Below are 115,343 nucleotides of genomic sequence, written 5' to 3'. Positions count from 1 at the left end.
CCATAGGCAAAGCACTCGACCATAGCAGATGGAAGATCGGCGGCGTCGTTGACCAAGGACGAGCCCAGGGCCGAGCCGCCCCGGGACGGCTTGACCACCAGGGGCAGTCCGATGCGGCCGACGAGTGCGTCGAGCAGGGCGGCCGCGCCCAGCTCACGAAACGTGGACTGGGAGAGCACCACACCGGGCGGCGTGTTGAGCCCGGCCTTTTCGAGCAGACCCTTGGAGATCGGCTTGTCGAAGGTCTGCCGGCAGCTGCCCGCAGGTGATCCCACGTACGGCAGGTCCAGCAGGGTAAGGATCTGCTGGATCGCACCGTCCTCACCTTGGACGCCGTGTAGGAGCGGGAAGACGGCCGCGGGTGGGTCGTTCCGTAGCGTAACGATCAGGTCGGCGTCGGCATCCCGCTGGGACACGTCGACGCCGACCTCGCGAAGCGATTCGGCGACACGACGTCCGGACCTCAGCGAGACGTCACGCTCATGCGAGAGTCCCCCTGCGAGTACCAGAACATGACCGAGATCACTCATCCGGACGCCTTCCTTACCTGGAACATTCACGACATGACCGCCCTGTGTGCCCCTGACAGCCCGGCCCGGGGATCAGGCCTGGTCGGGAGCAGGCGCATCGAGCCCGGGACGTTGCGACGCCCCGGCGGCACCGAACGCTGCGCGGAGCTCCATCTCCTGCTCGATCACCTGTGCCAGCCGTCGCACACCCTCACGGATCCTGTCTGGAGTGGGGTAACAGAACGACAGTCGCATCGAACGGCTTCCGAAACCGTCCGCATAGAAGGCGGTGCCGGGTACGTATGCCACCCGGTTGGTGACCGCGCGCGGCAGCATGGCCTTCGTGTCCAGGCCGGCCGGCAAGGTGAGCCACACGTAGAATCCGCCGCGCGGACGTGTCCAGTGAGCACCTGCGGGCATCAGATCATCGAGCGCACCGAGCATGGCATCGCACCGCTCTCGGTAGAGCTCGCGGAACGCCTTGACCTGGCCTCTCCAGTCGTGGCCGGACAAGTACTCCGAGACCGCGAGCTGAGAGAAGGCAGGGGGGCACAGGACGCTGCTCTCCGCGGCGAGCACCAGCTTCTCCCGAACAGCGTGCGGAGCGAGCGTCCAGCCGACCCGGAAACCAGGTGCGAAGGTCTTCGAGAACGAACCGAGGTAGATGACACCCTCCGGGTCGTCGGCCCGCATGGCCCTGGGTACATCGCCGTCGAAGCCGAGCAGCCCGTACGGATCGTCCTCCACGATCAGCACACCCGCATCCTGGCAGATGCCCAGAATCTCCTGTCGCCGCTGTGCGGTCAACGTGACACCGGCCGGATTGTGGTAGTTCGGGATGGTGTAGAGGAACTTGATCGTCCGTCCGCTCGCCTGCACGGTGGCGATGGCCTGGCGTACCCGCTCCGGGACGAGCCCGTCGTCGTCCATCTCTACGTGTACAACGTCGGCCTGGTATGAGCGGAACGTACTCAGAGCGCCGACATACGAAGGAGCCTCGGCCAGGATCACGTCGCCCGGGTCGATGAAGATGCGGGTGATGAGGTCCAGCGCCTGCTGAGATCCGACCGTCACGGTCACGTCGTCCGGGTGGCCGTGGACACCGACCGGCCGCATCACGTCGCAGATCTGTTCGCGCAGCTGAGGATCGCCTTGCCCGGAGCCGTACTGCAGCGCCGTCGTGCCCCGCTTCTCGATCAGTTCGCTCAACAGCGAACCCACCACATCCAGCGGCAAACCGGAGATGTTCGGCATGCCGCCGGCGAGCGAGACCACCTCGGGGCGGGAGGCGACGGCGAAGAGTGAGCGGACCTCCGAAGCCGTCATCCCATGCGTACGCGTGGCATATCGGTCGACATACGAGTCAAGCTTTGAACCGGTAGAGGAGACTGCTGCAGCAGTATTCCTCCGTTGAGCGTCGGGATACTGCCCCATGTCACACCTCCACCTTCTTGGATCATCGGCGTACCCGGACCGTCCGGATACAGGTCAGCCAACCTCTAACGATGCCCTATAACGCTCGGTTTCGCACCCCGCCACCCCCGAATACCCGCATCCTGAGACGCCACTGCATGTCCGTTCCCTGCGGCTTGCCGGCGCGTTTCACGTGACCAGGCCGCCTCAGTAGTCCGGCGGCCCTAGCCGGGCACGGGCTTGGTCTCCGTCACCGACACCGGTTTGCCGAGGAAGACCGATCACCCTCTGCCCAACCGCGACGAACGCCTGTTCAACATCATGTCGTTCACCAGCTGTATCGAATCCGACCGCCAGAACCTCAACCGTGCCGTGTGAGAACCAGCCGCCGGGCCCTGGCCCGTGTGACCTGCCGTGTGCATCCAGACCGCTCAGAGTGCCATCAGGCGAGTCGTGCCACGAGCCGTGCTGCCTTCTGCCGCCGTCAGCGGCTCAAATCCCCACGACGCGACTCACGGCACCCGAGACCGGTTGATCCCCGCACGACCGTTCACACGACCCGATGGCTTGGCCCAGCCGAGACCGAACCGGGGTCGCAGACGGGCTGGGGAACTCTTCGACCGATCTTCGGTCGGCGGCAGGTTGACGTCACCAGTCACGGAAGCCGCCCGCCGACCGCGTGAGAGGGAGAAGAGTTGCCCAGCCCACCCAACGTCACCAGCCGCGTCTGTCGGCACAGCGCACAGTGGGGCTCGTATGACGGCACGTGTGGAGGACCCCGCAACCCGAACGAGGCAGCGCAGGGAGCCGGCGCACTACGCCTGGGCGAGATCCCGAAGATGAAGCACACCCGTCGGAGCATCCTCGCCCGACGGCAGGTAGACCCGTTGTACCGCCACGACGATGGCCTCGGCGATGACGTCACGGAACTCCGGATCCGACAGTCTGGCGGCGTCCCGCTCGTTCGTGATGTATCCGAGTTCCACCCGCACGGCCGCCATCGTGGTGTGACGGAGCAGGTCCCACGTTTTCGCATGGGTGCGGCAGTCCACCAGGTCGGTACGGGCCACGATCTCGCGCTGGATCAGACCGGCGAACTGCTCTCCGATGGCACTCGTCGTACCCGGGCGATCACCGCCGTAGTAGAACGTCGCCACACCGGACGCTTCTGGATTCGGGTGTGCGTCGACGTGCAGGGAGACCATGAGGTTGGCCCCCGTCTCGTTGGCGAACTTCGCGCGGCCGCGTTCGTCTAGCTCGACGTCGGAACCGGGGCCGCGGGTCAGATAGGCCTCCACACCGGTGGCTGCCAGCCGACCTTCGATCCGGGCCGCCAGGTCCTCGACGACCGTGGCCTCCTCCAGGCCGTACCCGGTGTTTCCGACGTCGTGTCCACCGTGGCCGGGGTCGATCACTACGACCTTCCCCGGCAGCCGTTTGCCCTGCCGACGCAGCAGCTCCGACGCGCGCAGGCTGTCCGGCCGGCCCCCGGTGACCAGCGGGGCGAGCCGGCCCAGCGCCTTGAACGTGCTCGGGCCGCAGGTTCCGTCCGGGTTCAAGCCGACGTTGCGCTGGAGCTCGCGTACCGCATCGCCGGTGCGCGAGCCGAACACACCGTCCACCTGTCCGACGTCGAAACCGAGCTCACACAGACGGCGCTGTAGTGCCATCACGTCGTCACCCACCTGTGGGTTGGCGACGACATATGACAGCAGTCGATCACCCAGCCGCCATCGTGCCTCGTCAAGCACTCGGTACGTCGTCGCGTCGACGACTCCAGTGACGGTCAGGCCGCGCTCTTGCTGGAACTGACGGATGGCCCGGTCCACGTCTTCGTCGAAGACGTCTGGACCGGGCGCCGTGTCGTCAAGTAGCCGAAGCAACGTCAGCTTGGTACGGATCTCGGAGATCGCTGGCCCGGTGTCGCCCAACCGGTAGCGGACTGCTGTCATTGCCTCACCCTGTCAGTCCGAGTCGACGGACCTCTAGCCTACGTAGTCGGCGAGCTCGTTCAGCAGAAGCTGCTTCGGCTTGGCGCCGATGATCTGCTTCACGACCTCTCCACCAGAGTAGACGTGCAGGGCCGGGATCGAGGTCACCCGGTTCGACGCGGCAGTGGCCGGGTTCTCGTCGATGTTGAGCTTGACGATCTCGAGCTTGTCCTGGGAGTTGGCGATCTCCTCGAGAACCGGAGCGATCATCTGGCAGGGGCGGCACCACTCTGCCCAGAAGTCGACCAGCACCGGCTTCTCGCTCTTCAGGACCTTCTCTTCGAAGTCAGCATCGGTGACATGCTGGATGGTGCCCATGGATAACTCCTCAATGTGGTTGGTGCAGTATGCCCGTGTGGAAGGCGGACATCCGTGGGAGAGTTCAGCTCACGGTTTCGGTGGTCTGCGGAGCCGTGGTCGCCTTCAGCTCGCTGAGGTAGCGCTCCGCGTCGAGCGCGGCCTGGCAACCGGTGCCGGCAGCGGTGATCGCCTGCCGGTAGATGTGATCGACCAAGTCGCCTGCTGCGAAGACGCCGGTCACGTTCGTGCGCGTGGTGGGTGCCTCGACCTTGACGTACCCGGCGTCGTCCAGGTCGATCTGGCCCTTGACCAGCTCCGAGCGGGGATCGTGACCGATCGCCACGAACAGGCCGGAGACGTCCAGCTTCCGTTCCTCGCCGGTGTTCGTGTCCCGCAGCCGCAACCCGGTGACATTCTCCTCGCCGAGGACGTCGGCCACCTCGGTGTTCCAGACGAACTCGATCTTCTCGTCGGCGAACGCGCGCTCCTGCATCACCTTCGACGCGCGGAGCTGGTCACGGCGGTGGATCAGGTAGACCTTGCTGGCGAACCTGGTCAGGAAGGTGGCCTCCTCGACCGCCGAGTCACCGCCGCCGACGACGGCGATCTCCTGGTCGCGGAAGAAGAACCCGTCGCAGGTGGCACACCATGACACTCCGTGGCCGGAGAGCCGCTTCTCGTTCTCCAAGCCCAGCTCACGGTAGCCGGAGCCCATGGCGAGGATCACGGCATGCGCGCGATACTCGTTGCCTTCGCTGTCCTTGACGACCTTGACCGGACCGGAGAGGTCCACGTGGACGGCGTCTCGGGTGACGATCTCCGAACCGAACCGCTCGGCCTGGGCCCGCATCTCCTCCATCAGTTCGGGGCCCATGATGCCGTTCCGGAAACCCGGGTAGTTCTCGACTTCGGTGGTGTTCATCAACGCACCACCCCAGCTGACCTCACCCTCGATCAGGACAGGTTCGAGACGAGCGCGAGCCGCGTACACGGCGGCGGTGTAACCAGCCGGACCGGAACCGATGATGACGACGTTTCGAGTGTCGGTCACGTTTCGTGCCCTTTCGAGGATGCTCGTGATGACTCCACCAGGCCCAACGGATCCTGGGCTCTCGGAATTCCCACCCTACTAGTTCAGCCGCGGCCTCCTCCGCCACCAGGGCGCGGAACCGCGTCACTCCTGCGGCAGGGGAACCGCGACGTCCGGCGTCTCACCGCCGACACTGGATTCACAGTCGCCGACGACCCAGCCGGTCAGCTGATCGCTCTCCAGCACGACGAGGACATCGCCGTCGAATTCCGTGCTGCCGACGAGGTCGGAGCCCTGGGCATCGGCGAGGCCCTGCCCACATCCGGGCTGTACCTGTTCACGGGAGTTCCAGACATCCAGGATCGTCCGCTCGAGCAGGTTCTCACCGAGCGGCCCCGGCTCGGCCACCCCGGGTCCGTCCCCGGGCGCGTTCTCCTCGTTCTCCGTATCCTCGCCGCCGGCTTCATCGTCGGTGTCGGCACCGCGGTCGTCGGTATCGAACTCCCGATCGGCGGCACCGCTGCTGGTGGCCATCTCGGGCGGCGAATCGTCGTTGATCAGTGTGTACCCGAAGAACCCGATGAACGCGGTGGCGGCGGCAGCGGCCACCGCGATCGGCAGCCTGCGCCGGAACCACCCGACCGGGCCGGCGGCGCCACTGGCGCCACTCGCGCCCGCATCGGCCGCCCGTGCCTCCTGTTCTGCCCGCTCGCGAGCGGCAGTGGCCACAATGGCTTCCTCATTCAGCGCGGCCGCGATACGTGCGGTGACGTGAGCGGGCATCGGGACCCGATCCGGCGTGGTGCGCAACAGCCGCGTCACTTCGGTCAGCTGGTCCAGCACCGACTGGCACGACGGGCAGCCGCGGACGTGTTCGGACACCGTGGACGTGCCGTCCTCGAGAACGCCTTCGGCCAGTTCAGCCAGGACGTACTCAGGAGGATGCCGGTCGGCAGCGCTCACCGACGCTCACCTCCTTGCTCGTTGGCGGTCTCAGGTGAGACGTGGCTGCCGCGAGGTTGGTTCCCTGCGCCGCTGCGAGATTCTTCAGCTGACAACAACGGCACCAGCCGGGCCCTCGCCCGGGCGCAGCGGCTCTTGATCGTTCCGGCCGGAAGCCCGAGCATCTCGGCCACCTCAGCCACGCGGTAGCCCTCCATGTCCACGAGCACCAGCGGAACCCGTTGCTCGTCCGGAAGCGACGCCAGCGCCGTCTCGACGTCCAATCGGACCGCCGTGCGCTCGGCCGGGTCCGGACCCGGGTCCAGTGCTGCGGTCACGGCGGGTGACTCGGTGCCGTCGAACGGGGTGGGGTCTGCCGGCCGCGCCGCGGTGTGCCGGACCCGGTCCAGGCAGGCGTTGACGACGATGCGGTGCAGCCAGGTGGTCACAGCGGATTCGGAGCGGAAGGAGGATGCTCGGCGAAAGGCGTTCACGAGGGCGTCCTGCAGTGCGTCCGCAGCCTCGTCCGGGTTCCCCAGGGTCCGCAGCGCGACCGCCCAGAGCCGGTCCTGATGCCGGCGGACCAGTTCACCGAAGGCGTCGTGCTCGCCGCGTGTGTGGCGCTTCAGGAGTTCGTCGTCGGACTCCTGGTACGCGGCGGGGTCGCCGGTCACTTAAGAACCTCCCTCTGTGCCCAAGACGGTCACCTCGGTCACACCACTTCGGTAGTTGCCCTCGTACGGTGGCAGCCGGGTGAACCACACCAACAGATAGCGGCTCGTGACGGCCTCATCAAGTGTATGGGTCAGCTCGTCGCCGACATCCTCGGCACGGTGTATCAGCTCCCAGTCGTCGATATTGTCCGGCGGCGCCGACGCGCCCTCCTCGGCGACGCGGAATTCGACGTCAGCGCCGGCGTTCAGCACCATGAGCTGAATCTCGGTGATGCCCTGCTCGTCGCCGATGTCGACGTACAACCCGACGCCCTCCTTCTGATCCTCCAACGGGGAGTAATAGGTCAGTGTCGGCCAGGCCGTGCCGGTATCACCGTCGATGGCGTCGCCGACGGCAGTAGGACTCTCCGGTGTGCTCCCGAACGGGTCGAAGTAGTCGGCGGCGGCCAGCTCCAACGGAGTCGGTTCGATCTCCTCGTCCGGCTCCGGACTGCCGGTGGACGGGTCGGTGGTGGCGTCCTCGGTGGGGAGGACGCGGTCGGACGGACTGTCGTCGTCGGAGTCGAACGCGCTCAGCATGAGCTGCAGGCCGAGCAGCGTGGCTCCGACGAGCAGCAGCGCCGCACCGATGACACCGAGGAAGCGATTGAGCCGGCTCGTCCGGCGCCGGTCCCGCCTCGATGTGCCCGGCGGGACGCCCGCCCCGGACATCGTCGCCAGATAGGAGCCGTTCACCTCGTCGGCGCGGGCGCCGTTGGGCGCCGCCGACGGCGCGGGATGCTGTGCGGGTACGACGAACTCGTCGGTCCGCGGGCCGGCACCGAGTTCGGCGGCGATCTGGAGCGGTGAACTCAGCGGCACGGTGTGGTGCCGGCGAGCGTTGCCCACGGCGCGGTCCGTGATGACGTCCAATGCGGTGGGGATACCCGGGCGGATCTGCCGCGCCGACGGCAGCTTGCCGTCCATCCGCGGTGCGGGATGCAGACCGCTGTCCGGCACGTTCGTCGGCCAGTGCGCGGTCAGGCAGGCGTATAGCACGCCGCCGACGCCGGCCGCGTCCAGCGCCACCGGGTCGGTGACGGGGCTGCCTGCGCCATCCAGATACACCTCGGCGGGGCCGTGCAGGACCGCCTCGGTCTCCAGGCCGGCGATCTTGATCGAACCTTCGGCGGTCAGGAACACCAGGCTCGGCACCAGGTGCCGGTGGAACAGCCGTTGGGCGTGCGCGGTGGCCAACGCGTCGGCCACCTCTCGGCCGATCGCCGAAGCGTGTTGCGTGTGGAACGGGCCGTCGCCCAGCAGCGTGGAGAGGTCCCGGCCGGGTGTCCACTCGCGCACCATGTACGAAACGCCGTCGGAACCGATGTCGAGAACCCGCAGGAACCGCGGATCCTCGATGGTGGAAGCCCTACGGGCCGCGACGACGAACTGCTCGGCACGGGGATCACCGTCGTCGAGGGTCTGAATGAAGACCGGACGTTGCAGGACGTCATCGAATCCATGCCACGAGCGAACGCCGGCGGAATCGTCCAGCAGGCGCTCCACGCGATACCTGCCGGCCAGCAGCTGAGCCCGGCCGGACGTCTGGGCGGCGTTCCCGGTGACCGGCCTGAGCGGGAGCTCCGGCTGCGTGTCGACGCTGAGGTGGTCCGCCCGCTGTGCGCGCTTGATGCCGGCGTTGGGATCGACGGGACGGCGCATGTGCCCCGTCATGGTGCTGGTGACGCTGGGCACCCCGTGCATCGTGGCACCGTGCATGGTCTCGTCGAGGAAGAACTCGACGGTCACGTCCGGGTCGAAGGCCGGCTGACGGAAGATGCTCAACGTGCCGGTCTCGACGATCGGCGACGGATGCTCGGCTGTCTCTTCCAGCGCTTGCTCGTCGACCGGCTCGGGTGCGGTGTCGGCCTCCATCCGTGCCGTACCTCCGCGGAGGCGGGCCAGCACCATCGCGACCGCACGCCGTACCTCCGCGATGCGCATCGCGTAGGCCAGCGCCACGATGACGAGCGATCCGATCGTGCCGGCGACGATGAGGTCGCCCAGATGCGTCAGCATCGACGGCAGCGGATCCAGCAGTCCGAGCTGGGACCAGCCCTGCCAGACCAGCCACGCGACGGTGCTGCCGATGGCCGTGGGGATCAGTATCCGCACGACGTGCTGGACCAGCGGCGCCAGCGCGATGCGACCGATGCGCTGTTGCAGCCGGATGACGCTGACCGTGGCGCCGGCGACGTAGGCGGCGCTGTATCCGGCGGCCAAGGTCATCGTCACGACGTCGGGGCTGGGAGAGACGAAGGTGATGCCCAGCGCCCAGACCACCATGATCGCAGCGATCCACACCTGGGTGAAGAACGGCGTCTTGGTGTCTTGCAGGGCGTAGAAGCCGCGCAGGGAGAGGTAATGCACCGTGAAGGCGAGCAACCCCGGCATCAGCGCGATGAGGGTGCGCGCGAGCATGTCCGTCTGCCCGCGGGCGGAACCGTAGTCGAAGATCATCGCGGTCAGCGGGTAGGCCAGCACCGCCGTCAAGGCGCCGAGCGGGATGATGATCGCCAGGCAGGCGCGGATCGCCGATACCAGCCTGTCCCGGACCTGGTCGAGATAACCGTCGGCCGCGAGGTCGGATAGACGCGGAAGCAGCGCCGTGGCCAAGGAGACGGTGATCACCGAATGCGGCACCATCATGATCAGCATCGCGTTCGCGTATACGGTGTAACCCGCTCCGTCGTCGCCGGCCGCGCTGGCGCTGGTGGCGACGTTGACGAAGAACACGTACGCGACCTGGTTGACGATGACGAACCCGAAGGTCCACATGCCGAGCTTCACCGGCTCGGCCAGCCCCTGTCCCTTCCAGTCGGTACGGAACCGCAGCGAGAAGCCGGTCTGACGCAGCACCGGCAGCAGGACGAGCGCCTGTGCCGCCACGCCGGCCGTGGAACCGAGGCCCAGCAGGAGCGTCTCCGATGAACTGAACGTCTCCGGCGACTTGGTGCCGAAGACGACGAGGTAGACACCGAATACGGCGATCGCCACGACGTTGTTCAGGATCGGCGACCACATCATCGGCCCGAACCGGCCCTTGGCGTTGAGGATCTGGCCGATCAGGACATACAGCCCGTAGAAGAAGATCTGTGGCAGGCAGAACCGGGCGAACGTGACCATATTGTCGAAGAACGGTCGCATGTCCGGCTCGAGGTACCTGGAGTCGACGATCGCCCGCAGGATCAGCGGGGCCGCCAGCACCGCGATCGCCGTCGCTGCGGCGAGCACCGTGACCGCGAGGCTGAACAGTCGTTGGGAGTATGCCTCACCCCCGTCGGCGTCGTTCTTGATCGCGCGCACCAGGACGGGGACCAGCACCGAGTTGAGGATGCCGCCGCCGACCAGGATGTACAGCATGTTCGGGATGACGTTGGGCACGTTGAACACGTCCGCCGTCAGCGTCAGCCCGAGTGCGGCGGCGATGATGGCCGCCCGGCCGAATCCGGTCACCCTCGAGACGACGGTGCCGGCCGCCATGATCGCGCTCGACCCGAGCAGGCTCGCCTTCCTCGGGTTGGGCGGCTCTGCGTCGGCGGCCGGCGTGCCGGGTGCCCGGCTCATGGGGTGACCTCCCCAGGTCTGGGCGGCATCCGCCGGCGCCGCCCGTCGCGCAGTACGCCGGATCCGACGACGCGCTGCGTCGAACCGACGACCGGTTGCCCGTCGGTGCTCGCCGTGAGCCGGCCCGCGTCCACCGTGTCGCCGGCCGCGTCTGCCGTGTCGCCGGCCGCATCCGGCCTGTCGTCCGGCGGATCGGCCGCATCCGAGTCCTCTGAGCGCCGTCGCCGGAGCATCGTCCGTAGCACCGACCCGCCGAAGAGAAGCACGGCACCGCCGATGATGAACCACCCGACCGTTCCGTAGTCGGTCGCGTTCACCACGGTCCTGGAGGCGATCCCGAGTGGGGAACCGTCCTTGGTGACGAGCTGAACCGTGATCGGCACCCTCCCGTTGGTGACGGCCTCCGCCTGGACTTGGATGGTCTGCCGGGAGCCCGCTTCGACCCGCTGTTCCTCGACCTCACCGACCCGGAGCCGGTCCGGGTTCGCGGCATGGATATCGAGCTTGACCGTCACGGGCTGGTCGAGGTCGTTGCTGACGGTGAGCGGGAAGACTCCGGTGCGGCTGGAGAGGGTGACCGACTCCGGTACGGTCACGTGCACCTCGTCGAACGGATCGGTGAGTTCCTCGATGATCTCGCCGGCATAGTCCGCGCCGGCGGCCGGATCGTCCCGCCATCCCTCCGACGCCGAACGGACGGTCGCTCGTCCAAGCGACTCGCTCAACCCTGGCGCCGGGTCGGCCAGCAGTTCGACGTAGTCCTCTGCGGCGGTCTCCAACTCCCCGGTGGCGGAGGCATTCTCGCCGGGCAGCGCATTCGTGCTGTCGTCCGGCACAGGGGCGACGGTTGCCGGGGCGGCGGGCCGGTCGAGATCGTCCACGGTGGTGGGCGTCACCCACGGCAGCGACGTCCAGGTGTCGATCACGGCCGAGGCGACCGCCGGTTCGGGTGTCCAGCGTGCCGGGGGAGCGACGATCAGCGGCTGCGGTGACTGATCCAGGGCCTGCGCCTCGAGCGCCACCATGGCGGTCTCGGCGGCCCAGCGCTGCTGCAGCTCCAGCGCTCCGGCCTGTGCGTTCGGAGCGGTGTAGGCATCGGCCAGCACGGCGTCCAGCCCTGGATCGGTGACGACCGCGTCCAGGGCGGCGTCGGCGGCCTGGATCTCAGCGAGGGGGTGCTCCGGATGGGGAGATACCGCGTTGCCGGAGAGGATGACGGTCCGCACGCCGGCGTCGGCGAGCGTGGCCAGTGTCCGGTCGTCCGCCACACCGCCGCCCGGCCACGCGACCCCGGTCCGGACGTCACGCATCGTACGAGCGGCTTCGGTGGTCAACTCCGCCGCCGCGCTGGTGATGCGAGACGCCAGTGGCGGATCGGCGGCGACCAGTGAGCCGGTGTCCGGCCTGGCGTATGGCAGCAGCAGAGCTGTGTTGTCCCCTCTGGCGTCGTTGAACGCGGAGCGCCAAGAGCCGGCAAGTTCGGATGCTTCATCTGTTGAGGTGTCGGCGGATTCGCTCTCCACCTCGGCGCCCGCGGACATCGCCTCGACCGTGTCCAGCACGTCCGGGTCGACCAGCCAGCTCACCGGGCTGTCTCCGGCCGCATCGACCACCGAATGCAGGGCGCCACCAGGGCGTAGCCGGCCCGCGAGAGCGTCGTTGACCAGGGTGCCGTCGGGGGTGAGCGAGGGTGTCGCCTCTACCGGCCAGATCAGCGAGACCTGCACCGGATCCGGCGTCTCACCGTCGGGCATCCACGGGATGACGGTCCGCACCGTGTCGAGATCGGTGCGCTCCCCGGTGGTGAGGGTGCCACGCACGTCGACACCGATGACGTAGACCCCGGCGAGACCGAAGCCGAGCTGCTCGGTGTCGTCGAAGGTAAGCCGGAACTCTTGCCGCTCGCCTGGATCCAGACGTTCGGCGACCACCTGGTAAGGATCGCTGCGGCGGTAGCCCCAGCGTAGCGACGTGTCGCTGGCGACCTGGCGGATCTCCTCCCTGGTCTCCAGCTGCACGTTGCTCCACCGCGGAAGCACCTGGACGTTCGTCAGTGGCTCGTCGCCGGTGTTCTCCACCACGCCGGCCAGGGTCAGCTCGTCGTCCGGTCCGAGCACGGAAGGCGTGACGGTATGCAGGTAACTGGTGACTCCCGCGCCCGCATCCTGATCTTGGGGTCCATCGGCAGCCGTGGCGGGCACCGGCAAGATCATCGTCACCACTGCGAGCACGGCGGTGGTCACTAATATCCGGCCGAGCATAGACCCAGGGTATCGGGGTTCTGCTTTGATCGCGGCACGTCGTACGCTCGAGCCTCGTGACCGACTCGTTTGATCCCGACAAGACTCTGTCCGCTGCACAACGGCACGCGGTCCGCCAGCTCCTGCGTATCGCGCCCGTAGTGGACGAACTCGGCGAGAGATTCACCGCGGCCGGACAGGAGCTTGCCCTGGTCGGAGGCTCCGTCCGGGACGCACTGCTGGATCGGCTCGGTCAAGATCTGGACTTCACCACATCGGCGCGACCGGAACAGACCAAGCGCCTGCTGTCCGGTTGGGCCGAGAGCGTGTGGGATGTCGGCGAGGCGTATGGCACGATCGGCGCCAGCAAGGCCGGCTTCCAGATCGAGGTCACCACGTACCGATCTGACGTGTATGACAGGGCCAGCCGGAAGCCGCAGGTGGCATACGGGGAGACCATCTCCGACGATCTCGTCCGGCGGGACTTCACGATCAACGCCATGGCGCTGCGACTGCCCAGCCGCGAGTTCGTGGACCCGCATGGTGGGCTGCCCGATCTGGGCCGGAAGGTGATCCGTACGCCGGGCACGCCGGAGACGTCCTTCTCGGATGACCCGCTGCGGATGATGCGGGCGGCCCGGTTCGCCGCACAGCTGGGCTTCCAGGTGGCGCCCGAGGTGATCGACGCGATGCGTCGGATGGCCGACCGACTGGACATCATCTCGGCCGAGCGGATCCGGGACGAACTCACCAAACTGCTGCTGTCCGACGACCCGCGTGCGGGGCTGACCCTCCTGGTCGACACCGGCCTCGCCGACCGGATGCTGCCGGAGCTGCCGGCGCTGCGGCTCGAGATCGACGAGCACCATCGGCACAAGGACGTGTACGAGCACTCGTTGACCGTCCTGGAGCAGGCGATCGAGTTGGAGGACCGGCTTCCCGACGGTGGCCCCGATCTGACCATCCGGCTCGCCGCCTTGCTGCACGACATCGGTAAGCCGAAGACGCGCAAGTTCGAGCCCGGCGGCGGCGTGAGCTTCCACCACCATGACGTGGTCGGCGCGAAGATGGCCCGCAAGCGGTTGACCAAGCTACGCTTCCCGTCTGCGACCGTCGACGCGGTGTCCAAGCTGACCGAACTCCACCTGCGTTTCCACGGCTACGGCACCGGGCAGTGGACCGACTCGGCGGTCCGCCGTTACATCCGTGACGCGGGCGACCTGCTCGATCATCTGCACGTGCTGACCCGTTCCGATTGCACGACGCGCAACCCCCGCAAGGCGAAGGCGCTGCAGCGCTCCTACGACAGCCTGGAGGAACGCATCGAGCAGCTCGCGGAACAGGAGGAGCTGCAGAAGATCCGGCCCGACCTCGACGGTAATCAGATCATGGCGATCCTCGGTCTGACCCCGGGCCCGGTGGTGGGGCGCGCTTACAAGCACATGCTGGACATCCGCATGGACCGAGGGCCGCTCTCCGAGGAGGAGGCCACGGCCGAGTTGCTCAAGTGGTGGGCCGAGCAGCCGGAGGCGGCCGGCTGAACTCCTGGACACGCCGCCGCCTGCTACCGCCTTGAGCCGGCCCGAGCCACACCGGAACTCCCGAGTCTCGGCGGGGTCCCAAGCATGAAGACGAGATTGGTGGCTTCTGACGCCACAAACTCGCTTTTCATCGACTGCCGTGCCGGGATCTGAGCCACCACCGGGTCCTTGGGGTGCTCGGCGGGGCGTGCGAGCCGGAGTGCGGAGCAGCACCAAGCCTCCTTGGGGTCGTGCGCCGACGACACCAAGCTTCCATGCAACCCCTCCGGCGACACCATGGCTCCTTGGAGCACTCTTCCAGCGACTCCGAGGAAGCATAGTGCTGTGCACGGTGGGCCAAGAACGGGGCAGCAGACCCGGTGCGAGGAGGGCCAAGAACTCCGACAGTCGCGTACGGTACTCACGCGGCGGCAGGCCCGATGCGACGTCGTGTGCCACGAGTTCTGATAGTCGCGCACGGAAGACGCGTCGGGAGTGGGGATCGAGATTCTCCGGCAGCGGCGCTTTGGACGACGGCGCGACGCGGCGTAACACCGACGGGTGCCGCCGCCGTCGGACCAGCCGCAGAGGAGAACTCGACCCCACCCACCAAGCCAGGCGCCGAGTCGGCCTTGCTCGACGTCCACATCAGGCGCTCGGCAGCGCCGCTCGACGGCCACACATCCTGATCGGCAGCGGCGCCGCTCGACGCCGCGTATCTGGCGACGACGCTCAGGTGTGCTGCTGTTGCACCATGCTCATAGCGTGCTCGACGAGTGTCACCAGCACCGTCTTGACCGACTCACGGTCGCGCGCGTCGGTCACCAGGAACGGTACCTCGGGGCCGAGCTGCAGCGCTTCCCGGACCTCTTCGGCTGTGTGCTGCTGCACGCCGTCGAAGGCGTTGAGGGCGATCAAGAACGGAATCCCGCGCTGCTCGACGTAGTCCACGGCGCCGAAGCAGTCGGCCAGTCGCCGGGTGTCCACCAGGACCACGGCACCGATGGCACCACGGGTGATGTCGTCCCACATGAACCAGAAGCGGTTCTGTCCCGGCGTGCCGAACAGGTACAGCACCAGGTCTTCGGCGAGGGTGATCCGGCCGAAGTCCATGGCCACCGTGGTGGTGCGCTTCTCCGGCAGCATCGACAGGTCGTCGACGTTGGTCGACGCGTCCGTCATGAGGGCCTCGGTCCGCAACGGCTCGATCTCGCTGACCGAACCGACGAACGTCGTCTTGCCGACGCCGAATCCGCCCGCGACGACGATCTTGACTGACAGGGCGTCCTGAGACGCCTGTGTCCCCCTGGACATCTCAGAGTCGACGGAGGCCATCCCTCACCCTTTCCAGCACACTCAGATCGCGAGCCGGTTCCACCGACCCATGGAATGCCGCGTGCGGATCCGCGACGCGGGTGAGGCCCTCTGCCTCAAGATCGGCGACAAGCACCCTAGCAACGCCCAGCGGCGTGGAGACGAGGGAGGCAATCTCGGCGACGGATCGCGGCGCGTGGCACAGCCGCAGAATACGGTCACGCTCCGGTTCCGGGTCGATGCCATGGTTACGCCCGGCGTCGGTGGTGGAGACCAATGCCTCGATGGCGATGTCCTGGACAGGACGGGTTCGGCCGCGGGTCGCAAGATAGGGGCGTATGCGGCCAGAGTCAGGTATCGGCATGGTCTTCCCCGTGTTCTCGTGCACTCACGTCGGCCGGCTCCCCGAGCTATCCCTCACCCCGCGTCACCCCACGCGAGCGGCAGGGTTGAGTGCCGCACCGACCCGTTCCACCAGCAACGCCATCTCGTAACCCACCTGACCGAGATCGCAGCCGGCCGCGGCGAGCACCGCGAGATGCGCACCGGATCCGACCGCCATGACCAGCAAGAAGCCGTCGGCCATCTCCACCAACGTCTGCTGGACTTCCCCGGCGTTGAGGATCATCGAGGCACCCACGGTCAAGCTCGCGAGGCCGGACACGACGGCGGCGAGTTGCTCTCCGCGCTCCTGGGGGAGTCCCGAGGAGCCGGCGAGATGCAGACCATCGGCGGACACCACCACACCGTGCGCGACGCCGGTCGTGCGTTGGACGAAACGATCGAGGAGCCAATTGAGCTCATCGTTCGTAGAGTTCGTCACTGCTTGCTCCTCTCGGGGTCACTGGGACGCTTGGGAACCCAGCCACCGGTCTCCTGACGACCGCGACCAACACCGCGCTGCAGACTTGCAAGAGTGGATGATACGGAGTCCGCGCTCTTGCGCTGAGGCGAGGGTCGCTGGCTCGCCTCAGCCGCGGCCGGATCATCGATCGAACCTGGTATCAGCGATGCTCCACGACGGCGCACCGGGAGTCCGGACGCGCTCATGCTGGCTGCCGGCGCCTGGGTGGCGGGATCGGGCACGGGCGGCGCACCGAAGTCTGGCTGCGGCTGCTGCTGGCCACCACCGACCGGCATCGCCCCAGGAGTATCCGGCTGTGGAACGCTCGCCGGCGGTGGCGCCGCGCTCGGAGAGGGGGGTGCTGCGTTCGGCGGCGTCGGCGTGCCGGCGGCCCATCCGGACCCGGACCCGGGGACGGCCGGACGGCCCGTGCTGGGGCGAGCGCGCCGGCCAGGGGGCTCCGTAGAGCGCTGGTTCCAGCGCGCGTTCGCAGCTTCTTCGGCGGACCGCAGCACCTCCGCGGCCCGTCGCCACCCGGCGTCGGCCGGGCTGGACCAGTCCGCTCCCTGGTCGCTGAACCATGCCGAGCGGACCGATTCGAAAATGGGCGAGTCACTGGTGTCGGTCGGGCTCGTCGGGCCGAACGTGTTCTCCCCGGTGAAGTCGGGCAGGTCGTGGCTGCTGCTGCCGTAACCGGGCAACGGCTCGGTGACGCGTTCGGTCGAGGATGCCGAAGAAGACGACGAAGCCGGGGACGTCGACGAGGACGACAACGGTTCGAACGAGGGCCAGCTCCCCGAGCCGTACCCGCCGGCAGATTCCGCCGGCGGCTGGCCGGCTCCCTGACTGCTCGCGCTCGGTGTCGTCGGCGCCGGCGCAGGCGGCTGTTGCTGCGGCTGCTCGAACTGTCGGGAGGCACTGCTCGGCGGCAGCCACGGATTGGGTGTGTGCAGCAGGTCCTCGGCGGGATCCTTGACCGGTTCGCTCTCGTTGTCCAGCGGGGAGTGGATGAGGTTCGCCGGGATATCGACCTGTGCGACGGTCCCACCGCCGGAGCCGGCCTCGAGGCGCACGCCGATACCGTGCTTGGCCGCGAGCCGGGCGACGACGTACAGACCGAGCGTCCGTGACGTGGCCACGTCGATGTCGCTGACGTTGGAGAGCCGCGCGTTGAGCTCTTGGAGCTGGTCTTCTGGAATGCCTAGGCCAGCGTCCGTCACCGAGATCCGCAGGCCGCCACCGAGCAACGGCTGGCTGGTCACGCGTACGGGGGTGGAGGGCGCAGAGAACTCGGTCGCGTTGTCGATCAACTCGGCGAGCATGTGCGCGATGTCGTCGACAGCGGTCGACGAGACCAGGTCCGTCGGCATGACGCCGAACTTCACCCGCGGGTACTGCTCCACCTCGCCGACGGCGGTACGGACGACGTCCAGGACCGGTGCGGACGCGGTCTGCGTCCGCATCTCCTCGACGCCGGCCAGGACCAGCAGGCTCTCGGCGTGCCGGCGAACGCGAGTCGCCATGTGGTCGATACGGAACAGCGTGCTGAGCTGATCCGGGTCACGTTCCCGCTGCTCCAGGCTCTCCAACTCGCCGAGTTGCCGGTCGACCAGGGACTGGGTCCGGCGGGACAGGTTGACCACGATGGTGTCCAGGTTCTGTCGCAACAACGCCTGGTCTCCGGCCACCCGGACGGCCATCGCGTGCACTTCGTTGAACGCCCGTGCGACCTCACCGATCTCGTCCTTGCCCTCGGCCTTGATGACCTCGCCGGATTCCGTCGACTTGAGGGCGGCCGCCGGGCCGTCCTGGCGGATGCGCTCGACCGCTTCGGGCAGATCCTTGCTCGACGTCTGCTGCGCGGCGGCGCGAAGCCGGCGCAGCGGTCCGACGATGGAGCGGGCGACGACGACGGCGAGGAAGACCGTGAGCGCCAGCACGATGAGCACCGCGATGGCGCTGAACACGGCGGTGGCGCGCGCATTGCTGCTGGTCGCCGACGCACTGTCGACGACGGCGGAGGCGGCCTCACCCTCGACGCCGCGCATGATCTCCAGGCGTTCGGTGGCGCTGGAGAACCATTGTTCGTGGCTGGCGTCGACGGTCTCGCCTTCGCGGATCTGCGTGATGGTCTCGGCGGTGAGTTCATCTCCGCCGCCCAGCTCGCTGGAGGTGGCGCCGGCGGCGCTCTCGTCGTTGAAGCCGGCGAGGAAACGCCCGACCAGCAGGTCCTGCTCGCCTCGGTAGGACGCGACGCTCGCGGTCAGCGAGGACGTGGGCTCCTCGTCCGGGGTGAGGTTGTAGGTCACCAGGCCGCGTTCCATCGACGCGGACTCGACTGCCTGGCTGATGTTGTCCAGCCGGTTGATCAGCCGCGCGGTATCGCCGTCGTTGACCACCGAACTGGAGGCGGTCACGATGCCTCGCACCGCCTCGGCAAGGTCGTGGTAGCTCGCGGCGCCACCGGCGTCGAACTCCGGGTCACCGCTGTCCCGCTGCTCCCGGTAGGTGGCGAGGTTGTCGCTTTCGGCCTCCAGCGCCGCAACGGCCGACTCGGTGGCCGGGTCGGCGTCGCGGACCACATTGAGGCGGCCCTCGAGATCGGACAGCGCGGCGTCGGTGGCGTTACGGGCTTCGCCGACGGCGGACTGCCCGGTGGCGTCCGCCTCGTAGAGGGCGGTGATGTCCCGCTCGTCCTGGATCCTGTGCAGCACTTCGGTGGCCGCGACGCCGACCTCGGCGAGCTCTTCCACCTCGCCGGCCGCCGACGCGTCGTCCAAGGCATTCTTGAAGAAGAGGGCGCCGAGGACCAGAGTGCCCACCAGCGGCACCAAGACGAGTGCGGCGACCCGGGAGCGGACGCTTCGATCGTGTAGCAGCGAGTGCCACATCGAGGTGCGCGAACCCTCCTCCGACGCGGCCTCGTCGGCTGGAGCGGCACTCGCGCTGGCGTTGTGTGCCGCGCGTGCTCGATTCGAGGTGCTGCTCGCACCGCGGTTTGCTCGCGCGGTCCGCGTCATCGAAACGTTCCTCCTTGGTCTGGCGTCCCGGGGCCGGCATGCGTACTCACGCAGGTCCACCTGTCCGGGTTGCGCTGCTGGGTCGCTAACGTTCCGCCGGGCGGCCTCGTTCCTGGGCCGGCCTTGTTCACGTCAGCTCCTTCCGCGCGGGTGCCCTCTCACCGCCGACCGTTCTTTGGCGACAGGACGCGGGACAGTAGACGACGCTGGCTGGCCCGCCCCTGTTCTGTCAATAGAAGGCCGATATGCCGGACAATCGAATGGTAGTCGAGTGGGCCGAATGTTCGATGGTGGAGATGGCCCAAATGCCCAACTTTGTGACGTAGGACATTGGCGACGGTCTCTGCCACAGCCCGCCTCGGACGCTCGGTCACCCCCAAGAAACGATCATGTCCACCAGGTTCTCTGTGCTGCTCACCCGGCGAAACCAGGGGTAGCACGCGGAAGAACCTAGTGGACATGATCATCCCGGTCCAGCCGGAGACGGCACCGGTGTGCGGCGGATCCGGCTGCGGAAGGCCGGGCCGGCACCGCCGTCGACGATGCCACCCGGCCCCGACCGGTACCGCTTTAGCGCTCTACTTCACCAGCGATGAACTTCTCGACCAGGTCGTGGGCGACGCTGTCGTAGTACTGCTCCGGCGGCGACTTCATGAAGTACGACGACGCCGAGAGGATCGGACCACCCACGCCGCGGTCCTTGGCGATCTTGGCCGCGCGGATGGCGTCGATGACGATGCCCGCCGAGTTCGGGGAGTCCCACACCTCGAGCTTGTACTCCAGGCTGACCGGCGCGTCCCCGAAGTTGCGGCCCTCCAGCCGGATGAACGCCCACTTGCGGTCGTCGAGCCACGCCACGTAATCGGACGGGCCGATGTGTACGTTGCGCTCTTCGAGACCGTTGGCCAGCTGGGAGGTGACGGACTGCGTCTTGGAGATCTTCTTGGACTCCAGCCGGTCCCGTTCCAGCATGTTCTTGAAGTCCATGTTGCCGCCGACGTTCAGCTGATACGTGCGGTCGACGGTCACGCCCCGGTCTTCGAAGAGCTTCGCCAGCACGCGGTGCGTGATCGTCGCGCCGATCTGCGACTTGATGTCGTCGCCGATGATCGGCACACCGGCCGCGGAGAACCTGTCCGCCCACTCCTGGGTGCCGGCGATGAAGACCGGGAGGCAGTTGACGAAGGCGACGCCGGCGTCGATGGCGCACTGGGCGTAGTACTTGGCCGCCTCCTCGGAGCCGACGGGCAGGTAGCAGACCAGGACGTCCGCCTGGGTGGCCCGTAGGGTCTCCACCACGTCCACCGGATCCTGGTCGGACTCGGTGATGGTCTCGCGGTAGTACTTGCCGAGCCCGTCGAGCGTCGGGCCGCGCTGTACGTTGACGCCGGTCGGCGGAACGTCACACAGCTTGATGGTGTTGTTCTCGCTCGCCACCAGTGCGTCAGCGAGATCCTGGCCGACCTTCTTCGCGTCCACGTCGAACGCGGCGACGAACTCGATGTCGCTGATGTGGTAGTCGCCGAACTGGACGTGCATCAAGCCGGGGATCTTGGTCGCGGCGTCGGCATCGCGGTAGTAATGGATCCCTTGGACAAGCGAGGTGGCGCAGTTGCCCACGCCGACGATAGCTACACGAAGCGAGCCCATGAGCTCCTCTTCCTTTCTCATTCGCTGGGATCCGCCGGCGTCGAGCCGGAAGAGCCCAGGCGGGGTCGACTGCCCCGCGGGTGATCATCTTGTGGCCCGTTGGTGCGCTGTTCGGCGCTGATGAGCCCGTCCAGCCACCTGACTTCACGTTCGACCGACTCCAGACCGTGCCGTTGCAGCTCGAGCGTGTACGCGTCGAGCCGCTCCCGGGTACGAGACAGCGCCGAGCGGAACTGCTCGAGCCGCTCCTGTAGCCGGGAGCGACGGCCGAGAAGGATACGCATGCGTGTCTCGGCGTCCGCCCGGCTGAAGAAGGCGAAGTGCACGCCGAACTGTTCGTCGTCCCAGGACGACGGCCCCGCTTCATTGAGGAGCTCGGCAAAGCGTTCTTTGCCGTCCGGCGTGAGTTTGTAGACGATCCGTCCTCGACGACTGGCGCGTGACATCGTTGCCTCGTCAACGGCCTCGTCCTCGGTCAGATGACCGCGGCGCACCATCTCCTTGAGCGTGGGATAGAGCGTGCCGTAGGAGAACGCGCGACCCCAGCCCAGCAGGGAGTTCACCCGTTTACGCAGCTCGTATCCGTGCATCGGGGCGTCATGAAGCAAGCCGAGAACGGCCAGCTCCAACGCTTCGGCACGTTTTCCCACGAGAACGCTCCCTGCCAACAGTGACAACTTGATGTATCGAACGGATACATCGCTACTATATCTCGAGCCGTCACTCGCCGGGCATCATCGGCCGTGCTGTTCGACAAGATCCACAAAATGGCAGGGAGCGACGTAGGCTCTGCCTTGGTCCGGACGCCGCAACGGCGCGGCGACGGTCCCGCTCCGACCCCCCGATGCGAGGCACCGAAGAGACAGTGGCACCCGAAGGACACAGACCCCAAGGCGGCCGTGCCGAGGCACGGCGACGCTATGCGGCCAGCGGCAACGGACAGCGCGGTAAGGGCGCTCGTGCCAAGGGCGGCGGCCGGAGCAAGTCGCGCTGGCGTAAGTTCCTGGGCATCAAGGCGCTCGCCCTCTACTTCCTCGGCTTCATGTTCCTGGGCGTGCTCGGCATCGGGATCGTCTACGCGATGACCGACATTCCGAGGCCGAACGACTTCGCGCGTTCCGAGGCGACCATCGTCTACTGGAGTGACGGGGAGACCGAGCTCGGGCGGTTCAGCGAGTACAACCGGGAGAGCGTGGACCTGTCGCAGATCCCGCAGCACGTGCGGGACGCGGTGATCGCCGCGGAGGACCGCAGCTTCTACAGCAACAGCGGTTTCGACCCGGCGGGCATTGCCCGCGCCGGCCTGAACTTCGTGCGCGAAGGCGGCTCGATCTCGGGTGGCGGCTCGACGATCACCCAGCAGTACGTGAAGAACTACTACCTGACCCAGGACCAGACCTGGAGCCGGAAGCTCAACGAGCTGTTCGTCTCGATCAAGATCGACCAGCAACGCGAGAAGGACGACATTCTCGCCTCGTACCTCAACACGATCTGGTTCGGCCGCGACCTCTACGGGGTGCAGACGGCCTCGAAGTCCTACTTCGGCAAGCCGGTCAGTGAGCTGAGCGTGGCCGAGGGCGCCGCTCTCGCCTCCATCCTCCGTTCACCGCACCGCTACGACCCCACGATCGAGGGCAACGAGGAGCGCTTCGCGCAGCGTTTCCAGTACGTATTGGACGGCATGACGGCGATCGGCGCGCTGGACGCACAGACCGCGGCCGAGACCGAATTGCCGGAGGTGCTTCCCGAGCAGCGGACCAACAGGTACTCCGGTCCGAACGGTTACCTGATGCAGCAGGTGGAGGAGGAGCTGCTCGCGGCCGGCCTGGACGAGGCGGAGATCCGGAACGGCGGGTTGCGGATTGTCACCACGTTCGACAAGGAGGCCCAGGAGGCGGCGGTCAAGGCCGTTGAAGAGGAACGCCCGACGGAGAACGCCGACGAGGTGCGCATCGGCCTGGCCGCGGTGCGACCCGGCGACGGCGCCGTCGTGGCTATGTACGGCGGCCCGGACGCGGTGGAGCATCCCTTCAACGACGCCCTGGACGGAAAGCAGCAGGTGGGATCGACGGCGAAGCCGTTCACGCTGGCGGCCGCGCTGGAGGACGGAGCGACGCTGGAGAGCGAGTTCTGGGGGGACACACCGTTCGACGACCCGGAGCTCGGCCCGCCGGTGAGAAACCTGGGCGATGCCGACTACGGTGAGGAAGTCGATCTTCTGCAGTCCATGGAACGGTCGATCAACACGGCGTTCGTCGATCTCGCCATGCAGATGGGACCCGCCAAGGTGGTCGACGCGATGGTCCGCGCCGGGTTCCCGGAGGACGCGCAGGATCTGGAAGCCAACCCGCGGGTCACGCTCGGTCAGGCCAAGGCGTCGACCGTCGAGCTGGCGGAGACCTACGCGACGCTGGCCGCTGGCGGCCGGCACACCGACTGGTACACGGTGAGCAAGGTGACCGACCGGGGCGGCAACGTGCTGCACTCGGTCGATCCGGAGCCGAAGATGGTCTTCGAACCGGACGTCGTGGCGGACGTGACGTACGCGATGACGCAGGTGGTGGAGGGCGACAACGGCACCGGGAAGGCGGCGCAGGAGCTGGACCGCCCGTCCGCCGGCAAGACCGGGACACATGAGGATCTCACCGCCTGGTACGCCGGCTTCACGCCCCAGCTGGCTACCGCGGTGTCGTTCATCAACGGTGAAGGAGAGACCGCGGGAACCAAGTCGCTCGACGGCGTCGGGGGGCAGGAGAAATTCCGCGCCGGCGGTTATCCCGCCCGGGTCTGGACGGCGTTCATGAAGGCCGCGTTGGACGGGGAGGAGGTCATCGAGTTCCCCGAGCGCACCGACCCGGAGGAGCCGGAGCCGACCGAGACCCCGTCTCCGGACATCCCCGAGCCCACCCGTCGCCCAGATCCCGACCACGGTGATGAGACCGGCAACGGTGACAACGGCAACGCCAACGGTAACCAGAACGGCGACGAGTCCGGTGACGACGGCGGCGACGGTACGGACGGTGGCGACGAGTCCGGTGACGACGGCGGCGACGGCGGGGACAGCGGTGACGGCGGTGACGGTACGGACGGTGGCGATGAGTCCGGTGACGACGGCGGTCCGTGGGGCGGTGACGAGTCCGGCGACGACGGTGGCGACGGTACGGACGGCGGCGATGAGTCCGGTGACGACGGCGGTCCGTGGGGCGGTGACGAGTCCGGCGACGACGGTGGCGACGAGTCCGGTGATGACGGCACGGACGGTGGCGACGGCAGCCCGAACGGCAATCAGAACGGCAACGACGGTGGCGGTGACGACGGCGACGAGGGCGGCGACGAGGGGTGGAACTGACGGGCGGTGCATCGCTCCGGCCGTGCGGGCGGGTCGCGGGGGCCGGGTATGGCGGCGCGGTCACGCCCGGCTGAGCGCCGACGGAGCCGTTGCGGCACCATAGGCGGGTGACGTCGTCGCCAGTCCTGCCGAGTCGGGATGATCCGGTTGCGGCCGCCGCCAGCGAATGGGTCGGTGGACCCGCTGGGCGGCGTGCCGTCCCGGGGCGCCGGTGGTGGAATCCGTTGCGCATCGCGCTCGCCGTCGGGTGCGTGGCGCTCGCGCTCGGAGTGCTCGCCGACAAGCCGTGTCACGACCGGTCCTGGGAGTCGCGAGAGGACCGGGCGGTCTGGACGTCGTTGTGTTATTCGGACGTGCCCTTCCTCTACCGGGAACGAGGCCTGGCGGATGGCGACGTCGTATACCGCGACACGCTGCTGGAGTACCCGGTGCTCACCGGTGGGGTGATGCAGACGACGGCGTACGGCGCTCAGGCGCTGCAGGGCATGGTGAATCCGGACCCGCCGGATCGGGCGATCGCCGAATCGGTCCGGTTCTACGAGATCACGGCCGTGTTGATGGCGGTAGCGGCACTGGTGACGATCGTCGCCACGGGGCGGACGGCGCCGAGCCGGCCCTGGGATGCGCTTCTCGTCGCGGCGTCACCGTTGTTGCTGTTCAGCGCTGCGATCAATTGGGACCTGCTGGCCGTCGCGTTGACCAGTGTCGCGATCCTGGCCTGGACCAGAGAGAGACCCGGCTGGGCCGGCGTGCTGATCGGCGCCGGCGTAGCCGTCAAGATCTATCCGGTGCTGCTGCTCGGCGTGTTCTTTCTCGTCGCGCTGCGTGCTCCGGAGCGGGCGGTGGCGTTCCGCCGGTTTGTGCTGGCGACCGTGGCGGCGGCGACGACCTGGGCGGTCGTCAATGTACCGGTCGCCCTGTGGGCAGGCGACGGATGGCGCTACTTCTTCACGTTCAACATCGACCGGGGCGCCGACTTCGGCTCCATCTGGTATGCCCTTCAGCTGCTGGCGCCCGACCTGCTGCGGAACGACATCGACCGGCTGGTGCTCGGCGCCGGGCTGATCATGCTCGGTGTGGTCGTGGTGATCGCGATGCTGGCGGCGGAACCGCCGCGGATGACCCAGCTCGCGTTCCTCGCGGTGGCCGCGTTCCTGCTCGTCAATAAGGTGTGGTCGCCGCAGTACACGCTGTGGTTGTTGCCGCTGGCGGTGCTGGCTCGGCCGCGGTGGCGCGAGCTGGTCATTTGGCAGGTGGCCGAGGTGCTGTACTTTGCTGCGGTCTGGCTGTACCTGGCCGGTTTCTTCGATCCGGAGAACCCGGTAATCTCCGGCGACGTCTATGCCTGGTCGATCCTGCTCCGCGTCGGCGCGCTGGTGTGGCTCTGCGCCTTGGTCTGCCGCGACATCCTGCGGCCTGAGCATGACCCGGTGCGGGCTTCGATCCCGAGTGGAGGGCTGACCGCGGCATGAGCGTGGACCGTCCTCGCCAGCGGCATCTGGCCGGTGGTACGACACCGGAGCGCGGGCCCCGGGATCGACTGGAGCAGTTGCTGGGCCCCGTCGGACGGGACGCCATCGGTGTGTGGTTGCTCAGCCGGGTGTCGATGTGGATCCTGGCCGTGGCCGCCGGGTGGCTGTTCGTGACGGACGGCAACGACGTCATACCTTGGCTGGAGCGGTGGCAGCGGTGGGACTTCGTCCACTTCAGCGGCATCGCCACGCACGGGTACGGGGGCGAACCCACCGGCGTTCCGAACGTGGCCTTCTTCCCCGGCCTGCCCGCCCTGCTGTGGCTCGGCAGCCAACTGGGTCTCGCGCACGTCACCACCGGGCTCTTGGTGTCCCTGGCGGCGGGGGCGGTAGCGGCGGTCGCCCTCGGCCGGCTCGGTGCTCTTGAGGGCGGTGCTGCCGCAGGCCGGCTGACCGTCGTGGCATGGGTATGCTCCCCGGCGGCGGTGTTCCTCGCCGCGCCGTACACCGAAGCGCTGTTTCTGGCGTGTGCGTTCCCCGCGTGGCTGGCTGCACGACGGGGCAACTGGCTGGCGGCGGGTGCGCTCACCGCGCTCGCCTGCACGGTGCGGGTGAGTGGGATCTTTCTCGCGGCGGCCCTGTGCGTGCAGTGGCTGGTGACGAGGTTCGAGACGAGCGATCGGCGGCGGTGGAGCTGGTCCGGCTTCGGCTGGCTGTTCCTCCCGGCGCTGCCGCTCGCGGGTTGGATGCTGTACCTACGGAATCTCACCGGCGACTGGCTCGCCTGGTTGCGTGCGCAAGAACAGGAGTGGAATCGGGAATTCACCTGGCCGTGGGATGCGTGGAGTAACACCTGGCAGGCCGCGTTCGGCGGCACGCAATCGCCGGGTTTCGCCTGGATGTTCGGCGCCGAGTTGGTGGCGTTGGTGGTCGGGCTGGCGCTCACGGCCGCCTTGCTGTGGTGGCGGCGCTGGGGCGAGGCGACCTGGGTCGGGCTTCAGGTGACCGCGTTCGCCACGTCGTACTGGTTCTTCTCGGTGCCCCGGGCCACCCTGCTCTGGTGGCCGCTGTGGGTCGGGATCGGTGTGCTGGCCGCCCGTCGTCGCTGGGTGTTGTGGACGTACGTCCTGATCAGTGCTCCGCTGATGGGTGTCTGGGCCGTCACGTACCTGACCGGCCGCTGGGCCGGCTGACACAAACCTCTGGCGGGATCGTGGTTAGGGGTTGGTGCCGGCGAGCAGGATACGGGCTTGCTCCGTGCGACCACCGCGGGCCACGAGGTCGTAGTGCGTGGCGACCAGACCACGCGTCGAGGTGAAGGTCTTCCGGCCGCCGCCGAACGCATGCGCGGCGAAGCCGAACCCGGCGCCCCAGATCGTCCCGATGACGGCTCCCACAACCGTCATCGCCAACCAGGTGAATCCGGGCGAGAACAACCCCATCACCAGGCCGAGCACCGCGCCCATGCCTGCTCCGCTGAACGCTCCGTTCGCGGCCGCGCGCAGCTTGTTCGCCGGTCCGGTGACACGTTCGACGAGCCTGAGATCGGAACCGATGATGTCCAGATGCTCGATCGGAAATCCCTCGGCGTTGAGCCGGTTCACCGCGTCCTGCGCCTCGTCGTAGTTCGAATAGGTCGCCACGGTGTTCCAGGCAGCCTTGATCGGGTCGAACTGCGGCAGGTCCGCATGTGTCATCGTGCCTCTCCCTTATCCAGGACGTCACGGACAATCATCGCGTCCCCTCGTTAACCGTGTCTGTGCGGTGGCTGTGAATTCGCTTAAAGATCCGCTTGCCGGTGGCCCGCGTCATTGCGTGACCTTCTTCTCACGAGACGTCCCGCGGCCGCGCGGAGTTCCGCGCCGGCTGTGAACGCTCAACCGGCGTCCACCACGGTATCGACTCCGACCGGTTCGGCGGCGTCGACTCCGACCGGCTCCGGAGCATCGACTACACCTCCGCTGTTCCTGCGGGATCTGCACGGTTGTACCTGTTGTACCCGGATGACGTCGGACCGAACCACGCAGTTCGGCGTACCGCGGTTATGGCGCTCCCAACGCGCCCTTGACCACCTGACCGTTCTGCACCACGAGTGCGACGTTGGCCGGATCGGCGAGCACACCGATGTCCTGAAGCGGATCGCCATCGCACGCGACCAGGTCGGCCAGCATCCCGGCTTGGACCGTGCCGAGCCGATCCGCGACTCCGAGCAGGGTGGCAGCGTGCAACGTGCCGGCGCTGATCGCGGCCATCGGTGTCATGCCCACCTCCACCAGTTGTGCCAGCTCAGTGAGGTTGGTGCCGTGGACGGAGATCCCCGCATCCGTTCCCATGGCCACTCGTACGCCGCGGCGGATCGCCTCCGAGACGCACGCGAACGCCCGCTCCTCCATCGCTCGCTTGGCGTTGTAGGCCTCGATCGGCAGCAGATGCTTGCGTTCGTGGTATCCGACGAACGTGGAGAGCGTCGGCACCAGGTACGTACCACGCTCCAGCATCAGGTCGATTCCCTGATCGTCCACCAGGTATCCGTGCTCGATGCTGGAGACGCCGCCGCGTACCGCGTTGCGGATGCCGGCCGCACCCTGCGCGTGGGCGGCAACGGGACGACCGCCGTGCCGGCCCGCCTCGTCGGCGATCGCCGCGATCTCCTCCACGGTGAGGCCCTCGTCGTCCGGCGTGTCGGAGGGACTGGAAACGCCGCCGGTGGCGCAGACCTTGATGACGTCGGCGCCGTCCCGCATCAGCCGGCGAGCACCGATGCGTGCTTCGGCGACGGTGTCCACGATCTCCGCCGCGGATCCGGGGAGTTCGTGCAGGTTCACGCCGGTGGGCAGCCGGAAGTCCGCATGTCCTCCGGTGTGGCTCATGATCCGCACGGCCACCTGTAGCCGGGGAGCCCGCAGCAGGCCGCGCGCCTGCGCGGAACGGAAGCCCGCGTCCAGGCCGCCGAGGTCACGAACGCTGGTGACGCCGGCGTCGAGGGTGCGCTGGGCACGCTCGGCCACCTCGAATGCCCACAGGCTCCGATGGATGTCGAGGTTGTTCAGCACCAGCTTCGACGCGTCCTGGTACCCGAGGTGCACGTGGCTGTCGATGAACCCGGGCAGCAGCGTCCGCCCCGCCAGGTCGACCATGCGGTGGGCCGGTGGGAGCTCCGGCGCACCGGGTGCGGGTCCGGCGTAGGTAATGGTGTCGTCCTCGACGACCACCGTCGCATCGTCGATCGGGGACTGCCCGGTGCCGTCGATGAGACGGGCGTGCACGTATGCGGTCGGGGTGGTGATGGCAGAGACGTTGCCGGTCATCAGCTCTCTCTTCGACGTCGACGAATCATGCTGGAGCTCACAGGTGGATACCCATTCCCGGGCCTACCGGCGTGCCGGTGACGAAGAACACCGCCAGGACGGCGATCCACAGGATCAGGAACACGAGGCTGAACGGGAGCGCTCGGGAGATGACTGTACCGAGGCCGGCTCGCGGCTCGTAGGCGCGCAAGAACCCGAGGATGATCACCATGTACGGGTTCAACGGGCTGAGGCCGTTGGTCGACGAGTCGCCGATCCGGAACGCCGCCTGAATGAAGCCGGGTTCGTAGCCGAGCAGCGCGAACATCGGGACGAACACGGCGGCGAACAGCGCCCACTGCGCCGAGCCGGAGATCACGAAGACGTTGATGACCGCCGCGAGCAGGACGAAGGCGACGATCGCGCCGAACCCGGTGAAGTGCGCGCGCTGCAGAAGGTCGGCGCCGGTGACGGCTAGCCACGACGAGAGCCCGCTCCAGTTGAACAGTGCGAGGAACTGCGCCATCACGAACGCCACCACCACGAATCCGGACATGTCCTTGACGGCGCCGGTCATCATGGTCGCCAGGCTCGAACCTCCCCGCACGGTGCGCACCCGGATGCCGTAGACGATCGCCGGCACAATCAGGGATAAGAAGACGAGAAAGACCACCGAATCGAGGAGCGGTGAGGAGGGCAGGAAGCTGCCGTCCTCGGCCCGCATCGGTGCCCCGGAGGGCAGGGTCAACGCCAGCACGCCGAATGCGGTCGCCAGGAAGGCGACCCCGGCCCAGCGCAGGCCGCTCCGCTCGTCGTCGGTGAGTTCGGTGTGGCCGAGATCGGACCCGTCGGACAGCGCAGCGGCGTCGTTCCCGTTGCCGGTGTCGTCGTGATCGTTGTCGCGGTCGTCCCGGTCCCGGTCGTCATTCCATTCCCGATCGCCGTTCCGGTTCCGGTGGCCGCGGCCGTCCGCTGGAGCGGCGGCACTCTCCGGGTTGTCGGCCGTCGTCGTTCTGGGCACCTGCTTACGTATGAGCGACGGCTCCAGGACTCGATCGATCAGGAAGCCGGTGACGGCGCCGAGGAGGAGGGCGATGGTGGCCATCAGGAAGTAGTTCGATACCGGAGTGACGGCGGTACCGGGATTGCCGAGTGACTCGGCTGCCGATGTGGTGATGCCGCTGAGCAGCGCGTCGGCGCTGGTGATGAACGGGCTGCAGCTGTAGCCGGCGGTGACGGCGGCGAACGAGCCGAGCAGCCCGGCCACCGGATGCCGGCCGGCCGCGGCGAAGACCATCGCCGCGAGCGGCGGCAGTGCCACCATGGCCGCGTCGCTCATGATGTTCCCGGCGACCGAGATGACACCGACCACGTACGGCAGCGCCCATCGCGGTGCACGCCCGAACGCCCGTCGCACCATCGCCGCGAGAAGTCCGGTCCGCTGCGCCACGCCGACGGCGAGCAGGATGGTCAGCACGACCCCGAGGGGCGGGAACCCGATGAAGTTGTCGACCAGATTGGTGGTCAGCCAGGTGAAGCCGTCCGCGGTGAAGAACCCTCTGATGGGCGTGGGCTCCTCGGCGTCGGGAACCTCGACGACCAGATCGAGTGCGGCCATGATGCTCGATGCCACGGCGACGACGCCGAAGAGCAGGAGGAACAGTGAGAACGGATCGGGGAGCCGATTTCCGACCCGCTCGATGCCGTCGAGCAGCCGTGCGCCCCGGCCCGGAGTCGTGGCCGTCGGAGGTGCTTCCGTGGTCATTGGTCACCTCTTTCGCAGCTGTGGCGTGCCGGCGCGGTGAGAGCCGGCTGGCGTTGAACGGCGACCCTACGGACGGCGTGTATATTCGAGGCGCTGACGCTGAGAATCGCCAGAAGTGCGGATGAGAATGCAGGATTCGAACGTCATCGGTGAACTTGACCTGGAGATCACGAACGCGCTCCAGCTGGCTCCCCGGGTGTCCTGGACCGATCTGGGGCATGTCCTCAACGCGGAACCGACGACCCTGGCCAGGCGGTGGCAACGGTTGCTGGACGACGGCGTCGCTCGCATCACGGTGGTGCCCGGCCGGCACACGGTCACCGAGCTGCTCTCGGCGTATGTCGACCTCAGATGTGCCAACGGGGCGGTCACCGAGGTCGCCCGGATTCTCACCGACCATCCCGAAGTGCTCAGCATCCACCACACGGCCGGGTCCGCACAGCTGATGATCGTGCTGAGCGGCGGGCCACGGCTTCCGGACTACCTGTTGACCCGGCTGGGTGGTATTCCGGGGATCCTCGAATACGCCGTGCACATCGTGCCCGACCTGCTGTTCGAGACGCATCGGTGGCACGCGCGCGCGTTGACCGCGGACCAGCAGGCGCGGCTACGGGAGCTGAATGCGATCGGGGGCACCGTGTCCGCGGGGCGGCGGCCGCGTACCGAGGTCGATCAGCAGATCATCGCCAAGCTCTGCATGAACGGCCGGGCGAGCCAGCAGGAGTTGGGCGCCGCCGTCGGCCTCAGCGCACCGGCCGTGGCGCGCCGGTTGCGGCGACTGCTGCGGGATGGCGTGATCCGGTTGCGGTGTGACGTCGCCCGGCCACGGCTGGGGCTGCCGAGCGCGGCGTTTCTCCGCGGCATGGTGGATCCGCGGGAACTGAGCGCGGCCCAGCAGCGGCTCGGCGACCGGGTTCCGGAATTGCGCCTGATCACCGCCCTGGCCGGCTCGTCCAATGCGCAGCTCTCGGTCTGGTTGCGCTCCGCGGCCGACCTGTTCCGGGTGGAGGAGCGGCTGAATCGGGAGCTGCCGAGCTTGACGGTCAAGGATCGCGTTCTGGTGCTGCGGACGATGAAGCTCATGGGACACGTCTTCGACGACTCGCAACGGTACGTGCGCACCGTGCCGCTGCGGATCGGCTGAGTGGAGCGAGGCCCTCCCCGGCCTACGCCTACTCCCAGCTGATCCGGTCGAAGTTCGTGGTGGTGAAGCGGACCTCCACATCGAGCTCATCACCCGGGGACGGCGGTGTGAGGTCATCCGGGAGCCAGATCATCGAGCATTGCATGTGCGGCGGTTCGGCGAACCAGCGTTGCTTGCCGGCCATGCGGAAGGGGGAGAGGGCGCGGCCGGTCGCTTCCAGACCGCCCTTGGCGGCCGTGACGAGCCGCTGGCGGAGACTGGTGATCGGCGACGGTGCCTCGAGCGCGACGCCGTGTGCGGTCCCACCACCGACCACCACCAGCCAGCCGTTGCGTCGCGCGCCCCGTTGCCGGTAGCCGTAGCGATCTCCGCGCTGCACCCGGTGCAGGTCCAGGACGGTGCCGCGCGCACTCAGCGCACCCCGGTCGCCCAGCCACAAGGCCGATCCGACGCGCAGTCTGACCTCGGCGTTGATCTCTCGCCCCAGGGCGGACGCGGCCTGAGGGGTGAGGTGGCTGACCCAGAGCGTACGGGCGGCCGAGCTGGGCATGGCGTCCAGCGCCAAAGTGCCCAGCCGCCGCGCCTGATCGGCCTGGCTACCGTTCAGCGGCAGGTGCAGCGCGATCCCCTCGAACCGGACACGGTCCACCGCTCCCACGATCTCGCCGAGCTGCTCCACGCCGACGCCGTGGCGGCGCATGCTGGTCAGGACCTCCACGACGACGCGCGGCCGATCGCTGCGTTCGGCCAGCGCGCGCAGATCCTCGACGCGGGAGACCGTGTGGATGACCTGTTCGTCGTCGGTGGGCACGTCCAGCCATGGCCGCCACGGTGAGAGCACCAGCAGATCGCCGGAGAAATCCGGGCGGACGTCGGCGATCTCTTCATACGTGCCGACCGCGAGCGTGCCGGCTCCGAGCGCAGCCGTTTCCGCGGCCAGGGTGGCGTTGCCGAATCCGTAGCCGTTGCCCTTGGCCACCGGGACGATCGTGGTCCCTTCCGGCTCCGCGTAGCGCTTCAGGTGCTGGCGCCAGCGGGCCGCGTCGACGTGCAGGGTAAGCGCCATGTGGTCCTCAGCTCCGGCGTTTCATGTACAGATCGAAAGCGTGGTACAGGACACGGGAGATCGGCAGATCCCACTCGCCCACGTACTCCACGGCATGCCCCCCGGTGCCCAGCTTGAACCGGATCAGCCCGGCATGCGGATCGGACTCATCCAGTGTGTCCGTGATGCCGCGCAGATCGTAGATGTCACAACCGTCTTCCAGCGCGTCCTGGATCATCCGCCACTGCACGGCGTTGGAACCGCGGAACTCGCGCTTCTCGGTCGACGACGCCCCGTACGAGTACCACGCGTGGGCGCCGACCCTGGCCATGGTGGTGGCCGCGATCAGGTCTCCTTCGTGGTGGGCGAGGTAGAGCCGGAGACGGTCCGGCGCCTCCGCGGTCATCGCCTCCCACATGCCGGTGAAGTAGCTCATCGGCCGCGGAGCGAAGCCATCGCGCTGCGCGGTCTCGGCGTAGAGCCGATAGAAGTCCGGAAGATCGTCGGTGGTGCCGAGGCTCACGACGACACCCGACTTGTCCGCCTTCTTGATGTTGCGCCGCCACAGCTGATTGAAACCGCGCAAGACGTCGTCCTCGGTGCGGTCCCGCAACGACATCTGGAACACGTAGCGAGGCTGACCGGCACCGAAGCCCGACTCGTCGGCCGGGGCGCGCCAGCCCGCGTCGGCGAGCTGCCGGGTGATAGCGGCACCGACCTCCGTGGTCTCATCGGCCGGAACCTCGCGCAGACGCGTGACCGACGTGTCGGCGAGTGCGGTCTTCAACGTCGCATTGCTCCAGACGCGCGTCGTGACGAGAGGCCCCATCCGCAGGCCGAAAGCGCCGAACGCCTTCACATGCGCGACCAGCGGATCCAGCCAGCGCTTCAGGTCACCGGCCTTGGCGGTGGACTCCCAGTCGATGGCGGGGCCCTCCGGGAGGTAGGCCAGGTAACGGCGGAGCTTGGGCGCCTGCCGGTAGAGGATGAGTCCACAGCCGACGAGCTCGTCGCCGTCGAACCAGCCGACGGACTCCGCCTTCCAGTCTCGCTTGACCTGCGCCCACGCCGGCGTCTGCAGGAAGCTGACCGAGGGTCGCGCGGCTATCGCGGCGAGGTGTTCGTCGCGTGAGATCGGCCGGACGGTGAGTTCGGAGCTGTATGTCACGGACGATCAGGCTACCTGCCGTGCAGATAATCGCGTAGTGCGGTGAGGTCGTCTCCTTCGCCGGATTTCGCTCCGGGCGTCTCCAGGATGACGGGGGCGTCGGCCGCCCGCACGACGTCGGCGATGGGGGCCAGGCCGATGGTGCCTTCACCCAGGTTGGCGTGCCGGTCCGCGCCGGAGTCGAACTCGTCCCGGCTGTCGTTCGCATGGACCAGGTCGATGCGGCCCGTGATGGCCATGATCTTGTCCACGACGTCGGCGAGATCCAGCCCGGCCGCGAAGGCGTGGCAGGTGTCGAGGCAGAAGCCGAGGCCGTGCTCGGCGACGGCGTCCCAGACCCGGGCGATGCGATCCAGCTTCCGAGCCATGGCCGCGTCGCCGCCGGCGGTGTTCTCGATGAAGACCGGGATCTTCGCGTCCAGGCGCTCCGCGCACTTGCGCCAGTTGTCGACGCCGACCTCGGGATCGTCTCCCTTGAGCACGTGACCGCCGTGGATGACCAAGCCCTTGGCGCCGATCTCGGCGGCGAGGTCCACCTGCTGTTGCAGGAGCTTGCGGCTCGGTATCCGGATGCGGTTGTTGGTAGTGGCGACGTTGAGTACGTAGGGCGCGTGCACGTAGAGGTCGATGTCGGCGTCGGCGGCAGCCTTACGCAGGGCTTCGGCCCCGCCGGGATAGGCCACCGTGGGCGCCTTCCAGCCCTGCGGATCGCCGAGGAAGAACTGGACGGCGTTCGCCTTGCGCGCCTGGGCGCCGGCGATGGGGTCGTCCTTGGCGACGTGTGCTCCGATACGTAACTCGACCATGGACACGACGCTATCGCGGGCGACCGACATTCGAGCGATGTACTCCGCTGTTACGCCGACGTGGCAGGGACTGCTTTTCCTCTGCTTCGTTCGTATCCTGGCCGTTCCACTGGTACGCTTGCTCGCGGCTTGGTTGCGTGGCTAGGTGTGAGCCTATGATCGGCACCGTCACACGGCGGTTCACTCATATGCGGTTCGCACGCGCACCTTAGCCGTGACGTCATAGCCCTCCTGCCACGGAGAGACCGTGGCCGTGAAGACCACAGGAGGTGATCCGGCAATGCGTCATTACGAGGTCATGGTGATCCTGGACCCCGAGTCCGAGGAGCGCACCGTAGCCCCGACCCTCGAGGAGTACCTCGGCGTCGTCCGCGAGGCCGGTGGCTCGGTCGAGAAAGTCGACATCTGGGGCCGCCGTAAGCTCGCCTACGAGATCAACAAGAAGAACGAGGGCATCTACGCGGTGCTCGACGTGACCTGTGAGGCCGAGACCATCGCCGAGCTCGATCGCCAGCTCGGGCTGTCCGAATCGGTGCTGCGCACCAAGGTCGTCCGGCCAGAGGCGAACTGATTCGAGCTTGGGGCCTTCTCGCGGGCCTCCGCACGAACAACCCGACCATAGGGAGCCATCCATGGCAGGCGAGACCATCATCACCATCGTCGGTAACCTGACCGACGACCCCGAGCTGCGCTTCACACCCAGCGGTGCCGCGGTCGCGAACTTCACGATCGCGTCCACGCCACGCACGTTCAACCGGCAGACGAACACCTGGGAGGACGGCGAAGCGCTGTTCATGCGCTGCTCCGCGTGGCGCCAGGCGGCGGAGAACATCGCGGAGTCGCTGCAGCGCGGCATGCGCGTCGTGGCCCAGGGCCGGCTGCGGCAGCGATCGTTCGAGACACAGGACGGTCAGAAGCGCACGGTGGTGGAGATGGAGGTCGACGAGATCGGCCCGAGCCTGCGCTTCGCCACGGCGAAGGTCACCCGCACCCAGCGCCAAGGCGGCGGTGGCGGCTTCGGCGGCGGAGCTCCGCAGCAGGGCGGCGGGAGCGACCCGTGGGCCACGTCCGCTCCGGCGGGTGCGCCGACCGGGCCGGCTCCCAACGACCCCTGGGCGGGCGGCGGTGGCGCGGCCGAAGAGCCGCCGTTCTAGGCACCCATATCTGATTCATCCATGTGACCACCCCATCCCGGTCCGCCGCGTCGGCGGTGACCGGGCTCTTCGAAGGAGAGCACCACGATGGCTACCCCTCCGGTGCGCAAGCCGAAGAAGAAGGTTTGCGCATTCTGCAAGGAAGATGTCGACTACGTCGACTACAAGGACACGAACCTGCTGCGGAAGTACATCTCCGACCGCGGCAAGATCCGTGCCCGCCGAGTCAGCGGCAACTGCACACGTCACCAGCGTGATGTTGCCGTCGCTATCAAGAATGCCCGCGAGGTGGCGCTGCTTCCGTACACCTCGACGGCGCGCTGAGGAAGGCTGGTTGACATGAAGCTCATCCTGACTCAGGAGGTTTCCGGCCTCGGTGCCGCTGGCGACGTCGTCGAGGTCAAGGGCGGCTACGGCCGCAACTACCTGATCCCGCAGGGCTACGCCATGGCGTGGACCAAGGGCGCACAGAAGGAGATCGACGCGATCCGGCGGGCTCGGTCCAGCCGCGAGATCGCCGACCTGGACACGGCCCGCGAGGTGAAGGCCAAGCTCGAGGAGTCTGCGATCCGGCTGTCTGCCAAGGCGGGCGACACCGGCCGTCTGTTCGGTGCGATCACCCCGGCCGACATCGTCTCCGCCGTGACCGCGGCCGGTGGTCCGGCCGTCGACAAGCGGCGGATCGAGGTCGGCAAGCCGATCAAGACGATCGGTGAGCACCGGGTCACGGTCCGGCTGCACCCCGAGGTCACCGCCGACGTCCGGCTGAACGTCGTCGGTTCCTGACCCCGCGCCCGCGCCCTAAATGATCATGTGAAGTAGGTTTTCTCGTGCCGTACCAGGTCTGTATGCATGGTGGTGCACGAGAAAACCTACCAAACATGATCATTTAGGTGTCAGGAGCGGCGGAAAATTCGGACGAGGACACGGAGCGCGAGGATCGCGCTGATGACCAGCAGGTTGTAACCGATGAGCTCGTGTAGGCCGATGTCCGTGGTGACCGCCGGGCCGCCGCCTAGACCGAGCAGGATGACCGCCATGATGCCGGTGGTGGCCGCGATGAAGGCCACCAGAGTTTCGTGCAACAGGCCGGTGATGACCGCCCGATCGCGCTCGTCGGCGAGCAACCGTACATTCACCCCGAGCCGGCCGTGTTCGGCGGCGTTCGCAATCCGCTCGACCCGGCGCGGGAGTCTCCGCAGCACGGGGACGAGCCGGGCCAACTCGTCGGTTGCGGACTGTTTGAGTTGTTCCGGTCCGAGCTGTTCGGCCATGTAGTCGCTGGCCAGCGCGCGAGTCTCGGTGATCAGGTTGAACCCCGGGGCTACCGTGCTGAGCGTCCCCTCCGCGGTGGCAAGCGTCCGGAAGACCGCTGCCACCTCTGGTGGGATCGACAAGCCGTGGTCGGCGACGATGCGGAACAGATCGCCGAACATGCGCGCACTCGGCGTACCCGCCCCGCTGACGTGCCGGGCCAGGAACCGCCCGAGGTCACGCTCTAGCCGCTGTTCGTCGATCTCATCCGGTCGGGGTACCAGCTCGAGCAGCGCGTCGCTGACCGCGAGCGGATCACCACTGTCGACGCCGAGCAGCAACCGTTGCAGGGCCTCCCGAAGCGAGCCGTCGAGCCGCCCGACCGAGCCGAAGTCCAACAGGCCGAGCCGTCCGTCGTCCAGTAGCAGCACATTGCCGCCGTGTGGGTCGGCGTGGAACACACCGGCGTCGATGATCTGGTGGAATAGGACGCTCAGCAGTGAGCGGGCGATGTCGGCCCGAGATAGGCCGAGCCGTTCGATCTCCGGTCCTGCCGCGTTCAACGGAGTGCCCCGCAGCCGTTCCATGACCAGCACGCGCTCGGTGGTGAGCTGCGCGTGGACGCGGGGAAGCCGTACGCCGGTGCCCGCCGGGTGCGCCTCGGCGACGGCGACGATGTTGTCGGCCTCGACGCGATAGTCCAGCTCCTCCCGGATCGCGGCGGCTAGGCCGTCGGCCAGGGTGGACAGCCCCATGCCGCGTGCCCAGTCGGTGCCGCTCTCCAAACGCGTGGCGAGCCGGGCGGCGATGTCCAGGTCGCGTTCGACGACGGGCCGGATCCCTGGCCGCTGCACCTTCACCACGACCTCGTCGCCGGAGTGCAGACGGGCGACGTGCACCTGGCCCACCGACGCGGCCGCCAGAGGCGTCGGATCGATGTCGGCGAAGATCTCGGTGGCGGGTGCACCGAGCTCGTGGCGCAGCACGGCCTCCACCTCCGGCCAGGGCACCGGCTCGGCGTCGTCCTGCAGGCTGGCCAGCTCGGCGACGATCTCGGACGGCAGCATGTCCCGCCGGGTTGCCATTATCTGGCCCATCTTGACGAACGTGACACCGCCTCGGTTCAGGGTGGCGGTGAGCGCACGTCCGAGTTGGGCACGACCGCTGGGTACGGCCAGAGCGCGGCGTCGGCCACCCCGGATATAAGGACCCAGGCCGTGCCGGACCGCGATGCCGACGATCTGCCAGTAACGACGGGCCCGCTTGAACCGGGCGCGCAGGCCGCGGCCCCACACCCGCGCCGGCGGGATCGAGCCGAGCGGCGCGAAGGCTTCTATGACGACGATGAACGCCATGGACGCGAGCACGATGCAGACGAGCGAGAGCAGGAAGAACCAGAACGTCGTCCCGTCGAAGTCGATCTGCGGGTCTGGATCGTCGGGCGGGGGCGCGAACGGACCGAGAATCCCGATCATGATGAACGGGCCGACGATCAGTGCGAATATCCCGGCCAGCAGCAACCGGACCGCGCCCAGCCGGATACCGAGCAGGCGCTGCGCCGCCATGCCCACGATCAGCGCCATGACGAAGCCGAAGATCAGTACCGTGGGCAGAGCGAGCACGTGCATGAGCGAGCAGTCCCCCGTTTGCGTGGCGGTGTGGCGGTGTGGCGGTGGGGCCGCGAGGGTGAGAGGGCGGTGATGACGGGCTGGCATCAGCAATGCCGCCGACAGGCCACCGCTCATCATCATCGCAGCGTGTTTGTGTCCGTCGACAGTGTGGCAGCTCGTGCGTGTCCCGCGACGGCGACATACAGGAGTGCCGGGGTTTTCTCCATCCAAGGGGATGCAGGATTGCCGGGGAGAGAGGGCTCCATCCGGCGATGTCCGCGATGACCGCCATGGGTGGCCTCAGCGGACGGCGCCGGTGACCGCCCAGGTGCCGCTGCGTTCGCGCAGCTCCAGCGTGATCAGGCGGGCGAGCGTCCATACCCCGATGGCCAGCCACAGCGCTACGATCCCGGTGGTCCCGGACAGGTCGAGCAGCATCACGGCGAGCGCCGCGGGCAGGAAGATCACGACCGAGACGACCGAAGCCCAGGCCAGATAGCGACCGTCGCCGGCGCCGATCAGCACACCGTCCAGGACGAACACCCATCCGGCCAGCGGCTGGAGCACCGCCGCCACGATCAGCGCGGCGACGAGCAGTGATCGTACCTCGGGGTCCTCGGTGAAGATCCGGGCGTAGACGGAACCGACCGCGAGCACGGCCACGGTCAGGCCGAAGCCACACAACACGCCCCACTGCACCATGCGGCGTGTGATCGAGCGGGCTTCCGCCACGTCGTCGGCTCCAAGCGACCGGCCGACGAGAGCCTGGGCGGCGATGGCGATGGCGTCCAGGATCAGCGCGAGCAGCGTCCACGTGGTGAACGCAACCTGATGCGCGGCCAGTTCGGCCGTGCCCAGCCTGGTGGCGACGACGGTGGTGAAGATCAGTGCGACGCGCATGGCGGCGGTACGGATGAGCAGGGGCACGCCGGCACCGAAGGAACGACGGACGCCGCGCCAATGCGGTCGGACGGACACGGCGTGCCGGCGTGCGGCCCGGGTGACCACCATGATGAACACCGTGGCCATCGCGGTCTGGGCGATGACGGTGCCGATGGCCGAACCGGCGATGCCCCAACCCAGGCCGTGCACGAGGACGATGTTGAGTACGACGTTCCCGGCGGCTCCGCTCGCCGCCACGTACAGCGGCGTTCGGGTGTCTTGCAGGCCGCGGAGGACCCCGGTGGCGGCCAGCACCAGCAGCATGGACGGGATGCCGAGGAGACTGATGCGCAGGTATGTCTCGGCGTGGCCGGCGACGCCGGGCTCCGGCCCGAACCAGTCGACCACCCATGGCGTGAGCGGCCACCCGACGGCGAGCGTTCCGGCGCCGATCAGGATGGCCAGCCAGCAGCCGTCGATGCCCGATCGCAATGCACCCGGAAGGTCGTTCGCGCCCAGCATCCGGGCGACGGCCGCCGTGGTGCCGTAGGCGAGGAAGATCGAGACGTTGACGAGCGTGGACAGGACGGTCGCGGCGATGCCCAAGCCGGCCAGTTGCGGCGTGCCGAGGCGGCCGACGATGGCCGAGTCGGCGAGCAAGAAGAGCGGCTCGGCGATGAGGGCACCCAGGGCCGGTAGCGCGAGGCGGAGGATTTCGCTGTCCGCCGGATGACGCCGCAGCGCCTGCGGCCTTCGCGGCCGGCGCGGCCGGCGTGGCCGGCGTGGCCTGCGCGGCCTGAGTCCGCCGGGCACGGGGCTGGGGTCGGGTGTGGACATGGCAGTAGTGACGGTATGTGTCGGTACTGACAGCCGTGGATGATGTCTCGGATCATGAGATGGTTGCCTGTGGATATTCGTCCACAGGCGGTGGAGGGCGTTGGCGCTGGTGAGTGGGGGGTGTGGGGGGCGGGCGGGGACATATCGGGCGCCTTGTCCCCAGGGTTGTCCACACCTGGGGATGATCGTTTCCGCAGCCGACCTGCGGCTCGCGTGCGGCTGTCCACACGCCGTGCACAGGCCTGTGTGTGTCGGGCTTGGATTGGTGCGGCGACGGCCCTACGGTCTCAGTGGCGAGCGATGTACGAGGAGACGGGTCAGTGCGGCGATCAGCGACCGACGGCAAGTGTCAGTGGCAGCTGTTAGAACAGATGTATGAGTTGATCGCTGCGAAGGGGGTGCTCGGTGAGCGTCACTGAACTTCCGAACCGTGATGATGCTCCGGTCGAGGGCTATGGCCTGACCCCGCCTCAGGACGTCGCTGCGGAGCAGTCGGTTCTCGGCGCCATGTTGCTGTCCAAGGACGCGGTCGCCGACGTCGTCGAGATCTTGCGCGGCGTGGACTTCTACCGCCCCGCGCATGAGATGGTCTACGAAGCCATCCTCGATCTCTATGGTCGCGGTGAGCCGGCGGATGCCGTCACGGTCGCCGCCGCGCTGCAGAAGAGCGGTGAACTCGGTCGCGTCGGTGGCGCCCCTTACCTGCACACTCTCGTCTCCTCCGTGCCGTCGGCCGCGAACGCCGGCTACTACGCCAACATCGTTCGCGAGCGGGCGATCCTGCGTCGGCTGGTCGAGGCGGGTACCCGGATCACACAGATGGGGTACACGGCGGATGGCGATGCCGATGAGATCGCCGACCGTGCTCAAGCTGAGGTCTATTCGGTCACCGAACGTCGCGCCGCGGAGGACTACGCACCGCTCTCCGACATCATGGAGGGCGCTCTCGACGAGATCGAGGCGATCGGCTCGCGCGGCGGGGAGATGGTCGGGGTGCCGACGGGCTTCGCGGACCTCGACACGCTGACCAATGGCCTGCATCCCGGACAGATGATCATCGTCGCTGCCCGACCTGCCGTCGGCAAGGCGCTGGCGTTGGACACGCCGTTGCCGACTCCCACCGGCTGGACCACCATGGGTGAGGTCCAGGTCGGTGACATGTTGATCGGCGCCGACGGCAAGCCGACTCGCGTGGTCGCGGCAACGGAGGTGATGGAGGGCCGTCCTTGTTACGAGGTCGAGTTCTCCGACGGCTCGGTCATCGTCGCCGACGCCGAACATCAGTGGGCTATAACATCACGTGCTAGCCGACGAGCTGCGTCCGAGCGGCGCAAGCCGCGCTGCTACTACCCGCAAGACGCGATAGAGCGCGTCTGTGCGGCTGCCCACATGGCTGAGGCAGAGGATCACAGGAACGTCACCACCAAAGATCTAGTCGCGGAGGTAGGCGGTGAGCTTCGTAACGCCATTCAGCAGGCCGTTGCGAATTGCGGTGCCGTAGCCCGGGAGGTCCGGAAGGTCTCCGGGCCGAAGCGCGCCTACCTCGGGTCCGCTCCGGTCTACTCAAGAGAGAGATCGTTGGGGGTACTCGCCGATCGAGTGTCCCGTCCCATCGGGAGTTCACAGGCCGCTCAGCACCAAGCTGTAGTCACCACTGAACAGATCGCAGAGACCCTTCGTTGCAGCTCTGCAGATCGGCGACTCGATTACGCGGTGGAACTTGCGAAACCGTTCGACCTTCCTGAGCGCGATCTCCTGCTGCCGCCTTACACGTTAGGAGTTTGGCTTGGCGACGGGCATAGTGCTCAGGCTCGGTTCACCTCCGACGATCCCGAGATTGCTGACGAGATCAGAAACGAGGGCCTGCGCGTCGAAGAACACGGCAGGCGGCTCTACTCACTTCACTTGCCCGAGACGCCGGTTGCGGAACGAAGCTGCGTCGTGTGCGGCACGACTTTCGTGCCCGCAACGTCTCAGGTTCGGACGTGCGGGAAGTCGTGCGGTGGACGAGCTCGGCTCGTATCAGAACCGGTACCTCCACCTTCCTGCCCGGACTGTGGTCGGCGGTCTTCAGGGCTTCGGCGTTGTCAGTCGTGCCATCTTCGTCACGGCAGCGTGACGGGGATCTTGAAGACGCTCGGCGTAATGGGAGACAAGCGAATACCGACGGAATATCTCCGGGCATCTGTCGCTCAACGTCGCGCATTGTTGGCTGGCTTGCTTGACACTGACGGATATATCGACCGCGGGGGCGTTGTACAGTTCGCGGTAACGAACAGAAGGCTCGCTGAGGATGTGCGTGAGCTGGTGCATTCTCTTGGCTACCGGAGCCGCATGACGACGAAGAGGGTCAAGGGGCGGTCTGAGGCGTCGTCTACGTCGTACTGCGTCACCTTTACCCCCCGTGATCCGGTCTTTCGGTTGCGTCGAAAGCTGGAACGTCAGCGGTTGGGTGAAGGGCCTTCGGCGCGGACCATCGTCGACGTCCGGCCGATTCAGTCGGTGCCGGTTCGGTGTGTCCAGGTCGATGCGGACGATCACCTATACCTTGCGGGGCCGTCATGCATACCCACACATAACTCGACGATCGGGTTGGATATCGCCCGTGCGGCGTCGATCAAGAACCAGCTCACATCGGTGATCTTCTCGCTGGAGATGAGCCGGAACGAGATCACGATGCGGTTGCTCTCGGCCGAGGGGAAGGTCCCGCTGCACCATATGCGAGCCGGTCAGATGAGTGACGACGACTGGAACCGGATCGCGCGCTGCACCGGCGAGGTCTCGAGTGCCCCGTTGTTCATCGACGACTCGCCGAACATGACCATGATGGAGATCCGAGCCAAGTGCCGGCGGCTCAAGCAACGCCACGATCTGCGGCTGGTCATCGTCGACTATCTCCAGCTGATGACGAGCGGGAAGAAGGTGGAGAGCCGGCAGCAAGAGGTCTCGGAGTTCTCCCGGTCGCTGAAGCTGCTGGCCAAGGAGCTAGAGGTTCCCGTCGTGGCGATCTGTCAGCTGAACCGTGGCCCAGAGCAGAGAACGGACAAGAAGCCCATGTTGTCCGACCTTCGCGAGTCGGGCAGCTTGGAGCAGGATGCCGACATGGTCATCCTGCTCCACCGGGAGGACGCGTACGAGAAGGAGTCTCCCCGAGCCGGGGAGGCGGACTTCATCGTCGCCAAGCACCGTAACGGTCCGACGGCAACCATCACCGTCGCCTTCCAGGGCCACTACAGCCGGTTCGTCGATATGGCTCAGTAGCGCTGCAGGGCGTCAGCGAAATTCGTCGACATGCGCGGCGACCCACTCGGCGAAAGTGGTACCGGGACGACCCATGACGTTCTCGAACGTGGCCGAGACGGGCTGCGGACTCGTGGCCAGCTCGGCTGTGCCGTCGACGTACCACGCCGCGTACTCACCCATTGCGGGTGTCAGCTGCTCGACCGCCTCATCACGGCCGACCCGGAGAACGGGGACGTCCCGCCCGAGCGCGGCGGCGATCCGGTCGATCAGCTCTCGACGGCTGAGCGTCTCCGGACCTGTGAGCAGGTACGACTGTCCTTCATGGTTCTCGCCGAGGAGGCAGGTGGCGGCGATTCTCGCCACGTCGTCCATGGCGATCGGCGCATTGGCGGCATCCGGGTAGGCATCGCGGACCATTCCGGTTCTGCGGACCTGCTCGGCCCAGACAGTGCTGTTCTCCATGAACTCACCTGGCCAGAGATGGGTCCAGCTCGCACCCGACTCCTCGACCGCTTTGGCGACCGAGTACCACCAGCTCTCTTCCGGCCCGGACAGGTCGACGATATGCCGCACGCCCGCCTGGGCGGCGAGCGCGGCGGCCGCGGCCGCCGTCTCCGGTGCTGGGGCCAGGTACATCCGGTCCACGCCGTGGAGGGCAGGTGGCAGGCTCTCCGGTCGGCCGACATATCCCTCAACCACGTGCACTGAGGCCGGAAGTGCGGCCTTGGTGGGGTTGGTGGTGAGGGCTCGGACGTCGTCGGCTCCGGCCGCCAGGAGCTGATCGACGACGCGCCGGCCCACGCTGCCTGTCGCGCCGGTGACAAGAATCGCCATAACAATAGCGTACGACGTACGCGTCTCTGCGTCCAGTGTACGCACTTCATCCCCGGTCTTCGCACGACGACTGTCCAGACGCCGCTGCGTCGTGTGCCACACACGCGAGGTGATTGACCAGGGCGCGCGAGGTCAGTCGGAGAAGATGTAGCGGTCGACGAACTCGTTGCGGAAGACGCCGGCGGGATCGTACGAGCGGGCGAGGTCCCGGAAGTCGTCGAGGCGCGGGTACCGCGAGCGCACGGCCTCAGGCGGCATCGTGAACACCTTGCCCCAATGCGGGACGACGTCGAACTCGGCGAGTGCGTGCTCGATCTCAGGCAACACCGCCTGTACGGCAGCCGCATCCTTGATCCAGGTGAAGTGGAAGCCGACCATATCGCGCTGATAGCAAGGGCTGAGCCAGATGCCGTCGGCAGCGATGGTGCGGATCTCCGAGACCTGGAGCACCGGAGCGAACCGTTGCCGGATCCGGTCCAATGCCCGGATGGCAGCGAGCGCGTCGGAGCGGGCGACAAAATACTCAGACTGCAGCTCCTCGCCGGCGCTGGGAGTGAAATCCAGCCGGAAGTGCGGCAGGCGCTCGTGCCATGGTCCCGCCACGCCCAGCTGCTGCGTGCAGTACTCCGGCGGCATGCCCGGCAATGGATGTCGCTGCTCTTCGGCTCGCGTGGCGCCGAACCAGGAGGGACCACCGGACCATTCGTCATGGTCGGTCCGGTGCTTCACCCAGATGTGATCGATGCTCGATGCTTGCCAACGGGTGAACAGGCTCACGCTGTAGGCACCGGAGAGGATCTCGTCGAGGTGGTCGTCTAGAGCGTCGACTGGCAGGTCGTCGTAGACGATCTGCTGGACCTGGTAGGTCGGCTCGATGGACAGTGTCATTCCCACCACGACACCGAGTGCGCCCAATGCCACTACCGTGCCGCTGAATCCGTCGTCGTCGGCGCCCACGGTGACCAGGTCGCCGTCCGTGGTGACGATGTCGACGGACGAGACGGCGGTGGCGAGGTTGCCGTTGGTGGGCCCGGAACCGTGCGTCGCGGTTGCGCAGGAGCCGGCGACCGAGATGTGCGGGAGCGAACCGAGGTTGTGTAGCGCGTAGCCGGCGGCGTGCAGTTGCTGGCTCAGTTCGCCGTATCGCACGCCGGCCGGTACGGTCACAGACGCAGTGTGAGCGTTAACAGCCACGTCCCCGGGCAGGTCGGACAGCGAGACCAGGTCCCCGTCCGTGTCCGCGATCGAGTTGAACGAGTGGCCGCTGCCCAGCACACGCATCCGGCTGCTGCGCGCTACCAGCTTGCGGAGCTCCTCAATCGACGCCGGACGCTGGACATGTTCCACGTGGAACGTCAGATTCCCGGCCCAGTTGGTCGGTCGTTGGCTCATGCGTGTCCTTCTCTCGGCGGTCGCGGTGCGTGCGGTCCGGAATGGTCGTCCTTCCAGTATCGCCGCATGCCGATGGGCTCGAACCGGGACCCTGGCGGCTCAGCGCCGCCGGACACGTCACGGCGCTGTTCGGGGTCGAACCGCTCGGGCGGCTGCTGCAATCCGCGCCGCCGCCCGAGCGATGGTTCGTTCACCAGGCTGGATCCAGCTGAGTCCAACTACGCAGGCTGAGGTCGTCGAGATCGTTCACCTGCAGCCCGTCGTACCACAGCGTGTAGAGGGAGTCGCCGATGACCATCGAGCGCAGAACCGGCTCCCACAGGTACTCCTCGAATTCCGCATCCGTTGCCTGCCTCTGGCCGCCGTGCCGGATGATGCCCTGCTCGGTGACCGTGTCGCCGTCGAGGGTCACCACCAGCGCCCCGCCCGGTTCCATCACGTATCCGGCGCCGTCGTCTTCCACGGTCTCGAAACCGGAGATCGGCACCACCACCTGGCTGGTCTCAGGCCAGAACAGGAAGGCATGCGGATTGACCTCGACGTCGCTCCATGCCCCCTCGACCACGTGACCGTCGAGCTTGCGCGGATCCGACGGATCGCTGACGTCGAACAGCGAGACCTGCGTGCCGACGGCTTGGCCCTCCGACGTCGCCTCCTGGCCGACGCCCAGCAACCGCCCGTCGTCGACGCCGTGCAGATAGGAGGAGTAGCCGGTGATCTTCAGCTCGCCCTCCACCGACGGGTTCGCCGGATCGGAAAGGTCGAGTACATACAGCGGGTCGATCTGCCGGAAGGTGACCACGTAGGCGGTGTCGCCGAAGTACCGGACAGCGTAGATGTCCTCGCCCTTGCCGAGGCCGCCCACCTCTCCGGCCTGTACCAGCTCGTCTCCCTGCTCGGTCAGCGTGATCAGCTGGCTCTCGCTACGACGGTCGTCGCCCACGCGCGTCGTCGTCGCCACACGCAGGACGCCCTCGTGCTCCGACATCGCGTACGGTCCGATGATGCCCCCGTCTACCTCACCGGAGGCTCGGTAGCGGGCCGGTTCGTCACCGCCGATGTCGAACGAGTGGATACCCGTGCTTTCCACCATTGGCCAACCCGGCGCGATGTCGACAGCAGCGTCGTCCATCGGCGCGACCTCATCCGGCGTACCCCAGTTCGCGGTGGCCACGTACAGCTGATCGGCGCTGGCGTAAACGGTCTCGCCGCTGCTGAGCACGGCCACCGCGTCGCCGTCGGTCAGCTCGTCCAATCCGAGGGTGAGCACGCTGATCACCGAGAAGCCGGCGAACTCCGGCGGCCGGTTCAGATCGCCGCACTGCACCAGCAGTCCGCTGGACTCCTCCCCGCCGGCGTCCAGCCGGTAGGACGGCAGCCAGTCCTCGATGGTCGAGTCGGCGACGATGTCCCGGTTCCGTTCGATCAACTCGTCCTCGTCGCGGTTCCAGTCCTTCTCGTCCATCGGAAAGACCAGCCCGGGTTGGGAACTGGTGACCAGGCGCACCGTGCCGTCGACCATCCGTGCATCGAGGTAGTCGCCGTCGATCTCCAGCGTGGAGGCGATGGAAGGGCTGGCGGGATCCGACAGATCCACCAGGTGGACGGTCGTGGTGGATCGTTCCCAACCCATGTCCGAGTACGCGGCGTCGGCGGCCATGGGCATCCAGCCGCGGACGAAGACCACGGCGCGATCGCCCGCCAGGAGCAACTCGGCATCCGCGTAATCGTCACTGAGCTGCAGACTGCCGATCTCCTGCGGCTGATCGCCGCTGGTATCGATGACCCGGAGTTCGGAACCGACCGTCGTGACTATCCGGCGACCGTCGGTCTTCACGATGTCCGGCTCGTCGACACCCTTCTCCTGAACGTTGGTGGTGGAATACGAAGATCCACCCGAGTCGTCGGAGCCGGCCGCGCTGTCGTCGCCGTCCGCGGCGACCGCCCGATCTTCTGCGGCACCTTCCTCCTCGAGGACATCGACGCCGTACCACGAGTCGTGTAGCCCCCAGGGGCCGATGCGCTCGTCCGCCTCGCGTTTCAGGTGGTCGAGCGCGTCCGAGCAGTCCCCGAAGGAGACCAGGCCGGACGCCGCTGCTTCGTCGGCGGGCAGCACGTTGACCGCGACCAGCGCACTGGCAGCGACGCCACATCCGAGAAGAATGCCGGTGTATTTCCGCATATCACTTCGACGCCTTCCCCCCGATTTCGGTTGCCACCCCCGACACCCCGCCTAAATGATCATGTTTGGTAGGTCTTCTCGTGCTCTACCATGTCTGCAGACCTGTTGAGGCACGAGAAAACCCACTTCACATGATCATTTAGGCCGGGGCGCGTGTCAGGTGGAGTGGCGCATGCTGCGGATGCCGACCAGCAGTCCGAGGGCCGCGAGGAAGGCCGCGGCGCCTGCGCCCTGGAGGACGCCTGCCGCGGCGATCTCGCCGTTGAACAGCAGCCGGCAGGCGTCCACGACATACGTCAGCGGGTTGATGTCGCCCAGCGTCCGAAGCCAGCCCGGCCCGTTGTCCAGCGGCAGCAGGATCCCGGCGAGCAGCAGGAACGGGAACAACAGAGTCTGCTGGATCGTCCAGAACAGCCAGTCCTGATCCTTCGACGCCAGCGCCAGGCTGTACGACAGCGCGCCGATGCCGACGGCCATCACGGCCAGAATCAGGACGGCCAGCGCCGCGCCCGCCAGGTGCAGCTCGAATCCGAACGGCATGCAGACGGCCACGATGATCACCGTCTGCATGACCATCGGCACGATCTCCTTCAGCGCTCGACCGATCAGCAGCGCCGACCGGCGCAACGGCGTGACCAGCATCCGCTCGTGTGAACCCGTCTGCAGTTCGAACAACAGGTTCGAGCCCGTGAATGCCCCGCTGAACAGGCAGGACATGACCACGATCCCCGGCACGAACCATTGCAGCGCAGAACCTTCGCCGGTGCCCGGGAAGTCGGAGAGCAACGGCCCGAACAACCCGAGGAAGACCAGCGGCTGCACCATGGTGAAGACCACCGAGAACGGGTTGCGCAACACCGGAAGGAGTTCCCGCACGAAGACGGTGCCGGTGTCGTGCAACAGGGAGGGGCGTCGCCGATTCGGGCCTGCGGTGCCGGTGAGCGCGGTGTTCGTCTCGCGTGCCGCGACTGTGGTGCTCATGCTGCGATCTCCTGGTTCTGTGTGGTCCGTCCGTCAGCGTCGGCGGCGGCGCGGGCACCGCCGTCAGCACCGCCGTCAGCGCCGGCGTCTGCCGGCTCGGCGCCGCCTTCGCGCAGGCTGCGGCCGGTGAGGTTGAGAAAGACATCGTCCATGGTCGGCCGGGCGACCTCGGCACCGGTGACGGTGACCCCGTCGTTCGCGAGATCCACCAACAACCCGGGCAGCAGCTGTGGCGCGCCGAGTACGCGGATCTCCACGCTCGTGCCGCTCTGGGTGACCTCGGCTCCTGCTGACCGTCGGGCCCGGTCGGCCACCCGCCGTGCGTCGTCCGTGTGGCCGGCCGTCAACGTGATCCGGTCACCGGCATGGTCACGCTTGAGCTGGGTGGGCGAGTCGTCGGCGATGACCCGACCATGGTCGACGACGATCACACGTTCCGCCATCGAATCGGCTTCGTCGAGATAATGAGTGGTCAGCACGACCGTGGTTCCGTACTCGGTGTGCAGGTTGAGGATCTGCTCCTGCAGATTGGCCCGGTTCTGTGGATCCAGCCCGGTCGACGGCTCGTCGAGGAAGAGCAGGTCGGGGGCGTGAATCAGACCCATCGCGATGTCCAGCCGACGACGCTGCCCGCCGGAGAGCGTGGACACCGTGCGGTCGGCCACGGTCTCGAGGCCGAGGGCACTGATCAGCTCGTCCGCTCGTGCTCTGGCCGCCTTACGGCCCATGCCGTAGCACCGGCCCTGGATGACCAGCTCATCGCGCCCGCGCTGGGTGTGCCCGGCGCCGTTGCCCTGGCCGATGTAGCCGATCCGGTGGCGTACCGCTGCCTGCTCGCGCACGACGTCGTGCCCGGCGACCTCCGCCGTGCCCGAGGTCGGCGGCAGCAGCGTGGTCAGCATCCGTAGCGTCGTCGACTTGCCTGCACCGTTCGGGCCCAGCAGAGCCACGAGCTCACCACGCCGCACATGCAGGTCGATGCCGCGAACCGCCTCGACGGTTTCCTTCTTGACCGTGAAATGCCTGGTCAGTCCCTTGGTTTGGATCATTGTGGCGTCCATGGAGACCACGCTATGGTTCATTCAGGCCACTTTCTGACCTGAATGTGAGCGAGTCTGGATTCATGGCGAACACGAGCTCCCGGATGCTGCGGCTACTCTCCCTCCTGCAGACGCATCGATACTGGCCAGGAGGCGAGCTGGCCGAGCGGCTCGAGGTCAGCGAACGCACGCTGCGGCGCGACATCGACCGGCTGCGTGAGCTCGGCTATCCGATCGACGCAAGCCGCGGCGTGGCCGGCGGGTATCAGCTGCAGGCCGGTGCGGCGTTGCCGCCGCTACTGCTGGACGATGACGAGGCGGTGGCGATCGCCGTCGGACTGACCACGGCCGCGGGCGGTGCCGTCAGCGGCATCGAGGAGACGTCGGTGCGGGCGCTGGCGAAGGTCGTTCAGGTCATGCCGCCGAAGCTGCGACGGCGGGTGGATGCACTGCAATCCGCGACCACGCCGGCAGTGTGGGGCAGCGGGCCGACGGTCGACGCGGAGGCTCTCGCCGTCATCGCGTTGACCTGCCGAGACCGCGAGCGGCTGCGTTTCCGGTACACCACCCGTTCCGGTGATGAGGCATCCCGCCTGGTGGAGCCGCACCAGCTGGTCTCACTCGGCCGTCGCTGGTACCTCGTCGCGTGGGATGTCGGCCGGGACGACTGGCGCACATTCCGGATCGACCGGCTGATGGACCCGTTCCCCACCGGGGTGCGGTTCGCACCGCGCGACCTGCCCGCCGAGGACGCGGCCGCTTTCGTCCGCGACAGCCTCGCATCGATCCCCACGCGATACCAGGTCGAGGTGGTGGTGCACGCCAAGGATGCCGAGCTGGCGGATTTCGTCCGGCAATGGGGGACGGTGGAAGCGATCGACGACGCGTCGTGCCGCCTGTCGATGAGCGTCGACGACCTCTGGTGGCCTGCGCTGGTCCTGGGCGCACTGGGTGCGGAGTTCGACGTCGTCAGCCCGCCCGAGCTGACCGGCTACCTGCACGCCATGGGTGTGCTCTTCGTCCGATCCACGGCCGGTTGAGCCGTCGACGGATGTGGGACGCACGGAGCACGCCGGGCATCGCAGAGGTCGCGGAGCGGCCCGGGGAGCCCTGGCGTGCGGGACGTTAGGGTCGGGCCTATGGAGACGAGGACTTTGGGACGTACCGGTCGTGACGTGGGCGTCGTCGGGTTCGGCGCCTGGCAGATCGGCGGCAGCTGGGGCGACGTCAGCGACGACGACGCGAGGGCGACCCTGAACGCCGCCGTCGACGCCGGGGTGACGCTGATCGACACGGCGGACGTCTACGGCGACGGCCGGAGCGAGCGGTTCGTCGGTGAACTGCTCCGGGACCGGCCCGAGGCCGGACTGACCGTGGCGACGAAGATGGGCCGGCGTGCCGACCCGCACACCGCCGACGCCTACACCGTGGACGCGTTCCGGGCGTGGAACGACCGAAGCCGGGAGAATCTCGGCGTCGACACTGTCGACCTGGTTCAACTGCACTGCCCGCCTGCCGAGGTGTACTCACGAGACCGGGTCTTCGATGCGCTGGACACGATGGTGCAGGAGAAGCGGATACGCGCCTATGGCGTCAGCGTCGAGACGTGTGACGAGGCGCTGGCCGCGCTGCGCCGTCCGGGTGTCGCGACGATACAGATCATCCTCAACTGCTTCCGGCAGAAGCCGCTTGATGAGGTACTGCCGGCGGCGGCCGAGGCCGGGGTGGGCATCATCGCCCGTGTTCCGCTGGCCAGCGGCCTGCTGTCCGGCAAGTACGACGAGGCCACGGTCTTCGCGGAGGACGATCATCGTACCTTCAACCGGCAGGGTGAGGCGTTCGACGTGGGTGAGACATTCGCCGGGGTGCCCTTCTCCGACGGCGTCGCTGCCGCGCGCGAGCTGGCCGATCTGACCCCCGAGCACGCCGGCACCGCCCAGCTGGCGTTGCGGTGGATCATCGACCAGCCGGGTGTGTCGGTGGTGATTCCGGGTGCCCGTACGCCGGACCAGGCTCGGGCGAACGCGGCAGCCGCGGCGCTGTCACCGCTCGATGCGCAGACCACGGAGGCGATCCGGAGGATCTACGACGCACGCATCCGTCCGCTGGTGCACGAGCGCTGGTAAGAGCCGTGCCGTCCGGTGGTGGCCGTCGGATGGTGGCCGTCCGGGTAGCGGCAGCCACGCATGATTGATTGGTTCTGGCTCCGGTGGGTATCGATGACGTTGTCGGGGGGCAACGTCGCCCCCCGGCTACGCACCGACGACATGCGATTGGGGGCGCCATTCATGATCGTCTTAGGTGTCATCCTGTTATTGATCGGCTGGTTGGTGGATCTCGGGCTGCTCGTCACGATCGGTACGATCGTGCTCGTCATCGGGCTCGTGCTGTTCGTTCTCGGTGCCGTCGGCCGCCCGGTCGGCGGACGCCGGTTCTATTGGTAGCGCCGCCGGCGCGTCCACCAGGTTGCGTCCTGCACCGCGTGCGTCTGAGCACCCGGGGTGCAGGACGCAATGCAGTGCGGTACGTCAGATGGCGAGCGGGCGGTCGGACGGTGCGACCGGAGCCGGAAGACTCGTCGTTCCGGTCAGGTACCGGTCGACGGCCGCCGCGGCGGCGCGACCCTCTGCGATCGCCCACACGATGAGCGACTGTCCACGTCCGGCGTCGCCGGTGACGAACACCCCGTCTCGCCCGGCGCGATAGTCCTCATCACGGCGGAAGGCACCACGCTCATCCACCTCGATCCCCAGCTGCTCGACCAAACCGCTGTCCGGTTCGGGCCCGGAGAAGCCGAGCGCCAGTAAGACGAGATCGGCGGGGACCACTCGTTCGGTTCCGGGCTGCGGACGGCGGGCCTCGGGTTCCACACCCACCAGGCGCAGCGCCGTGACGTGGCCGCGCTCGTCTCCGTCGAAACGTAGCGTCGACGCCGAGAAGACGCGCACGTCACCGTCCGGACCGGGGAGCGGAACGCCGGAATCGGGCCAGCCTCCGCCGCTGCGCCGAGCCATTTCGCGCGCTTCTTCGTGCGCCGGGGAGACCCGGTAGACCTTCGGATAGGTCGGCCAAGGCTCATGTGGGGCTCGGTCGGCGCCCGGCAGCGGGTTGATGTCCAGCTGCACGATGGAGGCCGCGCCCTGCCGGACCGCGGTGCCGAGGCAGTCCGCCCCGGTATCCCCGCCACCGACGATCACCACATTCCTGCCGGCGGCGTCGATCGGCGAATGGCCGCCGAACTCCCCCTCACAGGCGCGGTTGGCCAGTGGAAGATAGACCATCGCTTGGTGGATGCCCTCGAGTTCTCGCCCCGGTACCGGCAGCTCGCGCCACGCAGTCGCCCCGACGGCGACCACCACGGCGTCGTAGCCGCGCCGGAGTTGCCGCGCGTCGATGTTTCTCCCGACGTCGATACCGGTGCGAAACCTGGTGCCTTCGCTGCGCATCTGCTCGATACGCCGATCGATGTGGTGCTTCTCCATCTTGAATTCCGGGATCCCGTACCGCATGAGGCCGCCGACGCGGCCGTCCCGCTCGAACACGGTCACGGTGTGGCCGATCCGGGTGAGCTGCTGCGCACAGGCCAGGCCGGCCGGGCCGGAACCGATCACCGCCACGGTCTTGCCCGACATACGTTCCGGTATCACCGGCTCCACGTAGCCGCGCTCCCACCCCTGGTCGGCGATGGACATCTCGACGTTCTTGATGGTCACGGCGGGCTGGTCGATGGCAAGGACACAGGCCGGCTCGCACGGCGCCGGGCACAGTCGCCCGGTGAACTCGGGGAAGTTGTTGGTCGCGTGCAGGCGTTCGCTTGCCGCCTCCCAGTCGTCCCGATAGACCAGGTCGTTCCAGTCGGGGATCAGATTGCCCAGCGGGCAACCGCTGTGGCAGAAGGGCACTCCGCAATCCATGCATCGACCAGCTTGGGCGTTGATGATGGGAAGCAGGCTCTGTCCGTCGTAGACCTCGTTCCAGTCTTGGACGCGCTCCGCGACGGGACGGCGCGAACACTCCTGCCGAGGCGTGGTGAGAAAGCCCCTGGGGTCGGCCATGGCAATGACTCCTGCATGACGGCGGCCCTGATGGCGCTGGTCGATGTACGTTGCCACCCTATGTCGCGGATCGGCAACCGGAACAGTACGGAATTCTCACATCGAGCCAGCCCTGCCGGATCGGCGGTTTGGGGCAGGATAGAGAAATGGAGCGTGGTGACGCGGTGGAGGACTTCGAGCTGCCGGATCAGGACGGAAATCTCCGGCGGTTGAGCACGATGCTGGCGGCCGGGCCGGTGGTGCTCTTCTTCTATCCGGCTGCCATGTCCAAGGGATGTACGGCGGAGGTCTGCCGCTTCCGCGATCTGAACGCGGAGTTCGCTGCGGTGGGCGCGCAGCCGGTCGGCGTCAGCGCCGATTCGGTGGACGAGCAGCAACGGTTCGCGGCGGGGAACGACGTGCCGTTCCCGCTGCTCAGCGACCCCGATCGGAAGGTTGCCGCACAGTTCGGCGTGCGCCGGCGGTTCGGACCGATCCCGGTGAAGCGCCACACGTTCGTGATCGGCACGGACGCGCGGGTGGTGGACGTGGTCCGCAGCGAGTTCAGCATGGACATCCACGCCGATCGTGCCCTCGAGGTCCTTGGACAGAACGCCTGACGACCCTGGCGACGACGTCGACCTGACGCTGCTTGGTCCGGTGGCTGCGGCCGCCGGGCGGCGCGGACGTTCCCGCCCCGCCCGGCAACGTATCGATCAGGTCGACCAGTACCAGCTCTGAGCCCCGTATGCGTACTCGACCCGGCTGTCCACGTGGGTATGTGTCGAGTATCGGATGATGCCGCTGAATCCGCTGGTCTTGCTGTACGAGATGACCTGCGACACCGAGCGGTTGGAGATCCTGATGTCGGCCGCGATGCCGTACATGTGCTGGCTGTTCGAGGCGCCGCCGACGTTGGCGTTGTGACTGACGCTGCGGAAGCCCGAGTTGATGATGCAGGCGTTGTTCCCGCCCTTGCGCCGCACGGCCTCGAGCTTGTACATCAGGCGTCGTACGTTCTCCTTCACCGTGGACGAGCCGACCTTGCCACCGCTGAAGCCGCTGCCGTCCTTCGAGTGGAATTCGCTGAACGCGAAGTGGCGGGTCGAGCCGTCGGACGACTCGAGCCAGTTCAGCTGGGCCTGCGTCTCGCTGCCGACGACGCCGTTGACGGTCAGGCCGTATGCGGACTGGAACCGCCGCACCGCGCCTTCGGTGGCCGGTCCGAACTGTCCGTCGATGGCGATGTAGGTCTGCGATGCACTGCTCGCGGCCCAGCCGGCGACGCGGATCTGGAGCTCGCGGACATCGGCACCGCTGTCGCCGTTGCGCAGTGTCCGAGTCCAGTTGTAGGCATGCGCGGCGGGTGTGTAGAGCAGGGAGCCCGCGGTCACGGCTCCCACTGCCACTGCCGCCTGCGAGATGGCGCGACGTCGGCTGATCGAGTGGTCGGAGTCGGGTTGACGAGTCACGATGTGCCTCCCGGGTGATTGACCTTCGACGCGAGGGATCTGCCCCTCCGAGGTCGCAACAGCATGACAGAAATTAGACCAATTGTCGCTACTTTCAGTCGAATTTTCGTTGAACTGCTGTCATGTGCGGGAAAATCTACTGCGCAGCGCAGGATAGTGTGCCTCTTTGCCCGAACAACGCGGGCCTTGGGTGGGAGCCGCTTAGACCACTCTGCGCGCGAGCCGGCCCGTGACGGTGCCCCGTGAACGACGACGGCGGGTCCGCACCTCCTCGGTGCGGACCCGCCGTGGGGTCGTCCGGCGCGGCGGCGCCCCGCCGTGGGCGTGCCGATGACTCAGCGCTGATCGTCAGGCGACTCTGGCGGTTGCTGCGGTTCGCCGGACTCGGTAGGCTGCGGCGCCGCCGGTGGGCTCGGCGGCGCGGCCGGTGGGGTGCTGGGCGATGCCGCAGGGGGTTGCTGGGATCCGGGTTGTTCACCGGATGGCGGCTGGCTCGCGGGCGGCGTACCCGGCTGAGCAGCCGGCGGCTGACCGGCCGGCGGCTGACCGGCGGGCGGCTGCCCCGGCTGTCCCCCATACGGGGCCGCCTGCGGGTACCCACCGGGTGGCGGAGGTGCGTCGGCGCCTGCGGGCGGAGGGAACTGACCCGGCGCCGCAGCCGTGGCGGGCTCGCCGCCGCTCCCCTTCCGGGACAGTGCGAACAACAGGCCTATCAGCCCGGCCAGGACGACACCTCCGATGACGAACCACAGCCAGGTCGGGAAGCCGCCGCCGGCCCCTCCGGAGTCCTTCGCTCGCGCCTCGAACTGGGTGTTGTCGCCGATCTGGGGACGCCAGGTCACGGTCGTGCCGTCCAGCTCACCGTTGTGCTCCAGCACCTCACCGGGGAAGGTGATGGCGATCCGGATGTCGAAGTCGACGTTCTCCATCATGCCCGGCGGGACGTCTTCGAGCTCGCCGGTGTCATCGGTCATATCCATGTTGCCGCTGACGACGAACTCCTCACCCTCCCGGACGATGCTGAACTCCGGGCTGTTGAAGTCGTCCAGGGGTGCTTGGTCATAGCTGATCTGCTGCCCCCGGTACTCGCCGTCGTCGTACTCCTCGACCTCGGCGTATTCGGGGATCTCGTCGCCCTCCGGGCCGGCCATGAAGTCGTCGAAACCCTCGAAGATCTCGTCGGGATCCTCGCCCATCATCCCGGCCATGTCGAGGAAGTCCTGACTGAAGGCCATGACGATGGTCCCCGAGACGGTGTCCTCGCCGTCGTCGGCGTTGATCTCCATGTCAAGATCGATCTTCATACACGAGGTGAGGGCCACAGCCAGTCCCGCCGCCCCGAGAGCACGCAGCACACGTGTTGTCTTCATGGGCGCACAGCTTGTCACAGCGGCACCGATTTCACCATTCGAGCGGGCATCTCGCCGACACTCGTGCTGCGCGACGTTCCAGGAGGCCACGGGCGTGACCTCGATCCCCAGTTCGTTATGCCCGGGCTTGACGTGTTGCTTGACTGTCACCTGCCGGTGCCGATCCGTTGACTCTGGGCAGACGACTGAGCCGGCGGTCGAGGGACGAAAGTCCCGAAACTCGGACACATGCACTGTGTGGCGGGGGACCATTGGGGGTAGCGGACGAGGACCGCCGCAACGATGCTCGTCAGAGAGACTGACAGCGACCGAGCGAGGAGCCTGCGTGATGCTGAGGAAGACCACACGCACGAACAACCACATCGACGACGAGACACTCGACCGCATCGACGCCTGGTGGCGGGCGGCGAACTACCTCTCGGTAGGCCAGATCTACCTGCTGGACAACCCCTTGCTGCGCGAACCACTCAGCGCCGAGCACATCAAGCCGCGGCTGCTCGGCCACTGGGGGACCTGTCCCGGACTGAACTTCATCTACGCTCACCTCAACCGGACGATCGTCGAGCGGGACGCGGACATGATCTACATCTGCGGTCCCGGCCACGGCGGACCGGCCATGGTCGCCGCATCCTGGTTGGAGGGGACGTACAGCGAGGTGTACTCGCACGTCGGAGAGGACGAGGACGGTCTGCGGGCGCTGTTCCGGCAGTTCTCGTTCCCGGGCGGGGTACCCAGCCACGTCGCCCCGGAGACGCCGGGTTCGATCCACGAAGGCGGCGAGCTCGGCTACGCCCTCTCACACGCGTACGGCGCCGCGTTGGACAATCCCGATCTCGTGGTGGCCGCCGTCATCGGGGACGGCGAGGCCGAGACCGGACCGTTGGCCACCTCCTGGCACAGCAACAAGTTCATCAACCCGGCCACCGACGGGGCCGTCCTGCCGATCCTTCACCTGAACGGCTACAAGATCGCCAACCCCGCCCTGCTGGCACGGATTCCACGAGAGGAGCTGGAGTCCCTGCTGATCGGGTACGGGCACAAGCCGTACTGGTTCGAGGCGGGATTCGACGACGAGAAGCCACACGACGTGCATCGACGCTTCGCCGCACTCCTGGACGACATTCTGGACGAGATCACCACGCTCCAGCGCGAGGCGCGCGAAGGTACCTCCACCACGCGCCCGAACTGGCCGATGATCGTGTTCAAGACACCCAAGGGCTGGACCGGCCCGCAGACCGTGGATGGTCTGCCGGTGGAGAACACCTGGCGGTCGCACCAGGTCCCGATGGGCGGCGTCCGCGGTAACGATGAGTACACCGCCCTGCTCGAGTCGTGGATGCGCTCGTACCGGCCCGAGGAACTGTTCGACTCCGCCGGCGCGCTTCGGGCGGAGATCGCCAGGCTCAACCCGGCCGGAACGCGGCGCATGAGCGCCAATCCGCACGCCAACGGGGGCGTGCTCAGCCGCGATCTCAAACTCCCGGACTTCCGTGACTATGCGGTGGACGTGCCCGAACCCGGTGGGGTGAACGCCGAAGCCACCCGGGTGCTGGGTGGCTGGCTCGGAGACGTCGTGCGGGCCAACCCGGCCAACTTCCGGATCTTCGGCCCGGACGAGACGATCTCCAACCGGCTGAAGGCCACCGTCGACGCCGGCGGCAAGGCCTGGAACGCGGAGATGCTGCCGACGGATGAGCACCTGTCGGTGGACGGGCGCGTCATCGAGATGCTCTCCGAGCACCAGTGCCAAGGCTGGCTGGAGGGGTACCTGCTGACCGGCCGGCACGGCATCTTCAACAGCTACGAGGCGTTCATCCACATCGTCGACGCGATGTTCAACCAACACGCCAAGTGGCTGAAGGTCACGCGGCACATCCCGTGGCGGGCGCCGATCCCGTCGCTGAACTACCTGCTCTCCTCGCACGTGTGGCGGCAGGATCACAACGGCTTCTCACATCAGGACCCAGGCTTCATCGACCATGTGGTGAACAAGAAGGCCGATATCATCCGGGTCTACCTGCCACCGGACGCGAACACGCTGCTGTCCACCTACGATCACTGCCTGCGCAGCCACGACTACGTCAACGTGGTGGTGTCCGGCAAGCAGGAGCAGCCGCAATGGCTCAGCGTCGACGATGCGATCGCGCACTGCACCCGCGGCATCGGCATCTGGGAGTGGGCGAGCACCGACGGCGGCAACGTCGATCCGGACGTCGTGCTGGGTTGCGCCGGCGACGTACCCACCGTGGAGACGCTGGCCGCTGTCGAACTGCTGTTGAAGTACTTCCCCGACCTCAAGATCCGGGTGGTGAACGTCGTCGACCTGATGCGACTGCAGGACTCCAAGGAACACCCGCACGGGTTGCCCGATTCCGAGTTCGACGCGTTGTTCACCACCGACCGCCCGGTGATCTTCGCCTATCACGGCTATCCGTGGCTGATCCACCGGCTGACGTATCGGCGTACCAACCACGGGAACATCCACGTGCGCGGGTACAAGGAGGAAGGAACGACGACGACGCCGTTCGACATGGTGATGCTGAACGACCTCGACCGGTATCACCTGGTCATCGACGCCATCGACCGAGTGCCGCGGCTCGGCCGGCGGGCCGCCGGGGTGCGGCAGGACATGGTCGACGCACGGCTGCGCGCCCGCCAGTACACGCGTGAGTACGGTGAGGACATCCCGGCCGTCCGCGATTGGGTGTGGCCGGGCCTGCCGACCAGCACCGGGTAGCTGCGCGGCCCGCCCGCCGACCGTCGTGGGACCATAGTCCGGGGCGGGACACGGTCAGCGGACGAGGAACGGGGCGCGTTGCAGGGCGTTTTCGAGGGATTCGGCGTCATCGCCGTGGTCATCGCGCTCGGCTACGCGCTCGGTCGCGGCGGCATCGTCGACCGGGAGGCTCAGGTCGTCCTCTCCCGGGTGGTCTTCGCCGTCGGGATCCCGACCCTGCTGTTCGTCACGCTGTCCGCCGCCGACGTGGGCACCGTCTTCTCCGCGGCGATGGTCGCGATCGGCGGCGCGGTCTTCGTGGCCGCGCTCGGCTACGCGGTGATCGCCCGGTGGCTCTGGCATCGCCCGGTCGGCACGGTGACGATCGGCACCCTGTCGAGCAGTTACGTGAACGCGGGCAACCTCGGCATACCGATCGCCGTCTATGTGCTGGGCGACGGCTCGTACGTCGCTCCGGTCATGCTGTTGCAGCTGGTGGTGATGGCCCCGGCCGCGTTCGCCGTGTTGGACACGGTGCGAGCCGGGCAACGCCCGCCCTGGCGCTCGGTGCTGCTGCGTCCGGTGGCCAACCCGGTCACCCTGGCGTCGCTGCTGGGTGTCGCCGTCGCGTCCACCGGTGTCGAGGTGCCGAACGTGGTGCAGCGCCCGGCAGAGCTGGTGGCCGGCATGGCGGTCCCGATCGCGCTGATCGTTTATGGTGCGTCGCTGCGCGGCGCCCCGTTGCCCGGGGCGGGCGGCTCGGCGCGGGACGTCGTGCTGATCGCGTCGCTCAAGCTGCTCGTCCAACCGGTGGCGGCGTACCTCATCGGCCGGTTTGTGCTGGATCTCGACGACGCCTGGCTGCTTGCCGTGACCGTGACGGCGGCTCTGCCGACGGCCCAGAACATCTTCGTCTACGCGGTGCGCTATCAGACCGGGATCGCGCTCGCCCGGGATGCGATCTTCGTCACGACCATGCTCTCCGGCGCTTCCATCCTGGTGATCGCGGCGCTGCTCGCCTGAATCCGACGGCGCTGACGAACTCGGCGGCTCATTGCTCGTCGGATCCTTGCGCCAGGGTGAGCGAGAACTCGACCAGTCCTTCGTCCTCGACCTGAACGAAGCCGAGGTTCGGCGCATCGATCTCGAAGTCGGCGAAGGTGATCGGGATCGATCCGACCACCTGGACGGTCTCGCCGGAGAGCTGCATCTGCAGGTCGACGGCGACCTCGCGAGTGACGTCGCGGACCGTCAGCTCCCCGCCGGCGGTGAGCTCGACCGGACCGCCCGCGGTCTCCAGCTCGTCCACCGGCACCGCATCGGTCAAGGTGAACGTCGAGGTCGGGAAGTCGTCGGTGTTCATGATCGCGCCACGGAACTGCCCGTCGCGGCTGTCGCTGTCCGTGGTCACGGTGGTCATGTCGACGACGATCTCCGCGGCGGTGGCCGTACCGTCGGCCACGGTGACTTCTCCGGTGACGTCGCCGGTCCGGCCGACGACCGTGTTGTCCAAGCCGTTCAGGACCTCATCCACGCGGTATCCGGCCTCCGACCCCGTGGCCACCGTCCAGGTCCCGTCCAGCACCAGTCCATCGGGCGGCGGTGCCGGCTCGTCGTCGGAGGCGTCGAGGGCGAACTCCTCCGGTGCATCGTCTTGGATCACGTTGATGTAGAACCAGGTCCCGCCGAGCACCAGCGCCGTCAGGCCGACGAGGCTGCCGAAGGCGATGATCAACCTACGCCTGAACTTCGACGACGCACGCATCGATCACTCCTGTGGATGTGGGTACGGTCGCAACCGGTCGGTTGTGTGTCTTCACATGTCCTACGACGAGTGGTGCCGGATGGATTCCGATGCCGACCGTTTCCGGGGATATTCTCAGCCATTGTTCAGAATGAGCTCGGGCAACGCACCGCGTTGCCCGAGCCACGTACCGCTATGTCGAGGGATTCGTCCGCCGGGTGCGGCCTATCCAGGACATGACACCTGCCGCGGTCATGACGGCTCCCAGCGACAGTGCCGCACCCGCGTGCAGCCAGGTCATCACCATCGGGCTGTGGTCGGTCTGCGGCAGCATGTCGTAGAAGTCCAGGGCGAACCCGGTGGAGAGCATGCCCGCCAGGCCGACCACCGCCAGCAACGCACCCGGAACCAGCGCCGCCGTCGGTGCCCAGTAGGCGCAGATGAGCGCCCCGGCCAGTACGACAGCGCCGGTGAGAGTCATCGCCACCGCCGTCCCGTCGGTGTTCTCGCCGTACATCATGGTCGACAGCCGGATGCGGTCGGCGCCGGCGGTGATGAATCCGAGGGCGAGCACGGTGGCGCCCACGCCGACTATCGCACCGATGATGTCGAGCAGTGCCGTGGGTGCCCCGGTGCTACGGCCGTGATACCCACCCGGCGGACCATAGTCGACCTGGCCATACGGGGTTCCCGCCGTACCGTAGCCCGTGCTCGCGGGCATCCGGCCCGCCGGACCTTGCTCCGCGCCCTGGGCGCGCGCGTCCGGGCGCTGGTAGGGGTTGTAGGGCTCGTGTGGTGGCGTCGTCATGATCTCAGCGTGCCGTGTGGCCGGCCCAGCCGCCAACAGGGCGGCGAAAATCGCGCGCTACAGCTGGGAGATCAACCAGCCGGCCACGACCGCGAGATACCCGATCGTCAGCGCCGCCAGCGCGATGACGGTGACCGTCTGGTGTCGCTGGGGCGGTTGCCTGAACATGCCACACCACTCGTCCGTCCGTTGAGTTCGGTGTCCCGAACTTTCCACTTCGTGATCCCATATTGACACACCTGCCGATCGGTTGCCAGGGACCACAACGAAGCACGAGCCGAGAACCACACAGACCCGGGTCCCGGCGGTCCGTACCGCCAGGCCCGGGTCCGGAAAGGACTCCAAGCGCGTGTGGGAACTACTGCGGAGTGATGAGTCCGCTCGTCTTGGACTTGGCGGACGCGAACCGCTCGGCCACGTCTCCCCAGTTGACGATGTTCCAGAACGCCGCGACGTAGTCCGGCTTGACGTTCTTGTACTGCAGGTAGAACGCGTGCTCCCACATGTCCAGCATCAGCAGCGGTACCGTGCCCACGGCGAGGTTGCCCTGGTGGTCGTAGAGCTGCTCGATCACCAGGCGCTGGCCGATGCTCTCCCACGCCAGGATCGACCAGCCCGAGCCCTGGATGCCCAGCGCCGCGGCGGTGAAGTGGGCGCGGAAGCCGTCGAAGGACCCGAAGAACTCATCGATCGCGGCACCGAGCTCACCATCCGGCTTGTCGCCGCCCTCCGGCGACATGTTGTTCCAGAAGACGGTGTGGTTGACGTGCCCGGCGAGGTTGAACGCGAGGTTCTTCTGCAGCTGGTTGACCGTGTCGAGCTTGTTCGCCGCACGTGCCTCCTCCAGCTGCTCCAGGGCCGAGTTGGTGCCGTTGACGTAGGTCTGGTGGTGCTTGGAGTGGTGCAGCTCCATGATCTGGCCGGCGATGTGCGGCTCCAGCGCACCGTAGTCGTACGGCAGGTCGGGAAGGGAGTACGTAGCCATGCGTGTGTCCTCTCATCGGTGAGCGTGCCTACATCATGCTCATTGCCAAACCTACGCCTGCTTATTCCTTCGCCACGCAAGAGGTTCGGTGATTATGGACTACGTCACGTGTCCGGCTCGTCGATGGTGATCGGTACCGCCCGGAACACATCCGGAGTGTCCCGGAGCACGCTGAGCTTCGGGTCGGGCACCGCCACATGCCGGCTCACCAGGAGGCCGTGCAGCGGCGACAGCCGCGCGTCGGCGAGCACGCGTGTGGCGGCGCCGCGGTCGCCGCCGGTGACGACGGCATCCAGGGTGGCGGCGTGCGGCATCAGCACCCGCACGGCCACATCGGCGGCCGCCTGGTACGCCTCGCGCGCCTGCTTCTCCCGACGCCGGGCGAAGCGCTGCTGCGACTGTCCGCCGGCGGCGCTGCGCCCTTGAACATGGCGCGAGCCGACCTTGGACGCGACGAGCTCCCGCCCGACGAACACGCCGGCCGCGTGCCCGCCTTTGCGCACGAGCAGCACGCCGACGCGGCGATCCTGCCACGCGTGCGCCAACAGCCCGCCGTATGCGGCGTCGGGGTCGACGTCCAGCGGCGGAAACGGTACGTCGCAGCGCGCCTGCGCTCCGTCCTCGGCGTCGACGATGACGGAGTCGGCCGTGGCGCGGTACTCCACCGCGCCGTGCCGGTCGGCGAAGCCGGCTAGCCATCGTTCCAGCCGTTCCGGGGCGACCGCGATCCTCTTGGTCGGCATCCTGCGAGCATGCCGGACACGATCGGCGGGATGCCATTCAGGGTGTCACGCGGGTGCGGCCCCGTGCCGCGCGGAGCTGGCTACAGGCGAGTGACCTTCGGGTTGGGAAGGCTGATCGTCTGGGTCCCGGCGCCGAAATCGACGTAGACCTTGTTGTCCTTGCCGAGCCCGACGACCCGGCCGAGGCCGAAGCGGTCGTGGGTCAGAAGGTCATCGACAGAGAATTTCTCGACCGGCTGCTGCGAGATGGGTTGGAAGGGGCTGGACGGCAGAACTCGCCGGTTGGTGGTGCTAGGGGTCATACGGGTCAGTCTTGCGCACGTGGAGCACGTTGTGTAGCCCTCGTCACAAAGTTTGCACCCGATCTTTACTTTTGCTGGTCGCCGGCAGCGGGCCGGCGGGCCGACATGCGAACTGGTGAGTGATGAGTATGGTGGCGAAGACGGCGGCCGTGGTGGCGACGACGCCGAGCGCGCTCCCGGTGTACGCCTCGAGCAGGTCACTGCGATTGGTTACCGTATCGGTCCTGGTCAACGCGTCGCTGGTGCTCTGCAGGGCAGACGCCGAGAGCAGACCCGAGATGAAGCCGGCGACCAGCATCAGCCCTCCCACGACCGTGGTGGGCACGATCGCGGAGTCAGGCGGCCGGACGGTCTCCGGGCTGCCGAGTGCGGTGACGAACATGGTGAGCCCGGCCCAGGCCATGACGACGGTCAACGCCGCGACCACGTCCGAGGGGCGGTGCCACCCGCCGACCATGGTGGCGACACCGGTCGCCGCGGTGTAACCGGCGGCGAGCACCGCCACGGTGGGGCGGGTGTGCCGGGGGACCACGAGTAGCAGGGCGGCGGCGACGCTGGCGGCCACCGTTGTATGCCCACTGGGGAGCGAGTTGTCGATCGCCCCGGCGGTATCGGCCAGATCGGGCCGGTCCAGAACGACGTACTTGAGGAACTGCGTGGTGATGTTCGCGCCGCCGACCAGGATCGTCACCTGCAGAGCCAGCAGCCAGCGCCGCCGGATCAGCGCGATGACCGCGGCCGCGCCCAGTACCACCACGATGAACGGGATCGACACGATCTCCAATACCGGCTCGGCAACCCGCCACAGTGTGGTGTGCCCGATCTCCGAGCCGCGGAAGGCAGTGTCGTCGATGCGCTGGCCGACGCTGGTGCCGACGAAGTACCGCCACGTCAACCAGGTCCCGACGACGCCGGCAGCGCACATGAGGAGCCCGAGGACGGCGCTGCCCGCGCGCGGGGTGGAACTGTGCATCCTTCGAGATTAAGCGCCGACGAGCGGATTCCGCCCCGACACGACGATGACATGCGTCCCACCGAGCCACTCATGCCGGCTCGATGCCGGCCACCGGATGTTTCGCACCGGGCCGGCATGGCGTGTGAAGGGTGTGCCCGCTCCCTACGCCATGCCGGCCCGGACTGATCCGACCGACGCCGGTGTCAGTTGCGCAGCGCCTCGATCATCAGGTCGCCGGCGTCCGGTGCCGGCGGGTCGTCGTCGGTGACGCGTCGGCGGCGACGAAGCAGCGGCACGAGGGTGACCGCCAGGCCGGCGAGAGCGATGAGCGTCACCAGGATCAGTCCCGGCCGGAACTGATCGAGCGCCTCTTGTGCCGTGTGTTCGCCGGCGCCCTCGCTTCCGTTGGTCACCAGCGCGGTGGTGACCGCCAGCACCAGCGCGGCGCCCACCTGCATCGAGGTCTGCACCAAGCCTGCGGCAAGCCCCTGCTCGTGGTCCGCGACCCCTGCCGTGGCCTGCACGTTGATCGAGGGGAAACCGAGGGCGAAGCCGGTGCCGAGCAACAGCACGCTGGGCAGGATCACGGCGACGTAGTTCGGGTCCGGTTCGATCCGGAACAGGAACAGGAGGTAACCCAGGCTCAGCGCCGCGAGCGCGACGATGATCAGCCGAGGAGTGCCCAGGCGGGCGATCATCCGGTCCGCGCTGGGCGCCGTGAGCACCACCAGCATGCCGGCCGGGAGCAGCGCCATCGCCATACCCAAGGCCGACCAGCCGAGCACGTCCTGCAGGTACAGGGTCAGCATGAACTGGAAGCTCAGGTATGAGCCGAACAGCGCGATGATGGCGATACTCGCCCGCACGATGTGACCGATGCGGAGGATGCCCAGCCGCACCAGCGGATTCGCGACGCGCTGCTCGACGACGACGAAGGTGGTCAGCAATGCGGCGGCGAGCGCGAACGAGGCCAGTGTGCCCGGATGGGTCCATCCCAGCTCCGGTGCGGAGACGACGGTGTAGACGAGTAGGAGCATGCCTCCGGTCAGGGTGACGGCCCCCGCGATGTCGTAGCCGCCGGTGGCCGCCGGGCGATCACGGGGGATCAACGCAATGCCGGCGATGAGTGCGGCGACGGCGATCGGGACCGGTGCGAGGAAGGTCCAGCGCCAGCCGATGCCGGTCATCAGGCCGCCGACGATCAGACCGGACGAGAAGCCGCTGGCGCCGAAGACCGTGTAGATGGAGAGCGCCTTGTTGCGGGCGGCCCCTTCGGCGAACGTGGTGGTGATGATCGACAGCCCGGTCGGAGCTGTGAACGCGGCGCTGATCCCCTTGATCAGACGGGTGATGATCAGCAGCGGGCCGTTGCTGACCAGCCCACCGAGCAGGGAGGCGATGGCGAAGACGGCGAGGGCGATCAGGAAGACCTTGCGCCGGCCGAGCAGGTCGGCGGTGCGGCCGCCGAGCAGCAACAGCCCGCCGAACCCGAGGACGTAGCCGCTGACGATCCATTGCAGGGTCGAGGTCGACAGCTCCAGTTCGGCGCCGATGGACGGCAGTGCGACGCCGACCATCGAGACGTCGAGGCCGTCCAGGAAGAGGACGAGGCAGAGAACGGCGAGGATCCCCCAGAGCCGCGGGGTCCAACGCTGCGCGTCCGGTGCTGCGCCGGACGCGGGTGGTAGTGCGGTAGAAGTCACGCTCGGAGACACTACATGCATGTGCATTGAATGCACAAGCATAAAATGTGCTCGCATTGTTCTTCGCTCGGTGTTACCATGCGGTTCGTGGTCCAGACACAGGAGCGCCAACTCGTGTCCCGCTGGCGCGAGCTGCTCACCAGCTACAACGAGATCGCGTGTGCGCTGGATCGGGACCTGCAGGCACAGCACGGCATCGGCCGTAGCGAGTTCGAGGTGCTCGATCGGCTCGTCGAGTCCGGCCAGGAGAAACTCCGCATGCATGATCTCGCCGGCGGCATGTACCTGAGCCAGAGTGCGCTCTCCCGCGCGGTCGCCCGGCTGGAACGCGACGGTTTCGTGGAGCGATCCATGTGCATGGATGACCGCCGGGCGATCTTCATCAAGCCGACCGCGCGGGGCCGGGAGCTGCACACCAAGGCTCGTGACACCCACCGGACGGTACTCGCCGAGTTCCTTGCCGACTGACGTGGCCGGCTCCATCCCGACGAGTACCGTGCGCGTCGGCGTCCGATGATCAGCGCGCCGCGGCGACGCTCTCAGACTCGGTGGACGACGGCGCGTCGTCGGTCTCCCGCAGTCCGAACCGGGCGTGCAGGCGGCGCAGCGGTGCGGGTGCCCACCACGTGGACCGGCCGCAGATCTTCATCATCGCCGGCAGCATCGCGCCCCGGATCAGCGTGGCGTCCAGCAGGACCGCGAGCGGCAACCCGATGCCGAACGCCTTCATCAGCGTGATCTCGGAGAACAGGAACGCCAGGAAGACGATCGAGATCAGCACTGCGGCCGCGGTGACGATCCGCCCGATCCGCTCCAGGCCCTCCGCGACGGCCGCCGTGCCGTCACCGGTCCGTTCATACTCCTCTCGAATCCGGGAGAGCATGAAGACCTGGTAGTCCATCGCCAGCCCGAACGCGACGGCGAACAGCATCACGGGCACCGTCCCGGCCAGACTCCCCGTGACCGTGAACCCGCCCAGCAGCCCGGTCAGGTTGCCCTCCTGGAAGATCCACACCAAGGCGCCGAACGTCGCGGTCAGACTCAGTCCGCTGAGCAACAACGCCAGGAACGGAAGGACCACGCTGCCGGTCAGCAGGAACAGCAGCACCACCATGCAGATCGCGAGCGCCGCCATACTATACGGCAGCCAGCTGGTCAGCGCGTCGTTGCCGTCGACGGTCACCGCGGGCAGGCCGCCGACCAGGACGTCGGACGGCGCCGGCGTCGCACGGACGGTCTCCACCAGGTCCTGAGCGGCCTGGGAATCGCCGGCCAGCGGCACCACGTGCAGATACCGGGCGCCGTCGGCGGCGAAACGCTGGTGCGCCGGCCCGGCCGGGGCAATCTGCTCACCCCCCGCGTAACTGCCGGTGACGGTGTCGACCCGGGCGACGTGGTCCAGCTGCGAGACCTGAGTCGCGTAACCGGCGATCTCCTCGTCGGTAACCTCGGCGTCTTCGGTGACGACGACCTGAAGCGCGTTCTGCTCCCCGGAGCCGAACTCGGCGCGGATCGTCTCCGAGACCTGCCGCGACTGGGCGGTCTCGGGCATCGTCCGCTCGTCCACCTCACCCAGGTTGAGGTTGAGGAACGGCGCGCCGAGGACGAGCAAGAACGCGGCCACGAGCGTCGCGATCGGGATCGGCCGGCGCATCACCAGCGTCGCGATCCGGTGCCACATGCCGGACTCCGCCGTGTCCTGTTCCACCACCCCGGCCGGCCTCCGCCGCCGTCGTCCGGTCCGCTCGAGCCGACGGCCGAGCAGGGCGAACGTCGCCGGTAGCACGGTGAGTGCTGCCGCGCCCGCCAGCAGGGCGGTGGCCATGCCGGCGTAGCTGACCGAACGCAGCGCATCCAGCGGGAACCAGACCAGCGCCGAGAGCGCGATGGCGACCGTGACCGCGGAGAAGATCACGGTGCGTCCGGCGGTTCGCATGGTGGTCTCGATCGCCGCCGCCACCGGCCGGCCGCGTCGCAGTTCCTCCCGATACCGGTTGACCATCAGCAGGCTGTAATCGATCGCCAGACCGAGCCCGAGGAGCGTGACCACGTTCACCGCGAGCACGGCCAGATCGGTTACCTCCGCCAGGACCCACATGACGCCCATGCCGACAAGCACGGTGACCATGGCCACGGCAAGCGGCAACATGGCGGCGACGATGCTGCCGAAGATCAGCACCAGCGCGATCAGCGTCACCGGAAAGACGATCAGCTCCGCCTTGATCACGTCCCGTTCGCTCTGCTCGGTCAGCTCGTGTTCGAACATGGCGTAGCCGCCGATCGTCACGGTCAGTCCGTCCTGCTCGCCGCCGTAGCTGGGGATGAGCTCGGTCAGCGTCGCGTCGACCTCATTGGGGTCGCCTTCGATTCCGGCGAGGATCAGGGCCTTGTCGCCGTCGTCGTTGCGCAGCGACTCCTGCCCCGTGGCCCAATACGAGACCACGTCGGAGACGCCGGGCTCCGCGGCCAGGCGCTCGGTCAGCTCGGCACCGGCGTCGACGGCACCCGGATCGTCCACCCCGCGAGGCGCACTCACGAGCAGGACGAGGTTAGGCTGATCCTGTCCGAAGGTCTCCTCGAGGATGTCGCTGACCTCGCCTGACTCCGCATTCGGATCGGTCCAGCCGCCGGCGGAGAGCTTGCTGAACAGGGTCGCGCCCGATGAGCCCGCGACCAGCGCGAGGAGCGCCGCGGTGATCAGGACCGCGCGTCTGTGCCGGAGGGCGAGGCCGGCGAGCCTGGCGACCCCGCTGGTTCGGTGAGGGGTGGCTGTAGTCGTCATGCACCCAAGAGCCGTCTCGGATGCCAGAGTGTGACACTCGGACGTCGTCGTGCGGCAGATGTCACACATCTCGCGGCCGCGGCGTCCTTGTTCACGAAGCATCGGCGCGTTCCGATGAGGAGTGGACCGGACAATGGAGGAGAAGACGATGGACCACGAGGCCGCGGATGCCGGGTACCCGACGGACGACTCGCCGGGCGCGTCGTTCGATGCGGCGACGGCCGTCTTCGCCCAGCACCGGGAGCTGCTGTTCTCGATCGCCTATAACATCCTCGGCACCGTCGCGGACACCGAGGACGTGCTGCAGGAGACCTGGCTGTCCTGGGCAGCGGCGGATCGGTCGACCGTGGGCAACGTGCGTGCGTACCTGGTGCGCATCGCCGTCAACCAGGCGATGTCGCGGCTGCGCCGGGTGCAGCGCAACCGGGAGACGTATGTCGGGCCGTGGCTGCCCGAGCCGCTCGTCACCGATACGGACGCCGCCGAAGGAGCGCTGCGAGCGGAGTCCGTCTCGCTGGCGCTGATGGTGGTCCTGGAGACGCTGACACCGCTGGAGCGAGCCGTCTTCGTGCTGCATGAGGCGTTCGGGTACGGCCACAACGAGATCGCGAAGATTCTGGACCGTTCGCCGGCGGCGGTGCGGCAGCTGGCGCACCGCGCCCGCGAGCACGTCGAGGCCCGGCGTCCGCGGACGGCCGTCGATCCGGAGGCACGCAAGGCGGTGACGGAACGGTTCATCGCCGCCGCGGCCGGCGGAGACCTGAACGCGTTGCTGGACGTACTCGCACCGGATGTGGCGATGTGGACCGATGCCGGGGGCAAGACCAAGGCCGCGCGGCAGGTCGTCACCGGGCGGGACAAGGTGGCGCGCCTGCTGACCTCGGACAAGATCCACCGGGAGCTGGAGGGACTCACGGTGCGGTCCGTGCTGGTCAACGGCGAGCCCGCGCTCGCCATGTATACCGGCGACCGGATGTACGCGATCGGCGTCGTGGACGTCAGCGACGACGGTGCGCACGTCAGCGGCATCTACGGCATCCTCAACCCGGACAAGCTCGAGTCGATCGCCGAAAGCATGCACCGGCGTGGGGTCTGAGACGTCCCGGGACGCCTGTACCGAGCCTGGAGCTCAGGAGGCGAGCCAGCCGCCGTCGACCGACAGTACGTGGCCGTTGACGTAACCGGCCGCCTCGCTCGCGAGGAAGACCGCGGGACCGACCATGTCCTCCGGCGTGGCCCAGCGTCCGGCGGGAATGCGCGTGCTGATCTCCGCCAGCCGCGTGTGGTCGTCCCTGATCCCGGTGGTGTTGGCGGTCACGACGTATCCCGGCGCGAGAGCGTTGACGTTCACTCCTCGACCCGACCACTCGTTCGCCAGCGCCCGAGTCAGCCCGACGACGGCGTGTTTGCTCGCCGTGTAGGCCGGCACGTTGCGGCCGCCCTGGAACGACAACATGGAAGCGACCGTGATGATGCGGCCGGTCTCGCGGCGCAACATGTGGGTCCCGAACGCGCGGCTGAGCACCCACGCCGCGTCGAGATTGACGGTGAGCACACGCCGCCACTCCGACAGGGGCACGTTCTCGGCCGGGCCGCGGGCGATGACGCCGGCATTGTTCACCAGCACATCGACGGTGCGGGTCGAAGCGAGTTCACCGGCGACGGCAGCCGCGTTATCGAGGTCCGTCAGATCCGCGACGACGGACTCGGCAGAGCCGCCGCCGTCGACGATCTCCGCCGCGACCTCCGTGACCCCCTCCGTGCGTCCCCAGGCGATGACGTGGGCGCCCGCCTCGGCGTAGCCGCGCGCGATCGCTCGCCCGATCCCCGAGCGGGCTCCGGTGACGACGGCGGTCCGGCCGTCGAGACGGAACGCAGCGGTCATCGAAGCTCCGCGATGCCGACGGCGTCCATGTCGTCGAAGGCCTGATTCTCGCCGGCCATCGCCCAGACGAATGAGTAGGCGCTTGTTCCCGCACCCGAGTGCACAGACCAGGGTGGGCTGATCACCGCCTGCCCATCGGCGACGATCAGGGTGCGCAGCTCATCGGGACGTCCGCACAGATGCATCACCCGGTCCGCGTCACCGAGACCGGTGTAGAGATAGACCTCCGTGCGCCGATCGTGGGTGTGCGGCGGCATCGTGTTCCACACGCTGCCGCCCTCAAGCGTGGTGATGCCGAGCACGAGGCGGTCCGACGCCACCCCGCCGGCATGCACGTACCGTCGCAACGACCGTAGGTTCGCCGACCCCGCCTCGCCCAGGTGCAGGGTCTCGGCCTCTGCGGCCGGCGCGAGCGCCGTGGGATATCGGGTGCTGGCCGGCGCCGACACCAGATAGAAGCGAGCGGCGTCTCCGGCCAACTCCACGGACTCGGTCCCCACGCCCACGTAGAGCACGTCGTGATGGCCGAGCTTGTACCGAACGCCGTCGGCGGTGACGGTGCCGGCTTCGGCGCTCAGGTTCACCACGGCGAGCTCCCGCCGAGCGCAGAACGTCTGCGTACGCAACTCGTCCGGAGCGGTCAGGGTGAGCGGCGCGTCGTCGGGTACGGCGCCCCCGACGACGATCCGGTCGTCGTGCGTCAGGACGAGGCGGATCGCGCCGGGCACGAAGAGGTCGTCGACCAGGAAGCGTGCGCGCAGCGCCTCCGCGTCGAGAAGGGAGGCGTCGTCGGGGTGGGTGGAGTGGCGGATGTCCATCGAGTGTCTCTCTCCTCAGTGCGTCGGTGCCGGGGCTGAGCTGACGGGCGCGGTCAGGGCCAGCCCGAATCCCGGCAGGTCGGGTACGTCGATCGCACCCTCCGAGAGACGGTAGGCGTCGGTGTCCACCCCTTCGGTCGTCCCCGGCACTCCCTCCACGGTGATGACTCCGCCGAGGCCCACCGCCATGGTGGCGGCGTAGAGCGTCTTCAACGGCATGCCCCAGGCGTGTGGCGACGCGGCGACGCCGAGCTCCTGGAGCGTCGGCATGATTCTTCGCCACGCGGTCAGCCCGTAGTCGATGACATCCATGAGCAGGACGTCGATCAGCCCCGCCTCGGCGAGCTCGATCAGCTGCGCCTCGTCGGGCCGATACTCGCCGTCCGCCACGAGGGTGCGGCTGCCTGACGACGCCAGGTAGTCGCGAAGCAGGGTGAGACCGGCCGTCTCCTCGTGGAACGGCTCTTCCACCCAGAACAGGTCGCAGTCCTCCACGGCACGCAGATAACGCACGGTGTCAGCGGGGCTGAAGCCGTTGTTCGCATCCACCAGGAGGCGCGCGCCGGGATACGCCTCCCGGACCGCGCGGGTCACCTCCACGTCGCGGGCGAAGCCTGCCTCCGGATCCATCCACCGGTTGCCCCGCCCGATCTTCAGCTTGAACGCGCGGAAGCCGGCGGCCCAATCGGAGGCGCAGTTCGCGAGCACCGCGTCGATACCGCGCGGAGCATCGTCCGGATCGAGGTCGTCGAAGTAGATCGCTCCCGAGTAGCAGGTGACGGGGCCGTCTCCGGCGTCACCGAGCAGTGTGTGCACCGGCGTACCGAGGATGGTTCCGGCGAGGTCATGCAGGGCGAAGTCGAGGGGGAGAGCAGGTAGGTGCACGACGCCGGCGGCCGGGTCGAACAGATCGCTCACAGGCATGCCGATGACGGCGCCGCAGTCGTCGACGGAGCCCCGGATGACGCCCCACCCGCTGGCGCCGGCGTCGGTGCGGACAACGGCGACGGTGGAGTCGAACCCCGAGCCGTGGCTGGGGAGCCGAGCGTTGCGGCCCACCGTGCGTGGGTAGCGCGTCGTGATCCGGGCGGTCTCGATCGTGGCGATGCGGTGGTCGGCAAGCATGGGTCTCCAGTGCGGTATCAGGGCGCGCCGAGGTCTCGGGACAGGGCGCGGACCGTGGACAGGACTGCGGTCACGATGGCGTCGTGTTTGGCGAGAATGCGATCGGTGGGGCCTCCCACGCTGATGGCTGCGGCCGGTGCGCCGCTGTGGTCGAGAACCGCTGCGGCGACGCACCTGACCTCGGGCTCCAGCTCGCGGTCGTCGATGGCGAAGCCGCGTTGGCGGGTCGCATCGAGCTCGGCGCGCAGCCTCTCCGGGTCGGTGATCGTCGACGGCGTCACCGGGCGCAGCTCGAGCCGGTCGATGACGGCGTCGCGCTCGCTGTCCGGGAGCGCGGCCAGGTACGCCTTGCCGAGTGCGGTGCAGTGCAGCGGGCGGTGGCTGCCGGGCCTGGCCGTCATCGTGACGACGCTGGGGCCCACCTCCTGGAGGACGTACACGACGTCGTCGCCCTCGATAATGGCGAGGAACGCGGTTTCCGCCACCTCGGCGACGAGATCGCGCAGCCGCCTGGCGGCGAGATCGTAGAGGTCGATGTTGCCGAGCGCGCGAAGACCGAGCCGGATGGCGTTGCCGCCCAGCCGGATCCCGCCGCCGTCCTGTTGCTCGGAGAGGAACCCCCGGTCCCGAAGCTGCGAGACGAGCCGGTAGGCGGCGCTGCGCGAGATGCCGAGCTCCGCGGCGATCTCGCCCACGCTGACTCGTCCGTGCTCGGCGACGAACTCGAGGATCGTGAGGCCACGGGCCAGGGTTCCGGACGTGGTTTCAGGGCTGGATGTGTTGCGCGGGCTCATGCCCGCCATCCTCCCAGAAGCTCCCGCCCGCGCAGCGGCCGTGACCAGCGTCATCCCTTGAGCCCCGAGCGCGATACGCCGGCGATGATGTACCGCTGACAGAATGCGTAGACGAGCAGCACCGGCACGCTCGCGAGTACGGCCCCGGCCATGATCGCCGGATAGTCGGTCGCGTAGGAGCCCTGGAGCGTCGCCAGCCCGGCCGGCAGGGTCAGGTTCTCCGGGTTGAACAGCACATACAGCGGCCACAGGAAGTCGTTCCAGCTGGTGAGGAAGGACAGCACCGCCAGCGTCGCCAGGGGCGGCTTGGAGAGCGGGACGACGATGCGCCAGAACGTCTGCCAGCGATTGGCGCCGTCGACCACGGCCGCCTCCTCGAGCTCCGGCGGGAGGGAGAGGAAGAACTGGCGCAAGAAGAACACCCCGAACGCCGACGCCGCGCTCGGCACGACGAGCGCCCACATCGTGTCGAGCCAGCCGACGGCGTCCACGATGAGGTAGTTCGGCATGAGGAACACGAAACCGGGCACGAAGAGCGTGCTCACGATCAGTCCGAACGCCACGTTCTTGCCGCGGAAGTCCATGCGCGCCAGGGCGTAGGCGGCAAGCGATGCGGTCAGCAGCACGAGCGCCGTGGTCGCGATACCGACAAGGACGCTGTTCAGGAGCCAGCGCAGGACCGGCGCCTGAGCATCTCTGAAGAGGGTGGTGTAACCCTCGGTCGAGAATGTGGGTGGGATCCATTCCGGCGGGAGTGCCGTGGCATCGCCCCGGGTCTTGAACGAGGTGGAGATCATCCACAAGATCGGCGCGAAGAAGATCACGGACAGTGCGAACAGCACGACGTAGAACGGGCCGCGGCGCCATCGGACGCCATTGCGGCGGTGCCGCGGCCTGCTCGTGGCGCTGTCGGTCGGGGCGGTGTGCGCGTGCCGGGGTGTAGTCGTCGTCATGTCAGTTCTTCTCCTGCCGGCGGAAGAGGAAGAAGTTCAGCGTGCTGATGCCGATGAGCAGCAGGGCGAGCACATAGCTCATCGCCGCCGCCCGGCCCATCCGGAACTGTTCGAGTCCGGTCTCCGCGATGACCATGATGGCCGTGCGCGTTTCGTTGTTGGGCGCACCATTCGTCAGCATGTACGCCTGGCCGAACATGTTGGCCGAGGCGAGGATCGTGATGGTGAGCACGAACAACAGCACCGGCCGCAGGCTGGGCAGCGTCACGTGCCAGAACTCGTGTCGGCGGCCCGCTCCGTCCACCCGTGCGGCTTCGTAGAGCGTGGTGTCGATGCCCTGCAGGCCGGCGAGGTAGATGACGGTGTTGAAGCCCAGCGTCCACCACACGGTCACCCCGACGAGTGAGACCCAGACCCACGGCGTCGCCGTCAGCCACGGGATGACCTCGTCGACACCGAGTCGGGAGAGGTAGTGGTTGACGAGCCCGACGTTCGCGTTGAGCAGGTACTGCCAGAGCAGGCCGATGACACTGACGCCGAGGACGTACGGGGCGAAGTAGACGGCGCGGAAGAAGGTGCGCCCGCGGAAGGTGCGGTTCAACAAGAGCGCGAGTCCCAGTGGGATGGTCACGAGGAAGGGGACGGAGAAGAGCACGAACAGGCCCGTCGCCCGCATGGACTGCCAGAACTCACTCGCGACGAAACTGGTCGGGTCGAACAGTTCGGTGTAGTTGCCGAGCCCGACCCATGGCCGCTCGGGAAGGAAGAAGTCCCAGTTGTGCAGGCTGATCCAGATGCCGTAGACGGCTGGGACAAGCACGAAGACACCGAAGACCGCCATGAACGGCGCGAGAAACAGGTACGGAGTCAGTGGCTTGCCGGCGCGACCCCTGACCGTGCGGGTGTGCATCCCGGCAGGGACGGCGGCGGGGTGTCGTGCGTCGACTGAGCCGTGGCGGGTGGCGGTCATGTCATCACCTCCGCGTACTTCTGCTTGTTCTCCGCGAGGAGGGATTCCGCCTGCCGGGCGGCGTCGTCCAGGGCCTGTTGTGGATCGGCGTTGAGCAGGAGAACGTCGCTGATCGCGGGGTAGAGGATGGTCGACTGCACCTCGAAGATTCCGGGGATGAGCGGATAGAACCGGACGTCGGAGAGCGCCTGTGCGACGGAGGACTGTGCGGGAAGCTCGGAGAATTCGGGGCTGTCCACGGCGTCCTGGCGAGCGGGTACGGGGCCGGCGTCCGCCCATTTGACGGAGTTCGCGCTGATCCACGACAGGAACGTGTAGGTCGCCGAGAGGCGGGCGGCGTCGAACTCGTGTTGTCGCATGATGACGAACTGGTGAGAACCGGCGAACGACGCCGGCGCGGCGCCGATCGTGGGCAGCGGGACGACGCCCCAGTCGAGATCCTCGACGGCGGAGAAGTCGTTGATCAGCGCTCCCGGGCCACCCCACATGAACGCGTTGAGGTCGTTCTTGAAGGCGACGTTGGCGTCACCGCCGTTCACGTTGCGAGGGCTCTGCCCGGTGACGATGCGTTCGCGCTGCCAGGTGAGGGCCTCCACTGCCTCCGGGCCGTTGAAGAGCGCCCGGCCGCCGTCGGCGTCGTAGAGATCTCCGCCCATCTGCCATTGGAGACTGTCGAAGCCGCGGCCGACCCCTTGCGGGTCAACGGCCGGGAGCCAGTGGCCGGCGACGCCGTTCTCGGCGAGGGCCTCGAGCGCTTCTTCGTAGCTGACGCGGTCGCGGGGTGGGTCGTCGGGGTCGAGTCCGGCGTGGGCGAGAACACGCCGGTTGTAGAAGAGGCTGTCTGGCCAGACATCGAGCGGAATCGAGAAGCGGCGGCCATTGAAGATGCCCGAGCGCCAGACCGTCTCGGCGAAGCCGGCCTCGGTCAGACCGAGGCGGTCGGCGACCTCGTCGAGCGGGATGATGACGCCGCGCGCCGCGTTCGTCGCGACGTGGAAGTTCTGCATGAGCCCGATATCCGGGGCCAGCCCACTGGCGACGGCGGCGGGGAACTTCCGGTAGAACGCGTCCCACGGCATGGCGAACATCTGGACGGTAATGTTCGGGCGCTGCTCGCTGAACTCCCTGAGCAGTTCGCGCATCATGGCGCCGTCCGCCCCGGTGAGTCCGTTCCAGAACCGTAGCGTCAGCGGTGGGCCGTCGTAGCTGTCGGAGGCAGACGGAGGATCGGCGGCCGAGAGGTCGGGGCCGGCGCAGGCGGAGAGCGGGGCGGCTGCCCCGGCCGCGAGAGCGGCGCCGAGCCGGAGGAAGGTGCGTCTGGAGGGTGGTTTTCCGTTGGCGTGCATTGCATCGACTCCTGTGTCGATCAATGGGACGGTGACCCGATGAATGGGATCGTAACAGGAGTGGCGGCCGCCGTACAGTGCCCGCGTGCGGGCATCTCGGAGTACTCCAGGTGCGGGAGCGCCTCGGCCAGCCCGACCGCGGTGCCAAAAGTTTACCAGTAGTGGTAAACTTTTGGCGGAGGTGGATGGGATGGCTGGCAAGATCCAGGCGCAGCTATGGGATGTTGCTCTCGATCAATATGGCTACGTCACCAGCCGTGATGCCCGCGCGCTCGACATCAACGTCGTCGAACTGGGGAAGCTGGCACACCGTGGCCAGTTGGAGAAAGTCGGGCACGGCGTCTACCGCTTTCCGAGGTACCCAGTCACACAACTCGATCCCTACATGCTCGCAACGCTGTGGGCAGGCGGGCATGGAGTCCTCAGCCACGAGACAATTCTCGACCTTTACGAACTCGGCGACGTGAACCCTGCGAAGATCCATATGACCATTCCGCGCGGTCACCGTCTCCGAAGGCGCGGTGGCGAGCTCTACGTTATCCACTCAGCAGATCTCGATGCTGACCAGATCGGATGGTTCGAGGGCATACCAGCAGTCACGCCGTCAACCGCAATTGAGCAAACAATTCACGTGACACCTTCCCATCTTGCTCGTCAGGCTGTGCACAAGGCTCATGATCGGGGTCTGATCGACACGGAAGCGCGCGACCGCTTCCTCCACCAACTGGAGGCAGCCACATGACTGACCGGCTCTTCGCGACACTGCCCGACCGCGGCAAGACGCCGAGTACCAAGCGGGCGCTTGACACCTGGATTCAACAGGCACAGAAGGCCACGGATATGGCTTCGCGCCGCCTCGGCTGGATCGTTGCTTCTTCAATCGTCATTGCGGCGCTTCAGCGCGCACACCACGAAGATGGCAACGCATGCTTCCTGCTTAAGGGCGGCGCATACATGGAGCACAAGCTCGGCCTCAGGGCACGATCGACCAAGGACATCGATACCCTGTTCCGAGGCGACTTCGATGAGTTTCTCAGTCGGCTAGATGAGGTATTTCAGGAGCCGTGGGGAACGATCCAGCTCGAGCGGACAGCCGTTGACGTCATCGACAACGCCAAACGCGTTGTCAAACCTCGCCGTTTCAGCGTGAAGCTTCTGCTTCGTGGCGCAGTATGGCGCAGCGTTGATGTGGAAGTCGCCCCAGACGAGGGGCGCGCGGGTCAAGAAGTGGAGTGTCTTCCCGCCCCTGAACTCCACCATTTCGGTCTGCCCTCGCCGAGTGCATTCACCGGAATCGTCCTTGACTACCAGGTCGCACAGAAGCTCCACGCCTGCACCGATCCACACGACCCGCCGTTTCACCTGAACGAGCGTGCACGCGACGTTGTCGACCTGATCCTCATTCGCGACGCCTTCTACCCTCCAGAGGCTGACCTCTCTGTCCTACATGCCGCTTGCTTGCACATCTTCAAAACCCGCGCGGATGACGCCACACGCCTCGGCAACATCCCGATCCGCGCATGGCCACCGACTGTTGTCGCACACGCCCCGTGGGAAGCCAGCTTTCCGATCCATGCCGAACAGGTGGGGATGACCATGGGATTGGGTGAGGCTGTGGAAGAGCTCAACCACTGGATTGAACGTATCGACGCCTCAGTCAACTCGCTGGCCGTAAGGGTGTGAAATGACGGGAGAGCTGGTCGAGGAATCGGCTCATGGTGGGTTCGTCGCGGACCGCGATGCGCATCCAGTCCGGCCCGAGGCCGGGGAAGGTATCACCTCGTCGCACGGCCCAGCCCGCGTCGCGGAGGCTCCGTCTGAGTTCGTCTCCACGGGGGAACCTGACCAGGAGGAATGGCGCGCGAGCATGAGGCACGACCGCGCCGCCGAGTTGCCGGAGACGCTCGGCGACCCAGCGCCGGACCGGCTCGTCGACGACGGCGAGCCGCTCGGCCTGGTCGAGCGCCGCGCGTTCCATGCATGCGCGCATGGCCTCGACGGCCAGACTCGACACCGACCAGGGCGGCTGCACGGAGCGGAACCGCTCGACGAGTTCTGCCGGCCCCAGAAGATAACCAGCGCGGATCCCGGCCAGCCCCCAGGTCTTGGTCAGACTCCGCAGCACCACCAGCCCCGGGACGTCGCACCGCCCGGCCAGCGACTCGGTCTCGCCCGGTACCGCGTCCATGAACGCCTCGTCGACGACGAGTACCCGGCCCGGTCGCGCGAGCGGCTCGATGGTGGCCGCGGGGTGCAACACGGACGTGGGGTTGGTCGGGTTCCCGATGACCACCAGGTCGGCGTCGTCCGGCACGGATGTGGCGTCGAACGTGAATCCGTCGTCGGAGCTGAGGACGGTACGGCTGACGGCGTGCCCGGCCGCGGTCAGCGCGACCTCTGGTTCGGTGAACTGCGGATGCACGACGACGGGCCGCCGCACCTCGACACCTGGCCGCAGTCCACGTGCGATCAAGGTGAACGCCTCAGCACCGCCGGCGGTCGGCAGCACCTCGTCGAGAGATCGGCCATGTCGGGCGGAGATCGCCTCGGTGGCCGCCCGGGCGTCCGGGTAAGCGGCCACATCGTCGAGTGCGGCGGACAGCCGTCGGCGCAACCACTGCGGCGGCATCCCGGCCCGGACGTTGACCGCGAGGTCGATCAGTCCCGGCGCGGCGTCGGCGTCGCCGTGGTGGTTGAGGTCGAAGGTGTCGGAACCGTCAGTGCATGCACGAGTCATCACCGTGGTCACCACTCGATCCCGCGTTGGCCCTTCTGGCCGGTGTCCATGGGGTGCTTCACCTTGGTGGTCTCCAGTACCAGGTCCGCGGCCTCGACCAGGGTGGGAGGAGCGTTGCGGCCGGTGATGATCACGTGTTGGTGGCCGGGCCGGGTGCGCAACGTCTCCACCACTTCGTCCACGTCCACCCAGCCCCAGTGGAGGGGGTAGGTGAATTCGTCCAGCACGTAGAGCGTGTGCCGTTCGGCGGCGAGCCGGGAGGCGATCTCCCGCCATCCCTCGGCAGCGGCCGCCGCGTGGTCCTGCTCGGTGCCCTTCTTCCGGGACCAGGACCAACCCTCGCCCATCTTGTGCCACTCGACCGGCCCGCCCTCACCGGTCTCGGCGTGCAGCCTGCCGAGCGCGCGGAACGCCGTCTCCTCGCCGACGCGCCACTTCGCCGACTTGACGAACTGGAACACACCGATGTCCCAGCCCTGGTTCCAGCCGCGCAGCGCCGTGCCGAACGCGGCCGTCGACTTCCCCTTCATTTCGCCCGTGTGCACGATCACCAGCGGGCGGTTGCGGCGCTGGCGAGTGGTGAGGCCGTCATGCGGCACGACGGCCGGCTGTCCCTGCGGCATGGTTACGCTGCTCCCTTCACCCGATGATCATGAACACTTCCCGTGCTATGTGAACGGTTAGTGTTCATGATCATGGAAAGGTCGGGTAGGTGCTGGGCGTTGAGGTGGGCAGCGAGCGATTCGGCCAGTCCCAGCCGGACGAACCCGGTCTCGCAGTCCACCACGACGGCCGTTCCCCGCCTCCGATACAACTCGCGGGCGAGCGACGCCGCTGCGGTGCGCGAACGCGCCACGGCATCAGCGCCGGCAGTAGCCCGCCCGTCGGTGACGACCACCACCAGCGGCCGCCGACGCGGATCCCGCACCGCCTCCACAGCAACGACGCGCGCCGTCTCAGCCAGCCCTTCCGCCAGCGGGGTACGTCCACCGGTCGGCAGCGATTCCAGCCGGGCGGCGGCCGTCTCCACGCTGGACGTGGGCGGTAGGGCCAGCTCGGCATCGCCTGCGCGGAAGGTGACCAGACCGACCTTGTCCCGGCGCTGGTAGGCATCGAGGAGCAGGGACAGGATCCCCGCCTTCACCTCGCGCATCCGCTGCCGTGCCCCCATGGAGCCGGATGCGTCGACGCAGAACAGCACCAGGTTGCCTTCGCGCCCTTCACGGACCGCGAGCCGCAGGTCCTCGTGGCGCAGCCGGACCCTCGGGCGGCGCCTGCACGGCGGCGGATCGTCCGTGATCGCCGGCGCGTCGTGGTCTGCCAGGCGCGAGGGAGCGTGGTCTGTATCCTGGCGGTGCCGCTGGTGAGGTGCGGCGGCCAGCAACGTGGCTACCAGATGCGGGCTTCCGGACTCGCCCACCTGCGGATGTCGCGCTCCGATCGTCCGGCCGTTGCCGGTGATCGCTTTGGACCGACGCCCCTGGGCGCCCGCGCCCTGCCCGGCGACGGTGAGCAACCGTGCCTGGTACGGGGAGCCGGCGCCCTGGATGTCGCCGTTGCCCGCTCGTCCGCCGGTCGGGGACGTGTCCTCCTCGCTGCCGGCACCGGAGGAGGTGGTGGCAGCCGCGCGGGTCGCCGCGGCGTCGTCGCCCGGCCCGGAACCGGGCTCCCCGTCGGGCGGCCCACCCGGGCCCGCGTCCGGTCCGCCACCCGGGCCCGGATCGTTGGGTCCGGGATCGTCGGGTCGGGGATCCTCTGGCCCTCGACCGTCCGGCCCGGGATCGTCCGGCTCTCGACCACCGGGCTCCGGACCGTCCGGCCCGGGACCGTCGTCGGGGGCGGTGTCCCGCAGCACCTGTTCCAGCTCCTCCTCGTCGACCCCGGGAGCGTCGAACGGGTTCCGCCGCCGGCGGTGCGGAAGCGCCAGCCGGGCCGCGGCGCGGACGTCCTCGGTCTCGACCATCGTCCGCCCGGACCAGGCCGCGTGTGCGATCGCCGTCTGCGCAGTGATCAGGTCCGCGCGCATCCCGTCGACCTCGAACGCGGCGCAGACCTCGGTGATCTGCTGGAGTGCCGCGTCGGTGAGGACTACGTCGCCGAGCCGGTTCCGCGCCGCCGCGATCTCGGCGGACAGCCGACGCTCGCTGTCGGCGTACTGTGCGGCGAAACCGGCGGGGTCCGCCTCGTAGGCGAGCCGGGAGCGGACGACGTCGGCCCGGACCGCCGGATCCCGGCTCGCGGTCACCTCCACGGTGAGTCCGAACCGGTCGAGCAGCTGTGGCCGCAGCTCGCCTTCCTCGGGGTTCATGGTGCCGACCATGACGAACCGCGACGCGTGCGAGACGGAGACATGCTCCCGCTCGACCGTCACCGTGCCCATGGCCGCCGCGTCCAGCAACGCATCCACCAGATGGTCGTGGAGGAGGTTCACCTCGTCCACGTACAGGATGCCGCGGTGGGCGGCGGCCAGCAGCCCGGGCTCGTAGGCGGTCACGCCGTCCGACAACGCCCGTTCCAGGTGGATGGAGCCGAGCACCCGGTCCTCCGACGCCCCGACGGGCAGCTCGACGAGCCGGGCCGGACGGCTGAGCGCGTCGTCGGCGTCTGTGTGCGGCCCGTCCGGGCAGTCCGGATCCGGGTTCTTCGGAGCGCACGAGAACCGGCAGCCGGCTACGACGTCAACCGGCGGCAGCAGACCCGCGAGCGCGCGCACCATGGTCGACTTGGCGGTGCCTTTCTCACCTCGAACCAGCACTCCGCCGGTGGAGGGTGAGACCGCGGAGAGGATCAGCGCCAGGCGCAGGTCCTCCATGCCGACGACGGCCGTGAACGGAAACCGGGAGCTCATGCGTTCTCCTGGGGGGTCGACATCATGGAAGCATGGTGTTGTTCGGGCGGCACCGTGGAGGCTTGGTGCCGCTGCCCTGTTGGCACCGTGGAGGCTTGGTGTTGTTCGGGCGGCCGCATGGAGGCTTGGTGCCGCTGCCCCGGTGGCTCCACGGAAGCGTGGTGCTCCTCGACAGGTGTCTCGTGCGGTGCGGAACGGCGGCTTCGAGGCGTACACAGATCTTCGACGACGCGGCCGCCGGCCAGGTGGTCGTCGACGATGCGCCGGACGGCGTCGGCGTCGACGGACGTGTACCAGACGTCGTCGGGCTGAACGACGACGATCGGCCCGAGATTGCACGGCACCAGGCAGCCGGTGTTCGTCACCAGGACGTCGTCGTATCCCACCGGACCGTCCCGCAGGCAGGCGCCGAGCGCGTCGGCCACCGCCGGACTGCCGTGCGACGAGCAGCGCGGACCGCGGCAGACGAGCACATGATGGCGGTGCTCGCCGAGATCGGACCAGCTCGGACTGCGGAACGACTCCGGAGACTCAGTGACCGCCCGGCTCGGGCCGTCCACCACCGCGCACAACGCCTGCACCAGCTCGGCCGTCTGGCTGACGGGAGCAGCGATCCGGACGTCGGGGACGGCGCCGCGGGCGCCGGCCACCCGTGCCGCCCCCCGCTCGCGCCAATGGGCGATGGCCTTCGCGGTCCACGTCTCCAGATAACGGTCGCGAGGGATCTGCACCGGCACCACCAGCACGTGGTCAGCGCCTGAGTCGAGGCAGCCATCGAGGGCGTCGTGCAGCGAGCGCTCGCCGTGATCGAGCATGGCGGTGTCTATCCGTACGTCTAGGTGTAGCTGTGCGTTCAGGCGTTCCGCCAGCCTGCTCGCCAGGTCTCCGAGGGCCCGCTCGGCAGACGGCGCCCCGAGTGCTCGCCCGACCAGCACGATCTCCCGGCTCATCCGAGATCACCCCCGGCCGGCGGGTGGAAGGTCAGCAACGGCCGCCCGGTCACCGGGTGCGTCCCCACGTCGGCGTGCACGTCGTAGACATCCCGGAGCAGCTCCGGGGTGAGTACCTCGGCGGCGGTACCGCTCGCTTCGACCCGTCCGTCACGCAGCACCACCAGGTGGTCGCAGTACATCGCCGCCAGGTTCAGGTCGTGCAGGGCGGCCAGGGTCGTCAGGTTCGCCCGCTGCACCAGAGAGAGCAGCGAGAGAGCGTGCGCGATGTCGAGATGGTTCGTCGGCTCGTCCAGGACCAGCAGCGACGGTTGCTGCGTGATCGCCCGAGCGAGCTGGACGCGTTGTTGCTCGCCGCCGGAGAGCGTCCCCCACTTCCGGTCGGCGAAGTCGGCCATGCGCACCTGACGCAGGGCATCCAGCGCCAGCGCCCGGTCATGCTCCGAGTCGCTCTGCAACGCCGACCGGTACGGGGTGCGGCCCAGCAGGACGACGTCGAGCACGGTCACGTCCAGATCCGTGCCCGCGTGCTGTTCCACCACCGCGAGCCGACGGGCCAGCTCGCGTCGGCGGAGGCCGGCGAGATCGGTGCCGTCGAGATGGACGACGCCCCGGTCCGGGGTGGACAGCCGGGCGACGGCGCGCAGGAGCGTCGTCTTGCCGGATCCGTTCGGGCCGAGCAGGCCGGTGATCTTGCCGAACGGCGCCCGCAGGTCGATGCCGTCGACGATGAGTGTGCCCTTCGCCGACCAGCTGATCTCATGCACGTTGAGGCCGGTGGGCGCCTGGGCGGAGGTGATCGTCATGCGCGCACCTGCCGCTTCTTCAGGATCCAGATGAACGCCGGCACGCCGAGGATCGCGGTGACCACCCCGACCGGGAGTTCGCGGGGGTCGAAGGCGGTCCGCGCGACCGTGTCCACCCAGAGCAGGAACGCGCCGCCGAGCACACACGACAACGGGAGCACCAGCCGGTGATCCGGCCCGACCAGGAATCGGACGGCATGCGGCAGCAACAGCCCGACGAACCCGATCGCACCGCTGACCGCCACCAGCACCCCGGTGAGCAGCGCGCACGCGACCAGCAGCACCCAGCGCACCCGATTGACGTCGATGCCGAGCGACGCCGCCGCGTCGTCGCCGAAGGCGAACGCGTTCAGCGCGCGGGCGTGCCACAGGCACAGCAAGAGGGCCAGTACGAGGACGACAGCAGCGATCCGCAACGATGACCACCGCGACGCCGCCAGCGAACCGGACAGCCAGAACTGCACGTCCTGGGTGGCGTGCGGATCCGCCACCCACAGGATCACGAACGTGGTCAGCGCGCCGCACAGTTGCCCGATGGCGATCCCGGCCAGGATCATCCGTACCGGTGTCAGGGTGCCGGAACGCTGGCCGAAGACGAGCACCAACACGAACGCGAGCAGCGCCCCGGCGAAGGCACCGGCGGAGACTCCGACCAGGCCGGACCCGAATCCGGCCACGATCACCAGCACTGCGCCGGTCGACGCGCCGGAGGAGATGCCCAGCAGGTAGGGGTCGGCCATCGGGTTGCGGGTCAGCGTCTGCATGATGGCGCCGACGACGGCGAGGCCCGCGCCGACAACGACGGCGTTCACCGCCCGGGGCAGCCGCATCTCCCAGATCACGTCGGCCCGGATGTCGCTCGGCTGCTGCGCGCCCAGCCCGACCGCGTCGATCTGAAGGAAGGACAGGTTGAGCCGGTCGGTCAGCACGGTCCAGACCTCGCGCACAGTGATGTCCGCCTGGCCGAGCACCACGGCCACCAACACCGACGCGAGCAGAAGCACGGCCGAACCGAGGACGATCCCGCCGCTGGAGAGGGCGCGCAACGACGGACGGCCGCCGCTGCGTGGAGGGCTCGGGCGTGTCGGCCCGCCGGAGCCCTGTACGCCGGAGCCCTGTACGCCGGAGCCCCGTAGGACGGAGCCGGATGCGGCATGGCCGCCCGTGGTCTCGGCGGCTGCGTTACTCACCCTCCTCACCTGCCTCGGCGGCGGCTTGGGCCAGGGTCTCGATGGCGTCGACGGTCTGGATTCCGGGCGTCGTCATCGCGAACGGCAGCGTCACCAGGGCGTCGTTCCGCACCGCGCGGAGTTGGCTGAGCGTCGGGTCAGAGGTGATGAACTCGAGCTTCTCGGCGGCGTCGCCGTCGCCGAAGTCAGCGATCACGATCATGTCCGGATCCCGCTCGACCACCTGCTCCCAGTTCGCGTCCGCCCAATGGCCGGGAAGGTCGTCGAAGATGTTCTGGAAGCCGAGCGCGTCGATGATCATGCCGGGTGCACCGCAGCAGGCGCCGACGAACGGCGTGTCGGTGCGCATGTCCCACCAGTAGACGGTCCGGGCCGGCAGCCCGTCCAGCGACGCCAGCGTCTGGTCGAGCTGCTCGCGCTGGTCGGCCACGAGTCGGTCGGCCTCGTCGCCGACGCCGAAGATGCGGCCGATCTCGGTGATCTCGGACCAGATGTCCTCGACGGAGATCGGCTCGTGCTCATCCCGGTTCTCACAGCGACCTTCGGATAGGTAGGTCGGGACACCCAGATCGGCGAAGGTCTCCCGGCTGCCGACGCCGTCATCGCGGAACGCGCTGGGGTAGGCGGCGTAGACGAAGTCGGGCTCGGTGTCGACCAACGCTTCGAAGCTCGGGTAGTCCTTCTCCACCAGGACGTCGACGGCGGCGAAATCGTCAGCCACCTCGGCGGCGACCGTGTCGTCCGGCGCACCGGCCACTGCCGCCACCCGGTCGCGCAGACCCAGCGCCAGCAGAATCTCCGTCGCCGGCTTGTTCAGGGTCACGACGCGCTGCGGCGGTTCGTGGAGGGTGACCTCGATGCCGCAGTTGTCGATGGTCAGCGGCCATTCGTCGGCGCCGACCGGATCTGAGGCCGGCTGCCCGCCGCCGTCTGCGGACGCGTCCTTCGTGCGGGAGCCGGCGTCGTCGCCCGCGGAACCGCATCCGGCCACGGACAGCGCCGTGATCAGCCCCAACGCGGTGAGTCCGGGGAAGGTCGCGCGGTGGCCTGACGTGTGGGGTCGGTCACTCACTGCAGACCCTCCACCCCGGTGATCAGGTCTGCCACAGCACGGACGTTGCGCACGCCCGGTGTGGTCGCGGAGAAGGGCACCTCGACGAACCGGCCGTCGGCGACGGCCGGAAGCTCACGGGCGCCGGGCGTGGACTCGATGGTGTCCCGTTTCTCCTCCGCGGTGCTCCACTCCGCGTCGACCAGGACGATCACGTCGGGGTCGCGCTCGGCGACCTGCTCCCAGCTGACGTCGGCCCAGTTGCCCTCGATGTCGGCGAAGACGTTCTGCAGACCGGCGGCGTTCATGATCATCCCGGGTGCGCCGCAGCACGCTCCCACACTGGGCGCGTCCGTCCCGCCGTCCCACCACATGACCGTGGTGGAGGACATGTCGTCCGCCGCGGCGACCGCCTCCGCGAGGTCGGAACGCTGCTGCTCGACCAGCGCGGCCGCTTGGTCGGTGGCACCGAAGATCGCACCGATGTCCTGGATCTCTTGCCAGACCGTCTCGATCTCCAGCGGTTCGTCCGGCGCCTTGTCCGGGCAGGCGGCGGGCGACAGGTAGGTGGAGACGCCCAGCTCGTGCAGTTCAGCCCGATCGCCGGCGGCGTCAGGTTGGAACGCGCTCGGGTAGGCGCCGTAGACCGCGTCCGGCTCTGCGTCGAGTAGCGCCTCCTGCGATGGATACGCCTCGCTCAGCACCGGGACGGTCGCGTAGGCGTCGGCGAACTGTGGCAGGACCGCATCGTCGAGGTAGGCGGTGCCGGCCATCCGGTCCTCGAGCCCGAGCGCGAGCATCACCTCGGTGGCGGACTGGTTCATGGTCACCGCGCGTTGTGGAGGCGCGTCGACGGTGACCTGCAGGCCGCAGTTGTCGATGATCACCGGCCCGGACGCGGTTGACGTGGCGTCCGACGTCCCGGCCGGGCTGGAGTCGCCGCTCGCCGTCGCCGCTCCGGTGGGCGTTGCGTCTGCGGCGGTCGTCGCCTCGTCGTCGGTCGCGGCGTTCCCGCAGGCGGCAAGCGTGGCCAGCGCCACGGTACCGGCGAGGGCAGCACCGCGCCGCATGGACCTCGGCGATGAGGGGGAGTCGGCGCTGTGGCCGGATCGAGCGGAACGTTGCGGACGCGCCTGGGTATGCGCAGGTGTGGTCATTGAAGACCGCCTTCCATCACCTCGTGGAATCGCAGCTTGCAGTGCCGTGGCCGGTCTCCTGGCTGACGGGTACGTCGTCCGGCCTGCCTTCCCAGGCGGCGCGTGCGCTGCCCAGTGACTCCCCTTGCAGGGGAACGGCCGGGGACTTCCCGATCACAGTGGCGAGGGCCGCTCCGGTTTCACACCGGCTTCCCGTGCACCACGGCAGGCACCACTGTACCGGTGCGAGCCGGTGTCCCGCAGAGTGCGGGTGGCGGCCGCGGCGAACCGGCGGGCCAGCTGCGGGTGGCCCGCCCAATGTGTGTGCAGGTACGAGGCGTGCAGGAGCGGACCGGCGAAGCCCTCGTGGTCGCCGCCCCACGCCCACGCGGCCGGACGCCCGTGGCGTGGCGTCACCTGGGTGCGATGGAACTCGTGCCCGGTGACGGCCGCACCGGACGGGGCGAGGACGTTGTCGCCTGCGGCCGCCGCCGTGCGGTAGCCCAGCGTGCGCCGCTCCGTCATCCGGGCGGACGCCTGTAGCACGCCGGTCATGGGCTGTCCGTCGAGTTCGCGGCAGAGGTAGGTCAGGCCGGCGCACTCGGCGACGATCGGCAGCCGCCCGGCACTGGCGGCGACGGCGCGGCGCAGCGGGTCGTTCGAGGCCAGCGGCTCGGCGTGCACTTCCGGGAAGCCGCCGCCGAAGTACAGCCCCGAACACCCGTCGGGAAGCGCGGCCTCGGTCAGCGGGTCGATGTCCACGACGTCCGCACCTGCGGCCTGGAGCAGTTCGACGTTCTCGGTGTACCGGAAGGTGAACGCCTGCCCGGCCGCCATCGCGACCACCGCCCGCCCCGCCCTGTGCGGTACGACGGTTGCCGCACCGGCTGGTCCGTCGACGTCACGGACGGCCTCCAGATCTTTCCGGACGAGAGGAACCGGATCCGGTGAGGAGAGAGCAACCGGATCCGGTGAGGCGAGAGCCCGAGCCGGATCCCACGGCTCCGCGTGTAGTGCCGGAGCGGTGCGGGCGGCCCGGATGACGGCGTCCAGATCCACACCTTCGGTGATCCATGCCCGGAGCCGGCCGAGCATCTCCGCCGCTTGCCGACCGCGTTCGCCGGCCGGGATCAGACCGAGGTGCCGGCTTGGTGTCTCGATGCCCGGCGACCGGCGCAGGACCCCCAGCACCGGAACGCCGGTGGTCCGCAGCGCGGCGGTGATCTCCGCCGCGTGCCGTTCGGTGCCGACCTTGTTCAGGATGACACCGGCCAGCGTGACGTCCGGGTCGAAGGTGGCGAATCCGTGGACTACCGCGGCGACGCTGCGGCTGGCGGCACTCGCGTCGACGACCAGCACGACCGGCGTGCGGGTGAGCCTGGCCACGTGGGCGGTGGACGCGAAGCCGTCGGTGCCCAGCGCCCCGTCGAACAGGCCCATGACGCCTTCGATGACGGCGACGTCCGCGGACCGGCGGCCAGGAGCGGCGCCCGCCCCGTGCAGCAGCAGCGGAACGATGCGCTCCTCGCCCTGCAGGTGCGGATCGAGGTTCCGGGGAGGGCGGCTGGTGGCCAGTGCGTGGTAGCTCGGATCGATGTAGTCCGGCCCGACCTTGTGACCGGAGACCTCCAGGCCGCGGTCTCGCAGCGCGGCCATCAGCCCGGATGCGACCGTGGTCTTGCCCTGGCCGGATGCCGGCGCAGCGATCACCAGTCGGGGGAGCGCGTGCGCCATCGACCCCTCCTTCCTGCGAACCACGTTGTGCAGGACGGTACGCGACTTCGGCTACGGTGTGGGACCGTGAGCCAGCCAGCCGTATCCGAACCAGCGCCTCCCGGACGGATCACCGTCGTCGGCATCGGCGCAGATGGCTGGGCTGGTCTGACCGAGTCGGCCCGCGCCGCCATCGAAGGGGCGGACGTGCTGGTGGGTGGCGAACGTCACCTTGCCATGGTGCCCACCGACGATGTGAGAAAGGTCTCCTGGCCGAAGCCGTTCCGCGATGGCCTGCGGGAGCTGTTCACGGCGCATCGAGGGCGGTGCGTCGTCGTCCTGGCGAGCGGAGACCCACTGGTCAGCGGGGTTGGGACGACGTTGCTGGAGGTGTTCGGCCGGGACGCGGTGCGTATCCTGCCCGCGGTGTCGTCGGTGGCGCTCGCCCGTGCCCGGATGGGATGGGCGGCCGAACAGACCGATGTGGTGAGCGTCGTCGGACGGAACGTGCACCGGGTGAGCCGAGTCTTGGCACCCGGGCAGCGGATCCTCGTCCTCAGCGCGGACGCCGCCACGCCCGCCGAACTCTGCGCCCTGCTGGTCGAGCGCGGGTACGGTCGCAGCGCGGTCACCGTCCTGGAGAATCTCGGCGGAGACGGTGAACGCACCGTGGCCGGGGTTGCCGCCGGCTGGGCGGAGCCACCGGGCGCGGCGCTGAACGTCGTCGCTGTGGAGTGTCGGATCGAGTCCGACGTGTCCCCGCTGGCGACGGTCCCCGGCCTTGAAGATGACGCATTCGAGCACGACGGCCAGCTCACCAAGCGTGATCTTCGTGCCGCTTGTCTGGCCAGGCTGGTGCCGCTGCCCGGCCGGCTGCTGTGGGACGTCGGCGCAGGATCGGGCAGCGTCGCCATTGAATGGATGCGCGTGCATCCCGCCAACCGTGCCGTGGCGCTCGAGGCCGATCCGGAGCGTGCGGAGCGCATCCGTCGCAACGCGGAGCGGCTCGGCGTCCCGGACCTGCGCGTGGTGGTCGGTTCGGCGCCCGGGATGCTGGGTGACCTACCCGGACCGCCGGATGCGGTGTTCCTGGGCGGTGCCGTCAGCAAACCCGGTGTCCTGGACGGGTGTGTCGCCGCGCTCGCGCCCGGCGGGCGGCTCGTCGCACACGGTGTGACGGTGCAGGCCGAGTCCGCCCTGACCGGTGCCTACGCCACACACGGCGGGGAGCTGACCCGGCACTCGATCGAACGGGCGGCGCCGCTGGGTGGGTTCACCGGGTGGACACCGGCGCGGACCGTGACCCAATGGAGCTACTGCCGGGCGCGCGACGACGGCGTCGCACCGCACGGATCCGCCGCCGCGCCCCGCGATGTGGCCTGATGGCTTGATGGCCGGACAAGGAGAGAATTCGTGACCGTCTACTTCATCGGTGCCGGCCCCGGCGCCGCCGACCTGATCACCGTGCGCGGACGCGACCTGCTCGCCCGTTGCCAGGTGTGCCTGTACCCGGGGAGCCTTACCCCCACCGAGTTGCTCGACCACTGCCCGGACGGTGCCCGGCTGGTGGACACCGCCGATCTCACTCTGGATCAGATCATCGATGAGCAGGTCGCCGCGCACCGGCGGGGCGCGGACGTGGCTCGTCTCACCTCCGGCGACCCCTCCGTGTACAGCGCGGTCGCGGAGCAGATGCGCCGGCTGGACGCCGCCGGTGTCCCGTACGAGGTGGTGCCGGGCGTGCCGGCGTTCGCGGCTGCGGCGGCGGTGCTGAAGCGCGAGCTGACCGTGCCGACCGTCGGCCAGAGTGTGGTTCTCACCCGGGCGCAGGCGCGATCCACGTCGATGCCGGAGGGGGAGAAGCTGGCCGCCTTCGCGGCGACCGGCACCACGCTGGCGTTGCACCTCGCGGTCAACCGGATCGAACAGGTCGTCGAGGAGCTGCTGCCGTATTACGGGGCGGACTGCCCGGCGGCCGTGGTCGCGCTGGCTTCTCAGCCCGGTGAGCAGGTGGTCCGTGGGACCGTGGGCGACCTGGTCGGGATGGTCCGGGACGCGGGCATCACGCGCGCGGCGACGATCTTCGTCGGCCCGGTGCTGGCGGCGGAGGGTTTCCCGGACAGCTTCCTCTACTCCGCGGGACGCGACCGGTCCAAGCAGCCGACCCCACTGTGACCCCTCGCCCGCCCATGATCATGAACACTTACCGTTCACATAGCACGGTAAGTGTTCATGATCATGGGGTAGGGCGGTGTTCAGGCGCGGCCGACGACGGTCCCGGCGCGGTCCACCACGACGACGTCGACCGTTACGGGCGCATCGCCCAGCACCTCCGAAGCCGTGTCTCGTGCGCGCCGTGCCACCAGCGTGCCGAGGTCGATCCCGGCGGTCTGGGCGAGCTCCAGCGCGTGGATCGCCGTGTTGGCGTGGCCGATCGAGCTGGCGAGATCCGGGCTGCCGGCCGCCGTCACCATCTCGGCGAGCAGCGCGAAGTCCACCTGGGACCGCTTGGAGTGCAGGTCCAGGAAACCGGCGGCCAGCTTGGACAGCTTGGCGAAGCCGCCGGCGACGGTCAGCCGCGGGATCGGATGCCGCCGCAGGTACTTCAACACGGCGCCGGCGAAATCCCCCATGTCCAGCAAGGCACTGTCCGGGAGCTGGTACATCTCCTGGACGACGCGCTCCGACGTGCTGCCGGTCGCGGCCGCGACGTGCACATGGCCCATCGCGCGGGCGACGTCCACGCCGCGCCGGATGCTGTCGATCCACGCCGAACACGAGTACGGTACGACGACGCCGGTGGTGCCGAGGACGGAGAGCCCGCCGACGATCCCGAGCCGCGGGTTCCAGGTCTGACGGGCCATCTCCTCGCCGTGCGGAATCGAGATCTCCACGACGACGTCGCCGCTGCCGCCGTGTTCGCCGGCGACCCGTCCGATGGCCTCCCGGATCAGTTGCCGCGGGACCGGGTTGATCGCCGGTTCGCCGACGTCCAGGGGCAGGCCCGGGCGGGTGACCGTGCCGACGCCGTCGCCCGCGCGGAAGGCGACGCCGCTGCCGGGCCGGCCGGCACGGACCGTGGCGACGATGAGCGCGCCGTGGGTGACGTCCGGGTCGTCGCCGGCGTCCTTGACCACGCCGGCGCTGGCCACGCCGTCGTCGAGCCGCTCGGTGGCGAGGGAGAAATACGGCCGCCGGCCCTTCGGCAGCCGGACTTCCACCGGGTCGGGGAACTCGCCGGTCAGCAGTGCGGTGTAGGCGGCGGTGGCCGCGGCCGTCGCGCAGGCGCCCGTCGTCCAGCCGTAGCGCAGCCCTTCGGTGGTTCGCTCGGTGGTCACACTGTCGTCCCTGCTGTTCCCACGTACCCGAACGGTACGCCATGACCGAGCGGCCAAGCGAAACCGTGCTGGTGCTGGGCGGAACCTCCGAAGCCCGTGCGTTGGCGGCGGAGCTGGAACGTTGCGGCGTCCGGGCGGTCTCGTCGCTGGCCGGCCGCGTCACGGAGCCGCGGCTGCCGACCGGGGAGGTCCGGATCGGTGGATTCGGCGGTCCAGAGGGCCTGGCGGCATGGCTGGGCCGGGAAGGCGTCGCCGCGGTGGTCGACGCGACACATCCGTTCGCTGAACGCATCGGTGCCTCGGCCGCGAGCGCGTCCGCCGCCACCGGGGTGCCGCTGCTCCGGCTGGAACGGCCCGGATGGCGGGCCGGGCGGGGGGACGACTGGCGGTGGGTGGACTCGCTGGAGGACGCCGCCGGCATGCTCCCCGCGTTGGGAGAACGGGTGTTCCTCACCACCGGACGGCAGGGGTTGCCGGCATTCGCTCCCGTCACGGACGTCTGGTTTCTCATCCGGTGTGTCGACCGGCCGGATCCGCCGCTGCCACCGAACGCGGAGGTGCTGCTGGATCGCGGCCCGTACACGGTCGACACAGAGCGGACGCTGATGCGTACGCGCGGGATCGACGTGCTGGTGACTAAGGACAGCGGCGGCAGATACACCGAGGCCAAGCTCACCGCGGCACGCGAGCTCGGCTGTCCGGTCGTCGTGGTCCGGCGGCCGCGACGTCCGGTGGTGACCACGGTCGGCACCGTCGCCGACGCGCTGGCGTGGGTGCAGTCGGTGCTGCGCCACGACGACGGGATGGCACGTTGAGCGTCGGCCCATGGCACGTTGAGCGCCTGCCATGAGGCGCGGAATGTTCCGTTTATGGAGGCACCAGGCGTGCCATGCCAATAGATCCGGATAAGGAAACAAGGGTGATGAGGGATGACGGGTACAGATCTCGGGGCGAACGGCACGGGGCTGGCGCCTGAACTCGAGGCGTTCTACCGGGTGCTGCAGCGGCGCCGAGACGTCCGCGGTGAGTTCACCGGCGAGCCGATCGGTGCGGACATGCTGGAGCGGGTGCTCGGGGCGGCGCACTCGGCCCCCAGCGTCGGGCTGAGTCAGCCGTGGGATTTCGTGCTGGTGCGGGACCGTGAGACTCGGGAGCGGTTCCAGGAGCACGTGTCCGGGGAGCGGAAGGTCTTCGCGGATACCCTGACCGGTGACCAGGCCAAGCTGTTCAGCAAGATCAAGATCGAGGGCATTCTCGAATCGAGCCTCGGTGTGGTCGTCACCTACGATCCCTCCCGAGGTTCACCGGCGGTGCTGGGCAGGCATGCGATCGCCGACGCCGGCCTGTATTCGGTGTGCTTGGCGATCCAGAACCTGTGGCTGGCTGCGACGGCCGAGGGTCTGGGCGTCGGCTGGGTCAGCTTCTATCGGGAGGAGTTCCTGGCTTCTCTGCTCGGGTTGCCCGAGGGCATCCGCCCGGTGGCGTGGCTATGTCTCGGGTCGGTCAGCGAGTTGGCGACGACGCCGGATCTGGAACGACACGGCTGGCGCCGCCGGCGACCGCTCGCGGATGCGGTACGCCACGAACACTGGTGAGCTGTGTGTCGCGCGACGTACTTCGCCGTGCCCTACACCGCTGCTGTGGGCGAACCCGCGCGACGACGATGACCGGTATCCCCAGCGGTGGACACTCGATCAGCGCGTCCGACGACGGTCGGTGATCCCTGTCACGCGTGCTCGCCGGCACGATGAGGGCGCTCAGTGTTCGAGTTCGCGCTGTTCGCCGTCGTGCGCCGCACGGAGTTCCTCCCGGGTGGGTTTCTGGACCACATCCCCGAAATAGAACCGCGAGATGCGGGCGCGGCGGCGTTCGGCTCGATGGCGCGGGTTGGGGATGCCGTTCGTGTCGGTGGGCGGTCCCGGCTCGAGCGGGACCTGGCGCTCGTGCGCGGTCAGCGCGTAGGCGCGTGCGTGGCTGAGCGGGAGGTGGCGTTCGGTGAACTCACCGTCGGGGCTGACGATGACCATGCCCGATTCCCGTCCGTGCAGGACCTTCTCGCGGTCGCGGCGCTGCAGGCCGAGACAGATGCGTTTGGTGATCCAGAACGCGAGCGGTGGCCCGAGGATGATGCTGACCTGCAGGAACCGGGACACCCAGTTGACCGGGATGTGCAGCACGGTGGCGAAGAAGTCGTTGCCGCCGGCGATCCAGAGCAGGACGTAGAAGACGATGAAGCCGACTCCGAGGCCGGTGCGGACGGGGACGTTGCGGGGCCGGTCGAGGATGTGGTGTTCCCGGGTGTCCCCGGTGAGCTTCTGTTCGATCCACGGATAGGCGGCCAGCGCGGTGACGATGAGCCCCGGGAGCACGACGGCCGGAATCAGGACGCTGAGCACCAGCTCCGAGCCGAAGACGTCGATCTTCCAGGCCGGCATCACACGCAGCGCGCCGTCGAGGAATCCGACGTACCAGTCCGGCTGGGTGCCGGCGCTCACCGACGCCGGGTCGTAGGGGCCCCAGAGCCACACCGGGTTGACCTGAATGGTGGCGGCCATCAGGAAGACGAAGCCCCACACGATGAACATGAACCCGCCGGCCTTGGCCGTGTACACCGGGAAGAACGGGTAGCCCACGACGTTCTTCTCGGTCCGTCCCGGCCCGGCCCAGTGGGTGTGCTTCTGATACCAGAGCAGCATCAAGTGCAGGACGAACAGCGCCAGGATCAGACCGGGAATGAGGAGGATGTGGAAGGCGTAGAACCGGGAGATGATGTCCTCGCCCGGGAACTCGCCTCCGAAGATGAACGAGGACAGGTACGTCCCCACAATCGGGATCGCCAGGATCCCGCCCTCGATGATCCGCAGACCCGTTCCGGACAACAGATCGTCCGGCAGGGAGTAGCCGAAGAAGCCGTTGGTGATCCCCAGAACCAGCAATGACAGCCCCACCAGCCAGTTGAGTTCGCGCGGTTTGCGGAACGAACCGGTGAAGAAGTGCCGCAGCATGTGAACCGACATGGCGGCGATGAAGATCAGCGTGCTCCAGTGGTGCACCTGCCGCATCAGCAGGCCGCCGCGGACCTCGTAGGACAGTTCGAGCGTGGACGCGTAGGCCTCGGAGATGACCATGCCGCGCAGCGGCACATAGGCACCCTCATAGGTGACGTGCGCCATGGATGGTTTGAACCAGAACGTGAGGAAGACCCCGGACAACAGGATCAGAAGCAGACTCCACATGGCGATCTCGCCGAGCAGGAAGGACCAGTGGTCCGGGAAGACTTTGCGCAGGTTGCGCTTCAGCCAGTTGCTCGCGGTGATCCGCTCGTCGATGAAGTTGACCAGTTTCCCGGCCTGTCTCATGGCCGGGTTCGCACTGGTGCCGGCTGGGTCCTGTGTCGTGGTGCTCATCGGCGTGTTCAGCGCTCCCGTAGTGCGCGACGTCCCGTCATGAACAAGACGTCGCAGGGCGCGAGAATGTGACATCGCCGGGTGTGTGCGCCGACGCGCACATGAGCACGCCGGTCCGTGAGCCGGTCGGAGTCCGACCGGAACAGCTCAGCCGTACGTGCGCGGTGTCCAGACCGTGCGCACGCCGTCGGAGCGTTCCGAGACACGAGTCTGGGACGAGCCGACAATCAGCAGGCAACGCATGTCGACCGTGTCCGCGTCGAACTCACCGAGCGTGCTGACCAGGACCGATTCCTCTGATCCGCCGACGTCGCGGGCGATGACGACGGGGGTGTGAGGTGCGCGATGCCGCAGCAGCGTGTCCCGAGCGCGTTGCAGCTGCTCGCGGCGGCTACGGGACGCCGGGTTGTACAGCGCCAACACCAAGTCTGCGGCCGCCGCGGCGTCGAGGCGTCGTTCGATGATCTCCCACGGCTTGAGCCGGTCGGACAGCGACATCACGCAATAGTCATGGCCGAGTGGGGCGCCGACGCGCGACGCCGCCGCCTGCGCGGCGGTGAGCCCGGGGACGACGCGGACGGAGACGCCGTTCCAGCGCGGATCGTCGGCCTGCTCGAGCACCGCCGACGCCATCGCGAAGACGCCGGGGTCCCCGGACGAGACGACCGCCACGCGGGCGCCGGCCTGCGCCAGTTCGAGAGCCTGCAACGCCCGGTCGGCCTCCACCCGGTTGCCCGAACTGTGCCGCTGCTGGCCGGATCGGACCGGAACACGCGAAACGTACGGACCGTAGCCGACGATGTGCTCGGCCGCGGCGACTTCGCGCTCGGCCTCCGGAGTGAGCCATTCCGGGCCGGCCGGCCCGAGTCCGATCACGACGACCTCTCCGTGCGCGGGTGCGGCCGCCGCCCGGGTTGTTGCATCGTCGCGAGAAACGGTGCTGTCGAGCGCGCCACCTGTGTTGTTGGTCGTGTGCGTTCCGCCGTCGGCCGCGTCGGCCGCGTCGGCGGTGTCGTGCCCGTCCGGCGACGTGTCGGCGGTCGTGGCGGTGCGCGACGTGTAGGCCGGACTCGGCACCACGGCGAGCGAGAAGTACGGCACCGATTCGGGGTCGACGTCGGCCAGCCGCTCCACCCGCTGACCGCCCCAGGTGGCCCGCTCGACGTAGTACGCCTCGTCCAGGCGTCCCGCCTCGGCCAGGGCGTCACGCACCGAGTGGAACGTCCTGCCCAGCTTGAGGATGGCGGCGGCGTCCGTCTCCGCCAGCCGCATCGCCAGTTGCGGCCCGGGCAGCGTGCCGGGAAGCACCGTCAGCGCCTCCTCGTGCTGGACAAGCGGCCTGCCCAGCTCGGCCGCCGCGGCGGTCATCGAGGTGATACCCGGCACGGCGGTCGCCTCATAACGCCCGCAGAGCCGTTCGTGCATGTGCATGTAGGAGCCGTAGAAGAACGGATCGCCGGCGCACAGCAGCGCCACGTCGCGGCCCGCATCGAGATGCTCGGCCAGACGCTTGGCGGCGTGTTCGTAGAACTCCGCGATGGCTCCGTCGTAGCCGCCCGGATGCTGGGTGCCCTCAGTGGTGACCGGGTAGACCAGCGCCTCCTCGACCTGCCCGTCCCGCAGGTAGGGTTCGGCGATCGAGCGGGCGATGCTGCGGCCGTGCCGGGCGCTGTGGTAGGCGATGACATCCGCCTCACCGATCAGCCGGGCGGCCTTCACCGTCACCAGATCCGGATCGCCTGGTCCGAGGCCGATGCCCCACAGCCGGCCCGTGCCCGCGTGTGCGTCCGTCATTCCTTCTCCTGGGCGATCGCGTTCAGGGCGGCGGAGGCGATGGCGCTGCCGCCGCGGCGGCCGTGCACGGTCAGGTACGGTGCGGGTGCTCGCGCGGCCAGCTCCTCCTTGGACTCGGCGGCACCGATGAAACCGACCGGGACTCCGACGATGGCCGCCGGCGCGCCGACCCCTTCGTCCACGAGCTCGAGCAACCGGAACAGCGCCGTGGGTGCGTTGCCGATCGCCACCACGGAGCCCGGCAGCCGATCCCGCCACAGCTCCACGGCCGCGGCGCTGCGCGTGTTGCCGGTCTCGGCGGCCAGGCCGGGCACGCTCGGCTCATTGAGCGTGCAGATGACCTCGTTGTCGGCCGGTAGCCGGCTGCGCGTCACCCCGCTGGCGATCATCTGCGCGTCGGTGAGGATCGGTGCCCCGCCGCGGAGGGCCGTCCGGCCGGCGGCCACGACGTCATCGGTGTAGGCGACGTCGTCGACGAGATCGACCATGCCGCAGGCGTGGATCATCCGCACGACCGTTGTCGCGACATCGGCGGGCAGATGCGCGAGGTCGGCCTCGGCGCGGATGGTCGCGAAGGAGCGGCGGTAGATCTCCGCACCGTCCCGGATGTAATCGACCGTGCTCGGGTCAGCCGACATCGTGGTCTCCCTGCTGGGCGTGTGGCCCGTGGTGCTTGTGGTACGCGGCGCCGATCGTCGTCGCCAGTGCGTCTGCCGTCGTCGGCGTGCCGTCCACCGTGTAGCCGTCGCCGGTGGCGACGACGTCGATGTGGTGCAGTCTGGGTTGTCCGCAGCGCCGAGCACAGCCGGCGACGTGCACGGCGACGCCGGCCGGCAGGCGGGGCAAGGCGGCGCGGGTGTCGTGGCGCACGTCCGCGTGCGAAGAGGCGCACCCCGGGCTGCCGACACACGCCGTCACTCCGGTGGATGGATCGGCATCGTCGAGCCGGAGGCCGGAGGCACGAAGGTTCCGAGTGACGTCGTCGATGCGAGCGGGCGGAATCGACGGAACGACGACGGATCGCCACGGTGTGATGACGATGCCCGCGGGCGCCGTTCCGGCGAGGACGTGTAGCTGCTCCGCATTGAGGGTGCCGAACAGCGCGCCCGCGACGACGGCGCACGCACGATCGTGATCATGACGGATCACACCGGCCGGCGTCGCTCCACCGGCGCCGAGCCGGGCACGGTCCGGGGTGCCGCGTTCGACCGGCGCGCCGTCGTCGATGATCGCGGCGGCGACACGCTCGGCGGCGTGGTCAAGCTCACGCAGGTGCCATGCGCCGCTGCCGTCCAGGGCGCGGAGCCGGAGGAAAGCGAGCGCGGCGCGCACCAGCACGTCGGCCACGCGGGCCGCGGGAACGCGCACGTCGGTGACCTCGCCAGCCAGCAGCAGCGTGCCCGCGGTGGCGTCGTCGTCGATGACGGTCGTGCGGGCGTCGTCGGTGTCCGCGCGCCAGCCGACATCGATGCCGTCGACCGGCAGGTCGCCGCGGCCGTCGTCGATGCCGAACTGGAAGCGCCCGGAGAGGGTGGCGAGCTCGGGTTCGGCGCGAATGGCGTGGTCGAGCTCGATGACCAGCGGTGCGACGTCGAGTGTGCCGCCCGCGATGCCGGTCAGGGGCGACGCCAGGATGTTGCGTACACGCTCGTGCGTCGCCGACGGCAGCAGACCGGCGTCGCCCAGCCGGCTGGCCAGCGCCGCCGGATCGGTGACGGCGCGTAGCTGCAGGTTGGCACGCGAGGTCAAATGGATGCGTCCGTCGCCCAACTCCTGGGCACACGCGGCGAGTACCTGAACCTGGTGTGCGGTGAGCCGGCCGCCTGGGATGCGGATCCGGGCGAGCGGGCCGTCGTTCGCCTGATGGGTGGCGAGGGTGCCTGGACACGCGTCGGCACGATCGCGCACAGTCCCGGACATCGGACCGCCTTCCATCACCTCGTGGAATCGCAGCTTGCAGTGCCGTGGCCGGTCTCCTGGCTGACGGGTACGTCGTCCGGCCTGCCTTCCCAGGCGGCGCGTGCGCTGCCCAGTGACTCCCCTTGCAGGGGAACGGCCGGGGACTTCCCGATCACAGTGGCGAGGGCCGCTCCGGTTTCACACCGGCTTCCCGTGCACCACGGCAGGCACCACTGTACCGGGCGCTCGGACCGAGCCTTGCGGCCGACCGTCGGGCGGGCGTCTCCGACGGCACCGGGCCCGATCGGCGGCGAGGCTCGGGATCAAAGCAATCTCTGCTGGCAGCAGGCACGTACTACAAGTATCCGGATCATCGCGGACGCGCGGTGCATGCGCGTCCCTGGCGCCTGTGGGAGGTCCATATGCATCGCCGAACGCGAACCGCCGCCGCCCTCTGCAGTGCCGCCGCGTTGGCGGTTCTGGGTGCGTGCGGCACCGACGACAACGGCGACGGCGACGGCAGCGGGGATGGTGACGTCGCCACCGGCGGCGACGCCGGCCGCGTCGAGCTGTCGGACACCTCGCTCGGTGAGATCCTGGTCGACGGCGAGGGCCGGACGCTGTACCTGTTCACCCCGGACTCTCCCGGTGAGAGCACCTGTATCGACGAATGCCTGGACATCTGGCCTCCGCTGGAGGGCGACGTCGAGGCCGGCGAAGGCGTGAACGAGGAACTGCTGGGCACCATCGAACGAGACGACGGGACGGTCCAGGCGACGTACGGTGACTGGCCGCTGTACTACTACGCCGAGGACGCCGATGCGGGCGACATCGAGGGGCAGGGTGTCAACGACGTCTGGTACGTCATCGACGCCGATGGAGAAGCCGTGCAGGGCGAAGTCGAGCAGGACGACCAGGACTCCGGATACTGAAGATCCGGGTCCGGATCCGGACACTGAGCCGTCGGACACCCGGCCCGTCGGCCCCGTCCGGGAATGTCGTCGGCGCGTGCACCCGTGCCGAGTGTTGCCGATGACGGTGCGGCAGGATGGCAGGTGTGATCGACCTGGCTGATGTTCGCGCCGCCCGCACCCGCATCGATGGCCGTGTCCGCCGCACGCCGGTGCTGGAGGCAGACCCGGAGCCGTTCCCGCCGATCTCGCGGTTGTGGTTCAAGCTCGAGCAGCTTCAGCACACGGGCTCGTTCAAGGCACGCGGCGCGTTCAACCGGATCCGCGCCGCGCTCGAATCGTCGGCACCGGCCGCTTCCGGTGAAGCGGGACCACCGGTGAGCGGCGTCGTGGCGGCGTCCGGCGGTAACGCCGGCCTGGCGGTCGCGTTCGCGGCAGCGGCGCATGGACTTCCGGCTGAGGTGTTCGTGCCGGAGACCGCGCCGCCGGTGAAGGTGAAGAAGCTGCGTGACCTCGGCGCCGACGTCGTCCAGGTCGGCACCAAGTACGCCGACGCCTACGAGGCGGCCCAGGCGCGGGTGTCCGAGACCGGCGCACTGTTCTGCCACGCCTACGATCAGCCGGAGATCTGTGCCGGGCAAGGAACGCTCGGACTCGAGCTGCTGGAGCAGACCGGCTCCGAGGTGGACACGATCATCGTGGCTGTGGGCGGCGGTGGTCTGATGGCCGGCGTGGCGACGGCGGTCGAAGGCCGCGCCCACGTCGTCGGGGCGGAGCCGTCTCTGGCACCGACGCTGCATTCTGCACTGGCGGCAGGAGGCCCGGTCGACGTCGACGTGGCCGGCGTCGCGGCTGACTCACTCGGCGCCACCCGGCTCGGTGAGATCGCCTATGCCGTGAGTACGCGCGCCGACGTGGCGTCGGTGCTCGTCGATGACGCCGACATCGAGCAGGCCCGGAACTTCGCGTGGCACCAGTACCGTCTGGTCGTCGAGCATGGTCCCGCCACCGCCCTCGCGGCGCTGCTGTCCGGTGCGTACCGGCCGGCGGACGGCGAACGTGTCGCCGTGGTGCTGTCCGGTGCGAACACGGATCCTTCCACCCTGAGGTGACGCCGCTGTCACGTCGCAGTGTGTTCTAGCCCTCGAGGTCGCCTTCCGTCTCCAGGACGGCCTGCTGGAGCGCCTCCATCGCCTCCGCGGACGGCTCGGCCCACAGGCCGCGCTGGGCGGCTTCGAGCAGGCGCTCCGCCATGCCCTTGCGGGCCCACGGGTTCGAGCGGCGGAAGAACTCGGCGACCTCCGGGTTCCGGACGTACTCGTCGGTGAGCTTCTCGTACATCCAGTCCTCGACGACGCCGGCCGTCGCGTCGTAGCCGAAGATGTAGTCGACGGTGGCGGCCATCTCGAATGCGCCCTTGTACCCGTGCCGCTGCATCGCGGCGATCCACTTCGGGTTGACGACGCGCGCCCGGAAGACCCGTGCCGTCTCCTCCGAGAGCGACCGGGTCTTGACGTGCTCGGTCACGGCGGAGTCGCCGATATACGCCGCCGGCGCGTTGCCGGTGAGCTGGCGGACCATCGCCACCATGCCGCCGTGATACTGGTAATAGTCGTCCGAGTCGAGGATGTCGTGCTCGCGCGTGTCCTGGTTCTTCACCGCCACCTGGATCCGGGAGAACGCCTTCTCCATGTCCGCCCGTGCCTCGACGCCGTCCAGACCCCGACCGTAGGCATAACCGCCCCACACCGCGTAGACCTCGGCGAGGTCGGCGTCGGTGCGCCAGTTCCGCGCGTCCACCAGGGGCAGCATCCCGGCCCCGTACGCACCCGGCCTGGACCCGAAGATGCGTGCGGTGGCGTGCCGCGCGTCCGAGCCGGCCGCCAGGTCCTCGACGACGTGCGCGCGCAGGTGGTTGACGGCGCCGTCGTCGGCGAGCTCGGCGACGGTCCGGACGGCGTCGTCGATCACGCCGATGACGTGCGGGAACGCCTCGCGGAAGAACCCGGAGATGCGGACTGTCACGTCGACGCGCGGCCGGGGCTCCCCGTCGAGCAACAGCTCGTCGGCCGGAACCACCTCGAAACCGGTGACCCGGCGGGACGCGTCGTCCCATACCGGTCGGACACCCAGCAGCCAGAGCACTTCGGCGATGTCGTCGCCCTGGGTGCGCATCGCCGCCGTGCCCCACACCGTGAGTCCGACGGACGTCGGGAACGCGCCGGTCTCGGCCTTGTGCCGGCGCAGCAGTGAGTCGCCGAGCGCGACCCCGACGTCCCAGGCGTTGCGCGACGGGATCGCTTTCGGGTCGACGGCGTACATGTTGCGGCCGGTCGGCAGTACGTTGACCAGTCCGCGGGTGGGCGAGCCGGACGGGCCAGGGGCGATGTAGCGGCCGTCCAGCGCGCGAACGGAGTTGCTGATCTCGTCCGTGGTCCGCGCCAGCCGGGGGACCAGCTGCTCGGCGCCGAACCGCAACACGTCCGCGACCTCGGCGACGTCATCGCGCAGGATGTCGGCGACGACGCTCTTCGCCTCCTCCGGTCGCCATTCGCGTCGGGCGTGCTCCTCCACCAGACCGCGGGCGACGACCTCCAGCAGATCGACGACGTCCGACGCGGTCAGCCTGATCGCTACCGGCGGCGACGCCACGCCGCCGTCGTCCCGTCCTGCGACGTGAGCGTCTGGTGCATCCGGTGCGTCCGGTCCGTCCGGCGCCTCGGGTGTGTCGGGTGCGTTGGATGCGCCAGTGCGCGGGAGGTCGGTGATCTCCAGGAGCGTCCGCAGCGCCGGGGTGTCCGCGACGGCGGCACCCGGCTCGGCCAGCAGTGCCTGCTCGTCGAGGTCGGCCCAGGCGGCGATCGCGCCGCGCAGCCCGCGATGCGCCGTCTCACCCCCGAACACCTGGCGCGCCCGCAGCACTGCCAGCACGTCGTTGACCAGTTCGTCGCCTTCCGGCGCACGGCCCAGAACGTGCAGCCCGTCGCGGATCTGGACGTCCTTGATCTCGCACAGGTAGCCGTCGATGTGCAGGACGAAGTCGTCGAATTCGTCCTCGCCGGGCATCTGTTCGGTGTGCAGGTCATGGTGGAGCTGCGCCTGTGTGACCAGCTCCCAGATCTGCGTCCGAACCGTCGGCGCCTTGGCCGGGTCCAGCTCTGCAACGGTCGCGTACTCGTCGAGGAGTTGCTCCAGCTTGGCCAGATCACCGTAGGTGTCGGCGCGCGCCATCGGCGGGATCATGTGGTCGATCAGGACGGCGTGGGCGCGCCGCTTCGCCTGAGTGCCTTCGCCGGGGTCGTTCACGATGAACGGGTAGATCAGCGGCAGATCCCCCAGCACCGCGTCCGGCGCGGAATCGTCGGACAGGCCGAGCCCTTTGCCCGGCAGCCACTCCAGCGTGCCGTGTTTGCCCAGGTGGACCACGGCATCGGCGCCGAATCCGCCGCGGGCGGGCGGTTCCTGCAGCCACCGGTACGCGGCGACGTAGTGGTGCGACGGCGCGAGGTTCGGATCGTGGTAGATGGCCACCGGGTTCTCCCCGAAGCCGCGTGGCGGCTGGATCATCAGCACCACGTTGCCGAAGACCAGCCCGGCGACGGCGATCGCCGGCTCGTCGCCGGTCGTGTCGACGTAGAGTTCGCCGGGCGGGTCACCCCAGGCCTCGACGATGCCGTTGCGCAGCGATGCCGGCAGTGTGGAGAACCACTCGGCGTAGGTCGACGCCGGGATGCTGGCGGCGGCGTCGGCCAGCTGCTCCTCGGTGAGCCACTCGACGTCGTGTCCGCCGGCGGCGATGAGGCGGTGCACCAGGGCGTCACCGGGCGGGAGGTCCGAGCCGTCGTCGGCCGCGCCACGCCCGAGTGCGTCGAGGTCGAGATCGCCGATGTCGTACCCGGCGTCACGCAGCGTGCGCAGCAGCTCGACGGCGCTGGCCGGAGTGTCCAGTCCGACGGCGTTGCCCACCCGGGCGTGCTTGGTCGGATAGTTGGACAGCACCAGCGCGATCCGCTTCTCCGCGTTCGGGATCCGGCCGAGCCGGGCCTTCTTGACCGCGATCCCGGCGAGGCGCCGTGCCCGCTCCGCGTCGGCGACGTAGCGCGGGACGCCGTCGGCTCCGGTCTCCTTGAACGAGAACGGCACACCGATGATCCGGCCGTCGAACTCGGGCAGGGCGATCTGCGTCGCCGCGTCCATCGGGTTCATCGCACCGTCGCTGGCTTCCCAGGCATCGCGCGCGCTGGTCAACGTCAGGCCTTGCAGGACCGTGATGCCGAGGTCGTCGAAGAGCGCGGTGCTCCACACGTCGTCGTTCTCGCCGGCGGCGGCGTTTCCGGCGACGAGGCCGCCGCTGGCCAGCACGGTGGTGATGAGCACGTCGGCGCGCCCGAGAAGCTCCCGCAGCTCGGCGTACTCGTCGCGGTTGGTGCCGCGCAGCGTGTCGGTGAAGATCGGCAGTGGCCTGCCGCCGGCGTCGGCGATCTGCTCGCAGAGGACGTCGATGAACGCGGTGTTCCCGGAGAGTTCGTGTGAGCGGTAGAACACGATCCCGACGACGGGCCCGCCGTCGCCGCGATTCTTGTCACCGGTCAGGGGCTCGGCGTCGGCTGTCCCGGCCGGGACGTGGATGCCGAAGAGGGGCTGTTCGGCGGGGGGCTCGAACGCGTCGCCGGTCAGGAGCAGGGTGTCGCAGAGGAACGCCGCGAGCTGTGCGAGGTTGGCGGGTCCGGCGGCGACCAGGTAGCGGTGCGTCTGGGTGGCGATGCCGCTGGGTACGGTGGACAGCTCGTGCAGTCGTGCGTCGGGGCTGGACTCGCCGCTGACGACGACGGTCGGCACCCCGGACGCGCGCATCGCGTCCAGCCCGTCGGGCCACGCCTCCCGGCCGCCCAGCAGCCGCACCACCGCGATGTCGACGTCTTCGAGAAGGGCAGGAAGCTCATCGGCCGAGGTTCGTGCCGGATTGGCCACCGTCCATCGCTCGTCAGCGCGGATGGCGGTGAGCAGGTCGGTGTCGGCGGTGGACAGCAGCAGCAGGCGTGGCTGGCTCATGGCGTCCTCTCTCAGGTGTCTCCCGCACCCGGATCGGTGGACGACGCCAGTCAGTCTCCTGGCTCCCGGATCGACGCCGGCCCTCAGCCTTCCCAGGCCAACGAGGCCCAGTGGCTCACCTAAGGACCGGCTCCCCGGTCACAGTCGCGGGACGGCCCCGGCCTTGGACGTGGTTACGCCCGCACCGGTGTTCCTGACGTGACGTCGGATGGTCGTCCCCGATCCTATCGGCCCGAGGAGCCACCGGCGCCGCCCGCATCACGCCGTCGCGCCAGCGGCCATCGAGTTGAGTCCTGTGCGGTGCGTGCCCGGCGGATGTCATTCACCCGACCGGGCACGCACCGCGTCGATCACAGGCGGGCCAGGTGATCGAGCGGGAACGGTGGTCTCGCCAGCGGCTTGATCGCCAACGTGAACAGCACGAGAGCGTTGTCGTCACCGGCGATCCGGTTGGTGTGCAGCTCCTGGCACCGGGTACATCGGTGGATCACCGACCACTCGCCGTCGTAGCGGGTGGTGATGGCGATCGGCTCCATCCGGGCACCGCACTCGGCGCTGCGGTCGCCAGGTTTGTCGTCGACGTGCCGACTCCACAAGCAGGTGGGGCAATGGTTGCGGTGGGCTGTGCCCGGCGCGTCCGTGGAGACGTCGAGCTTGCAGTTCAGACAGCGGAAGGACGGGGCACGGCGACTACGCCGTGGTCCGGTGGTGGTTCTGGACACGGGGCTCCTTGAGGTGTGCACGACTGTGGTCTGGTCGCGCAGCGCACACTCATAGCTCACCGTCCCGTGTCTACGACCACGTCGGTCGTGGCCCGTCGTCGTCATTCAACCCTGCCGCCGCCGGTGCGGCAATCGAATTTCTCCAGCGCTGCGTCCTGCATGTCGAGGCCCGCACGCCCTGCGGAGGAGGTCAGTGTGCTGCGGGCGGTGCTAGCCGAGCCGCTCGGGGCGTTCCAGGTACCTGTCATGGTCGGGTGGGGCGAAGCCGAACTTCGCGTAGAGGCTGTGTCCGTCCACGGTGTGCAGCATCCAGCGGAAGTTGACCCCCGGTCCGTCTTCGATCATGGCGGCGACCAGAGCCTTGCCCGCTCCCCGGCCGCGGTGCGCCGATTCGACGAAGACGTCGGCCAGGTACGCCAGCGATACGCCATCGGACAGGGCGCGTGCGAATCCCACCATGCTGCCGGTTTCCTGGTGGTACGCCCCGACGACGCGCCATGCGCCGTCGATCTGCCGCTCGACGATGTCGCGGTCGCGCCAGCGGCCCCAGTACGCGTCCTCGGAGAGGAACCGCCAAACGACGTCGCGATCGATCCGGGCCGCGTCGTCGTCGAACTCGTACCCTTGGGCGGAACGAATCACGCTCATCCCGTCATCATGTCACCGGCGGATGACGCGCGAGGCGCTTAGGGTCAGGGCATGGATCATGAGCCGATGCGACGAGTTGCTGAGTTCCGCGAGGTGTTCGACGGTGAAGCCAAGGCCGAACGCCCTGAACTGGCGGAACACCGTCGGACGCTACTGGTCGAAGAAGCGCACGAAGCTGCCGAAGCCCTCACCAACCTCGCAAAGGCCCTGCACATCGGCGACGACCCGCGCACTGCATACAAGGCAGTAGCGAAGGAACTGGCCGACGTCCTCTATGTGACCTACGGTGCCGCAGATGCGCTGGGGATCGACCTACCGGCCGTCTTCGTCGAGGTCCATCGGTCCAACATGAGCAAGCTTGACGCGGACGGCCGGGTTCTCCGCCGAGCCGACGGCAAGGTACTCAAGGGCCCCAACTACCAACCGCCGATCCTCGATGACCTCGTCGAGTGGCCGCCGACCGGTTCCTAAGCGCTTCCCGCGGCTGCGCGCCACGCTCAACCCTAGGCTGGGGCGTGCACGGTCGCCCGGGAGACGATCGTATACAGTCTCGGGGGCCGGTCTAACTGACGAAAAGTTGACTTATCTGACGTAAAATATCGTTAGATGAGCACTATTCGACGGATACTTGCGGACCATGGGTACGTGGAGGCGAACAGTGGCGCTTGTATTCTCAGGCGACCGACCTCCAGCGGTGCTGTCCCGCCAGGTTGGCAACGGCAAGTTGAGGCGGCTTGCGCAGGGCGTTTACACCGACGATGTGCGTTCAGCGCCGGAGCGCGTCGTCGCTCGAGAATGGCGGGCCATCGTCGCTCGTGTGATGCCTGGGGCGGTGATAGTGGACCGATCGGCACTGGCTGCGGGTCCGGGCGACGGTTGGTTGTTCGTCGATCACGAGCGTGTGCGTCCGCTCGGGCTGCCCGGCCTCACGGTGGTGCCGCGACGCGGTCCTGGGCCGTTGTCCTCGGACGTGCCGCTCGGCGACGGACTGTGGCTGTCGTCGGAGGGCCGCGCATTGGTGGACAATCTCGGCCCGTCGCGGAGCCGAGGAGCACGACCCCCACGGACGCTGTCCACACGTGAGCTCCATGATTGGATCGCACGGCTGGTGTCGGCTCGCCGTCCCGAGCAGATCGAGAGAATCGTCGAGCAGGCAAAGGAAGCTGCCGACGCGATCGGTCGCGTTCACCGCGTCGGCGAGGTCCGGAAGCTCATCGCGGCGGCCGACGGGGGAGCGACCGTGACTACGGAATCGCCGGCGTTGAGCGCTGCGCAGGCCGGTCGCGGCTACGACGTCGTCCGCGTCAGCCAACTGGAGATGCTGGCCGACCATCTGACCTCTCGCCCGCCGCGACCTCGACCGGTCACCGGAGAGCACGTGGCCCGCCAGCGCTTTCTGCCCTTCTACGAGGCGTACTTCTCGAACTTCATCGAAGGCACGGAGTTCACGGTCGACGAGGCCGCCATGATCGCTCTGCAGGGCCAGGATCTTCCGTCGCGGCCGGCTGACGCTCATGACATGCGGGGCACATATGAGCTGGTGGTCGACGATGCCGAGATGACACGCGAACTCAGGTCGGTGGACGAGTATCTTGACGCGCTGAGGGAACGTCACGCCCGGATCATGGGCGGCCGACCGGATGTTCGGCCGGGTGAGTGGAAAGATCGGCGCAATCAGGCTGGGGCGACCGTGTTCGTCGAGCCTGCGCTGGTGACAGGGACCTTGGCGGCCGGGCGGGAGATCGTCGGACGGCTGGATGACCCGTTCGCTCGGGCGCTCTACGCCGTATATCTCATCGGGATCGTCCATCCCTTCGATGACGGAAACGGCCGGCTGGCGCGCGTGATGATGAACAACGAACTGGTCGCCGCGGGGGAATGTCGGATCATCGTACCCACCGTGTTCCGGTACGAGTATCTGGCAGCTTTGGGCGCGATGTCGGATGGCGGCTATCCGCAAGCCCTGATCAGCGTGCTTGACTTCGCTCAGCGGTACACGTACCAGATCGACTTCTCGACGGTCGGCACGGCGCACGAGATGTTGGAAAGGACGCATGCCTTCACCGACCCGCAGATCGCGTCGGAGCAAGGCATCCGTCTGACACTGCCGTCGTCGTTGCCACGCACCGAGAATTAGTGCGGCGTGGAAAGCCGCAGGCGGTGTCGGTGTCAGCCAGGCGCGACGCGGATCTCCGGGGCGTGGTGGACGGGGAAGTTGACCGACCGGGCGATAAAGCACTTGGCGTTGGCGTCCTCATGCACGGCCTGCGCCTTGTCGACCATGGACGCGTCGGCGACCGTGACGACGGGTCGGAGCGTGACGTCGGCGAACTGACCGGCGCCGTCGCGTTCCAGCTCCATGGTGCCGATGGGCGTGTCCACATACTCGGTGACGACGACGCCCGCGACGGAGGCAAGGTGGAGGTACCACAGCATGTGGCACTGCGACAACGACGCGACCAGCAGCTCCTCCGGATTCCATCGCTCCGGGTCGCCGCGGAACGACGGGTCGGCGGAACCGGCGATGCTGGTGTCGTTGCCCTCGGCGCGTATCTCATGCTGCCGGCCGTACGCGCGGTAACTCGACGTGCCCGTTCCCTGGTTACCCGTCCACTCGACGACGAGCTCGTAGGTGTGCGTTCCCACCATGCATCTCCTCCGTTTTCGTGGTGATCCATACCGTACATCTCCGGTCGACTCGTGGTGGTGAGTAGGCGATGAACGTTGGCTATGACGCCGTGGACTGTGCCGATTGTCTCGCGATGCTCGGTGGTGACGAATCGTGAGCGATGATCCCGACTTCTGCACGGTCAGCTTCTCGTTACCGAACGGTGGCTGAAACGAGCTGAGAAGCATGCAGAACTGATCTTGCCGGCTGCCGGTTTCTCCGGAACACTGCTACTGGCCAACGACAGCAGTCGTCGGCTGGCGAAGTTGCTTGAGGGGAACAGCTATGAGCGAACGTATGCACGAGCGTTGGCCGTGGGTGGTAGGTATCGTTGCCGCGCTGTTCGCGGGATTCGGCATTGGTGTGGCCGTCCAGCCCGAACCTGAGCCGGAAATCATCAATGAAACGGTTACGGAAACCGAGACGGTTGTTGAGTACGATACTCCGCAAGAATGTGAGATGGCGCTTGATGCTGCGTTTGAGCTGATCGACGCATTCCGTGATCTGTGGAGCGTCACTAGTCCCGTGCTGGACGAGCCATACGACGCTCAGAACAATGAACGGCTCAACGACGAGCTGGACAGGTTCAGCGAATCACTGGATGTTCTCACTCCACGGTGGCACGACTACGCGTCACAGTGCGATCCACGATACGACTACTGAATCGCCGGTCCGTAATCAACTACTGGGAGGGAAGACCCAATGACCGAACAGCCACAGGAGGAACCGAAATACAACCGCTTCGTCAGTGACGAAGCGGCCAAGCCCGTGATGGGTACGCCGCGATGGCCGGAACAGCCGGAAAATCGGTCCACTGACTCGCTGCCCGTGAATCCGTGGTTGACGGCGATGAGCATCGTTGGAATCGGAGCGTTCATCATCGGTTTGGTCTTGTGGATTCAAGGGTCTGAATCGGACTCATTCTTGGACGGCTCAGCGTCAGACTTGCAGATGATGATCTGGGGTCAGGCGTTGGTATGGCTGGGCGTCGGCCTGCTCGTGGCGACGATGGCATCAGCCGCGATTTGCTGGCAGATCCGTCAGCGGAATAGCTGACGTGCCTGGGGTGGCTCGATAGCGAGAGGGTCACATCATGATTCGACAGCGCCCCTCTTATTCCACCCGCCTACGCCGCTGTCAGGGCCATGGACGCGCACGTGATCGTGGACAGCTTCGAAGCTACCTGAAGGCTGTGTACGGAGTCCAGCGCGTCAAACAACCCCCCGCGCTCTCAGCCGGGAGAGGGCCGCCAGGCTGTCCGGCGTGAACGGCCACACGTCCAGCTTGGTCTCGAGCTCGTCGATCGGCACGAACGCGTGCCAGGCAACCTCCTCGGCCTGCGGATCGACCGCACCGATGCAGCGCACCTCATAGACCGCCGCCCAGGCGGCGTACTGCGCATCCTCGTACAGGAACCGGAGCAGCGGCGTGGGCGCCGGAAGTCCGGACACACCGAGTTCCTCTTCGGCTTCGCGGTGCGCGGCGTCGTCGTAGGTCTCGCCGGCGCGCACGACGCCGCCGACGAACATGTCGTAGTGAGACGGGAAGACGAGCTTGGAGGCCGTGCGGCGGTGCACGAAGATGGCGCCGTTTCCGTCGCGTACCAGGACGAACGTCGAACGGTGCCGCAGCCGGCGAGCGTAGACATCGGCTCGCCGGGCTTGATCGATGACCCGGTCGGCTTCGTCGACGACGTCGAGCAGCTCGTCCTCTGGTCGTTCAGGGAGCACGCCTCCATCCAACCAGCACGCTGCGGTGCTCTAGCTGCGAGGGCGGCGGGCATAGGCGGCCAGAAAGGTGCTGACGCCCTGTTCGGCATGGCGGCGCAGTTCCGGAGCTGGTGGTATCGCCGAATCACCCAGCAGCATCGCCTGGTTGAGCGGTGCGGACATGACGAGCCAATTGAACTGCGTCGCGGCCAGGTGCGGATCTTCGGTGTCAAGGAGACCGCGGTCGGTGAACTCCTTGAACGCTGCGGCCAGAGCCGCGATCGCGCGTTGAGGCCCATGGTCATGCAGTGCCTTGGCGAGTTCCGGGAAGCGGCTGACTTCGCCGATGACGAGCCGACGCAGTTGCATGATCCGAGGTGTCAGCACGACGGTGAGTTGCCGGAGCGCGTATTCGACCAGGTAATCGGAGAGTTGGTCGATGTCGGCGATCTCCGGCTGGTCATGGCGGTGGACGGTATCGCCGGCCGCGTTCGTCATCGTGGTGACGATCTCGATGAATAGGGCGTCTTTGCTGCCGAAGTGCTTGTAGACGGTCTGCTTGGAGACGTGGGACATCGCGGCGATCTCGTCCATGTTGGTGCCGAGGTAGCCGCGCGTGAGGAACACGTCCTCGGCTGCCGCGAGGATCGCTCGTCGCTTGCCGGCCGAGCGGTCGGGCATATCGGCGTCCGTTGTGGTGCGGGGTTCGACCACGGTGCTTCATCCCTCTTCGACGTCCGGATGTGCCGCGCGAGTCGGCATGCGCAGCATTGACGTTCAGTACTGTACAGTCTAGTCTCATACGCGAGTACTGGACGGTCTAGTTCTATTCCAAGGAGCACCGCTATGCACCTGCAATTCGCCGAGCTTCCGGTCTTCGACCAGGACCGTGCCAAGAGCTTCTACACCGAGAAGCTTGGCTGCCGTGTGGTCTTCGATGAGCCGATGGGTGACGACGGATGGCGATGGATCGAGGTCGGCTTCGCAGACGCACGGACCACTCTGCACTTCGTGCCGCGTCCGGATGACAAACCATCGCCGGAGCCGGTGCTGGCGCTGGTCGATGACGACGTCGAGGGCACGATAGCAGCGCTGAAGGCCAAGAACGTGGAGATCGTCGCGGAGCCGCACCGGCCACCGTGGGATCCGAACCGCGTCGGCGCGGCCTTTCGGGACAGCGAGGGCAACGAGATCGCCGTCACCAGCGGTTGATCGTCGGTCACCGCTCAACGTCCAACACATACGGAAAGGAACACTATGGCCCTCCCAGCGCAGGCGTCCGTCCTGCACCTGCCCGGTGTCCGCCTTCACTATGAGGTCAGGGGTGCGGGGCCGCTGCTGGTGGTCATTCCTGGCGGACCGCAGGATGCCGGGGTCTTCGCGGATCTGGCCCGCCATCTCGCCGACCGCTACACCGTCGTCGCCTATGACCCACGCGGAAACTCGCGCAGCGTGCTCGACGGAGAACCGCTGGATCAACGGGTCGAGCAACATGCCGACGACGCCGCACAGCTGATCGACGCGCTGGATGCCGGGCCGGCACACGTCTTCGGGACCAGCGGAGGAGCACAGATAGCGCTCGACCTGTCCGCCCGCTATCCCGACAAGGTGCGGACGGTCGTGGCCCACGAGCCGCCCTGCGTGATGATGCTCGAGGATCCGTCGGAGGCGCTGACGCACGGACGCGACGTCTACGACACCTACCGGCGCGACGGGGTCGAGGCGGCCATGCAGAAGTTCTTCGCCGACAACGCGTTGGACGGCGGCGGACAGCCCGACGACGCCTTCGACGACGAGGCTCGGCCCGACGTCGCAGCCGAACCGGCCGCCCCGAGCCCGGAGGAGCTGGAGACGTTCGAACGGGTCAGCGGCAACTTCGAGTACTTCCTGGCACACGGCATGATTCCGCTGTCGACGTACGAGCCCGACGTCGGGACGCTGCGCGACGACGCCCGGGTCACGGTCGCGATCGGTGAGCTGTCCGCCGGCCTGCCCATCGAGGAGATGGGGCTCGCGCTGGCCAAGCGACTCGACCGGGAGCCAGTGCTCTTTCCCGGCGACCACGTCGGCTTCGGCGCACACGCTGAGGCCTTCGCGGCGGCGCTGCACGGCGTGCTCGACCGACGGTGAGAACCAGGAACGAGCATGCATTGTGGTCGCTGGAGTGACCGGAGTGCATGCTCGCTCCCGGGAAAGTGTAGGACGGATCAGCCGTCGGTGACCTTACGGGCGGCGAGTTCGCCGAACGTGGCCATCGTCGCGTTCGAGCGTGCTCCATCATCCGTCACACGCTTGTCCACCAGCACCGCCTGCCCGATGAACGGCTCCAGGATGCCGGACATGCGGATCGGCGCGGCGATGATCAGCTGGAATCCGAACTCGTCGAACGCGGCCAGCGCCTGCTGGCTGAACGCTTCGTCGGACTTGCTGAACGCCTCGTCGAGCATCAGCGGCGCGAAGTGCGGCCGCCCATCCGAGTCGGGGTCGGCAAGGTTATAGCTCAGCGCCGCCGCCAGGCAGAACGCGACCAGCTTCTCCTGCTCGCCGCCCGAATTCGACGCCGTGTTCCGGTACGTGGCGACGACGTTCTCCTCCGCGTCGCTCTCCACGCCATAGAAGAAGTAGCTGGTGCGGACGTCCAGCACGCTGGTCCGCCACCGGCGCGATTCGGCGTCGTCGCCGGTGAACCGGGTCATCAGCTCACGCACCCGGCGGAACTGAGCGAGCAGCTTCTCCGGATCGCGCCGCGCCGCCGGTGCGT

Annotated in this window: 100 protein-coding genes, 1 pseudogene and 3 riboswitches (2 of these 104 cut by a window edge); of the genes and pseudogenes, 33 read left to right on the top strand and 68 right to left on the bottom strand. The window is 68.2% G+C overall.

Annotated features, from left to right (window positions below):
- The 9 genes from G1H10_RS00740 to G1H10_RS00700 all read right to left on the bottom strand — a co-directional run.
- Positions 1–530: the 5' portion of a D-alanine--D-alanine ligase family protein gene (locus G1H10_RS00740; protein ID WP_163731242.1), read on the bottom strand. The gene continues 430 nt to the left of window position 1, outside the view; only the first 530 of its 960 coding nucleotides appear in the window; it begins with the start codon at positions 528–530; its stop codon lies beyond the left edge, outside the window.
- A gap of 72 nt (positions 531–602) precedes the next feature.
- Positions 603–1,943 (bottom strand): aminotransferase-like domain-containing protein, encoded by a 1,341-nt coding sequence (locus tag G1H10_RS00735; protein ID WP_163731239.1) that lies wholly within the window; start codon positions 1,941–1,943, stop codon positions 603–605.
- Between the two features lie 794 nt (positions 1,944–2,737).
- Positions 2,738–3,874 carry an N-acetylmuramoyl-L-alanine amidase gene (locus G1H10_RS00730; RefSeq protein ID WP_163731235.1) on the bottom strand — a complete coding sequence of 379 codons (1,137 nt, stop codon included), beginning with the start codon at positions 3,872–3,874 and terminating at the stop codon, positions 2,738–2,740.
- Between the two features lie 33 nt (positions 3,875–3,907).
- Positions 3,908–4,231 (bottom strand): thioredoxin, encoded by a 324-nt coding sequence (gene trxA, locus G1H10_RS00725; protein ID WP_163731233.1) that lies wholly within the window; start codon positions 4,229–4,231, stop codon positions 3,908–3,910.
- Positions 4,232–4,295: 64 nt separating this feature from the next.
- Positions 4,296–5,264 (bottom strand): thioredoxin-disulfide reductase, encoded by a 969-nt coding sequence (gene trxB / locus G1H10_RS00720; protein ID WP_163731230.1) that lies wholly within the window; start codon positions 5,262–5,264, stop codon positions 4,296–4,298.
- Positions 5,265–5,387: 123 nt separating this feature from the next.
- Entirely contained in the window at positions 5,388–6,206 is an 819-nt protein-coding gene (locus G1H10_RS00715) for a hypothetical protein (RefSeq protein WP_163731228.1), read from the bottom strand.
- Positions 6,203–6,859, bottom strand: a complete 657-nt coding sequence (gene sigM, locus G1H10_RS00710) for an RNA polymerase sigma factor SigM (RefSeq protein WP_163731225.1) — start codon at positions 6,857–6,859, stop codon at positions 6,203–6,205. The genes G1H10_RS00715 and sigM overlap by 4 nt, the downstream gene beginning before the upstream one ends.
- Positions 6,860–10,465, bottom strand: coding sequence for a murein biosynthesis integral membrane protein MurJ (murJ, locus tag G1H10_RS00705; protein WP_163731223.1), 3,606 nt, complete (start codon positions 10,463–10,465; stop codon positions 6,860–6,862).
- The gene (locus G1H10_RS00700; protein ID WP_163731221.1) at positions 10,462–12,726 is read right to left on the bottom strand and encodes a DUF6049 family protein; all 2,265 of its coding nucleotides are present in this window, start codon (positions 12,724–12,726) and stop codon (positions 10,462–10,464) included. The genes murJ and G1H10_RS00700 overlap by 4 nt, the downstream gene beginning before the upstream one ends.
- 56 nt (positions 12,727–12,782) lie before the next feature.
- Between G1H10_RS00700 and G1H10_RS00695 the strand changes: the two genes are divergently transcribed.
- A complete protein-coding gene (locus G1H10_RS00695) occupies positions 12,783–14,246 on the top strand; it encodes a CCA tRNA nucleotidyltransferase (RefSeq protein ID WP_312856506.1) in 1,464 nt (487 codons plus the stop codon).
- Between the two features lie 711 nt (positions 14,247–14,957).
- Here the strand turns inward: G1H10_RS00695 and G1H10_RS00690 are convergent.
- The 6 genes from G1H10_RS00690 to G1H10_RS00665 all read right to left on the bottom strand — a co-directional run bounded on the left by G1H10_RS00690 (position 14,958) and on the right by G1H10_RS00665 (position 21,703).
- Complete coding sequence (locus G1H10_RS00690; RefSeq protein ID WP_246219020.1) at positions 14,958–15,560, bottom strand: GTP-binding protein; 603 nt, start codon at positions 15,558–15,560, stop codon at positions 14,958–14,960.
- Positions 15,541–15,903, bottom strand: a complete 363-nt coding sequence (locus G1H10_RS34915) for a DUF742 domain-containing protein (RefSeq protein ID WP_163731217.1) — start codon at positions 15,901–15,903, stop codon at positions 15,541–15,543. Before G1H10_RS34915 ends, G1H10_RS00690 begins: the two co-directional genes overlap by 20 nt.
- 63 nt (positions 15,904–15,966) lie before the next feature.
- Positions 15,967–16,362, bottom strand: a complete 396-nt coding sequence (locus G1H10_RS00680) for a roadblock/LC7 domain-containing protein (protein WP_163731215.1) — start codon at positions 16,360–16,362, stop codon at positions 15,967–15,969.
- The gene (locus tag G1H10_RS00675; RefSeq protein WP_163731213.1) at positions 16,359–19,403 is read right to left on the bottom strand and encodes a sensor histidine kinase; all 3,045 of its coding nucleotides are present in this window, start codon (positions 19,401–19,403) and stop codon (positions 16,359–16,361) included. The genes G1H10_RS00680 and G1H10_RS00675 overlap by 4 nt, the downstream gene beginning before the upstream one ends.
- 570 nt (positions 19,404–19,973) lie before the next feature.
- Entirely contained in the window at positions 19,974–21,053 is a 1,080-nt protein-coding gene (locus G1H10_RS00670; protein WP_163731212.1) for an inositol-3-phosphate synthase, read from the bottom strand.
- Between the two features lie 17 nt (positions 21,054–21,070).
- A complete protein-coding gene (locus tag G1H10_RS00665; RefSeq protein WP_163731209.1) occupies positions 21,071–21,703 on the bottom strand; it encodes a PadR family transcriptional regulator in 633 nt (210 codons plus the stop codon).
- Positions 21,704–21,897: 194 nt separating this feature from the next.
- Here G1H10_RS00665 and G1H10_RS00660 point away from each other — a divergent pair, with 194 nt between their 5' ends.
- The 3 genes from G1H10_RS00660 (at position 21,898) to G1H10_RS00650 (ending at position 27,067) form a co-directional block, all read left to right on the top strand.
- Positions 21,898–24,402, top strand: coding sequence for a transglycosylase domain-containing protein (locus G1H10_RS00660; RefSeq protein ID WP_163731207.1), 2,505 nt, complete (start codon positions 21,898–21,900; stop codon positions 24,400–24,402).
- Positions 24,403–24,509: 107 nt separating this feature from the next.
- Positions 24,510–25,874, top strand: coding sequence for a glycosyltransferase family 87 protein (locus G1H10_RS00655; protein ID WP_163731205.1), 1,365 nt, complete (start codon positions 24,510–24,512; stop codon positions 25,872–25,874).
- Complete coding sequence (locus tag G1H10_RS00650) at positions 25,871–27,067, top strand: mannosyltransferase family protein (protein ID WP_163731204.1); 1,197 nt, start codon at positions 25,871–25,873, stop codon at positions 27,065–27,067. Before G1H10_RS00655 ends, G1H10_RS00650 begins: the two co-directional genes overlap by 4 nt.
- 24 nt (positions 27,068–27,091) lie before the next feature.
- On the opposite strand, the gene G1H10_RS00645 is transcribed toward G1H10_RS00650, so the two are convergent.
- From G1H10_RS00645 to G1H10_RS00635, 3 genes are all read right to left on the bottom strand, one after another.
- Complete coding sequence (locus tag G1H10_RS00645; protein ID WP_163731202.1) at positions 27,092–27,571, bottom strand: YflT domain-containing protein; 480 nt, start codon at positions 27,569–27,571, stop codon at positions 27,092–27,094.
- 345 nt (positions 27,572–27,916) lie between these two features.
- Entirely contained in the window at positions 27,917–29,182 is a 1,266-nt protein-coding gene (locus tag G1H10_RS00640; RefSeq protein ID WP_163731200.1) for a metal-dependent hydrolase family protein, read from the bottom strand.
- Between the two features lie 37 nt (positions 29,183–29,219).
- Positions 29,220–30,926: an AbgT family transporter gene (locus G1H10_RS00635; protein WP_163731197.1), complete on the bottom strand. Its 1,707-nt coding sequence runs from the start codon at positions 30,924–30,926 to the stop codon at positions 29,220–29,222.
- A 121-nt stretch (positions 30,927–31,047) separates the two neighbouring features.
- Between G1H10_RS00635 and G1H10_RS00630 the strand changes: the two genes are divergently transcribed.
- A complete protein-coding gene (locus G1H10_RS00630; protein ID WP_163731195.1) occupies positions 31,048–32,070 on the top strand; it encodes an Lrp/AsnC family transcriptional regulator in 1,023 nt (340 codons plus the stop codon).
- A gap of 28 nt (positions 32,071–32,098) precedes the next feature.
- On the opposite strand, the gene G1H10_RS00625 is transcribed toward G1H10_RS00630, so the two are convergent.
- Genes G1H10_RS00625 through G1H10_RS00615 form a run of 3 tightly spaced genes read right to left on the bottom strand, consistent with a single transcriptional unit; the run spans position 32,099 to position 35,089 of the window.
- Positions 32,099–33,136, bottom strand: coding sequence for an alanine racemase (locus G1H10_RS00625; RefSeq protein WP_163731192.1), 1,038 nt, complete (start codon positions 33,134–33,136; stop codon positions 32,099–32,101).
- 7 nt (positions 33,137–33,143) lie between these two features.
- Complete coding sequence (locus tag G1H10_RS00620) at positions 33,144–34,283, bottom strand: lipid II:glycine glycyltransferase FemX (protein WP_163731189.1); 1,140 nt, start codon at positions 34,281–34,283, stop codon at positions 33,144–33,146.
- A gap of 11 nt (positions 34,284–34,294) precedes the next feature.
- Positions 34,295–35,089, bottom strand: coding sequence for a deoxyribonuclease IV (locus G1H10_RS00615; protein ID WP_163731186.1), 795 nt, complete (start codon positions 35,087–35,089; stop codon positions 34,295–34,297).
- A gap of 280 nt (positions 35,090–35,369) precedes the next feature.
- Here G1H10_RS00615 and rpsF point away from each other — a divergent pair, with 280 nt between their 5' ends.
- The 4 genes from rpsF to rplI all read left to right on the top strand — a co-directional run bounded on the left by rpsF (position 35,370) and on the right by rplI (position 37,029).
- Positions 35,370–35,660 (top strand): 30S ribosomal protein S6, encoded by a 291-nt coding sequence (gene rpsF, locus G1H10_RS00610; RefSeq protein WP_163731183.1) that lies wholly within the window; start codon positions 35,370–35,372, stop codon positions 35,658–35,660.
- 61 nt (positions 35,661–35,721) lie between these two features.
- A complete protein-coding gene (locus tag G1H10_RS00605) occupies positions 35,722–36,243 on the top strand; it encodes a single-stranded DNA-binding protein (protein WP_163731182.1) in 522 nt (173 codons plus the stop codon).
- An 87-nt stretch (positions 36,244–36,330) separates the two neighbouring features.
- Positions 36,331–36,567, top strand: coding sequence for a 30S ribosomal protein S18 (gene rpsR, locus G1H10_RS00600; protein ID WP_163731179.1), 237 nt, complete (start codon positions 36,331–36,333; stop codon positions 36,565–36,567).
- A 15-nt stretch (positions 36,568–36,582) separates the two neighbouring features.
- Positions 36,583–37,029: a 50S ribosomal protein L9 gene (gene rplI / locus G1H10_RS00595; RefSeq protein WP_163731176.1), complete on the top strand. Its 447-nt coding sequence runs from the start codon at positions 36,583–36,585 to the stop codon at positions 37,027–37,029.
- A gap of 110 nt (positions 37,030–37,139) precedes the next feature.
- Here the strand turns inward: rplI and G1H10_RS00590 are convergent, their stop codons facing one another.
- A complete protein-coding gene (locus G1H10_RS00590) occupies positions 37,140–39,125 on the bottom strand; it encodes an ABC1 kinase family protein (protein WP_163731173.1) in 1,986 nt (661 codons plus the stop codon).
- 282 nt (positions 39,126–39,407) lie between these two features.
- Positions 39,408–40,826: an MATE family efflux transporter gene (locus G1H10_RS00585; protein WP_163731171.1), complete on the bottom strand. Its 1,419-nt coding sequence runs from the start codon at positions 40,824–40,826 to the stop codon at positions 39,408–39,410.
- 405 nt (positions 40,827–41,231) lie between these two features.
- On the opposite strand from G1H10_RS00585, the gene dnaB reads away from it, so the two are divergent.
- Positions 41,232–44,087: a replicative DNA helicase gene (gene dnaB, locus G1H10_RS00580; RefSeq protein WP_216852757.1), complete on the top strand. Its 2,856-nt coding sequence runs from the start codon at positions 41,232–41,234 to the stop codon at positions 44,085–44,087.
- 12 nt (positions 44,088–44,099) lie between these two features.
- On the opposite strand, the gene G1H10_RS00575 is transcribed toward dnaB, so the two are convergent.
- From G1H10_RS00575 to G1H10_RS00550, 6 genes are all read right to left on the bottom strand, one after another.
- The gene (locus tag G1H10_RS00575; protein ID WP_163731168.1) at positions 44,100–44,903 is read right to left on the bottom strand and encodes an SDR family oxidoreductase; all 804 of its coding nucleotides are present in this window, start codon (positions 44,901–44,903) and stop codon (positions 44,100–44,102) included.
- A 132-nt stretch (positions 44,904–45,035) separates the two neighbouring features.
- Positions 45,036–46,295: an FAD-binding protein gene (locus G1H10_RS00570; RefSeq protein ID WP_163731164.1), complete on the bottom strand. Its 1,260-nt coding sequence runs from the start codon at positions 46,293–46,295 to the stop codon at positions 45,036–45,038.
- Positions 46,292–46,489, bottom strand: a complete 198-nt coding sequence (locus G1H10_RS00565) for a hypothetical protein (protein ID WP_163731161.1) — start codon at positions 46,487–46,489, stop codon at positions 46,292–46,294. The genes G1H10_RS00570 and G1H10_RS00565 overlap by 4 nt, the downstream gene beginning before the upstream one ends.
- A complete protein-coding gene (locus G1H10_RS00560; RefSeq protein ID WP_163731158.1) occupies positions 46,486–48,477 on the bottom strand; it encodes a beta-propeller domain-containing protein in 1,992 nt (663 codons plus the stop codon). Before G1H10_RS00560 ends, G1H10_RS00565 begins: the two co-directional genes overlap by 4 nt.
- A 156-nt stretch (positions 48,478–48,633) precedes the next feature.
- The gene (locus G1H10_RS00555; RefSeq protein ID WP_163731155.1) at positions 48,634–49,458 is read right to left on the bottom strand and encodes an ABC transporter permease; all 825 of its coding nucleotides are present in this window, start codon (positions 49,456–49,458) and stop codon (positions 48,634–48,636) included.
- Positions 49,455–50,507, bottom strand: a complete 1,053-nt coding sequence (locus G1H10_RS00550; RefSeq protein WP_163732016.1) for an ABC transporter ATP-binding protein — start codon at positions 50,505–50,507, stop codon at positions 49,455–49,457. The genes G1H10_RS00555 and G1H10_RS00550 overlap by 4 nt, the downstream gene beginning before the upstream one ends.
- A gap of 74 nt (positions 50,508–50,581) precedes the next feature.
- On the opposite strand from G1H10_RS00550, the gene G1H10_RS00545 reads away from it, so the two are divergent.
- The 3 genes from G1H10_RS00545 (at position 50,582) to G1H10_RS00535 (ending at position 52,942) form a co-directional block, all read left to right on the top strand.
- Positions 50,582–51,538, top strand: coding sequence for a helix-turn-helix transcriptional regulator (locus G1H10_RS00545; RefSeq protein WP_163731153.1), 957 nt, complete (start codon positions 50,582–50,584; stop codon positions 51,536–51,538).
- Between the two features lie 99 nt (positions 51,539–51,637).
- Complete coding sequence (locus G1H10_RS00540) at positions 51,638–52,624, top strand: aldo/keto reductase (protein WP_163731150.1); 987 nt, start codon at positions 51,638–51,640, stop codon at positions 52,622–52,624.
- A gap of 93 nt (positions 52,625–52,717) precedes the next feature.
- Positions 52,718–52,942, top strand: coding sequence for a hypothetical protein (locus G1H10_RS00535; RefSeq protein ID WP_163730902.1), 225 nt, complete (start codon positions 52,718–52,720; stop codon positions 52,940–52,942).
- Between the two features lie 84 nt (positions 52,943–53,026).
- Here the strand turns inward: G1H10_RS00535 and G1H10_RS00530 are convergent, their stop codons facing one another.
- Positions 53,027–54,553 carry a glutamate synthase subunit beta gene (locus G1H10_RS00530; RefSeq protein WP_163731148.1) on the bottom strand — a complete coding sequence of 509 codons (1,527 nt, stop codon included), beginning with the start codon at positions 54,551–54,553 and terminating at the stop codon, positions 53,027–53,029.
- A gap of 146 nt (positions 54,554–54,699) precedes the next feature.
- Between G1H10_RS00530 and G1H10_RS00525 the strand changes: the two genes are divergently transcribed.
- Complete coding sequence (locus tag G1H10_RS00525; protein WP_163731145.1) at positions 54,700–55,152, top strand: peroxiredoxin; 453 nt, start codon at positions 54,700–54,702, stop codon at positions 55,150–55,152.
- Positions 55,136–55,273 carry a hypothetical protein gene (locus G1H10_RS00520; RefSeq protein WP_163731142.1) on the top strand — a complete coding sequence of 46 codons (138 nt, stop codon included), beginning with the start codon at positions 55,136–55,138 and terminating at the stop codon, positions 55,271–55,273. The genes G1H10_RS00525 and G1H10_RS00520 overlap by 17 nt, the downstream gene beginning before the upstream one ends.
- Here G1H10_RS00520 and G1H10_RS00515 read toward each other — a convergent pair.
- Together G1H10_RS00515 and G1H10_RS00510 are read right to left on the bottom strand one after the other, a co-directional pair.
- Positions 55,249–56,004, bottom strand: coding sequence for a D-Ala-D-Ala carboxypeptidase family metallohydrolase (locus tag G1H10_RS00515; RefSeq protein WP_163731139.1), 756 nt, complete (start codon positions 56,002–56,004; stop codon positions 55,249–55,251). The two genes, G1H10_RS00520 and G1H10_RS00515, sit on opposite strands and share 25 nt — an antisense overlap.
- A 335-nt stretch (positions 56,005–56,339) precedes the next feature.
- Positions 56,340–57,374: an LppM family (lipo)protein gene (locus G1H10_RS00510; RefSeq protein WP_163731136.1), complete on the bottom strand. Its 1,035-nt coding sequence runs from the start codon at positions 57,372–57,374 to the stop codon at positions 56,340–56,342.
- A 328-nt stretch (positions 57,375–57,702) separates the two neighbouring features.
- Here G1H10_RS00510 and G1H10_RS00505 point away from each other — a divergent pair, with 328 nt between their 5' ends.
- Positions 57,703–60,111 (top strand): phosphoketolase family protein, encoded by a 2,409-nt coding sequence (locus tag G1H10_RS00505; RefSeq protein WP_163731133.1) that lies wholly within the window; start codon positions 57,703–57,705, stop codon positions 60,109–60,111.
- Positions 60,112–60,189: 78 nt separating this feature from the next.
- Positions 60,190–61,113: an AEC family transporter gene (locus G1H10_RS00500; protein WP_163731130.1), complete on the top strand. Its 924-nt coding sequence runs from the start codon at positions 60,190–60,192 to the stop codon at positions 61,111–61,113.
- Between the two features lie 28 nt (positions 61,114–61,141).
- Here the strand turns inward: G1H10_RS00500 and G1H10_RS00495 are convergent, their stop codons facing one another.
- The 7 genes from G1H10_RS00495 to G1H10_RS00465 form a co-directional block, all read right to left on the bottom strand.
- Complete coding sequence (locus tag G1H10_RS00495) at positions 61,142–61,855, bottom strand: YceI family protein (protein ID WP_163731127.1); 714 nt, start codon at positions 61,853–61,855, stop codon at positions 61,142–61,144.
- A gap of 172 nt (positions 61,856–62,027) precedes the next feature.
- Positions 62,028–62,642, bottom strand: coding sequence for a hypothetical protein (locus G1H10_RS00490; protein WP_163731125.1), 615 nt, complete (start codon positions 62,640–62,642; stop codon positions 62,028–62,030).
- A gap of 358 nt (positions 62,643–63,000) precedes the next feature.
- Complete coding sequence (locus G1H10_RS00485; protein ID WP_163731122.1) at positions 63,001–63,627, bottom strand: superoxide dismutase; 627 nt, start codon at positions 63,625–63,627, stop codon at positions 63,001–63,003.
- A gap of 104 nt (positions 63,628–63,731) precedes the next feature.
- The gene (locus G1H10_RS00480) at positions 63,732–64,370 is read right to left on the bottom strand and encodes an acVLRF1 family peptidyl-tRNA hydrolase (RefSeq protein ID WP_163731119.1); all 639 of its coding nucleotides are present in this window, start codon (positions 64,368–64,370) and stop codon (positions 63,732–63,734) included.
- Positions 64,371–64,450: 80 nt separating this feature from the next.
- Positions 64,451–64,672: a hypothetical protein gene (locus tag G1H10_RS00475; RefSeq protein ID WP_163731116.1), complete on the bottom strand. Its 222-nt coding sequence runs from the start codon at positions 64,670–64,672 to the stop codon at positions 64,451–64,453.
- A 43-nt stretch (positions 64,673–64,715) separates the two neighbouring features.
- Complete coding sequence (locus G1H10_RS00470; RefSeq protein ID WP_216852755.1) at positions 64,716–65,645, bottom strand: phosphatase PAP2 family protein; 930 nt, start codon at positions 65,643–65,645, stop codon at positions 64,716–64,718.
- 185 nt (positions 65,646–65,830) lie between these two features.
- Positions 65,831–67,351 (bottom strand): MFS transporter, encoded by a 1,521-nt coding sequence (locus G1H10_RS00465; RefSeq protein ID WP_281354045.1) that lies wholly within the window; start codon positions 67,349–67,351, stop codon positions 65,831–65,833.
- Between the two features lie 57 nt (positions 67,352–67,408).
- Here G1H10_RS00465 and G1H10_RS00460 point away from each other — a divergent pair, with 57 nt between their 5' ends.
- Positions 67,409–67,798: a MarR family transcriptional regulator gene (locus G1H10_RS00460; RefSeq protein ID WP_163731110.1), complete on the top strand. Its 390-nt coding sequence runs from the start codon at positions 67,409–67,411 to the stop codon at positions 67,796–67,798.
- A 49-nt stretch (positions 67,799–67,847) separates the two neighbouring features.
- Here the strand turns inward: G1H10_RS00460 and G1H10_RS00455 are convergent, their stop codons facing one another.
- Complete coding sequence (locus G1H10_RS00455) at positions 67,848–70,112, bottom strand: MMPL family transporter (protein WP_163731107.1); 2,265 nt, start codon at positions 70,110–70,112, stop codon at positions 67,848–67,850.
- A gap of 148 nt (positions 70,113–70,260) precedes the next feature.
- Between G1H10_RS00455 and sigJ the strand changes: the two genes are divergently transcribed.
- Positions 70,261–71,208, top strand: a complete 948-nt coding sequence (gene sigJ / locus G1H10_RS00450) for an RNA polymerase sigma factor SigJ (protein WP_163731104.1) — start codon at positions 70,261–70,263, stop codon at positions 71,206–71,208.
- Between the two features lie 33 nt (positions 71,209–71,241).
- On the opposite strand, the gene G1H10_RS00445 is transcribed toward sigJ, so the two are convergent.
- Genes G1H10_RS00445 through G1H10_RS00415 form a run of 7 tightly spaced genes read right to left on the bottom strand, consistent with a single transcriptional unit; the run spans position 71,242 to position 78,003 of the window.
- Complete coding sequence (locus tag G1H10_RS00445) at positions 71,242–71,997, bottom strand: SDR family oxidoreductase (protein WP_163731101.1); 756 nt, start codon at positions 71,995–71,997, stop codon at positions 71,242–71,244.
- Positions 71,994–72,815 (bottom strand): 5-dehydro-4-deoxy-D-glucuronate isomerase, encoded by an 822-nt coding sequence (kduI, locus tag G1H10_RS00440; RefSeq protein WP_163731098.1) that lies wholly within the window; start codon positions 72,813–72,815, stop codon positions 71,994–71,996. Before kduI ends, G1H10_RS00445 begins: the two co-directional genes overlap by 4 nt.
- A gap of 15 nt (positions 72,816–72,830) precedes the next feature.
- Positions 72,831–73,940, bottom strand: coding sequence for an enolase C-terminal domain-like protein (locus G1H10_RS00435; protein ID WP_163731096.1), 1,110 nt, complete (start codon positions 73,938–73,940; stop codon positions 72,831–72,833).
- Positions 73,941–73,957: 17 nt separating this feature from the next.
- Complete coding sequence (locus G1H10_RS00430) at positions 73,958–74,734, bottom strand: IclR family transcriptional regulator (RefSeq protein WP_163731093.1); 777 nt, start codon at positions 74,732–74,734, stop codon at positions 73,958–73,960.
- Positions 74,735–74,784: 50 nt separating this feature from the next.
- Positions 74,785–75,687, bottom strand: a complete 903-nt coding sequence (locus G1H10_RS00425; protein ID WP_163731090.1) for a carbohydrate ABC transporter permease — start codon at positions 75,685–75,687, stop codon at positions 74,785–74,787.
- A 1-nt stretch (position 75,688) separates the two neighbouring features.
- Positions 75,689–76,657 carry a carbohydrate ABC transporter permease gene (locus G1H10_RS00420; protein WP_163731087.1) on the bottom strand — a complete coding sequence of 323 codons (969 nt, stop codon included), beginning with the start codon at positions 76,655–76,657 and terminating at the stop codon, positions 75,689–75,691.
- On the bottom strand, positions 76,654–78,003 hold the full coding sequence (locus G1H10_RS00415; RefSeq protein ID WP_163731084.1) for an ABC transporter substrate-binding protein: 1,350 nt from the start codon (positions 78,001–78,003) through the stop codon (positions 76,654–76,656). The genes G1H10_RS00420 and G1H10_RS00415 overlap by 4 nt, the downstream gene beginning before the upstream one ends.
- Positions 78,004–78,193: 190 nt before the next feature.
- Here G1H10_RS00415 and G1H10_RS00410 point away from each other — a divergent pair, with 190 nt between their 5' ends.
- Positions 78,194–78,745, top strand: coding sequence for a type IV toxin-antitoxin system AbiEi family antitoxin domain-containing protein (locus G1H10_RS00410; RefSeq protein ID WP_163731081.1), 552 nt, complete (start codon positions 78,194–78,196; stop codon positions 78,743–78,745).
- Complete coding sequence (locus G1H10_RS00405) at positions 78,742–79,686, top strand: nucleotidyl transferase AbiEii/AbiGii toxin family protein (protein WP_163731078.1); 945 nt, start codon at positions 78,742–78,744, stop codon at positions 79,684–79,686. Before G1H10_RS00410 ends, G1H10_RS00405 begins: the two co-directional genes overlap by 4 nt.
- Here G1H10_RS00405 and cobC read toward each other — a convergent pair.
- The 9 genes and pseudogenes from cobC to G1H10_RS34340 all read right to left on the bottom strand — a co-directional run.
- Complete coding sequence (gene cobC / locus G1H10_RS00400; protein WP_163732010.1) at positions 79,661–80,740, bottom strand: Rv2231c family histidinol phosphate aminotransferase CobC; 1,080 nt, start codon at positions 80,738–80,740, stop codon at positions 79,661–79,663. The two genes, G1H10_RS00405 and cobC, sit on opposite strands and share 26 nt — an antisense overlap.
- An 8-nt stretch (positions 80,741–80,748) precedes the next feature.
- Positions 80,749–81,363, bottom strand: a complete 615-nt coding sequence (cobO, locus tag G1H10_RS00395; protein WP_163731075.1) for a cob(I)yrinic acid a,c-diamide adenosyltransferase — start codon at positions 81,361–81,363, stop codon at positions 80,749–80,751.
- A 2-nt stretch (positions 81,364–81,365) separates the two neighbouring features.
- A complete protein-coding gene (locus tag G1H10_RS00390) occupies positions 81,366–83,588 on the bottom strand; it encodes a magnesium chelatase subunit D family protein (protein WP_163731072.1) in 2,223 nt (740 codons plus the stop codon).
- Positions 83,585–84,538: a (2Fe-2S) ferredoxin domain-containing protein gene (locus tag G1H10_RS00385; protein WP_163731069.1), complete on the bottom strand. Its 954-nt coding sequence runs from the start codon at positions 84,536–84,538 to the stop codon at positions 83,585–83,587. The genes G1H10_RS00390 and G1H10_RS00385 overlap by 4 nt, the downstream gene beginning before the upstream one ends.
- Positions 84,535–85,344 (bottom strand): ABC transporter ATP-binding protein, encoded by an 810-nt coding sequence (locus G1H10_RS00380; RefSeq protein WP_163731066.1) that lies wholly within the window; start codon positions 85,342–85,344, stop codon positions 84,535–84,537. The genes G1H10_RS00385 and G1H10_RS00380 overlap by 4 nt, the downstream gene beginning before the upstream one ends.
- Positions 85,341–86,534 (bottom strand): FecCD family ABC transporter permease, encoded by a 1,194-nt coding sequence (locus G1H10_RS00375; protein ID WP_216852751.1) that lies wholly within the window; start codon positions 86,532–86,534, stop codon positions 85,341–85,343. Before G1H10_RS00375 ends, G1H10_RS00380 begins: the two co-directional genes overlap by 4 nt.
- A complete protein-coding gene (locus G1H10_RS00370; RefSeq protein ID WP_216852750.1) occupies positions 86,527–87,606 on the bottom strand; it encodes an ABC transporter substrate-binding protein in 1,080 nt (359 codons plus the stop codon). Before G1H10_RS00370 ends, G1H10_RS00375 begins: the two co-directional genes overlap by 8 nt.
- On the bottom strand, positions 87,603–88,655 hold the full coding sequence (locus G1H10_RS00365; RefSeq protein WP_163731062.1) for an ABC transporter substrate-binding protein: 1,053 nt from the start codon (positions 88,653–88,655) through the stop codon (positions 87,603–87,605). The genes G1H10_RS00370 and G1H10_RS00365 overlap by 4 nt, the downstream gene beginning before the upstream one ends.
- Before the next feature lie 118 nt (positions 88,656–88,773).
- A riboswitch (cobalamin riboswitch) is annotated at positions 88,774–88,961 on the bottom strand.
- Positions 88,962–88,997: 36 nt separating this feature from the next.
- A pseudogene (locus tag G1H10_RS34340) lies at positions 88,998–90,455 on the bottom strand (cobyrinic acid a,c-diamide synthase CobB); the annotation flags it as partial.
- On the opposite strand from G1H10_RS34340, the gene cbiE reads away from it, so the two are divergent.
- Both cbiE and cobM read left to right on the top strand, forming a co-directional pair.
- Positions 90,336–91,817, top strand: a complete 1,482-nt coding sequence (cbiE, locus tag G1H10_RS00355; RefSeq protein WP_312856516.1) for a precorrin-6y C5,15-methyltransferase (decarboxylating) subunit CbiE — start codon at positions 90,336–90,338, stop codon at positions 91,815–91,817. The pseudogene G1H10_RS34340 and the gene cbiE overlap by 120 nt on opposite strands.
- Positions 91,818–91,847: 30 nt before the next feature.
- The gene (gene cobM, locus G1H10_RS00350; protein ID WP_163731059.1) at positions 91,848–92,609 is read left to right on the top strand and encodes a precorrin-4 C(11)-methyltransferase; all 762 of its coding nucleotides are present in this window, start codon (positions 91,848–91,850) and stop codon (positions 92,607–92,609) included.
- An 80-nt stretch (positions 92,610–92,689) separates the two neighbouring features.
- Here cobM and G1H10_RS00345 read toward each other — a convergent pair whose 3' ends face one another.
- Positions 92,690–93,772 (bottom strand): cobalt-precorrin-5B (C(1))-methyltransferase, encoded by a 1,083-nt coding sequence (locus tag G1H10_RS00345; RefSeq protein ID WP_163731056.1) that lies wholly within the window; start codon positions 93,770–93,772, stop codon positions 92,690–92,692.
- A gap of 41 nt (positions 93,773–93,813) precedes the next feature.
- Here G1H10_RS00345 and G1H10_RS00340 point away from each other — a divergent pair, with 41 nt between their 5' ends.
- Positions 93,814–94,587: a cobalt-precorrin-6A reductase gene (locus G1H10_RS00340; RefSeq protein ID WP_174263951.1), complete on the top strand. Its 774-nt coding sequence runs from the start codon at positions 93,814–93,816 to the stop codon at positions 94,585–94,587.
- 114 nt (positions 94,588–94,701) lie between these two features.
- A complete protein-coding gene (gene bluB / locus G1H10_RS00335) occupies positions 94,702–95,367 on the top strand; it encodes a 5,6-dimethylbenzimidazole synthase (protein WP_163731053.1) in 666 nt (221 codons plus the stop codon).
- A 162-nt stretch (positions 95,368–95,529) separates the two neighbouring features.
- On the opposite strand, the gene qcrB is transcribed toward bluB, so the two are convergent.
- The 4 genes from qcrB to cobG all read right to left on the bottom strand — a co-directional run bounded on the left by qcrB (position 95,530) and on the right by cobG (position 100,893).
- On the bottom strand, positions 95,530–97,179 hold the full coding sequence (gene qcrB, locus G1H10_RS00330; RefSeq protein ID WP_163731051.1) for a cytochrome bc1 complex cytochrome b subunit: 1,650 nt from the start codon (positions 97,177–97,179) through the stop codon (positions 95,530–95,532).
- Between the two features lie 147 nt (positions 97,180–97,326).
- Positions 97,327–98,973: a precorrin-2 C(20)-methyltransferase gene (locus G1H10_RS00325; RefSeq protein ID WP_163731048.1), complete on the bottom strand. Its 1,647-nt coding sequence runs from the start codon at positions 98,971–98,973 to the stop codon at positions 97,327–97,329.
- Entirely contained in the window at positions 98,970–99,611 is a 642-nt protein-coding gene (locus G1H10_RS00320; RefSeq protein ID WP_163731045.1) for a precorrin-8X methylmutase, read from the bottom strand. Before G1H10_RS00320 ends, G1H10_RS00325 begins: the two co-directional genes overlap by 4 nt.
- Positions 99,601–100,893, bottom strand: a complete 1,293-nt coding sequence (cobG, locus tag G1H10_RS00315) for a precorrin-3B synthase (RefSeq protein ID WP_163731042.1) — start codon at positions 100,891–100,893, stop codon at positions 99,601–99,603. The genes G1H10_RS00320 and cobG overlap by 11 nt, the downstream gene beginning before the upstream one ends.
- A gap of 29 nt (positions 100,894–100,922) precedes the next feature.
- Positions 100,923–101,110: riboswitch (cobalamin riboswitch) on the bottom strand.
- A gap of 184 nt (positions 101,111–101,294) precedes the next feature.
- On the opposite strand from cobG, the gene G1H10_RS00310 reads away from it, so the two are divergent.
- Entirely contained in the window at positions 101,295–101,804 is a 510-nt protein-coding gene (locus G1H10_RS00310) for a COG4315 family predicted lipoprotein (protein WP_163731039.1), read from the top strand.
- A 125-nt stretch (positions 101,805–101,929) separates the two neighbouring features.
- Positions 101,930–102,895 (top strand): threonine/serine dehydratase, encoded by a 966-nt coding sequence (locus G1H10_RS00305; RefSeq protein WP_163731995.1) that lies wholly within the window; start codon positions 101,930–101,932, stop codon positions 102,893–102,895.
- A gap of 25 nt (positions 102,896–102,920) precedes the next feature.
- Here G1H10_RS00305 and cobN read toward each other — a convergent pair whose 3' ends face one another.
- The 3 genes from cobN to G1H10_RS00290 form a co-directional block, all read right to left on the bottom strand.
- A complete protein-coding gene (gene cobN, locus G1H10_RS00300; RefSeq protein ID WP_163731036.1) occupies positions 102,921–106,835 on the bottom strand; it encodes a cobaltochelatase subunit CobN in 3,915 nt (1,304 codons plus the stop codon).
- A gap of 31 nt (positions 106,836–106,866) precedes the next feature.
- Positions 106,867–107,098: riboswitch (cobalamin riboswitch) on the bottom strand.
- Positions 107,099–107,185: 87 nt separating this feature from the next.
- Entirely contained in the window at positions 107,186–107,557 is a 372-nt protein-coding gene (locus G1H10_RS00295) for an RNHCP domain-containing protein (RefSeq protein ID WP_216852747.1), read from the bottom strand.
- 210 nt (positions 107,558–107,767) lie between these two features.
- Positions 107,768–108,205 carry a GNAT family N-acetyltransferase gene (locus tag G1H10_RS00290; protein ID WP_174263949.1) on the bottom strand — a complete coding sequence of 146 codons (438 nt, stop codon included), beginning with the start codon at positions 108,203–108,205 and terminating at the stop codon, positions 107,768–107,770.
- A 66-nt stretch (positions 108,206–108,271) separates the two neighbouring features.
- On the opposite strand from G1H10_RS00290, the gene G1H10_RS00285 reads away from it, so the two are divergent.
- The gene (locus G1H10_RS00285; protein ID WP_216852746.1) at positions 108,272–108,676 is read left to right on the top strand and encodes a pyrophosphohydrolase domain-containing protein; all 405 of its coding nucleotides are present in this window, start codon (positions 108,272–108,274) and stop codon (positions 108,674–108,676) included.
- A gap of 367 nt (positions 108,677–109,043) precedes the next feature.
- The gene (locus tag G1H10_RS34335) at positions 109,044–110,342 is read left to right on the top strand and encodes a Fic family protein (protein ID WP_163731029.1); all 1,299 of its coding nucleotides are present in this window, start codon (positions 109,044–109,046) and stop codon (positions 110,340–110,342) included.
- A 32-nt stretch (positions 110,343–110,374) separates the two neighbouring features.
- On the opposite strand, the gene G1H10_RS00275 is transcribed toward G1H10_RS34335, so the two are convergent.
- Positions 110,375–110,854, bottom strand: coding sequence for an OsmC family protein (locus G1H10_RS00275; RefSeq protein ID WP_163731026.1), 480 nt, complete (start codon positions 110,852–110,854; stop codon positions 110,375–110,377).
- Positions 110,855–111,158: 304 nt separating this feature from the next.
- Here G1H10_RS00275 and G1H10_RS00270 point away from each other — a divergent pair, with 304 nt between their 5' ends.
- A complete protein-coding gene (locus tag G1H10_RS00270; RefSeq protein ID WP_163731023.1) occupies positions 111,159–111,536 on the top strand; it encodes a hypothetical protein in 378 nt (125 codons plus the stop codon).
- Between the two features lie 39 nt (positions 111,537–111,575).
- Positions 111,576–111,929 (top strand): hypothetical protein, encoded by a 354-nt coding sequence (locus G1H10_RS00265; protein ID WP_163731020.1) that lies wholly within the window; start codon positions 111,576–111,578, stop codon positions 111,927–111,929.
- Between the two features lie 155 nt (positions 111,930–112,084).
- On the opposite strand, the gene G1H10_RS00260 is transcribed toward G1H10_RS00265, so the two are convergent.
- Together G1H10_RS00260 and G1H10_RS00255 are read right to left on the bottom strand one after the other, a co-directional pair.
- Positions 112,085–112,603: an NUDIX hydrolase gene (locus G1H10_RS00260; RefSeq protein ID WP_163731018.1), complete on the bottom strand. Its 519-nt coding sequence runs from the start codon at positions 112,601–112,603 to the stop codon at positions 112,085–112,087.
- A 30-nt stretch (positions 112,604–112,633) separates the two neighbouring features.
- Positions 112,634–113,263 (bottom strand): TetR/AcrR family transcriptional regulator, encoded by a 630-nt coding sequence (locus tag G1H10_RS00255; protein WP_163731990.1) that lies wholly within the window; start codon positions 113,261–113,263, stop codon positions 112,634–112,636.
- Between the two features lie 165 nt (positions 113,264–113,428).
- On the opposite strand from G1H10_RS00255, the gene G1H10_RS00250 reads away from it, so the two are divergent.
- On the top strand, positions 113,429–113,794 hold the full coding sequence (locus tag G1H10_RS00250; RefSeq protein WP_163731016.1) for a VOC family protein: 366 nt from the start codon (positions 113,429–113,431) through the stop codon (positions 113,792–113,794).
- A 45-nt stretch (positions 113,795–113,839) separates the two neighbouring features.
- On the top strand, positions 113,840–114,712 hold the full coding sequence (locus tag G1H10_RS00245) for an alpha/beta fold hydrolase (RefSeq protein ID WP_163731013.1): 873 nt from the start codon (positions 113,840–113,842) through the stop codon (positions 114,710–114,712).
- A gap of 77 nt (positions 114,713–114,789) precedes the next feature.
- Here the strand turns inward: G1H10_RS00245 and G1H10_RS00240 are convergent, their stop codons facing one another.
- Positions 114,790–115,343: the final stretch of an ATP-binding protein gene (locus tag G1H10_RS00240; RefSeq protein WP_163731010.1), read on the bottom strand. Its footprint extends 2,803 nt past the window's final position; 554 of the gene's 3,357 nt are visible here — the last part of the coding sequence; its start codon lies off the right edge, out of view; the stop codon is at positions 114,790–114,792.

It is taken from the genome of Phytoactinopolyspora halotolerans, assembly GCF_010550675.1.
Lineage (GTDB): Bacteria > Actinomycetota > Actinomycetes > Jiangellales > Jiangellaceae > Phytoactinopolyspora > Phytoactinopolyspora halotolerans.
The sequence above is the reverse complement of the archived record's forward strand: the minus strand, read 5'-3'. Positions and strand labels throughout refer to the sequence as shown.

Bases quoted from the DNA above. Each gene is read 5' to 3' on its own strand.
- G1H10_RS00615 (WP_163731186.1), bottom strand. From the start codon at position 35,089: ATGGTCGAGTTACGTATCGGAGCACACGTCGCCAAGGACGACCCCATC.
- G1H10_RS00290 (WP_174263949.1), bottom strand. From the start codon at position 108,205: ATGAGCGTGATTCGTTCCGCCCAAGGGTACGAGTTCGACGACGACGCG.
- G1H10_RS00425 (WP_163731090.1), bottom strand. From the start codon at position 75,687: ATGACGACGACTACACCCCGGCACGCGCACACCGCCCCGACCGACAGC.
- G1H10_RS00255 (WP_163731990.1), bottom strand. From the start codon at position 113,263: ATGCCCGACCGCTCGGCCGGCAAGCGACGAGCGATCCTCGCGGCAGCC.
- G1H10_RS00405 (WP_163731078.1), top strand. From the start codon at position 78,742: ATGACTGACCGGCTCTTCGCGACACTGCCCGACCGCGGCAAGACGCCG.
- G1H10_RS00310 (WP_163731039.1), top strand. From the start codon at position 101,295: ATGCATCGCCGAACGCGAACCGCCGCCGCCCTCTGCAGTGCCGCCGCG.
- G1H10_RS00505 (WP_163731133.1), top strand. From the start codon at position 57,703: ATGCTGAGGAAGACCACACGCACGAACAACCACATCGACGACGAGACA.
- G1H10_RS00475 (WP_163731116.1), bottom strand. From the start codon at position 64,672: ATGACCCCTAGCACCACCAACCGGCGAGTTCTGCCGTCCAGCCCCTTC.
- G1H10_RS00575 (WP_163731168.1), bottom strand. From the start codon at position 44,903: ATGGCGATTCTTGTCACCGGCGCGACAGGCAGCGTGGGCCGGCGCGTC.
- G1H10_RS00410 (WP_163731081.1), top strand. From the start codon at position 78,194: ATGGCTGGCAAGATCCAGGCGCAGCTATGGGATGTTGCTCTCGATCAA.
- G1H10_RS00650 (WP_163731204.1), top strand. From the start codon at position 25,871: ATGAGCGTGGACCGTCCTCGCCAGCGGCATCTGGCCGGTGGTACGACA.
- G1H10_RS00535 (WP_163730902.1), top strand. From the start codon at position 52,718: ATGACGTTGTCGGGGGGCAACGTCGCCCCCCGGCTACGCACCGACGAC.
- rpsR (WP_163731179.1), top strand. From the start codon at position 36,331: ATGGCTACCCCTCCGGTGCGCAAGCCGAAGAAGAAGGTTTGCGCATTC.
- G1H10_RS00660 (WP_163731207.1), top strand. From the start codon at position 21,898: ATGCGAGGCACCGAAGAGACAGTGGCACCCGAAGGACACAGACCCCAA.
- cobG (WP_163731042.1), bottom strand. From the start codon at position 100,893: ATGTCCGGGACTGTGCGCGATCGTGCCGACGCGTGTCCAGGCACCCTC.
- G1H10_RS00325 (WP_163731048.1), bottom strand. From the start codon at position 98,973: ATGACGGACGCACACGCGGGCACGGGCCGGCTGTGGGGCATCGGCCTC.
- G1H10_RS00690 (WP_246219020.1), bottom strand. From the start codon at position 15,560: ATGGCCTCCGTCGACTCTGAGATGTCCAGGGGGACACAGGCGTCTCAG.
- G1H10_RS00635 (WP_163731197.1), bottom strand. From the start codon at position 30,926: ATGACCACGGAAGCACCTCCGACGGCCACGACTCCGGGCCGGGGCGCA.
- G1H10_RS00700 (WP_163731221.1), bottom strand. From the start codon at position 12,726: ATGCTCGGCCGGATATTAGTGACCACCGCCGTGCTCGCAGTGGTGACG.
- G1H10_RS00525 (WP_163731145.1), top strand. From the start codon at position 54,700: ATGGAGCGTGGTGACGCGGTGGAGGACTTCGAGCTGCCGGATCAGGAC.
- G1H10_RS00365 (WP_163731062.1), bottom strand. From the start codon at position 88,655: ATGCGGCGCGGTGCTGCCCTCGCCGGTACCGTGGCGCTGGCCACGCTT.
- G1H10_RS00465 (WP_281354045.1), bottom strand. From the start codon at position 67,351: ATGCATGTAGTGTCTCCGAGCGTGACTTCTACCGCACTACCACCCGCG.
- G1H10_RS00435 (WP_163731096.1), bottom strand. From the start codon at position 73,940: ATGCTTGCCGACCACCGCATCGCCACGATCGAGACCGCCCGGATCACG.
- murJ (WP_163731223.1), bottom strand. From the start codon at position 10,465: ATGAGCCGGGCACCCGGCACGCCGGCCGCCGACGCAGAGCCGCCCAAC.
- G1H10_RS00455 (WP_163731107.1), bottom strand. From the start codon at position 70,112: ATGACGACTACAGCCACCCCTCACCGAACCAGCGGGGTCGCCAGGCTC.
- cobC (WP_163732010.1), bottom strand. From the start codon at position 80,740: ATGACTCGTGCATGCACTGACGGTTCCGACACCTTCGACCTCAACCAC.
- G1H10_RS00480 (WP_163731119.1), bottom strand. From the start codon at position 64,370: ATGCCGACCAAGAGGATCGCGGTCGCCCCGGAACGGCTGGAACGATGG.
- rpsF (WP_163731183.1), top strand. From the start codon at position 35,370: ATGCGTCATTACGAGGTCATGGTGATCCTGGACCCCGAGTCCGAGGAG.
- G1H10_RS00640 (WP_163731200.1), bottom strand. From the start codon at position 29,182: ATGACCGGCAACGTCTCTGCCATCACCACCCCGACCGCATACGTGCAC.
- G1H10_RS00605 (WP_163731182.1), top strand. From the start codon at position 35,722: ATGGCAGGCGAGACCATCATCACCATCGTCGGTAACCTGACCGACGAC.
- qcrB (WP_163731051.1), bottom strand. From the start codon at position 97,179: ATGAGCACCACGACACAGGACCCAGCCGGCACCAGTGCGAACCCGGCC.
- G1H10_RS00485 (WP_163731122.1), bottom strand. From the start codon at position 63,627: ATGGCTACGTACTCCCTTCCCGACCTGCCGTACGACTACGGTGCGCTG.
- G1H10_RS00510 (WP_163731136.1), bottom strand. From the start codon at position 57,374: ATGAAGACAACACGTGTGCTGCGTGCTCTCGGGGCGGCGGGACTGGCT.
- G1H10_RS00415 (WP_163731084.1), bottom strand. From the start codon at position 78,003: ATGCACGCCAACGGAAAACCACCCTCCAGACGCACCTTCCTCCGGCTC.
- G1H10_RS00670 (WP_163731212.1), bottom strand. From the start codon at position 21,053: ATGGGCTCGCTTCGTGTAGCTATCGTCGGCGTGGGCAACTGCGCCACC.
- G1H10_RS00560 (WP_163731158.1), bottom strand. From the start codon at position 48,477: ATGCGGAAATACACCGGCATTCTTCTCGGATGTGGCGTCGCTGCCAGT.
- G1H10_RS00340 (WP_174263951.1), top strand. From the start codon at position 93,814: ATGACCGAGCGGCCAAGCGAAACCGTGCTGGTGCTGGGCGGAACCTCC.
- rplI (WP_163731176.1), top strand. From the start codon at position 36,583: ATGAAGCTCATCCTGACTCAGGAGGTTTCCGGCCTCGGTGCCGCTGGC.
- bluB (WP_163731053.1), top strand. From the start codon at position 94,702: ATGACGGGTACAGATCTCGGGGCGAACGGCACGGGGCTGGCGCCTGAA.
- G1H10_RS00390 (WP_163731072.1), bottom strand. From the start codon at position 83,588: ATGAGCTCCCGGTTTCCGTTCACGGCCGTCGTCGGCATGGAGGACCTG.
- G1H10_RS00320 (WP_163731045.1), bottom strand. From the start codon at position 99,611: ATGTCGGCTGACCCGAGCACGGTCGATTACATCCGGGACGGTGCGGAG.
- kduI (WP_163731098.1), bottom strand. From the start codon at position 72,815: ATGGACATCCGCCACTCCACCCACCCCGACGACGCCTCCCTTCTCGAC.
- G1H10_RS00570 (WP_163731164.1), bottom strand. From the start codon at position 46,295: ATGAGCCAACGACCGACCAACTGGGCCGGGAATCTGACGTTCCACGTG.
- G1H10_RS00385 (WP_163731069.1), bottom strand. From the start codon at position 84,538: ATGAGCCGGGAGATCGTGCTGGTCGGGCGAGCACTCGGGGCGCCGTCT.
- G1H10_RS00430 (WP_163731093.1), bottom strand. From the start codon at position 74,734: ATGAGCCCGCGCAACACATCCAGCCCTGAAACCACGTCCGGAACCCTG.
- G1H10_RS00420 (WP_163731087.1), bottom strand. From the start codon at position 76,657: ATGACCGCCACCCGCCACGGCTCAGTCGACGCACGACACCCCGCCGCC.
- G1H10_RS00625 (WP_163731192.1), bottom strand. From the start codon at position 33,136: ATGGCGCTTACCCTGCACGTCGACGCGGCCCGCTGGCGCCAGCACCTG.
- G1H10_RS00270 (WP_163731023.1), top strand. From the start codon at position 111,159: ATGAGCGAACGTATGCACGAGCGTTGGCCGTGGGTGGTAGGTATCGTT.
- G1H10_RS00630 (WP_163731195.1), top strand. From the start codon at position 31,048: ATGAGAATGCAGGATTCGAACGTCATCGGTGAACTTGACCTGGAGATC.
- G1H10_RS00265 (WP_163731020.1), top strand. From the start codon at position 111,576: ATGACCGAACAGCCACAGGAGGAACCGAAATACAACCGCTTCGTCAGT.
- G1H10_RS00645 (WP_163731202.1), bottom strand. From the start codon at position 27,571: ATGACACATGCGGACCTGCCGCAGTTCGACCCGATCAAGGCTGCCTGG.
- G1H10_RS00285 (WP_216852746.1), top strand. From the start codon at position 108,272: ATGCGACGAGTTGCTGAGTTCCGCGAGGTGTTCGACGGTGAAGCCAAG.
- G1H10_RS00735 (WP_163731239.1), bottom strand. From the start codon at position 1,943: ATGGGGCAGTATCCCGACGCTCAACGGAGGAATACTGCTGCAGCAGTC.
- G1H10_RS00460 (WP_163731110.1), top strand. From the start codon at position 67,409: ATGCGGTTCGTGGTCCAGACACAGGAGCGCCAACTCGTGTCCCGCTGG.
- G1H10_RS00275 (WP_163731026.1), bottom strand. From the start codon at position 110,854: ATGGTGGGAACGCACACCTACGAGCTCGTCGTCGAGTGGACGGGTAAC.
- G1H10_RS00380 (WP_163731066.1), bottom strand. From the start codon at position 85,344: ATGACGATCACCTCCGCCCAGGCGCCCACCGGCCTCAACGTGCATGAG.
- G1H10_RS00675 (WP_163731213.1), bottom strand. From the start codon at position 19,403: ATGACGCGGACCGCGCGAGCAAACCGCGGTGCGAGCAGCACCTCGAAT.
- G1H10_RS00245 (WP_163731013.1), top strand. From the start codon at position 113,840: ATGGCCCTCCCAGCGCAGGCGTCCGTCCTGCACCTGCCCGGTGTCCGC.
- sigJ (WP_163731104.1), top strand. From the start codon at position 70,261: ATGGACCACGAGGCCGCGGATGCCGGGTACCCGACGGACGACTCGCCG.
- G1H10_RS00250 (WP_163731016.1), top strand. From the start codon at position 113,429: ATGCACCTGCAATTCGCCGAGCTTCCGGTCTTCGACCAGGACCGTGCC.
- G1H10_RS00555 (WP_163731155.1), bottom strand. From the start codon at position 49,458: ATGAGCACCACAGTCGCGGCACGCGAGACGAACACCGCGCTCACCGGC.
- cobN (WP_163731036.1), bottom strand. From the start codon at position 106,835: ATGAGCCAGCCACGCCTGCTGCTGCTGTCCACCGCCGACACCGACCTG.
- G1H10_RS34915 (WP_163731217.1), bottom strand. From the start codon at position 15,903: ATGCCGATACCTGACTCTGGCCGCATACGCCCCTATCTTGCGACCCGC.
- G1H10_RS00490 (WP_163731125.1), bottom strand. From the start codon at position 62,642: ATGACGACGCCACCACACGAGCCCTACAACCCCTACCAGCGCCCGGAC.
- G1H10_RS00730 (WP_163731235.1), bottom strand. From the start codon at position 3,874: ATGACAGCAGTCCGCTACCGGTTGGGCGACACCGGGCCAGCGATCTCC.
- G1H10_RS00530 (WP_163731148.1), bottom strand. From the start codon at position 54,553: ATGGCCGACCCCAGGGGCTTTCTCACCACGCCTCGGCAGGAGTGTTCG.
- G1H10_RS00585 (WP_163731171.1), bottom strand. From the start codon at position 40,826: ATGTCCACACCCGACCCCAGCCCCGTGCCCGGCGGACTCAGGCCGCGC.
- G1H10_RS00540 (WP_163731150.1), top strand. From the start codon at position 51,638: ATGGAGACGAGGACTTTGGGACGTACCGGTCGTGACGTGGGCGTCGTC.
- G1H10_RS00550 (WP_163732016.1), bottom strand. From the start codon at position 50,507: ATGATCCAAACCAAGGGACTGACCAGGCATTTCACGGTCAAGAAGGAA.
- G1H10_RS00495 (WP_163731127.1), bottom strand. From the start codon at position 61,855: ATGCGTGCGTCGTCGAAGTTCAGGCGTAGGTTGATCATCGCCTTCGGC.
- G1H10_RS00545 (WP_163731153.1), top strand. From the start codon at position 50,582: ATGGCGAACACGAGCTCCCGGATGCTGCGGCTACTCTCCCTCCTGCAG.
- G1H10_RS00470 (WP_216852755.1), bottom strand. From the start codon at position 65,645: ATGCACAGTTCCACCCCGCGCGCGGGCAGCGCCGTCCTCGGGCTCCTC.
- G1H10_RS00590 (WP_163731173.1), bottom strand. From the start codon at position 39,125: ATGCACGTGCTCGCTCTGCCCACGGTACTGATCTTCGGCTTCGTCATG.
- trxA (WP_163731233.1), bottom strand. From the start codon at position 4,231: ATGGGCACCATCCAGCATGTCACCGATGCTGACTTCGAAGAGAAGGTC.
- cobO (WP_163731075.1), bottom strand. From the start codon at position 81,363: ATGCCGCAGGGACAGCCGGCCGTCGTGCCGCATGACGGCCTCACCACT.
- G1H10_RS00445 (WP_163731101.1), bottom strand. From the start codon at position 71,997: ATGACCGCTGCGTTCCGTCTCGACGGCCGGACCGCCGTCGTCACCGGA.